This window comes from Amycolatopsis sp. lyj-109, from assembly GCF_046548995.1.
Lineage (GTDB): Bacteria > Actinomycetota > Actinomycetes > Mycobacteriales > Pseudonocardiaceae > Amycolatopsis.
Window position 1 is genome coordinate 1 of sequence record NZ_JAJPWR010000030.1, and the last position, 113,416, is coordinate 113,416.

Here is a 113,416-nt window from a genome sequence, read left to right on the forward strand (position 1 = left end):
CCGCCACCTTCGTCGACTACGAAACCCGCCCCCGCGAATACGAACTCTCCGTCGCCCAAACTGTGCTCCGCGTCCACTCCCGCGTCGCCGACCTCTACAACCAGCCCATGAACCAGATCGAACAACAGCTGCGGCTGACCGTCGAAGCGTTGCGGGAACGCCAAGAACACGAACTGATCAACAACCCCGACTTCGGGCTCCTCCACAACACCGACTTCGCCCAGCGCATCCCCACCCGCACCGGCCCACCCACCCCCGACGACCTCGACGAACTCCTCACCCTCGTCTGGAAAGACCCCGGCTTCTTCCTCGCCCACCCCACCACCATCGCCGCCTTCGGCCGCGAATGCACCAAAGCCGGCCTCTACCCCACCAGCGTCGACCTCGGCGGCCACCAAGTCCCCTCCTGGCGCGGCATCCCCATCCTCCCCTGCAACAAAATCCCCGTCACCGACACCCGCACCAGCTCCATCATGCTGATGCGCACCGGAGAACAAGCCCAAGGCGTCGTCGGGCTGCACCAAACCGGACTCCCCGACGAATACCAACCCGGACTCAACGTCCGGTTCATGGGCATCAACGAACAAGCCGTCATGTCCTACCTCGTCTCCGCCTACTACTCCGCCGCCGTCCTCGTCCCCGACGCCCTCGCCGTCCTCGAAAACGCCGAAATCGGCCGGGAAACACCGTGACCGTCACCCGGGAAACCAGCTCGGTGCAGCTCTCGCTCAGCGTCACCGCGGCGCGGACGCTGGCCACCACCACCAAAACCCTGCCGCAGATGCGCGGCATCACCACCCGCTGGCTCCTGTCCCAGCTGCCCTGGGTCGAGGTCCCCGCCGGCAGCTACCGCGTCAACCGGCGTCTCACCTACACCCTCGGCGACGGCAAACTTTCCTTCTACACCACCGGCGCCCGGGTCCAGGTCGTGCCCGCCGAACTCACCGAACTCGCGCTGCTGCGCGGGTTCGGCGACGAACCGGCGCTGGGTGCGCTGGCGGGGGCGTTCGAGCAACGCGAATACGAACCGGGCGCCACCCTCTTCACCGCCGGCACCCCGCTCGACACCCTGTTCCTCCTCGCGCACGGCAAAGTCACCCGCCACCGCACCGGCCCCTACGGCGACGACCTGCACGTGGGCACCGCCACCGACGGCGACCACTTCGGCGAAGAACTCCTCGGTCCCGATCCCGGCACCTGGACGTTCACCGCGCGGGCCGCCACCCGCGTCACCGCGCTGGTGCTGCCCGCCGCGGCCTACGCGCGGCTCAACGGCCGGTCCGAGGCTCTGCGCAGCCACGTCGCCGAAGCGCTGTCCCGGCCGCGGAAACCGCAGAACCCCAAGGGCGAAGCCGCGATCGACCTGGCCGCCGGACACGACGGCGAACCACTCCTGCCCGGCACCTACGTCGACTACGACCCCTCCCCCCGCGAATACGACCTGGCCGTCGCCCAGACCGTGCTGCGGGTCCACAACCGGGTCGCCGATCTCTACAACCAGCCGATGAACCAGCTCGAACAGCAGCTGCGGCTGACCGTGGAAGCGTTGCGGGAACGGCAGGAACACGAACTGGTCAACAACACCGACTTCGGGTTGCTGCACAACGCCGACCTCAAGCAGCGGATCACCACCCGCACCGGGCCGCCGACGCCGCTGGATCTGGACGACCTGCTCTGCCGCCGCCGCAAGACCCGGTTCTTCCTCGCCCACCCGCAGGCGATCGCCGCCTTCGGCCGGGAGTGCACCGGGCGCCGCATCTACCCCGGCACCACGGTCCTCGACGGCAAACGCGTCACCGCCTGGCGGGGCGTGCCGATCCTGCCCTGCGACAAGATCCCGGTGAGCGCCGCGGGCACGACGTCGATCCTGGCCATGCGGACCGGCGAAGACGACGCCGGCGTCATCGGCCTCCGCCCCGAGTCGCTGCCCGACGAATACCAGCCCGGGCTGAACGTCCGCTTCATGGGCACCGGCGAACGCGCGGTGACCTCCTACCTGGTCAGCGCCTACCACTCCGCTGCCGTCCTCGTGCCCGACGCGCTCGGGGTGCTCGACGACGTTCAGGTCGGCCGCTGATGACGACCATGAACACGCGCACCGCGGCCCGTCCGCTCGCCGACGTCCTCGCGTGGAGCAAGGGGCTCGTCGACCCGGCGCTGCGGGCGGCCGCCGGGCGGCTGCCGGAGACGATGCGGCGGATCGCCGCCTACCACTTCGGCTGGCAGGACGCCGGCGGGCGGCCGGCTGCCACCGACGGCGGCAAGGCGCTGCGGCCGGCGTTGGTGCTGCTGTGCGCGGAAGCCGCGGGCGGGGAGGCGGCCGACGCCGTGCCCGCGGCCGTCGCGGTCGAACTGGTGCACAACTTCTCGCTGCTGCACGACGACGTCATGGACGGCGACACCACCCGGCGGCACCGCGCGACGGCGTGGACGGTGTTCGGCACCGGGCCGGCGGTGCTGGCCGGGGACGCGTTGCTGAGCCTGGCGTTCGAGGTGCTGGCGCCGAGCGGGGCGGCGAACGCGAAGGTGCTGTCGGCCGCGACGCTGGCCCTGCTCGAAGGCCAGGCGGAAGACCTGGACTTCGAACAGCGCGACGACGTCACCCCCGGCGAGTGCGTGCGGATGGCGGAGGGCAAGACGGCGGCCCTGCTGGGCGCGTCCTGCACGCTCGGAGCGGCGTTCGGACCGTCCGGGTCGGCCGGGCCGGCCGCGTCGGATCGCTTCGGCGCGTTCGGCCGGGCGGTGGGCCTGGCGTTCCAGCACATCGACGACCTCCTCGGCATCTGGGGCGACCCGGCCGTCACCGGCAAGCCGGTGTACTCGGACCTCCAGAACCGCAAGAAGTCCCTGCCGGTGGTGACGGCCCTGTGCTCGGGCACGCCCGCCGGCGCGGACCTCGCCACGCTCTACGCCCGGCTCGAGCCCCTGGCCGAGACCGACCTGGCCCGCGCGGCCGCCCTCGTCGAGGCCGCGGGCGGCCGCCAGTGGAGCCAAGCCCAGGCGGACGCGTTGCTGGCCAAGGCCCTGCGCGACCTCGCCACGGCCGCCCCGCCCGCCCGCGCCACCGCCGAACTGGCCGCCCTGGCCCGCCTGATCACCACCCGCACCCACTGACCCCGTGATTGAAGCGCCAACTCACGTGATCAGAACGCCAACTCACGTGATTGGAGGGTCGACACACCGCGGCAGGTCCGGTGCCGCCGTGTCGACCCTTCAATCACGCGTGTCGACCCTTCAATCACGCTTGATGCCGCTTACTGGCCGGGGCGGGTGAGGCCGGACTTGTCGGCGCCGAGGCTCAGGATGTTCTTGTCGGTGTCCTGGAGGGCCTTGGTGACCGGGGCGGACGGCGGAGATGTCGACAAGTCGATCAGGCGGATCGGGGCTTCCAGCCGGATCAGGGTCGGGATGTACTCGGCCTTGTCGACCTTCCAGCGGTCGCCGTCGCGGACGAAGCGGAAGCGGGCCGCCGCGCCTTCCTCCGTGTCGCCCTTGGGTTCGGAGTGGCGGGCGACGCTGTTGCCGAGCCCGTAGGCCACCCACTTGCCGCCGATCTTCTCGAACGGCTGGACCACGTGGGCGTGGTGGCCGACGATCAGGTCGACGTCGTCCGACGCCAGGATCTTCTTGGCCTGCGACCGCTGTTCGGCCGTCGGGTCGTGCTGGTACTCCACGCCCCAGTGCAGGCTCGCGATGACGACCTGCGCCCCGGCCTGCTTCGCCTTGCGCGCCGCCGCCAGCACGTCGTCGACGTCGATCTGGTTGGCCAGCCACGGTTTCCCGGCCGGCACCTTGATGCCGTTGAAGCCGAAGGCGTACGACACCTGGGCGACCTTGACGCCGTGGACGTCGAGGATCAGCGGTTTCGCGGCCTCGGCCGCCGATCGCGCCGAGCCGGTGTGCTTGACGCCGATGGCGTCGAGCTTGTCCAGGGTGCGGGTGACGCCCTCGGCGCCCTGGTCGATCGTGTGGTTGGACGACGTCGAGCAGGTGTCGTAGCCGGTGTCCTTGATCGCGTCGGCGATCTCCGGCGGCGCGCTGAACGACGGGTAGCCGCTGTAGGGCCCACCTTCCGGCGCCAGGGGCGTCTCGAGGTGACAGATCCCGAGGTCGGCGCCGGAGATCAGCAGTTTGATCCCGGCCAGCAGCGGCCGGTAGTCGATCTTCCCGCCGCCGTCGGCCTCGGCCTGCTCGGTCAGCGCCGGGTGGATCAGGACGTCACCGGTGGCGACGACGCTGAACGACCCGTCGGGGGCGGCGGCACTCGAGGTGCCCGCCTCGGGAAAGGGCGTCGGCGCCGGTCCCTGCTGCTGCGGCGGGCTGCTGCAAGCGGCCATCAGGACGGCGAGCGCGGCGACGCGGTGCTTCGTCATCGGTCCCCCTAAACGTGGTCCGGCCATCCTGCCAGCCGGGCGAACCCGGCAGAGAGGGCATCCCGGTCGCATGAAACTTCCACCACAGTCGACAACACCGATCAGAACATCGCCACAAGACAAAACCGGACAACGCGCAGCCCAGAGCCGAAAAAATACGATAAATCACCCCCGTGCGTGTGACCACGAAACTACGTAGAGTAGATATCGCTCCGCTAACTGCGCCTTGACGCTCCTCGAACGGGTGTTTTGTAATACAAGTCACTTCGCGAACCCGACCTCACCCACTCGAACTCGGCCCCCATGGGAGCGCTCGATGTCCACATACCCGCACAGGTTCCGCACCTGGAGCGTTGTTGGTTGTTGTTTGATTTCCGGGGCGCTGCTGGCCTCCTGCTCCTCCGGCAAAGACACCGCGGCACCGCAGCAGCAGGCGCCGTCGAACGGCAAGATCACCCTGTACTACCTGCAGAAACAGGGTGACCAGCAGTACTTCGTCGAGCAGGCCCAGGGCGCGCAGGAGAAGGCGAAGGAACTCGGCGTCGAGCTCAAGGTGGTCAACCTCGGCCAGGACGCCAACAAGGCGATCACCGAGCTGGACGCCGCGGTCGCGCAGGGCGCCAACGGCGTCGCCATCGTCGTCCCCGACCAGGCCATCGGCCCGCAGGTGATCGACAAGGCCAAGAGCGCGGGCATCCCGCTGATCGCCTCCGACGACGTCATCAAGGACGGCTCCGGCAAAAAGGCCCCGTTCGTCGGCTTCAACGGCAGCCAGATGGGCGACTCGGTCGGCACCGAGGCCGGCAACCTGTTCAAGGCCGCCGGCTGGACCGCCGCCGACACGAAGATCATCAGTGCCTACAAGCAGGACCTGACCGTCTGCACCGACCGCGTCAACGCCGCGAAGTCCGCCTTCGCCAAGTCCGCGGGCGCGGACGTCCAGGTGATCAACGTCGGCACGGACAACTCCCCCGTCGACGCGCAGAACCGCTCCGGCGCCGTGATCGGCTCCAACCCGGGCGTCAAGCACTGGGTCGTCTGGGGCTGCAACGACGAGAACGAGACCGGCGTCGTGACCGCGCTGGCCAACTCGGGCGTGGCGGCGAACAACATCATCGGCGTCGGGCTCGGCGCGTACCTCACCTGCAAGGACTGGGCCGCAGGCAAGGACACCGGCAACAAGGCCGCGCTCTACATCTCCGGTGCCGAGGTCGGCCGCTCGGCGATCCAGGTGCTGGTCGACAAGGTCAAGAACGGCAAGGAACTGCCCGCCGAGACGATCGCCAAGACCACGATCGTCACCAAGGACAACTACAAGCAGGCCGGCGTCAACTGCACCTGACCGCCCACCCTCGTGAGTGGTAATTCGGGTTCTAACCCGAATTACCACTCACGACCGCCGTACGGAAGGCGACCATGTCCAGCTCTCCTCCCGCGCTTGCCGTCGAGGGCATCGGCAAGCGCTTCTCCGGTGTCACCGCCCTCGACGACGTCTCGCTGGAGTTCCGCTCCGGCGAAGTCCTGGCCCTGATGGGCGAGAACGGCGCCGGCAAGTCGACGCTGCTGCGCGTGCTGTCCGGCGACCAGGGCCCGGACGACGGCCGGCTGCTCCTGGACGGCACCGAAGTCACCTTCGACACCCCGCGCGCGGCGATGGCCGCCGGGGTGCGCGTGATCTACCAGGAACCCGAGATCATCCCGCACGTTTCGGTGGCGGAGAACGTCTTCGTCGGCGAACTGCCCGCGAAGGCCCGCGTCTTCAGCCGCCGCACGCTCGCTAAGGCCACGCACGACGCGCTCGTCGAGTACGGCTTCGAAGGCGTCCTCGACCCGGCGACGCTCGGCACCGCGCTCTCCCCCGCGCAACGCCAGCTCGTCGAGATCCTGCGCGTGCTCACCGCGGCGACGCCGCCGCGGGTGATCGCGTTCGACGAGCCGACGTCGTCGCTGTCGGAACACGAGGTCGAGGCCCTGTTCCGGCTGATCGGGCGGCTGCGCGACAGCGGCGTCGCGGTCGTCTACGTCTCGCACCGAATGAAGGAGATCTTTCAGCTCGCCGACCGCGTCGCCGTGCTGCGCGACGGCAAGCTCGTCGGCGTCCAGCAGGCCGCGGAGACCGACGAAGCCGGCCTGGTCCGGATGATGATCGGCCGCGACCTCTCGGCCCTCGAACGCCGCGTCACCCAGGACACCGGCGACGTCGTGCTGAAGCTGGACGACGTCACGACCGACGACGTCACCGGCATCTCGCTGCAGGTCCGCGCGGGCGAGGTCGTCTGCCTGGCCGGGCTGGTCGGCGCGGGCCGCTCCGAGCTGGCCCGCGCGATCGTCGGCGACCTGCCGATCCGGTCCGGGACCGTGGAGCTCGACGGCAAGCGGCTGCGCGCGCACAACCCGGGTGACGCCGTCAAGGCGGGCATCGGCTTCGCGCCCGAAGAACGCAAGACGGACGCGTTGCTCATGCAGCGGTCCGTCCGCGACAACATCTCGATCTCGGTGCTGGACCGCCTTCGCCGCTTCCGGGTCGTGAAGCGAGCGAAGGAGCGCGCACTCGTCGAGGAGTACCTACGCGAGCTTCGCGTGCGGACGCCGTCGATGGAGCAGGAGGTCCGCAAGCTCTCCGGCGGCAACCAGCAGAAGGCCGTTCTCGCGCGCTGGCTCGCGCGGCGGCCGAAGCTGCTGATCCTCGACGAGCCGACGCGCGGGGTCGACGTCGGCGCGAAGGCCGAGATCTACCGGATCATCGACGGCCTCGCCGCCGAGGGCATCGCGCTGCTGGTCATCTCTTCCGACCTGCCTGAGGTGCTGACGCTGGCCGACCGCATCCTCGTCATGCGCGCCGGGCGCCTCGCCGGCGAGCTCGGCCGTGAGGAAGCGACCGAAGAAGCCGTGCTGACCCTCGCCATCCCCGAAACCGAACCAGCCGTGGACGACGCCCAGGAGATCGGCGCATGAGCACCCCCACCAAGGAAACCTCAGCTCCCGCGGCCCCGGCGCAGCCGAGCGCCGCACGCCGGGTGCTGACCGGCATCGGCGTGCAGAACTCGAGCCTGATCATCACGCTGATCGCGCTGGTGATCCTGCTGAGCGTGCTGAACGAGAACTTCTTCCGCACCAACAACCTGCTGCTGATCGGCAGCGCGATCACCATCATGGGGCTGCTCGCCCTGGTGCAGACCCTGGTGATCATCCTGGGCGCGCTGGACATCTCGGTCGGCTCGATGGCCGGGCTGGCCTCGGTCGTCTCGGCGATGGTGTTCACCTCGACCGGCAACGCCGAGGTCGGCATCCTCGCCGCGGTCGGCGTCGGCATCCTGTGTGGCCTGGTCAACGGCATGATCATCATCTTCGGCCGGGTCAACCCGGTGGTCGCGACGCTGGCCATGCTCGCCACCTACAAGGGCATCGCGCAGGTCATCTCGGACGGCAAGGCGCAGGGCTACACCGGCGGCGACGACCTGTTCATCTTCCTGGCCAAGGGCGCGATCGCGGGCCTGCCGTCGCTGGTGTGGGTGTTCCTGATCGTCGCGGCACTGCTGCACTTCCTGCTCAAGTACACCGACATCGGCCGCAACGTCTACGCCATCGGCGGCAACGACACCGCCGCGCGGCTGGCCGGCATCAACATCAACCGGTACATCATCGGCGTGTACGCGCTGGTCGGCGTGGTCGCGGCGATCGCGGGCGTGCTGATCACCGCCCGCACCGGCTCCGGGCAGCCGACGTCCGGTTCGGAAGGCCTGGAGCTGCAGGCGGTCACGGGCGCCGCGCTCGGCGGCACGATGCTCAAGGGCGGCCGCGGGTCGATCATTTCGACCGTGCTCGCGGTGGTCATCCTGGGCGTGCTCGACAACGGCATGTCCGGGCTGGGCATCAACCCGTTCTGGCAGAACGTCGCCCACGGCGCGCTGCTGGTGATCGCGGTCGTGCTGCAGCAGCTGCGCAGCGGGGAGCGGCGCGTCGGCCTGCCGGAGTGAACCTCCACGCGCGCATCGTCGACGAGCTGGGCCGGCTCATCGTCGAAGGCGTCCTCGGGGACGGGCAGCCGCTCGTCCCCGAGGAGCTCGGCCGGCGGTTCTCCGCGTCCCGCACGGTGGTCCGCGAGGCGCTGCGCGTGCTCGAGTCGAAGGGCATGGTCACCGCCCGTCCGCGGGTCGGGACCTGGACGCTGCCGCCCGAGGCGTGGGACGCGATCGACCCGGACGTCATCGCCTGGCGCGTCGGCGGGCCCGGCGGCCGCGAGCACCTGCGCGAGCTGCTGGAGCTGCGGCTGGCCATCGAACCGCAGGCCGCGCGGATGGCGGCGCGGCACCGGCGTCCGGACGAGCTTTCGGCGATGGCGGCGGCCTACGCGCAGATGGCCGACGCGGTCGAACGCGGCGACGGCGAAGCGTTCCGGGAGGCCGATTCCCGGTTCCACGCGGGACTGATCCGGGCGTCGGGCAACACGCTGATCGCGCAGCTGCAGGTGCCCGTGGTCGCCGCGCTGAAGGCGCACGGCGAGCCGATGGAGCTCGTGGCGCATTCCCGGGTGCTGACACTGGTGCTGGCGAAGAACGCCGACGGCGCCGAGTCCGCGTCCCGCCGGCTGTTGGAAACCGTTGCGGCGTACCGCTGATCGGTATCTTGACACGGTTACCGGGACGCGCTTCACTCGCTGCGGATGACCGCCGCCATGACGTGTTGAGGAGGACGCTTTTCATGCGTTTCCCGGGAATTCGCGGTTTCGGCGCGCTCGCGGCCGCGGCGTTGGCGGGCAGTCTCTTCACCGCCCCGGTGGCGGCGGCCGCGACCTGCACGGTGTCCGACGAGATGGTGGCCGCGGGCAACTACTGGGTCGCCAACGGGACGAACCTCGACGCGCCGGACTGGCAGAACGCGACGTTCCACGTCGGCAACCTCGCACTGGTCCGGACCACCGGACAGTCCAACCACAAGACGTATCCCTGGGCACAGGCCAACAAGTACCTGCTGCCGGAGGACCCGAAGCGGCCGTTCTTCCCGGACAACCAGGCCGCCGGCGAGGCATACCTCGACCTCTACACCTACTTCCACCCGGAGACCCCCCTCGACTCGATCCGCACCCGGATCAAGGCCGAGGTGGCGTCCGTGCAGGCCGGGCACCGTGACTACTGGAACTACGTCGACGCGCTGAACATGGCGATGCCGTCGTTCGCGCGGATGAGCCTGATCGACCACGATCCGTCCTATCTGGACGCCATGGACCAGCTTTTCCGTTCCTCGGAACACAAGCTGTTCAACGAGTTCACCGGCCTGTGGTACCGCGACGCGCGGTTCAAGGGCTCCGGGGTGTTCTGGTCCCGCGGCAACGGCTGGGCCCTGGCAGCGTTGACGAAGGTGCTGCAGGTCCTCCCCACCGACGACCCGCGACGGCCGGAGTACCTGCGTGTCTTCAAGAAGATGGCCGCCACCCTGGCTCTCGCGCAGCGCCGTGACGGGTTCTGGAACTCGGACCTGCTGAACCCGTGGGACCACGGCGGCCCGGAGTCCAGCGGCACGGCGTTCTTCGCGTTCGGCCTCGGCTGGGGCGTCACCGCGGGCATCCTCGACGCGGCCCGGTTCCGGCCGGTGGTGGACAAGGCGTGGACGGCGCTGTCGACGAAGGCGCTGCAGCCGAGTGGCCTGGTGGGGTTCGTCCAGCCGGTGGGCGACCGCCCGGCGACGGCGAAGGCCACGGACACCGCCGCGTACGGCGTGGGCGCGTTCCTGCTGGCGGGCCAGCAAGTGGCGAAGCTGCAAGGCTGCTCGGCCGCCTAGGGCCAAACGCCCCAATAATGTGACACTTCAGCATAGGCAGTCGCCGGGGTCGCCGCGGGTCAGGGCCGGGTCCGACTGGGGGAAGGTGCGCGCGATGCCGGGTCCCGATGACCGGTGCTCGAAGCGGACCGTCACCCGGCCGTGGCCCGCGCCCTGGACCCAGCCCGTGCCGAACTCCTCGTGCACCACGTCGTCGCCCTGGCGCCACTCCGAAGGAGCGGCGGGAGCCGGCGACGGCGCGGAAGACTCCACCACCGGCGCCGCCGGGGCAGCCAGGGTGAACAGCGCGTCCTGGTGCGGCACCGAAAGCCCGCTGTAGGCGACGCCCGCCAGCCGGATGCCGCCGAACTCCGCCGGGTCGATCAGCAGGCGCTCCGCCGTCGCCGACAGCTCGGCGAGGTCGTCCGTGGGCGCGGAAATCGTCTCCGAACGGGTCACCGTGTGCATGTCGGTGTGCCGGAGCTTGATCACCACCGTTCGCGCCACCCGGCCGGCCTTGCGCAGCCGCTGGTGCGCGCCCACCGCGATCCGGCGGACCTCCGTTCTCAACGAGGCCAGGTCGATGATGTCGACGTCGAACGTCGTCTCGGCGCTGACCTGCTTGGTCTCGGCGCGGCCGGCCACCGGGCGGTCGTCGGCACCGGTCGCGAGCCGCCGCAGGTCGCGGCCGACGACGCCGCCGAGCGTGGCCACGGCGTCCGGTTCGGACAGGGCCGCGAGCTGCCCGAGCGTCTGGACGCCGATGAACCGCAGCTTCCCCTCGGCGACCGGGCCGATGCCCCACAGCGCGCGCACCGGCAGCGGCGCGAGGAACTCGCGTTCGGTGCCCTGCGGCACCACCAGCAGCCCGTCCGGCTTGGCCTCGTCGGAGGCGATCTTCGCGACCTGCTTGCCGTCGCCCGCCCCGATCGACGCCACCAGGCCGGTTTCCGAGCGGATCCGGGCCCGCAGTGCGGCGCAGAACGACGTCACCTCGTCGAAAGACGCACCGACGAGCGAAGGCGGTTCGGCGAACGCCTCGTCGAGGGAGATCTTTTCCAGCACTGGCGCCACCTCGGTGACGACCGCGAAGACCTCCCGGCTGAGGCGTTCGTAGACGCGGAACCGCGGCGGCACGATCACGCCGTTCGCCGGCAGCAGCCGCCGGGCCTGGGCCATCGGCATCGCCGAGTGGATCCCGAAGGCCCGCGATTCGTAGCTCGCGCCGGCGACGACCCCGCGGGGCCCGGTCCCGCCGACGAGCACGGGCCGCCCGGCCAGCGTCGGGCGGGTGAGCTGCTCGGCCGAGGCGTAGAAGGCGTCCAGGTCGAGGTGGATCACCCAGCGGGCCACGGTCAGTCCCCGCCGGTGGCGTCCAGCAGCCGGTGCAGCGCCTTGGTGTAGCTCTCGAACGCGGCCCGGCCGGCCGCGGTGAGCCGGACGAGGGTGACCGGTGTGCGGTGCTCGTAGGCCTTGGTGATCTCGACGTACTCGGCGTCCTCGAGCTTGCGCAGGTGCGTCGAGAGGTTGCCGGCCGTCATGTCCAGCAGTTGCTGCAGCCGCGGGAAGGTGATCTCGTCGCCGGCGCGCAGCCCGGCGAGCGCGACGGTGACCCGCAACCGCGCCTGGGCGTGGATGACCGGGTCGAGCTGCGGCAGTTCGCTCATCGGCCGGTCTTCTCGCGGACGAAGTAGACGATCGCGCCGAGCAGGAACCCGCCCCCGCCGCAGACGGTGAGCACGAGGAAGTTCGCCGGGTAGCCGACCAGCACGCTCAGCGCGGCCGACACGATCATCCACGCGCCGAGGCCGTACATGAGCTTGTCCTGCCACACCATGCCGCCCGCCAGGTACATCACGCCGGTCAGCAGCAGCCACGTGCCGGTCCACAGCAGCGAGACCTGGTCCGTGGACAGCGCCTGGAAACTCGTGATCCGGATGTCGACGACCATCAGCCCGATCGAGGAGAGCGCCCAGCCGTAGCCGTACATCGCGCCGACCGTGCGGGACGGCCCGCGGATCCCGCGGCCGGTGCGGATGCTGGTGAAGGTCGTGTAGGCGACGGCGCCGAGGAACAGCAGCGGGACGACGACACCGCCGGCGACCCAGCCCGGCACCCCCATGCCGGGCAGCGTCGTGACGTACGTGAAGCCCCAGCCGACGATCCAGGCGAGGGCCCAGGCCGCGAGCATCCGCGCCGGGCCCCCGCCCAGTTCCCGGCGCGTCCGCCGGTTCTGCTGGGCGATCAGGTTCAGCGACTCCTCGGCCGACATCGGCTCGTCTTCCACCTGGTTCGCCCTCCTCCCGTGCAGACCCCGCACCACTGCACGGAAGCTAACACGCACTCAGAGCCTGGCCGTGTCCAGCCGGAACCGGCGCACCACGACCAGGGCCGGCACGACCAGCCAGCCCGCCAGGACCAGCACAGCCACCCACGTCCCCGGCGCGTGGACCAACGGGTCGAGGCCGACCCGGCGCAGCCAGTAGGTGGGCACGAAGTGGGCCACGGTCGCCATCCAGCCGGGCAGGATCTCCAGGGGGATCCACAGGCCGCCGAGCATGCCGAGCGGCATCATCAGGGCGCCGGTGACCGCGCCGACCGTGTCACCCTTCCCGAACAGGCCGATGGCCAGACCGAGCACGGCGAACGGGAGGGTGGCCGCCCACAGGATGATCAGTTGCGTGCCCCACTGCGCCATCGTGAGCGGTTCCCCGCGCAGGAAGCCGACGAAGAAGATCGCCACCAGCACCGGCAGGGCGACCGCCATCGCCGACGCGACCTTGACGGTCAGGTAGCCGAATCCGCGCATCGGCGTCAGGCGGAGCTGGCGCTGCCAGCCGTCCGTGCGTTCCTGCGCGACCCGGGTGCCGGTGAACAAGGCACCGCCGCTGGCGCCGTACGCGGCCATGCCGATCATCGTCTGCGTGCTCGAGTGCAGGCCGTTGTCGAGGACGTAGTCGCCGAAGATCGCCCCGAACAGCAGGTACATCGCCACCGGCATGCCGATGGTGAAGATGGTGAACTGCGGGCTGCGGACGATCCGCTTGATCTCCAGGCTCAGGTACGTCGTGTTCACGCGGCGGCCTCCTCGGCGGTCAGCGCCAGGAAGGCCTCTTCGAGGCCGAGCGCGGTGATTTCGATGTCGGACGCCTCCGGGTGCCCGGCGAGCAGGGCGCGGATGGCGGCGTCGGAGTCGGCGCAGGCCAGCTCGGCCCGGCCGCCGCGCAGCTGCACATTCGTGACGCCGGGAAGCGAGGCCAGCCCGGCTTCGGTCGCGCCCGGCACGACGGCCTTGAGCACCCGGCCGGACACCGCGGCCCGGACTTCGGCGACCGGGCCGTCGGCGACGACGAGGCCGTGGCGCATCAGCACGACGCGGTCGGCGTAGTCCTCGGCCTCGGCGAGGTAGTGCGTCGCGAACAGCACGGTCCGCCCCGTCGCGGCGAACTCGCGGATGGCCGCCCAGAACGCGCGCCTGCCGTCGACGTCCATCGCCGCGGTGGGCTCGTCGAGCACCAGCAGCTGCGGGTCGCCGGCCAGGGCGAGCGCGAACCGGACGCGCTGGCGTTCCCCGCCGGAGAGCTTGCCGCAGCGGCGTTTGACGAGCTTTTCGAGCCCGGCCCGGGCGATCACCTCTTGCGACGGCAACGGGTTCTGGTGCGTCGAGACGACCAGGCCGACGATCTCGCCGACCGTGACGTCCGGCAGCAGCGCGCCGTTCTGCATCATCGCGCCGACGAGCCCCCGGTCGACGGCTTCGCGCGGGCTGCCACCCGCGACGGTCACCTCCCCCGCGTCCGGCTTGGTCAGGCCGAGCAGCATGTCGACGGTGGTCGACTTGCCCGCGCCGTTCGGCCCGAGCAGCGCGACGACCTCGCCGCGCGCAACCTCGACGGACACCCCGCCGACCGCCGTGACCTGCCCGAACCGCTTGGTGAGGCCGTGGAGCGCGAACGCCGGTCCCCCAGTCATGGCGTCCTCCTTTCATGGACTTTGAAACGCAAAGTTGCTGCGCACTTTGTAACACAAAGTCCACGAAGACTCAAAGCCCCCGGTGCCGGAAAGCACAAGCGCCCCAAGGCGGCCTTGGTTGCGTCTGACGCACCCAAGGCGGCCTTCGGTGCGTCTGACGCACCGAAGGCCACATTGGGGCGCTTGGGGCGACCTCCGCAGGTCAGCCGGCGAATCGCCCGGCCACCACGCCCTGCGTCGCCGCGATGTCGGCCTTCGCCGCCGTCGGTGGCTTCGGCGTCGGCTGCGGCAGCGGGGCGCACTCGACGTCCGCCGTGCGGCCCGGCTTGCGGGCCGGGAGCGCGCCCGTCGCCAGGTAGTCCGCGATCTTGTTGTCGACGCACGCGTTCTGGCGCGGGGTGATCGCGTGGCTGGTGCCGCCCGGCTCCGCGATCAGTGACGCGCCCGGGAACCGGCTGCGGACCTCGAGGCTGCCCTCGAACGGCGTCGCCGCGTCGAGCGTCTCGTCGATCATCAGCACGCTCTGCACGCCCCGGCCGTCGACCTTGGCCGGCTTGCCCGCCTTGGCGGGCCAGTACCGGCAGGGCGCGTTGAACCACGCGTTCTGCCAGGTGAAGTACGGCGCCTTGGCGAAGGTCTGCCAGTTGTCGCGCTTCCACTGGTGCCAGCTCTGCGGCCACTGGACGTCGGTGCACTGCACAGCCAGGTACACCGCGTAGCCGTTGTCGTCGCCGCGGCCGCCGAAGGCCTCGAAGAGCGTCTTCCAGTTCTGCCAGTCACCCTTGTTGACGAACCGGGACAGCGCGTCGCCCAGCAGCGTCCACCGCAGCTGGTAGTAGCTCGCCTGCTGGATGACGTCGAGGATCTCGTCCGGCCCGATCACGCCGCCGGCCGGGTTGAAGGACGTCTTGAGCAACTGCTCGTTGACCACCCGCTGCACGGCGGCCTGGGTCTTGCCGAGGTGGTAGAAGTCGTCGTGCTGGGCCAGCCAGCCGAACCAGATCAGGATGTTCTTGTCGAAGGCGACGTCCTGGTTCAGGTTGTCGCCGTACCAGACGCCGCGCGGGTCGACCGTCGAGTCGAGCACCATCCGCCGGACGTTCTGCGGGTACAGCGAGCCGTACACCTGGCCGAGGTAGGTGCCGTAGGAGTAGCCGTAGAAGTTCAGCTGCTTCTGGCCGAGCGCCTTGCGGATGGAGTCCATGTCCTTGACCGTGTCGGTCGTCTTCATGTTCTCCAGCAGCGCGCGCGAGTTGTTCTTCGCGCAGGCTTCGGCGTAGCCCCGGGAACGGTCGAGCCAGGTCTTCTCCAGCTGCGGGGTGAACGGCACGTACTGCGGCCGGTTGTAGTCCATGTAGTTCGGGTCGCAGCTCAACGCGGGCTTGCTGGCGCCGACGCCGCGCGGGTCGAAACCGACCCAGTCGTAGGCATCCCCGGCGTGGTTGGGCACGCGCGGGCCACGGGTGGCCAGCAGCAGGCCGGAACCGCCGGGGCCACCGGGGTTCGTCAGCATGACGCCCTGGTACTGCGCGTCGGGAACCTTGTGCTTGACGCGGCTGACGGCGAGCTGGACCTGCTCCCCGCCCGGCTTGCGGTAGTCGAGCGGCACGGCGAGGTACCCGCATTCGGCGCCGGCGCCGGCCAGCGTGGAATCGGTGCACGGTCCCCAGGCGATCGACGCCTGTCCCGCGGGTGCGGCGCTCGCGGCCGGTGCCGCCACGAGCGCGGACGACACCGCGGCGACAGCCACGGCAGCGACAGCGCCCGCTCCAAGAAAGGCACGTCTCACTGATTTCTCCCTTTTGCCTGCGACTTCGGGCTGGAGAACCCTAATCCCGGTGCGGGTCCCGCGGGACGGCCGCGCACGAACGTCCTACGAAAGGCGGAAATCGGGTGGCGCGGGCGTTCCGGGCTCGCGTACGGTCGGCTTCATGATCTCCTTCATCCGGCTCCGCCTCGTCTGAGACGGCGTGACCGCCGGGCTCCCCGCGTATCGGGCGAGCCCCTTCACCTGCGCGCCGTCTGTTCTTTCTTCCCTTGAAGGAGCACCATGCCGCGCAAACACATAGTCATGGTCGGCTGCACCGCGCCGAGCCACATCTACCCTTCGCTGGGCGTGCTCGGCGAGCTGGTCCGCCGCGGCCACCGGGTGTCCTACGTCGTCGGCGCGCCGCTGGCGTCGCTGGTCGCCCCGACCGGCGCCGAGGTCGTCGAGCACCCGACGATCTTCCCGCTCGGCGAGGCGGCGGTGTGGCCGGACGAGCCTGCCGAAGCCATGCGCGTCTTCCTCGACGAGGCCATCGCCATCCACCCGCTGCTGACGGCGCGGTTCGACGACGACCGGCCGGACCTGGTGCTGTACGACATCGGCGGGCTGGGTGCACCGCTGCTGGGCCTGCGGTACGGCGTCCCGGCGGTGCAGCTGTCGCCGACGCTGGTGGCGTGGGAGGGCTACGACGAGGACATGGCCGAGGTGATGGCGCCGATCAAGGCGTCACCGTCCGGTGTGGACTATGCGGCCACGATGTCCGGGTGGCTGGCGTCCCACGGCGTTTCGGCCGATCCCTGGGAGTGGCTCGGGCACCCGGCGCAGGTCCTTTCGCTGATCCCGCGCGCGATGCAGCCGCAGGCGGAGCGGGTGGGGCCGCACGTGCGGTTCGTCGGGCCGTGCCTGGACCCGGCCCGGCCGGCCGACCGGTCGTGGACGCCGAAGTCGTCGGGGCGTCCGGTGCTGCTGGTGTCGTTCGGGACGGCGTACAACGACCAGCTTCCGGTGTACCAGGCGTGCGTTTCCGCGTTCGCTGAAGACTGGCACGTGGTGATCTCACTGGGGAAGCACGTGTCGCCTGCCGACCTGGGTCCGTTGCCGTCCTCGGTGGAGGTGCACGAGAGCGTCCCGCAACTGGCGGTGCTGGAAGCGGCGTCGGCGTTCATCACGCACGCGGGGATGGGCGGGGCGACGGAAGCGTTGTGGTTCGGGGTGCCGACCGTGGCGATCCCGCAGGCGGCGGACCAGTTCGGCAATGCGGCCCAGCTGGCGGCGCTGGGGGTGGGTCGTCACCTGCCCGCGGAGTCGGTGACGGTTTCGTCGCTGAGAGAGGCGGTCGACGAGGTGTCGTCGTCGGCTTCGGTTGCTTCGCGGCTGGCCGAGCTGAAGGCGGAGATCCGGGGTCACGGCGGGGTTTCCGTCGCCGCGGACGCGGTGGAGTCCTGTATGGAGTGACCAGCGCTCAGGCGTGCCGCCGGACGAACGCCTCGATCAGCTGCTGACGCTCGGCCGACGTCGCCCGCTCCAGCTCGACGGTGTCGCCGTCGATCGTCACCTTGATCTTGTGCTTGCCCGCCTGGCGGCCCAGCCACTCGCGCAACGTCTCGACGAGTCCGGGGAACACGCCGCCCGCCGCGCTGAAGGCCACCATCAACGACCCGATCGTCACCGGGTCCGCGGCCTTCGCGCCCGGCGGGAGCTCGGCCGGGACCGGCAGCACGTCCACGTCCAGCCCGCCCAGTTCGGCGCGCAGGCGGCGGGCGAGCAGGTCGAACTCCTCGGCGTCCGCCTCGCCGTCCGCTTCGAGCCGGACCATGGCCCGCGTGTCCGATTCGGTCATGCGGGCCATGGTGCGCCCGGAAAGCGCAGGTGACAAGGGGCCGATCAGGCGCGGATCTCGTTGAGGTAGTTGTAGATCGTGTAGCGGGTGACGTCGAGGCGCCCGGCCAGGTGGTCGACCGCGTCCTTGATGAGGAAATAACCGGCTTCGTCGAGCTCCCGCACCACGGCCGCCTTGTGGCGCTTCTTCATCAGATCCACGGGGATGCCCGCCTTCGTCACCGCCCGGTCCACGAGGAACCGCTGCAGGCTGTCGACGTCCGGTGGGAAAGTCTCCGGCTCGCCGTTGCCGCCCGGCGACGCGGCCTCCTCGACGCTGTTGACGCACAGGCAGCCGACCGCGACCCCGTCGGCGTCCCGCAGGAACAGCGTCGAGGACCGGATCGGGCGGCCGTCCGGGCCGTGCGTGCGGTAGTTCGTCAGGTCCTGGGTGGTGCCGCGGCGGACCAGGCCGAGCAGCAGGTCGGTCATCGGGCCGCCGACGCTGCGGCCGGTGAGGTCGCCGGCGATGGCGACGATCGAGTCCGGCAGCCGGCTCAGGTCGTGCAGCAGGACTTCGTTGCCCGGGCCGAGCATCGCCGCCAGCCCCGGGATGGCCGGGACCAGCGCGGTGAGCACGTCGTGCGTGGTCGCCCCGGCGGCCGGGACCACCAGGGGTTCGCGCGGCGCCGTCAACGTCTCCAGCGCTTCCCGGAGCAGGTCCGCGGCCGCCGCCGGGGTCGACGCGTGCGGCGACAACCGGACGTGCTCGGGACGCACGGTCGCCGCGATCCCGGCGTTCGCCAGCGCCGCCCCGACCTGCTCCGCCGGGTGGCCGGGCAGCGTGAAGGCGAGGATCCCGGCCCGCCGCCCGGTCGCCGAGACGACCTCGGCGCCGCAGGAGGCCAGGACCTCCTCGAAGGAGGCCAGCCGCTCGGCGATCCGCGCCGCGATGGCACCGGCACCGGCCTCCTCGACCAGCTCCAGGGCCTCGGCGAACGCACCGGAGGTGATCGGGCTGAGGTTGGAGATCGACCAGGCCTGGGCGGTGCCGTCCGGCGGGTGGATCTCGTCGTCGAACAGGCCCGGGTCGCGGGCGCCGGTCCAGCCCGACAGCACCGGATCCATCCGCTCCAGGGCGCGGTCGGACAGCACCGCGAAGCCGGTCCCCCAGCCCGCGCGCAGCCACTTCTGGCCGCCGACGACGAGGACGTCGGCGACCTCCCACGGCTCCTCGACGACGCCGAAGCCCTGGATGCCATCGACGACCAGCAGCCGGTCGCCGACGACGTCACGCAGGGCGGCCAGGTCGGCGCGGTGGCCGGTGCGGAAGTCGACGGCACTGACGCTGACGGTGGTGATCTCCGGTGTCAACGCCTCGGCGACGCGCTCCGGCGTGACGTAACCGCTGGTCAAACGCCGTACTCGAAGGCGCCCGGCCTGTTCGGCACGCGCCCACGGGTAGGTGTTGGCCGGGAACTCCGCCGCCGACACGAGCACCTCGCCGGTGCTGTGGAACGCGGCCTGGAACAGGCCAAGGCTGGTGTTGGGCAGCAGCACGGTGTGATCGGTGTCCGAGCCGGACAGCCGCGCGGCGGCGGCCTTGGCCCGGACCTCCTGCCGCATCAGCTCGTCCACAGTGGACGGGCCGGCCGTGGTGGCCCGGTGGAGCAGGGCGGCCGTCGTGTCGAGCACCGCGTGCGACGGCGGGCCGAAGCGGGCGAAGTCGAGGTAGCCGGCGGGCTCGTCGAACTGGAGCAGGTACCGGGGCGAAATCCTCCTCACGCGAGGATCCTCGCCAGGAACTGCCGGGTGCGGTCGTGCTTCGGCGCGCTCAGGACCTCCGACGGCGGCCCGGTCTCGACGACCGCGCCGTCGGCCAGGAACACCACCTCGTCGGCGGCCTCCGCGGCGAAGCTCATCTCGTGCGTCACGACGACCATCGTCATCCCCTCCCCCGCCAACGTACTCATCACCTCGAGGACCTCGCCGACCAGCTCCGGGTCGAGCGCCGAGGTCGGCTCGTCGAACAGCATCAGCTTCGGTTTCATCGCCAGCGACCGGGCGATCGCGACGCGCTGCTGCTGCCCGCCGGACAGCTGCGCGGGATAGGCGTCGCCGCGATGCCCGAGGCCTACGCGGTCGAGGAGCTCGAGGCCCTGCTTGCGCGCCTCGTCCGGTTTGAGGCCGAGGACCCGGATCGGCCCTTCGACAACGTTCTCCAAGGCCGTCCGGTGGGCGAAGAGGTTGAAGCGCTGGAAGACCATGCCGATGTCACGGCGCTGGCGCGCCACCTCGCGTTCGCGCAGCTCGTACAGCTTCCCGCCGCGCTGCCGGAAGCCGATCGGCTCGCCGTCGACCCAGATCTGACCGGCGTCGATGGTCTCCAGGTGGTTGATGCAGCGCAGGAACGTGCTCTTCCCGGCACCGGACGGGCCGAGCAGGCAGACGACCTGTCCCTTGTGGACTTCGAGGTCGATGCCGCCCAGGACTTCGGTGTGGCCGTAGGACTTGCGGACGCCGACCGCGCGCAGCAGAGGCTCAGACACGGGCACTCCTCACCAGGGGCACGCCGCGCAACGCCTTGCCCGCGCGGGAAAGGGGCCCGCGGTCGGCCTGCCCGAACGCGCGTTCCAGGTAGTGCTGGCCGACGCCGGCGACGGTCACCACGACCATGTACCAGACGGCCGCGGCCAGCAGCGTCTCCATCACCAGGAGGTTGTTGGACGAGATGTTGTTGGCCGCGTGGATCAGCTCGGTCACGCCGATCACCGACGCCATCGACGTGCCCTTGAGCATGTTGATGAAGTCGTTGCCGGTGGGCGGGATGATCACGCGCATGGCCTGCGGCAGCACGACCCGGCGCAGGGTCGCGGCCGGCGTCATGCCGATGGACTTGGCGGCCTCGGTCTGCCCGCTGTCGACGCTGTTCAGCCCGGCCCGGACGATCTCGGCCATGTACGCGCTCTCGTTGAGCGCCAGGCCGAGGAACGCGGCGGTGAACGCGCTGATCAGGACGTTCGTCTGCGCGTGGACGAGGAACGGGATGTCGATGACCGGGAAGACGAGCGCCAGGTTGTACCAGAGGAGGATCTGCAGCAGCACGGGCAGGCCGCGGAAGATCCAGATGTACCCGGCGGCGAACCACCGCGCGACCGGGTTGGTGCTGCGCCGCAGCAGGGCGATGACGATACCGAGCACGATCGCGACGGCCTGGGACAGCACCGCCAGCACGACGGTGTTGAGCAGCCCGGTGGCCATCACCTTGTAGAAGACGAAGTCCGGGACCTGGTTCCACGCGATCTGCGCGTTGCCCAGGGCAATGCCCAGCAGGACGAGCAGCGCGAGAATGATCGCGGCGGCGACCCACCGGCCCCAGTGGCGCAGCCGGACGATCGGCAGCGGTTCAGGAGCCGCCATTGACCGCCGCCTCCTTGATCGCACCCTGCTCGACGCCCCAGGCCTGCAGGATCTTGCCGTAGGTGCCGTCGGCGATCAGGGCCTGCAGCGCCTTCTGCACGGCGTCCCGCAGCGGCGTGTTGGCCTTGTTGACGCCGATGCCGTACGGGCCGCCGTCGATGGGCTCACCCGGGACGACCTCGAAGAACTTGCCCTCGCCCGCGGTGCGGGAGATGTAGACGGCGCTCGGGAGGTCGTTGAGGATCGCCTGCACGCGGCCGGTGCGCAGCTGGTTCTGGTTCTGGTTGTCGCTGTCGGTCGCGGTGACGGTGAGCGCGGGCTTGCCGGCCTGGGTGCACCGGGTGCTCTGCGCCTCGGCGAACTTCTGGTGGCTGGTGCCCTGCACGACGGCGACGCTCTTCCCGCAGAGCGTGTCCGGGCCGGTGATGCCGTCGGGGTTGCCCTTGCGGATCATGATCGTGATGCCCGAGGTGAAGTAGTCGACGAAGTCGATCTGCTGCTGGCGGGCCTTGGTGTCGTTCATGCCGGCCATCGTGAGGTCGATGCGGCCGGACTGGAGGCTGGTGATGAGCGAGCCGAACGCCATGTCCTGGTGCGTGACGGCGACGCCGAGCTTGGCGGCGATCGCCTTGGCGAGGTCGACCTCGTAGCCGATCGGGGTCTTGCCGTCGGCGGCGTAGAAGTTGTTGGGCGCGGACTGCAGGTTCGAGGCCAGGTGCAGGCCGGCCTGCTTGACGGCGTCCGGCAGGGCGGCGTTGAGCTGGGCGTCCTTCTGCACGCCCTGCACGAGGGCCGCGGTGTCCGGGATGCCGGACGCGGGCGCCCCGGCGGCCTGCGACGTCCCGCCCGCACCGTCCGGACCGCCACCACAAGCCGTCACCAGCACGGCAACGCTCGCGAGCAACACTCCCGCCTGCACGGCACGAAAACGGGACATAGCGGACCTCCACTGTTCGACTGGGCGGAACGCTACAACTCAGTGTTGAAGAGGTCAACTGCGTGTTGAAGTTTGCCTTCCGGTGCTAGCTTCGCAACATGAGCCTGCGGATCGGCATCCTGGGGGCGGCTCGCATCGCGCCCGCGGCCTTGGTCAAACCTGCTGCGTCTGTCCCTTCGGTCGCGGTCACCGCGGTGGCGGCGCGGTCACTCGATCGCGCGCAAGCGTTTGCCTCCAGGCACGGCATTCCGACAGCGCATCCGTCGTACGAAGCGCTCCTGGCCGACCCGGACGTCGACGCGGTGTACAACCCGCTGCCGAACGGCCTGCACGGCCGCTGGACGCTCGCGGCCTTGGCAGCGGGAAAGCACGTCTTGTGCGAGAAGCCGTTCACGGCGAACGCGGCAGAAGCGCGCGAGGTCGCCCAGGCGGCGGCCGCGTCGGACCGCGTGGTGATGGAGGCGTTCCACTACCGCTACCACCCGCTGGCCCTGCGGGTGGAGAAGATCGTGGCGGCGGGCGAGCTGGGCACGGTGGAGCGCGTGGAGACGGCGTTGTGCTTCCCGCTGCCGAAGTTCTCGGACATCCGCTACGACTACGGGCTGGCGGGCGGGGCGACGATGGACGCGGGCTGCTACGCGGTCCACATGGCACGGGTCTTCGGCGGCGAGACACCTTCGGTGGTGTCGGCTTCGGCGAAGCTGCGATCACCCCGGGTGGACCGGGCGATGACGGCGGAGCTTGCCTACCCATCCGGCCACACCGGGCGGATCGAGTGCTCGATGTGGTCGTCGTCGGTGCTGAAGATCAGCGCGAAGGTAATCGGGTCACGGGGGTCGCTGTCGGTGGTCAACCCGTTGATGCCGCAGGCTTACCACCGGCTTTCGGTCAAGGTCGGCAAGTCGCGCAGGACGGAGAAGTTCCCGCGGCGGGCGACGTATGAGTACCAGCTGGACGCGTTCGCGGCGGCGGTACTGGAGGGCGCACCGGTGAAGACCTCGGCGGCGGACGCGGTGGAGACGATGACGGTGATCGACGAGATCTACCGGGCCGCCGGGTTGCCGGTCCGGGAGCCGAGCTGAGTTCGGACGTCCGCGAGGGCGAAGCCGAGGAGGTTGAGCCCGCGCCACGCCCGCGGCTTCTCGGCCCGCGGGTCGTCGGCCGCCAGGCCGATCCCCCAGACCCGGTCGACCGGGCTCGCCTCGACGAGCACCCGCTCGCCGGTCCCGGCCAGGTATCGTCCGAGCTCAGGATGCTGTAAGAACTTCGCCGTGCTTCCTTCGACCACGATCCCGAAGCGGTGGGCCACCCAGGTTTCCTCGTCGAAGCCGCGCACCCGGCGGCCGAAGTCCTTGGCCTGCTTCGGGTGCACCGCCGTGAGCACCTGCGCGGCCACCTCTTCGTCGCCGAAGAGCTTCGCCTTGCGCCACATCATGTAGTGCTCGGCCGTGGCGAAACGGACCTCGTCGACCTCGAACGGCGAGGGCCACCACTGACTGAAGCACCCGGCGCCGACCCCGCCTCCGCGGGGTGGGCGGTGACCCCAGAAGTACACGTACTTGAACCGCCGGCCCGCGTCGAGGGCGCGGGTCAGCTCCTCGACACTGCGCGGGCAATCGGTCATGCCGCCAGTCTCACCCACGAACCAGCCGTCCCGCACCCGAAATATCCGGGTGCGGGACGACCACCGAAACCTACGCCGCCACGTAATTCCCGCTCAGGATCAGCAGGACCTGGATCGTGATTCCCGTCCCGTAGTAGTCCGTCGCGTCGGGTGACCACGTCGAAACCGCCGTCCACAGCTTGTCCAGCCAGGCCTGGCTGCCCGGGTCCGTCATCGCCGCCACCGCGAACGGGGCGGTGAAACACGGGTGCTGGCCATTTTCGGTCTTCGAGCCCGACAGCGAGTAACCGCTCTGGATCTTCGACGGGTCGCCACCGGTCGCCGACTTGATCCACGTGTTCATCTTGCGGACCTGTACGGCCGCCGCGCTCCCGGAGAACGAGATCGCGTCCGCGCCCAGACGCCACGGGTCGCGGCAGGCGTTCCAGCTGTACTTGCCGTCGTACGGGCCCTCCAGAAACTCCGCCGGGGCCGGCTTCGGCGTCGAGTTCGTGTTGACCACGAAGTCCGGCAGCAACCCCGTGTTCGGCGCGTACGACGACTGCAGCTGACTCACCGCCGTCTCCGAGCGGGTACGGACCGACGTCCAGAAGCTGTCACCCGTCGCCGTGGCGAAGGCGCGCAGGTGGCCCGGCATCCAGTCCGACGAGCGCGAGCTGTTCTTGTACTTCGAGTCGTCAATGCCCCAGTCGCCGAGCGCGGTGAACTTCGTCGAACTGCTCACCTCGCTCTTCTTGATGGCGTTGATGATCCGGACGGCTTCGGCCTGGTAGTTCACCGCACCGCCGCTGCCCCACTTCTTGTCCGCGATCAGCAGGCCGTAGGCGATTTCGAGGTCGCCGTCGGTGGCCGAGTCGCTGCCGTTGACGCTCTTGCAGCTCGAATTCTGCTCGGCCGCGTGCAGGTCCTTGTTGTTGACCGACGGGTGCGCCTTGACGAACTTCAGGATGCCGTCGACGATCGAGCGCGCCTGCGGGTCCTTGTCCGCCATCATCGCCGAGATCGTCATGCCGTAGCCCTCGCCCTCGGCGACGAAGGAGTGGTCGGCGTCCTTGGAAAGCACGGCGTAGGTGCCGGTGCCGCACTTGGTCGTCAGGAAGTTCTTCTTCCAGAAGTCGTAGTACTTCTGGAGTGCCGCATCCTGCGTGGCCTGCGAGACGGACGGCCGCAGCGTTCCCGGCACGTACGGCGTGCCGGCCGCGGACGCAGCCGTCGGCACGCTCAGCAGCCCCGCGGCGAGCGCGGCCGAAACCACCACCGCCCGGACGACTCTCTTCATGGCTCCTCCGTAAAGACATCGTTGGCTGCGGCGAAGGTGATCGAAGCCTGACAGAAGGTTCAAGACCAGGTCAAGAGCGTTAGGAAACTTTCCTTACTATTACCGTGCGTGGGTCCCGCGACGCCCCGCCCACCCGGACGGACTAGCGTGGCCGTCATGAAGATCGACCTCGACGGCCGCGGGCCGGACTTCCGCGCGTTCTGGACCGAACGCCACCTGGCCACGCTGACCACGGTCCGCCCGGACGGCACCCCGCACGTCGTCGCGGTCGGGGTCACCGTCGACTTCGAGGCCGGCCTCGCACGCGTGATCACCTTCGCCCCGTCGGTCAAGGCCCGGCTCGTGCGCGCGGCGGGCGCGGAGGGGATCCCGGTCGCGGTCTGCCAGCTCGACGGCCCCCGCTGGTCCACTTTGGAGGGACGAGCGGTGCTGCGCGACGACCCGGAGTCGGTGCGCGACGCCGAAAACCGGTACGCCGCCCGCTACCGGCAGCCCAAGCCGAACCCGCAGCGGGTCGTCATCGAGATCGCCGTGACCCGGGTGCTCGGCAACGCCTAGTACTTGTGCGCGACCTGGGAAACAAGGGCAGCCGGTCTGCTGGTCTGCCGCGGCACTCGTGAGTGGTAAATAGGGTTCTAACCCTATTTACCACTCACGACCAGCCGCGGCAGACCAACCAGCCCCACCTCCAAGCTCACTCCGGCAGGCCACCTCCGCCACCGCACGAACCGATTTCCACCGATCGCCGATTCCGAACGGACCACGGCCCGTCCTACTTTGGGCGAAACGACCGAAGGTGGACACCATGAACCGCATCGAATCCGCAGCGCAGAACCTGGCTCCCGGAACCGAACTCGAACCGCTCATGCCCGTCGAGCCGCTCAGCTGCGCGGTCGCCGTGTGGCGGGCCGTCACCCGGCTCGCCACCGCCGAGCGGGCCACCGCCGAGCGCGAGTTCGCGCGCGCCATCGCCCAGGGCTCGCCGGACCTCGGCCACATCGGGTTCTACCCGGCCGTGGACCTGGTCCGGCATGCGGCGCCGTCCGAAGGCGCCTCCCTGATGCAGCTGGTGAACGCCATCGAAGCCCAGCTCTAACGGCCTGCGCGGGAGTGCACCAGCCGGGTGTACTCCGCCAGCAGCTCCGTCAGCTCGCCGTGCTCCCCCGCCGACGCCAGCTGCTGGTGGCCCACCAGCATCGCCATCCCGAGCGACGTCAGCGTCCGGGCCAGCGCCCGGTCGCCGACGATGCCTTCGACCGCCTTGCCGACCGTCCGGAGCCGGGCGTCGTCGACACGTTTCTGCGCCGCGCGCACGGTTTCGTCGTTCCTCGCCCACGCGCGGATGGCGGCCTCGGCCTCGTGCGGCAGCCCGAGAGTGAGGTCCATCAGCGCGCCGAAGTCGGCCGTCGGTCCGCCGGTGCCGAAGCCGCCCTCGCGCAGGATGCGCACCTGACGGTTCTCCCAGTGGTCCAGCAGTTGCGCCACGAACCCCGGCCAGCCGCCGAAGTGGTGGTAGAACGACCCGCTCGTGACGCCGAGGCCGCGGCACAGCGCGCCGACGTTCAGCTCGGTGAAACCGTCCCGCGCCAGCACGTCCAGCGCGGCGTCGAAGTACCCGTATCGGGTGACCGGCGGCATCAGACGTTCCGGTCCCGGTCCCGCCAGTAGGGTTCGCGCAGCGATCGCTTGAGGATCTTGCCGGTGGCGTTGCGCGGCAGCGCCGCCACGATGTCCACACTGCGCGGGCACTTGTAGTGCGCCAGCCGCTCGCGGCAGAACTCGACCAGCTTGTCCGCGTCGAGCTGGTCGCCGGCGACGACGGCCTTGACCTGCTCGCCCCACCGGTCGTCCGGCACGCCGATCACGGCCACCTCGGCGACGCCGGGGAACTCCGCCACCACGCGCTCGACCTCGGGCGAGTAGACGTTCTCGCCGCCGGTGATGATCATGTCCTTGACGCGGTCCTCGAGGAACAGGAATCCGCCGTCGTCGAGACGCCCGACGTCGCCGGTGCGGACCCAGCCGTCCACGACGGTCTCCGCGGTGGCCTCGGGCTTGCCGAGGTAGCCCGCCATCCGCTGCTCGGTGCGCACCCACACCTCGCCGACCGCCGTGTCCTCCGCCGTGACCGGGTCGACGATCCGGATGTCCACGCCGGACAGTGCGGTGCCGGCCGAGGCCAGCCGTTCCGGACGAGTGGGGTCGCGGTGCGCCTCCGGATCCAGCGCGGTGACCGCGCCGGACAGCTCGGTCATGCCGTAGACCTGGGCGAACTTGACGTCCGGCCAGGCGGCGAGCACCGTGCGCAGCAGCGGGAGCGGCATCGGCGAGGCGCCGTAGCAGAGGTACTTCAACCGGGAGAACGCCTGGAGCGCGGCCTCGCCGGCCTGCGCGATCCCGGCCACGACGGCGGGCACGAGGAAGGCGTGCGTGATCCCGGCCCCCAGTGCCGCGAACAGCGACGCCGCGTCCGGCTCGCGGGTCAGGTAGGACGGCTCCCCGTAGAGGAACCCGGACACCGCGTAGCAGCTGCCGCCGACGTGGAACAGCGGCATCGCGACCAGGTTGACGTCGCCCGGGCCGATCGGGAACGCGGTCCCGGCGGCGAGGCCGTGCGCGAGGACGCTGCGGTGGGTCAGCACCGCGCCCTTCGGGAAGCCGGTGGTGCCGCTGGTGTACATGATCAGGACGCCGTCGTCGGTGTCGACACCGGTTCCGTCGTACGGCGCGCCGGACGCCAGGAAGGCCTCGTACTCGTCGGCATCGCCGCCGACGACGATCACGCGTTCCACCGCGGGCAGCCGGTCGCGGATCGCGTCCAACGCGGGCCGGAGCTCGGCGCCGACGAAGACCACCTTGGCGCCCGCGTCTTCGAGGACGTAGGCGAGTTCGTCACCGGAAAGCCGCCAGTTCACCACGGCGTCGGCCGCACCGAGACCGGCCGCCGCGAAGGTCGTCTCCAGGCAGGCCGGGTGGTTCTTGTCGACGAACGCGACCCGGTCACCGCGGCCGATGCCGGCGGCCGCAAGGGCCCCGGACAGCCGGCGGACACGCTCGTCGAACTCCGCCCAGGTCCACGACCGCTCGCCGAAGATCAGCGCGGTGTCGGCCGGACGTTCCCGCGCCCAGTGCGCCAGGAGCTCGCCGAACAACCGGACCCGCGGGCGGACGTCTTCGGGCATGGGAGTCCCCTTCGGGCCGGCTTTGGACCATAGACCGGTCTATGGTGCGCCGCGGCCACGCGGGCGTCAATACCGGTCAGCGGGACCTTTTTTGACCGCATTGTCGGCATATCGCATGCTGTACATGATGTATGACGGTCCTCGACGAGGAGGCTTCGGATGACGGGCAGCACCCGGCGTGAATTCCTGAAGGCCGCGAGCGTGGCGGGCGGGCTACTGGCCGCGGGCGCGGTGTTCGGACCGGCGGGCGCAAACGCGGCCCCCGACGACCCGTGGGCACGCGTGCCGGTGATCCTCGGCCGGATCACCCCGCCGTCGTTCCCGGAGCGGGTCTTCGACATCCGGTCCTACGGCGCGGTCGGCGACAACTCGACCGACTGCACCCCCGCGTTCAAGGCGGCCATCGCCGCATGCAACGCCGCCGGCGGCGGGCGTGTGCTGGTCCCCGCGGGGAAGTTCCGCACGGGCAAGATCCACCTGCTGTCCAAAGTGGAGCTCCACGTGCTCGGCACGATCCGGTTCCGCAGTGACGCCGCGTCGTACCTGCCGGTGGTGTTCACCCGCTGGCAGGGCATCGAATGCCACAACTACTCGCCGTTCCTCTACGCGATCGACCAGACCGACGTCGCCATCACCGGATCCGGCACGATCGACGGGAACGCGGCCGCCGGCCCCTGGTTCGACTTCGACGGCAAGCGCGGCCCCGACTGGGACCGGCTCCAGCAGCAGGCGGCCGACGGGGTGCCGGTGGCGCAGCGGGTGTTCGGCGACAAGCACTTCCTCAAGCCGAACCTGATCCAGTTCTACCGGTGCCGCAACGTCCTGGTCGAGGGCGTCGCGCTGCGGAACCCGGCGATGTGGACGGTGCACCCGGTGCTGTGCCGCAACGTGACGGTCCGGAACGTGACGATCTACTCGCGCGGCGCGATGGTCGACGGCGTCGACCCGGAAAGCTGCGCGGACGTGCACATCCACGGCTGTTCCTTCGACACCGGCGACGACGGCACGGTGATCAAGTCCGGCCGCGACACCGACGGCCGCCGCGTCGGCGTGCCGAGCGAGGACATCGTCATCGAGGACAACGACTACTACGGCCGCTGGGGCGCGATCACCGTCGGCAGCGAGATGTCCGGCGGCGTGCGCAACGTCTTCGCGCAGGACAACCGGATCCACGCCGGTTCGTCGTACAAGTCGTTCTACGGCGTGTACCTCAAGACGAACCCCCGGCGCGGCGGGGTCGTCTCGGACATCCACGTGCGCCGGCTGACCGGCAGCCCGGTCGACCGCGGCGCGATCTTCGTCGACATGAACTACAGCCTCACCGGCCCGGGCTACGGCCCGATCGTGCAGCCGGTGATCCGCGACATCGACCTGAGTGACATCCACCTCGACGACGCGCCGTTCGCGCTGAAGATCAGCGGCGCCAAGGAGAGCCCGCTGACCGGGTTCCGCCTGGCGGACAGCACGTTCACGAAGATCGACACCCCGGCGCCGCAGATCACGAACGCGCGGGACGTGACGCTGTCGAACGTGACGGTGAACGGCAACCCGGTCTAGCCGGTCTGGCCTTCGAAGCGGAGCCGGGTTCTCGGCGGCCCGGCTTCCCGCCGGGGGCGTCACGTGGATTCCTTGAGCGTCACGCTCAGAAGAGGCCAGAACCCCGAAACCCAACGAGCGAGAAGCCCCGCCACCATGACAACGATTCCGTACTGCAGCATCGCGTCCCGCATCTCGTCGGCACTGGCGTGTCCGATGCCGGCCTCCGGTGGCGCACTGAACCGTGCGCCCACCTCGCCGAGGCGAAGAAAACCCTCCACCGTCACAACGATGAACACGACGTGCAGCAAACGGCCGAGGGAATCGCGCCAGGGCTCATACTTCGGCTCTAGCCTGAGCATGAGCCCGAACGCTGTCACGCCGAGTCCGTAACCGAGGATCCCGGCCCTCGACGATGGCCGCCCCCAGTCGGCCAGGCTCACCAGCGCGTGATGATGGCTGATGCCATCCCACAGCACCCATGCCAACAGGGCGAACCCGATTGACACGACGACGCCACCAACGTGACGCATTATCCGATAGGCAGTCCGATCGGCCACGGCATATCCCTCTTCCGAAGAGGACGGTACGTAGCTAGTCGGCCGCGTTGCGTCGGGTGTTTCGGTGTGCCCAACCCGTCACCTGATCAGGTCAATCGATCGTGTGCCGGCCCGGTTCAGCCGGCCTGGCCTTCGAAGCGGAGCCGGGCGGTTTCGATGTCCTCGATGTACCGCTGGGTCCAGCCGCACATGCTATCGACCGTCGCGCGCAGGCCCTGACCGGGTTCGGTGAGGGTGTACTCGACGCGCGGCGGCACGGTCGGGTACACCTCACGTTCGATCAGGCCGTTGCGCTCCAGCATGCGCAGGTTCTGCGTGAGCATCTTGTGGCTGATGCCCTCGACCTCGTTCCGCAGCTCGCTGAAGCGCAGCGTGCGCTCGCCGAGGGTCTCGATGATCAGGAACGCCCACTTGTTGGCGACGTCGGAGAAGATCTCGCGCGCCAGCGAATCCGCACGCGAGAGGTCCGCGTCCTGCTTGGTCACCATCTGGTTCCCCCGTCACCGAAAAGTGCCTTCTTCCGCATGGTCCAACACTCTCCTATGGTTCCTGGGTAACCACAAGAGATCACGGAGGAGAAAATGGCTGTCACCCTGGTGAACCCCGCTGGGCTGCCCGAAATCGACGTCTACCACCAGGTCGCGGTCGCCGAGGGGACGAAGCTGGTCTTCGTCGCCGGGCAGGTCGCCTGGGGCGCCGACGGCGTCACGATCGGCGAAGGTGACCTCGCCGCGCAGGTCGAGCGGAGCTACCTCAACGTCGGCACCGCGCTGGCCGGGGCCGGCGGCTCGTTCGACGACGTCGTGAAACTGACGTTCTACGTCGTCGGCTGGACCCCGGACCAGATGCCCGCGCTGCTGGACGGCATCGCCCGGGCGACCGCGAAGCTGGACACCAAGGCGAGTCCGCCGGCCACCCTGATCGGGGTCGCGGCGCTGGACGTCCCCGAGCACCTGGTCGAAATCGAAGCGACCGCGGTGCTCTAGGCGAACAACGCGAGCAGTCCCTCGGCCGACCGCACCACCACGTGCGCCGCCGTCCGCTCCGCGTGCGGGCGGTCCGGACGCTCGGCCTCGTGCCGCCAGCGCCGCAGGGCGTCCAGGCCGGCGTCGTAGATCTCGTTCGGGTCGGCGTCCGGTTCCAGGCCCAATCGATCAGCCGGCGCCGTGCCCTGCGCGCCCAGCAACCGGACCGCTTCCTCGGCGGGCTCGCCGGACAGCGCCGTCCGGCCGCCGCGGATGTCGGCGATCAGCCGCAACTCACGGAAGTCGTGTGCGGCCGCGGCGAACCGCTCCACCCGGGACACCAGCCGGTCGCCGCCCGGGCGGGGCTGGGCCGCGAGCAGCGTCTCCAGCCGGATGATCGCCGTCCGGGCGCGCAACGCCTCGGCCCGCGCGACGAAGCACCCGGCGAGAGTGTCCCGCAGCTCGCCCAAACCACTGCGGCGCACCAGTTCCGCCGACAGCTTGACGCGGTCGTCGCAGCCGGTGCGGATCAGCGTGAGCGCCAGCCGGACGCCGAACATCCCGAACCGCACCACCAGCGACCGCCGCGTCTCGACCGGGATCGGGCCCGGGAACGCCGGATCGGTGAACGAATCCACCGACAGCACGTGCCGTTCCAGTTCCTCGCGCGGCACCGCGGCGAAGGCCGCCAGGAGGTCGAACTCGTCGTCGCGCAACGACCGGCCGCCGTAGGCGAGCTGCCCCGCGACGGCGATCACGCCCAGGAATCCGGTGCACAGCGGGTCTTCCCGCCACGCGCGCCGCGCCAGCTGCTTCGCGGTGAGCAGCGCGTCGATCCGGCCCGCGCCGACCTCGTCGGCTCGCGACAACACGAGCACCGAGTTCACCGCGCTCTGCCGCGCGAACGCCGAGCCGCCCGGCGGGTGCGCCGCCGCGAGTTCGTCCGGCTCCAGGTGGCGGACCAGCCGGACCGTCGCGTCCGGGACGTCGTCGGCCGGGCCGGGGTCGTCCAGCAGCACGAGGTCGCGCAGCGCCCGCGTCGGCCATTCGCCCAGCGCGGCGGCGAGCGTCGTCTTCCCCGACGACGGCGCTCCGGTGAAGGCGACGCGCAGCGGCTGCTCCAGCCGGTTCAGGCAGTCGTGCAGCAGCGCCGAAGCCCGCGGGTCGTCCCGGTAGAGCCCGGCCGCGGCGTGCAGCAGGTCGCGGACGTCCTGGGTCACGCCGAAAGCTCCCGGCGCTGCTGCCGTCCGGCGATCGTGCCGAGCTCGCCCGCGCGCTGGTGCAGCCCGGCGAGCCGGTCGATCTCGCGGCGGATGTGCCCGGTGCGCCGCTCCCGCTCGGCGGTGCCGGCCAGGATCGTCTCGCGTTCGTGCGTGAGCTCGTCGGCGAGTTCCTCGGCCAGCCCGGTGAAGTGGTCGCGCAGGCGCCGCTGGACGACGCGGATGGCGTCGCGGCATTCCTTGCCGAACCGCAGGAAGACGTCGTCGACGTGCCGCTGCGCCGCCTGCTTGGCGACGGCTTGCCGCCGCTGCAGCCGCATCCCGCCTTCGTCCTTGATCGTCTTCGCGGCGAACGCCGCACCGGCGCCGAGCGAGACCGGGTTGATCAGCGGCAACCCGGCGAGGCTGGTGACCAGGCCGAACATCAGCACACCGCCGTACGATCCGCGCAGCCCGGTGAAGGCCTGCTGGCCGATCTTGAACTTCTCGATCTTCGGCCGCCCGACCTCGTCGAGGTGTTCCACCCCCGAGCCGTCGAGCCGCAGGTCGGGCAGCGCGCGGTCGTACTGGGCGCCGAAGCACGCCGCGACCGCCTGCGCGATCCACTCCGCCCGGTCGGCCAGCCACGTGTAGTTCGTGTCGACGGCCTCGGCCAGCGCGTTGTCCAGCCAGGGCGCGAATTCGTCCCACACCTTCGCCGGGTCGCCTTCGTCGAAGGTCCGGTCGATGGTGGTGACGATCTTGCGGGTCCGCTCGCGCAGGTCGTACTCGGCGTCGGACAGCAGGTCGGTGATCTCGTCGGAGAGCATGTTCTGCCACCGGGTGTTCTGCCGGCGCAGGTCGTCGGCGCGGCGCTGGGCCCGCTGCAGCAGCGCGGCCTGGCCGAGCCCGGCGTCATTGACGGCTGCATCATTGCGGTCGCGCAGCGTCTCGACCAGTTCGGCGGCGGCCGCGCGGACACCCACCGCGGCGAGCAGCGCGCGGGACTGCTCGGGCGGGCGCGCGGCCTGCTCGGCGATCCAGCCCAGCAGCTCCGGGAAACCCGAGCGGGCGTTGAGTTCGGCGTCGCCGGTCTTCGCGGCGGCTTGACGCACGACGGCCGAAACCGGCAGGAGGGGCGCGTCGATCCCGGCCTCGCCGAGCATGGCGCGGTTCCGTTCGGCGACCGCGCGCCAGCCGGGAGAGGCGTCGATCTTCGTGAGCGCCAGCACGACGTGCGGGCACCAGGTGCGCACGTGCCGCGCGAGCGCGAGTTCGGCGGCGCTCAGCGGGGCGGTCGCGTCGGAGACGAGGATCACCGCGTCGGCTTCGGCGAGGAAATCCAGAGCCGCGGCCGTGCGCGGTGACCGCGGGTCACCGACCGGCGGGGTGTCGACCAGGACCAGGCCGGCCGAGAGGAGCTCGCGGGGCACGCCGACCTCGACGCGGCTGAGCGTGCCGGCCGGCCGGGCGCCGAGTTCGCCGGTGAGCCGTTCGACCGGGACGGGGATCCGTTCGCGGGACCGGCCGACGAGCGTCGCGGCGGGTTCGGCGGCGTAGGCGATTTCGGTGGGCACGGCGGGGGTCGCGGCGTCGCCGACCGCGCAGACCGGCGCGTTCAGCACGGCGTTGAGCAGATAACCCTTGCCCTGTTTGGGGAAGCCGAGCACGCCGAGCCGGGTCTGCCCGGCGGGGGCGTCCCGGCGTCTGCGCAGGCGCTCGGCGAGATCGGCGCGGCCGTGCGTGCGGCACGCGTCCAGCGTCTCGTTGAGCACTTCGAGCCAAGCCGGTGCGGTCACGATGGTCGAGTGTCCCCGCTTCACTCCCCGTACGCACACCGGGTGCCCGTCCCGCGGCTGCACCCAGACCGCGGGACGGGCACCGGTGACCGGTTCGGGGATCAGTGCCCGAGGTGGATGTCGTTGCCGGAGGCGATGTCGCCCAGGTGCAGGTTGCCCAGGGCGTTGTGGCTGACGTCGGCGACGTCGGACACCACGTCGTGGACGGCCGTGCCGTTGCCGGACGCGAGCTCGCCGACGTTGCCGACGGTGTTGTGGTCGACGTTGATGCCGGTGGCCGAGGTCACGGTGTTGGTGACGTCACCGAGGCCGTGGACGGCACCGGAGACCTCGCCGGTGACGTGCTTGACGTCGAGGTCGCCGGCGCCCTTGAGGATGCCGGAGAAGTCGCCGACGTTGCCCGCGACCGAGTTGACCGTGTGGGTCACGTCGCCGACGTGCGATACGGCCTCGTTGACCGGGGTGGACGCGGTGCCGAGCACCTCGCTGCCGATCGTGTGGGCGGTGCCCACGCCACCGACGACCGGCTGCTCGGCCAGCGTGGCCAGCGGCGCGACGGTGCTGGGGTCGGTCAGGTAGGCCGGGGCCGCGGTCAGGTTGGCCAGCGCCTGCGAGTCCAGACCGTGGGCCAGGTCGCCGCCGAGCACCGCACCGGTCACGTTGCCGGCCAGCGCGGTCACGTTGGCGGTGTTGGTGACGTCGTTCACGCCCGGCAGCGAGCCGAGACCGGCGACGGCGGGCAGCTCGCCCACGGCCGGGAGCTCGCCGACGCCCAGGTCGCCCACGCCCGGCAGGCCCGAGGTGGCCGGCAGGCCGAGGCCCGAGGTGAGCGCGGTGAGCTGGTCGATCGCGCCCTGGATGCCGGTCGCGTCGGTGCCCACCGGGGACAGGTCGCCGACGACCGGGAGGCCGCCCACGGCCGGGAGGCTGTCGACCGGCACGTAGTCGAGCACCAGCGGGATGACCTCGTGCACGTCGGCGGCGCTGACGTCGCCGAGACCGGCGGCGGCGAGGACGCCCTGCGGGTCCGTCCCGAAGGCCGCGAGCGCGGTCGGGTCGTTGAGCAGGTTGAGGGCGAAGTCGTGCAACGTCTGCACGGAGTCCATGGGGTTTCTCCAGATCCGGTGGTTCGGGGGACAGCAGCGACCGCAGGGACCGCCGCTCCGTCATCAAGGTAGGGAGACCGTCCCCCAGCGCACATCGGGGATCACTCCGAGTCGCGGTCCGGTCAGCCAATAGGGGATCGATATGTCATCGTTAGGGAGTTAGGGGCTCATCCGAGACGCGCTCAGTTGGGTTAAATCCCTCCAGACCCTTGCCTGACTAACCCGTTTGGGTGAGGATGCCCCGAACCCTAGGGGGAATCCGTGCCCCCGATCGGCCGCCGCGAGGTGAGGAGGAAAGCGCCGGTGCCCTACGTCCTCGGGATCGACGTGACCCAGGGCCGGACCCACGCCGCGACCTGCCGCCGACAGGGCCCCGGCTGGGGCGAGCCCGAACCCCTCTGGCTGGGTGAACGGTCCCCGGCCGCGGCGTCCGCGCTGTTCCTCGACGACGAGGGCTACCTGCTCACCGGTGACGCCGCCGCGCAGGCGGGCGCCCAGGTCCCGTCCCGGCTGCTCACCGGCTTCCACCGGCGGATCGGCGACGACGTGCCGATGCTCGTCGAAGGGGAGCCGTTCCCGCCCGAGACGCTCACCACCGTGCTCGTCGAAGGGATCGCCGAGCACGCCGCGAACCTGTTCGGCGGCCCCCCGCACCACCTGGTGCTGACCCACCCCGGCGACTGGGGCGGCTACCGCCGTGACGTGCTGCGCCGGGCACTGGCCGACGCGGGCTTCACCGCGGTGACGCTGGTCCCCGGCTCGATCGCCGCACTCGGCGCGCACCTGCCCCTCCCCGGCCCCGGCGCGCAGGTCGCCGGGGTCTGCGAGTTCGGCGCCGACGGCGTGAACGTGACGCTCGCGACGGCGAGCGGCGCCAGTGGCTGGCAGCCCGGTCAGAGCGCCGAAGGCGTCGCCCCGGCGGCCGCACTCAGCACCCTGTTCGCACTCGCCGGAGCGGCCTCGACGGCTCCGAAGAGGCTCGCCGGCGTAGTGTTCTGCGGCGACGTCCCCCCGCACGCGCTGCCGGCCCGGCCGCCGTGCCCGGTGTTCGCGGGACCGGTTCCGCCGGCGACCGCGGCCCTCGGTGCGGCCGCCGTCGCGGCGTTGCGCGCCGAGGGCCGGGGGACGCCGCAGGAACCCCCAGCTGTCGAGACCACCCTGCTCCCCAAGGTGGACACGCTCGGTGAGCTCGGCGAGCGGCCGCCCCGGCCGCCGGTCGAAATCACGCCGTTCGAGCTGCCCGAGCGCACCGGCCCGCTCAGCCTGTTCCGGCGGCGGCGCCCCCTCGCCGCCGCGGTCCTGGTGCTCGCCGCGGCCGTCTCGGCCGTCGTGATCACCGTCACCGCCCGCGAAGCCACCGCCGGCCCGACCTCTGCCCCCACCCCTGCCCCCACCCACTGCGCCCCCTCCGGTGAAGGTCACTGTTGAACACACTGCTCACGCAGGTTTTCCCGCCGCACGCCGTTCCCGTGCACCCGGCGGCCCGGCAACTGCTCGACCGCGTCGCCGCCGAGCCGGCGACTCCCCTGCGGCTCGCCGTCGTCGCCCCCGGTGGGTACGGCAAGAGCGTCCTGCTCACCGCGCTCGACCGCTGCTACCGCGAGGCCGGGGTCGAGGCCGTGCTGGTCGACGACGCCGACCGGCTCGGCCCCGAGCAGCTCGAGGAGGTACTCGCCGGCGCGGACGGCCCGATCGTCGTCGCGCACCGGCCGGCCGCGGTGGCGCCCGGCTGGACGCTGCTGCAGCTCGGCCCGCTCGGCGTCGAGGACGTGGCGCGGTTGATGTCCGCGGCGACGGGTTCGCCCGCCGACCCGGCGGCCGCGGCCGAGCTGCACGCCCGCAGCGGCGGGGTGCCGCGGCTGGCCGAGCGCGCGCTGCTGGGGCGGCTGGAGGAGTTCCGGCCCGAGCTCGACGAGCTCGACGACGACGTCCTCCGCTACCTGATCGCGGCCGAAGCCGGTGCCGGCCGCAACCTCGACCTGCTGTGCGCGCTGCTCGACCGCCGGCCCGACCAGCTGCCCGCCATCGTCGAGGCCGCCCGCGCGACCGGCCTGCTCGCCCCCGACGACACACTGCTGCCGCTGGCCGCGGCCGCCGTCCGCGACTTCGGGCCGCCCGCCCGCCGGCTCACGACGGTGCAGCGGCTGGTCGAACTGCAGCTGGCGAACGGCCTCCCGGTGCTGGACCTGGCCCGGTCCCTGCTCGGCACGGGCAGTTCCGGCGCGTCCGCGGCGGCCGCGTTCGCCGCGGCGGCCGGCGAAGCGCTGCCGTCCGACGCCCGCCTGGCGACGCGACTGTTCGAAGCCGCCGCCGAAGCGGGTGACCGCTCTCCGGCCGTCACGGCGGGCTGGGCGCGCGCGGCCGCGTTGTCCGGCGACCTCGACACGGCGTTGCGGCTCGGCGACGGGATGCTCGGCGCGGCCGACGCGGAAACCCGCGCGGCAGGCGCGGAAATCGCGGCGACCGTGCTGGCGCACCGCGGCGAACTGGCCCGCAGCGCCGAGCTGTACCACTGGGCGGGCCGCGCCGACGCGTTCTCCGCGACGGCCCTGGTCGGTACCGGTGACATCGAGGGCGCCCGGCGCCTGCTCGACTCCCCCACCCCGGGCGTCGCGCCGACGCTGTTCGCCGGCGCGGCCACCCGGATGGCCCGCGGCATCGTGGATTCGGTGTCCGGCTGCGCGACGGAGACGTTGTCGACGCTGCTCGGCGCGGCCACGATGCTGGAGCCCGCGCTGGGTGGCACGTTGCTGCCGGACAGCCCGGCCGCGCTGGCCGCGCTCGTCGCCCTGCACACCGGCGAGCTGGCGCTGGCGGAGTCCGTGCTGAACCGGGCCCTGGCCGGCGGAACCGGCGGCGAGCTGCTCGCCGCGCGGCACCGGTTGCTGCTGGGCTGGGTCGCGATGACGGCGGGCGACCTGGCGACGGCGGCGGAACACCGCGACGCCGTCGCGGGCCGGCCGCTGGAAGCGCGGGACGAGCTGTTCTTCGCGACCCTGGAGCTCGGCCTGGCGCGCCGTGCGAGCGACCTCGTCGGGCTGCAGCGGTCGTGGAACCGGGCGTACCAGGCGTCGATGCGGCAGCAGACGGACCTGTTCACGTTGCTGCCGCTGGGCGAGCTGGCGATCGCCGCGGCCCGCACCGGCGCGTTCGCCAAGCTCTCCGGCCAGTTCGAGCGCGCCCACGGCCTGCTGGCCCGGCTCGGTGAGCCTCCACTGTGGACGGTGTCGCTGGTCTGGCACGAGCTGCACGCGGCGATCACCCTGGAGGACGCGGACGCGGTCAAGGCCCACCTGGCCACCCTGACCACCCACGCCCACTGCGGCCGCCACCCCCGCGCCCTGGCCACGGCGGCCCGGGGCTGGCTGGCGGTGCTGGGCGGAACCTTCGACCCGGACGCCATTTCCGCGGCCGCGGCGGAACTGCACGACCTTGGCCTCCGCTGGGACGCGGCCCGCCTGGCCGGCCAAGCGGCGATCCGCACGTCCGACCGCAAGGCGATGGTCCAGCTCCTGGAGGCGGCCCGCCAGTTCCAGGGAACGGCGGCCCGCCGCGAACCCGGGGCCTCGTCGGAGCCGGCGGCGGGAACCGGCCTGGCGGCGCTGAGCGAGCGGGAGCTGGAAGTGGCTCGGTTGGTCGTCGAAGGGCTGACGTACAAGCAGGCGGGGAGCAAGCTGTTCATCTCGGGCAAGACGGTGGAGCACCACATGGCCCGGATCCGCGGAAAGCTCGGGGCGGCGGACCGGCGGGAGCTGCTGGCGACGCTGCGGGAGCTGCTTTCCCGGCCGGACGCGGGCTAACCGACCCCAGAAACTCCCCCGCCCTCTCCGGGGGGCGTCCCCAGGTCCAGTCTATCGGGGGCGTCCGCCGCAGGCCGGGAAAGAGGACGATCAGGCTTCGTTGTCCACACGGTCGCCGAATTGTGGACAACGAAGCCGAACAGCTCAGGGGGCCGCCGTTGTGGCGGTGAACGTGGCCGCCGGGCCGGTCCCGGTGGCCGTGACCGCGGCGACCGTGAACGTGTAGGCCGTTGCCGGGTTCAAGCCGTCCACCACCCTGGTCATGCCCTTGATCGTCGGCTGGGTGACCAGGGCGTCGCGGCCCTGCACCGCGATGGTGCGGCCGTCGGACACGGTGATCAGGTAGCCCAGGACCGGGGTGTCGCCCGCCGCGGCCGGCGGGTTCCAGCGGATCGAGGCGGCCGTTGCGCTCGGCAGGGCCCGTGCGCTCGTCGGGATGCCCGGCAGCGCACCGGGTTTCGGGCCCGGGGTCACCGGCGCCGATGGCAGCGACGGCTCGCTCGTTCCGTACGCGTTGCGCGCCGCGACCGTCACCGTGTACGGCGTCCCGTCCGTCAAGCCGGGTACTTCCGCGTACGCGCGCTTCGCGAAGTCGGCCGCGGTCACCGTCGTCGAGTGCGTGCGGCCGCCGCCCGCCGCCGTCACCACGTAGTGCGTCACCGGGGCGTTGTTGAAGGCGAACGTCGGGTTCCAGGTCGCGTACAGCTTGCCCGCGACCGCGAACGTGCCGACCCGCGACGGGGCTTCGGCCGGGGCGCGGCCGCCGACCTGGCGGGTGAGCAGCCCTCGGTAGGCCGGTTCGAGGCCCGCGTTCGCGACGATCGCGGGCGGCGCGGCCGCCGGGTTCGGCAGGAGGTGGTTGCCGCGGGTGATCGCGCCCTTGTCGACCTTGTCGCGGTCGCCCTGTTCCCAGTAGTTGCCCTCGATCAGCGTCGGGTCGTTGTTGCCGAGGTCGTCGCGGTAGTCGACGTGCACCGTGCCGACGTTGAAGTACGCCGTGCCGTACAGGACGTTGCCGCGGACGGTCTCGTAGGTGTTGCCGTTGTCGGTGTAGACGCCCTTGCCGAGCCCCCACTGGCCGTGGATGACGTTGCCGGTGACCTTCTCGCCGTCGTCCAGGGAGCTGCCGGTGATGCCCTGGGTGTAGACGCCGCCGCCGTCGTCGAGCATCTGCATGTAGTCGAAGATCAGGTTGTCCGAGACGACGTTGTCGTGCGACAGGTTCGGCGTCGCGGCCCGCTTGATCTTGTCCGGCCAGCCGCCCCAGCCCACCGAGATCGCCGAGTAGCCGACGTGGTCGATCTGGTTGTGGGAGATGGTGTTCCGCACGGTGTAGCCGTCGACGATCGGCACGCCGCCGTGGAATTCGCGCGGCAGGCCGTAGAGGTGGTTGTCGGTGACCTGGACGTCCCGCACGACGTCGGCATCGGTGTCGGTGAGGGGTTTGTCGACGCCGCCGAGCTGCACGCCGTTGCCGGAGATGTCGGTGAAGATGTCGCCGCGTACCACTGATTCCTTGGTGCCGTCGATGAGGTCCAGCCCGGCACCGCCCAGGTGGGCGAACACGCTGTCGCTGAATTCGACGCGCCGGCCGTGCGAGACGGCGACGTTGGCCGGTTCCCGCGTCCACGAGGCGTACGGGCAGGTGCCGCCGGGCACGAACTGGCAGAGCCCCTGGACGGCCCAGCCGTCGCCGCCGGTGATCGTGTACCCCGCCTGGATTTCCGAGAACCCTTCGGGCGACGACGGCGTCAGCCAGGTCGCGTAGGAGTAGCGCAGGCCGCGGAAGGCGACGTCGTGGATCGGCGCGGCGGCCGTGCCCCGGGCGTCGAGGAGCTTCTCCAGCACCGGCATTTCGACGTCCGCGCGACGCAGGTCCTGGCCGGGCTTCGGCAGGTAGTAGACGACGCGGGCGGACCGGTCGAAGTACCACTCGCCCGGCGTGTCGAGCAGCTCGAAGGCGTTTTCGGCGTAGGTGGGGTGCCGCCCGTTGGTGAGGTCGGCCGGGCCGACCATGTTGACGCTGCGGCCCGGGATGTCCGGGAACAGCACGCGTTTCGTCGAGTTGTCCCAGCACGGGTTGGCCATGGTGATCGTCGTGCCCTCGGCGGCGGCGAGCGGGCAGCGCGGCTCGGTCCACTGGCCGAGACCGTCGCGCTGGATGTTCCACAGCGACTCCCCCGAGACGTACACGAACTCGACGTCCTTCGGGTTTCGCCAGTGGGCGAGCGTGTCCGCATCGGCCGTGTAGCCGGTGGCGGTGGCCTTGACGGTCACCGGCAGCGGACCGCGGGCGCGTTGTTCGCGGACACCGTCGACGTAGAGCTGCCGGGTGTTGTCCAGCCCGGCGGGCGCGGGCGCAGCGAACAGGCCCGGACGGCCCGGCACCGGTCCCCAGCCGGTCACCCGCACGCCGCCGTTCAGCTCGGTGTTGCCACTGCCGTGCTCGTTGACACTGCCGTGCTCGTCGACACTGCCCTGCCAGATGACGCGGTGACCGTTGCCACCGGAGTCCCGCGCGTCGAGCCGCAGTGGTGCGGCCAGCCGGAAGACGCCGGGCGCGAGGTGGACGGTGAGGTCCCGCTTGAGGTGCGGTGCGCGTTGCCGCACGAGGTCGCGGGCGCGGTCGAGCGTCCGGACGGGGTGCCCGGCGGAACCGGAGCCCCGGTCGGAGCCGCTGGGCGAGACGTAGACATCCCCGCCGGCGGCATCGGGGGTGGCCGCGGCCACCGGTCCGGTCGTGGCGAGCAAAGCGCCCGCGCCGAGCAGAACGGTCACCACGGTGCGGCGCCGCGTCGAGCCCCACTTGGTCAGCATGAGAGGAAAGATAGGATCTCTGGAGCGGCCTGTCGACAATTTCCCGCTCAGCGGGGCAGACAGTCACCTATTCATCGGATGCCTGCGTGGCATTCAGTCGCGGCTTTCAGTCGCGGCTGGGGCCGAACCGTTCCGTGCGGATGCGGTGCGGGTCGTGGCCGAGCGCGACCAGGATGTCCGCGACCGTCTCCACGAAGCCCGTCGGGCCGCAGACGAAGCACGATGCGCCGAACTCCGCCGGCCAGCCCGCCGTGTTGATCGTCGCCACGTCGATCCGGCGCGGTAGGCCCGGACGGCCTTCGGGCAGCTCACGCGTGAACACGTACGTCACGTCGACGCCCGCCACCGGCGTGCGCAGCTCGTCCGCGTAGTAGAGCTCTGCCGGGGTGCGCAGCGAGTAGATCAGCTTGAACGGCGTGCGGACGCCCGCCGCGCGGCGGGCGCGGATCATCGCCATCAGGGGGACGATGCCCGAGCCGCCCGCGATCAGCAGGACCGGCGCCGGGTCCGTCGGCCGCCAGGCGAACCAGCCGCCGATCGGGCCGCGGATCTCGACCGGGTCGCCGATCGCGTACGGGCCGGCGAGGTGCTCGGACACCTCACCGTCGGCGACGCGCTGCACCGTCAGCTCCACCCGGTCGCCGTCCGCGGGCCCCGCCAGGGAATAGCTGCGCTGCGCGCGGTAGCCGTCCGCGGCCGTGAGCCGGACGTCGACGTGCTGGCCCGCCAGGTGTCCCGGCCAGCCGGGCAGATCGAAGACGAGCGTGCGCGCCGTCGGTGTTTCGTCGCGGAAGCCGGCCAGGCGGGCGACCCGCCAGGCTAGTCGCCCTGATACCGCTGTTCGCGCCATGGATCCCCGTAGTCGTGGTAGCCGGCGTTCTCCCAGAAGCCCGGCTCGTCCCGGGTCTTCAGTTCCAGCCCGCGCACCCACTTCGCGGACTTCCAGAAGTACAGGTGCGGCACGAGCAGCCGCGCCGGACCGCCGTGCTCGGGCGTCAGCGGCTTGCCGCCGTACTCGTAGGCGATCCAGGCCTGGCCGTCGAGCAGGTCGGCCAGCGGCAGGTTCGTGGTGTACCCGCCGTAGGCGTGCACCATGACGTAGTCGGCCTCGGTGCCGAGCCCGCCGACCAGCGTGTCGATCGAAACGCCGCGCCAGCGAGTGTCCAGTTTGGACCACTGGGTGACGCAGTGGATGTCGACAGTGGGCTTCTCGCTGGGCAGGGCCATCAGCTCGGCCCAGCTCCAGGTGTGCTTCTCACCCGTCTCGGTGGTGACGGTGAACTCCCACGTTTCGGTGCGCACGCGCGGGGTCGGGCCCGCCGACAGCACCGGGAAGTCCTCGGCCAGGTACTGCCCGGGTGGCAGCCGCGGGTTCCCGCTGCGCGCCCGGCCCTGAAAACCCGGTGTCACCACACCCATGCGGCGCTCCCTTCCCGATCTCGACGAGCCTACGCCCGGACGTGCAGCCCCAGCGACGTGACGAGCACCGCAGCCTGTTCGGGTGACACGATCGCCCCGGTCAGCTCGGCGTTCAGCGGATCGAGCGCCGAGAGGTCACTGCCCCGCAGCTCGGCTTTCGGCAGCTTGACGGCGTGCAGGAGCGCGCCGGACAGGTCGACGTCGGCGAACACCGCGCCGGCGCAGTCCGCCCCGGTCAGGTCGGCCTCCCGCATCCGGACCCCCTGGAAGGTGACCGTCCGCAGGTCGGCGCCCGCGAGCCCGGCGAACGACCAGTCCCCGCCGGTGACCCGCAACGGCCGCAGCTCGCACTCGGTGAACGTGGCGCCGACGAGCTTGCACCCGGTGAATTCGGCGTCGAAGAAGGTGCACCGCTTGAAAACGCAGCCGGTGAACGCCGAGTCCGTGTGCTGCGACGCGTTGAAGCGCACGTTGCCGAACACGCAGTCGGTGAAGACCGAGTTCCGCGTGATCGCCTCCGAGAAGTCGACCTCGTGGAATTCGCACCGCACGTAGTGCCGCCCGGCGATCTCCTCCCCGTACCAGTCGTCGCGGACGAACCGCTGCTCCTCTTGCATGGCCTCGGACATGCCGCCAGGCTAGCGGCAGACCCGACGCCGGAGGGGCCGCGCATGCTCGACGCCGACGATGTCCGGAAGGCCGTGCCGATGCCGGCGGCGGTCGAAGCGGTGCGCGAGGCGTTCCTCGACCTCGCCGCCGGCCGTTTCGTGGTGCCGCAACGGTTGTCTTTCGCCGGAGCGACGACGCTCGTGATGACCGCCTGCCACACACCGTCGGCGACGACCGTGGTGAAGACGCTCAACCTGGCCCCCGGCCGGACACCGATGATCCTGGGCACGCTGGTCTGGAACACTGCCGCCGGCCAGGTGGTCGCCGACGCCGTCGAGGTCACGACACTGCGCACCGGCGCGGTGTCCGGCGTGGCCACGGACCTGCTCGCCCCGCCCTCGGCGAGCCGCCTGGCCCTGCTCGGCACCGGTGCCCAGGCCGCCGACCAGGTGCGTGCCGTGGCGGCGGTGCGACCGGTGCGTGACCTGGCGGTGTTCGGCCGGGACGTTCGGCGCGCCTCGGCGTTGGCAGAGCGGTTGCGGGCCGAGTTTCCGGAGATGGTGGTGCGGGTGGCTTCCAGCGCTCCCGACGCGGTGGCCGACGCCGAGGTCGTCTGTTGTGCTACTTCGTCCAGTACTCCTCTCTTTGCTGTCGACGACTTGCCGGAACGTGTTCACGTCAACGCGATCGGGTCGTATCTGCCTTCCATGCGGGAGCTTCCCGCGGAACTGCTCGGCACCGCCGGGTGCGTGGTGGTGGATCAGGTCGATGCTGTGCTGGAGGAGGCGGGCGAGGTGATCCACGCCGTGGGCGCCGGACTTCTCGATCGCGGGGAGCTGATCGAGCTGGGTTCGGCCTTGAGCCGGCCGCCGTCGGTTGGCGGACGGACCGTGTTCAAGTCCGTCGGGCTCGCCGTGCAGGACTGGGCTGTCGCCCGCCTGCTCGGCGAGGCGGCAGCGGTCCGCGGGTAGGAACGAGTACCGGGCACCCGGCACGCGCGCCTGGGTGGGCAAAAGTGGTCACTCGTTGCTCACAACCTGCGCCAAACCGGTATGCAGAGAGCAACAGAAGCGGCCGAACGGCGCAATCTCGGACTTGGAGCGTTTGATCTGTCACCCGATCCGGGAATTTCGGGGCATGTCTCCTTGGCGAACCACCACCAGACGGAACACGGCCGTGCGGGTCATCACGGCGATCGGCGCGATCTTCGCGGGGATCGAAGTTCTCTACATGATCATGGTGCTCGCCGGCGCGAATGCCGGCAACGCCTTCTTCCAGTTCATCAAGTCACTGGCCGTTCCTCTCGCGTTGTTCTGGCCCGGCTTGTTCCCGGTGGACAGCCCCAGCCTGGCCGTAATTCTCGACTTCGGCCTGGCCGCGGTGTTCTGGCTGGTCATCACCGGCATCATCGCCCGCTTCGCGGGCCGGTGACCGGAGGCGATCCGCTGGCTCTGGCGGGAACCACCCGCCGTCGCCGCCGCTGGTGTCCGTGGGCGACACTGGACGGATGAGCGACGGCAGGTGGTTCGACGGCTGGCCGCCGTGGCCGGAGCTGGCCGGGCTGGCCGCGGCCGGGCGTTCGCTGCTGCCGAACGTCCCGGTCACGCCGGCTGCCGTGGCGCGCACCGTCACCGAGCAGCTCGTCGGACGCAGGCTGACCGCGAAGGTGGGTGACCGCGAAGTCGGCCTCACCCTCGCCCAGCTCGACTACCCGGCCGACAGCCTGCGGCTGGCCACCGGACGCATCGGCGACGTCCGGATCGTCGCCGAGGACGTCGAGTGGCCGGAGCCCGAAGACGGCGGCGAGCCCGGAAGTATCCTGCTTCGCCGCGTCACCGTGCTCGCCGAAGACGTCCGCCTCCGCTCGCTGCCCACGCCGGCCGCCAAACCCGCGCGGGTGCAGCTGGCGATCGCGGTCTCCGCCGACGTGCTGCGGGACCGGGTGGCGAAAGCCCGCCCCGGGATCGTCGCGACCCCGGCCGAAGACGGCCTGTTGCGGATCCACTGGGCCAAGCGGCCGCACTGGGGCCACCTGACCCTCCGCCCGCAGGTGGCGGACGACGGCGTGCTGCTCGTGCCGCAGACCCTCCACATCGGACAGCGACAGCTGCGGCCGCCCCGCCGATTCCAGCCGATCGTGCTTCCCCTGCCGGAACTACCGCCCGGCCTGAAACTGACGAAGGTGGAGCCGCGGCACGACGAGCTCGTGCTGCACACAGTGGCGGAGGAATGGCCGGAACGCCTTTCCCGCATTCCCCTACCGGACCTCCTGAGCTGGCTGACCACCGCGGCAATGACCCTGACCCTGCCGAAACTCGGTGCACGTCCATAGCTTTCCCTTTCGTTGCCGTGAGCCGGAAGTGGCTCACAACAACCAAGCTACTCGAACGCGCGTTCGAACACATCACTCACACGGGTACACCCATAAAACCCTTGTGCAGCAGGGAAATCAGGCGAACGGGAACCAGGTCCCCGAAGACCACTCCGCGACGCCCCAGGCCGCCCGCTCGTCCGCCCGCGGATCGAGCACCAGGTCCGTGTCGTCGCGAAACACCATGACCGGCCGCAATTCCGGCCCGTACAGCGGCCATTCGGGTCCGTCGGCCGACGCGACGCCGTCACGCACGAACCCCGCCCAGCAGCGGTGGATGAGCAGAGCCGCCCGCTCGCGCGCGGGATTCACGGCAGTTCCCTGTGCCGCCAACGGAAGTGGAACCTTCCACGCCATCGTGGTCTCGGTCCCGTGGCCGCCGTCGAGCTGCTCGGGCACCCCGGGCGCGGCGATGTCGATCCGGTAGCGGTAGACGGGAGCGTGCGCGGACTGGGCGTCGGCGAGCCGCTGCGTCGGGATGCCGTACCGCTCGTCGCCCATGGCGGCAATTCGAGCGGCTTTGAGGTCGGGCACGCGGCGAAGATACGTCTCGAGCAGCCGCGAAGCGCCCGAATCGCCGAGGATGCTCGCGAGAACACCCGAAGCCGGCGCGGTGGCGACGTCGTCGCCGAGCATCATCGCGTACGTGCTGCCTTCGTTGCTGTTGCAGCCGACCAGCAGCGGGATCCCCGCCGCGCTCCCCCGCCGGATCGGCCCGATCGGCACCTCGGGCAGCACGCGCGGATGCAGCGTCGGGCGCCAGAGCCACAGCGCCTGGAACCCGCTCAGGATCCGTTCCTGCGCCTCGACGAACTCCTTGGCCGGCAGTGACCTCAAAGCAGCGACGTCGTGGCAGCCGACCTCGTCCAGCAGGCGCCGCGCCAGCGCCGTCCCGGCCTCCGGCGTCGCGACGTGGTCGGCGCCGCCGGAACTGCTGATGGCCTGCGCGAACAACCCCGCCCCCAGCGGGCTGCCCAGCAGGTTCCCGACGCTCTTCGCGCCGGCCGAAACGCCGTACACGGTGATCCGCGCGGGATCCCCGCCGAACGCGGAGATGTTGCGGCGCACCCACTTCAAGGCCTCGACCTGATCGAGCAAGCCGCACACGCCGGCGTCCAGTTCGGACTCGCCGAAGATCCCGCCGAGGTGCAGGAAGCCGAGCGAGCCGAGCCGGTAGTTGATCGTGACCACGACGATCCCCGCCCGCACGAACTCCTCGCCGTCCCCCAGCTGCTCGCCGTGTCCGACGCGGTAACCGCCGCCGTGCAGCCAGAACAGCACCGGCCAGCCGCCCTCCGGCGCAGGCCCCTCGGGCGTGCACACGTTGAGGTACAGGCAGTCCTCGTCGCAGACGGCGGTCGGGTTCATCGGGTCCGGCGACTGCATCGCGTGCGGGCCGTACTCGGTGGCCACGTGCACGCCGCCGGACAGCGACGGCGGCTGCGGTGCCTTCCACCGCAGCTCGCCGACCGGCGGGCGGGCGTACGGGATCCCGCGCCAGACGCGGACGCCGTCACCCGCCAGCCCGACCAGCGCCCCGAGTTCAGTGGTGACCGTCGGGACGGAAGCCATCAGAGCGAGGCCTGCTCGACCGTCGGCAGGCAGACTTCGAACCGGGTGTTCCCGGGCTCGGATTCGACGCGCAGGTCGCCCTGGTGCCGTTCGACGACGATCTTCCACGAGATGTCCAGGCCCAGCCCGGTGCCCTCGCCGACCGGCTTGGTCGTGAAGAACGGCTCGAAGATCCGCGGCTTGATGTCCGCGGGGATGCCCGGCCCGGTGTCGCGGACCTCGATCCGGATCTGGTCGTCGACGCGCCACGTGCGCAGCGTCAGCGTGCCCTCGCCCTTCATCGCGCCGAGGGCGTTGTCGATGATGTTCGTCCAGACCTGGTTCAGCTCGGCCGGGTACGCCGGGATCTTCGGCAGGCTGCGGTCGTACTCCTTGACGACGCGGACGCCGCCGCCGATCTTGCCGGACAGCATCACGAGCGTGGAGTCGAGGCCGTCGTGGACGTCGACCCACTGGTGCGGCGCCCGGTCCATCTGCGAGTACTGCTTGGCCTTGCCGACCAGCGCGGAGATCCGGGTCGTGGAGTCCTCGATCTCGCCCATCAGCATCTCGGTTTCGAGCGCGTAGGCGAGCCAGCGGACGGCGCCGTCGATGAAGGTGTCGCCGACCTGCTCGGCAACGTTGTCCAGGTCGGCCGTGGTCAGCCCGGCACGGACGTAGATGTCGGCGAGGTCCCAGCCGCCGTCGATGCCGCGCTCGTCGAACCAGTCGCCGATCTCGTCCTCGCGGTCGGCCTGCTGCATCGCGGTCAGCTTTTCGGCCTGCGCGACCTGCTTGACCAGGCGTTCCTGGACGTCGATGAGCTGGTAGAGCAGCTCCGGGTCGATGTCCTTCTTGGCCAGGAAGGCGAGCTTGTGCCGCATCCCGGCGACGCGTTCGCGCAGGGCGGACGTCGCCCGGACCGCGGCCGCCGCCGGGTTGTTCAGCTCGTGCGTCAGGCCGGCCGAGAGCTCGCCGAGCGCCAGCAGCCGGCGACGCGAGCCGATCACCGTGTCGCTGTTGCGCCAGCCGAGGTACATGCCTTCCAGCAGGTGCGTCGCCATCGGGAACCACTTGCGGAACTCGACGGAGAACTCCTTCGACGGCAGCGCGAGCAACGTGACGTCGGAGAGCGCGCGCACCGTGGTGCCGAACGTGTGCTCGCCTTCTTGGTGCACGAAGAACTGCGTCGCACCGAAGTAGGCGCCGCGCTGGTCGGACCGGTTGGTCTCCACCTCGGTGCCGCTGACCATGCGCGTCATCCGGATGGCGCCGCCGAGCAGGACGTAGAAGCAGGTCGCCTCGCCGCCCTCGTTGATGATCGTCGAGTCGCCCTCGTACTCTTCGAGCACGGCGTTGGCGGCCACCCAGTCGAGTTGGTCCTCGGAAAGGTGTTCGAACAGGAAGAGGCCGCGAAGCTCTTCCCGCGGCAGTGCGCTCATTGTTCCTCCAGGTACCGGTGTACCAGCGTCACGGCCATCGCGCCCTCGCCGACCGCGGACGCCACCCGCTTGACCGACTGCGACCGCACGTCACCGGCCACGAACACGCCCGGGATCGACGATTCGAGGTAGTGCGGGTCACGGTCGAGCGGCCAGCCCGCCGGCCGCTGCCCGGCGCTCAGGAGGTCCGGCCCGGTGCACACGAAGCCGTGCTCGTCGCGGTGGATGGTGTCGCCGAGCCAGTCGGTGCGCGGGGCGGCGCCGATGAAGATGAACAGGTGGCCGCTCTCGACCGTCTCGGTGACGCCGTTCTCGCACAGCGTGATCCGCTCGAGGTGGCCGTCGCCGTGCACCTGCTTGACCGTGGTGTGCGTGCGGACGTGGATGTTCCCGATGCCCGCGATCTGCTCGATCAGGTAGTGCGACATCGACGACTCCAGCGAGGCGCCGCGCACCAGGATCGTGACGTCGCTGGCGTGCTTGGCGAAGAACACCGCGGCCTGCCCGGCGGAGTTGGCGCCGCCGACGATGTAGACGTGCTCGCCCTTGCACTCGGGCGCCTCGGTCGCGGCCGAGCCGTAGTAGACGCCGCGGCCGCTCAGCTCCTCGATGCCCTCGGCGTCCAGGGCGCGGTAGTTGACGCCGCTGGCGAGGATCACCGAGTGCGCGGCGATCTCGCTGCCGTCGCCGAAGGTGATCACCCGAGACGAGCCGCGGGCCTCCAGGCCGACGACGTCCCGCGCGGTCAGCACCTCGGCGCCGAACTTCTGCGCCTGGCGCCGCGCCCGGTCGGTCAGCTGCGCGCCCGACACGCCGTCCGGGAAGCCGAGGTAGTTCTCGATGCGCGAACTGGTGCCGGCCTGGCCGCCGGTGGCCTTCTTCTCGACGAGCACCGTGCGCAGGCCTTCGGAAGCGCCGTACACCGCGGCGCCGAGGCCGGCCGGGCCGCCGCCGATGACGACGAGGTCGTAGAACTCCTGCGCCGGCCGGGTCGACAAGCCGACCGCGTCGGCGATCTCGCTGCCGGTCGGGTTCTTGAGGACGGTGCCGTCCGGGGTGACGACCACCGGGATGTCCTTGTCGGTCGCCTCCGCGGCCTGCAGGATCCGGCAGCCCTCGTCGTCGTCGACCGAGTACCAGCGGTACGGGACCGCGTTGCGCGCGAGGAAGTCGCGCAGGTGGAACGACGGCGAGTTGTAGCGGTGGCCGATGAGCTTGACCTCTTCGACCGGCCTGTCGCCGACCGCTTTCCAGGTCTCGACCAGGGCGTCGATCACCGGGTAGAGCTTCTCCTCCGGCGGGTCCCACGGCTTGAGCAGGTAGTGGTCGACGTCGACGACGTTGATCGCCTGGATCGCGGCGTCGGTGTCGGCGTAGGCGGTCAGCAGGGCGCGGCGGGCGTGCGGGAACAGGTCCATCGCCTTCTCGAGGAAGGCGATCCCGTCCATCTGCGGCATCCGGTAGTCGGCGAGGATCGCCGCGACGGCGTCGCCGCGCAGCTTGATCTCGCGCAGCGCGTCGAGGGCGTCCGGGCCGGAGTCGGCGCGGATGACGCGGTAGTCCTTCCCGTAGCGCCGGCGCAGGTCACGGGCGACCGAGCGGGACACGGCGGGGTCGTCGTCGACGGTCATCAGGATCGGCTGGCTCACGAGATGCAGCCTACGGCTCGCGGGGGCCGGGAGGCGAAGACCGTCTTTTCGGCACCTGGACCCGCTCCAGGTCCTGGGCCACGACGATCTCGCCGTCGAACTCGGCCCGTGCCTCCGCCGCGAAGCGCTCCGGATCGGGGTAGCGCTGCGAGAAGTGGGTCAGGACGAGCTGCCGGACGCCGGACTCGGCGGCCACCCGCGCGGCCTGCTGTGCGGTCAGGTGACCGAAGTCGCGCGCGAGGCCGGCGTCCTCGGCCAGGAACGTCGACTCGATCACGAGCGTGTCGGCGTTTTCGCTGAGGGCGTAGACCGCATCGCACAGGCGGGTGTCCATCACGAACGCGAACCGCTGGCCCGGCCGCGGCGCGCTGACGTCTTCCAGTTTCGTGCTTCCCAGGCGGCCCTCTCGCTGGAGCCGGCCGACGTCCGGGCCCGCGATGCCGCGTTCCCGCAGTTTTTCCGGCAGCATCGTGCGGCCGTCCGGCTCGGTCAGCCGGTAGCCGAACGCCTCGACCGGGTGGCTCAGGCGCCTCGCCTCGAGGGCGACCTTCCCGGTGGCGATCGGGCCGTCCTCGGTGATCGGGTGTTCCCGCAGGTCGGCCTGCTCGTAGAACGCCGTCGCGTGCCGCATCCGCTCGAAGTAGTGCGCGCCGGAGGCCGGGAAGTGAGCGTGCACCGGGTGGCTGACCTTGTCCAGGGACAGCCGCTGGATCACGCCGGGCAGGCCGAGGCTGTGGTCGCCGTGGAAGTGCGTGATGCAGATGCGCGTGATGTCCGTGGCCGCCACGCCCGCCCGCAGCATCTGGCGCTGGGTGCCTTCGCCGGGGTCGAAGAGGATGCCCTCGCCGTCCCAGCGCAGGAGGTAGCCGTTCTGGTTGCGGTGGCGCGTGGGCACCTGGCTCGCGGTGCCCAGCACCACCAGTTCGCGGGTCGACACTCCCGCACGCTACTCAGTTTGCGCGTCTCCCGTTCCCAGCTTGCGCAGCCGGAAGGCCAGCACCAGCAGCACGATGCCGTAGATGAGGGCGTAGATGCCGACGAGCAGCGCGATGCCGTACGCGCCGGCGATCGGGTTGATCACGATGAGGACGCCCGCTATCAGCGAGATCGCGCCGGCCAGGATGAGGAAGGCCTCGCCCTGGATCTGCTTGCGCAGCCGGATCGCCGCGGCGATCTCGGCGATGCCGGTGATGATCGCCCAGAAGCCGACCAGCAGGGCCAGCAACAGGACGGTGATGCCGGGCCAGACCAGGACGAGGATCCCGGCGACGATGCCGAGTGCGCCGAGGACGCCGTAGGCCACCCGGTGGCCGGTGTCACCCGGGCGGAACGCCTGCATCAGGGCGCCGATGCCGTCGACAATCGCGTACGCGCCGTACAGGATCGCCAGGACGAGCACGGTGGCGCCGGGCCAGATTAGCGCCAACAGCCCGAAGAGCACGGCGAATCCGCCGCGGACGGCGGCGATCGGCCAGGCTTTGCGGGGTTCGACGACGGTGAACGCTGCGAAAGAGGTCATCTGCCGCTCCCGGATCTAGGGACTCCCAGTATCGCGACAATTACCCCGTCCGGCTCCCGGAACACCCCGTTCGGGCGTATCCACAAAGGACCGGCGTGCGCCGCGGCCGCCACCACGGCGCACGCCGGTTGCTCAGGGGTAACTCACCAGGTTGACGGCCTTGGTCCCGGACGGGGTCGCCGGACCGGTGTTGTTGATCACGTGCGTGATCGTGCCCTGGTAGTTGAGCGACACGGTCACCATGTCGTGGAACCGGACACCCGGCGTGTTCGGCGCCTCGTACGCATGCGCGCTGGCGACGGACGGGTTGGTGCTGAAGTAGCAGTAGCTGCCCAGCCCCCACGCTTCGTGACTGGTCACGTTCGGCCCCACCTTGTAGGCGGAGAAGCCCGGCGTCGAGCCGTTCATCCAGCTCGCCTGGTTCGGCACGTCGTAGGGCATCTCGTTCTGGAAGAAGTAGGTGCGGCCGCCGTTGCCGTTCCAGACCACCTGCGTCTTCTGGTAGTGCTCGACGAAGAGGCCGTACATCGTGACGTCGTTGCCGTTGACGATGAGCCCGGTGTCGGCGGTGTTGGTGGTCCAGCCGACGTACTCGTTGCGCTCGGCGTGGTCGGCGCGCCAGATCCACATGTGGTCGCCGATCACGTTGCTGCTGTTGACGACCAGGCTGTTCGTCGCCTTGCCGACGGCGGCGCCGCCGATCCGGAAGAACACGTCGTGCAGCGACGTCGGGTTCGCCGCGTGGTTCGCGGCCGAGCCGGCCGGGCCGACCTGCATGAGCGTGTTCGAGCTGGTCGTGCCGGCGTCGACCAGCAGGCCGGCGAGCTTGACGCCGTCGACGTCGTCGACGGTCATCGCGGTGATGCCGTTGTCCGGGATCAGCGTGGCGATGCCGAGGCCGAGCACGACGGTGTCCGGCCGGGTGACGCGCAGCGTCTGGTTCAGGTGGTAGACACCGGGCGTGACCAGCAGGTTCTTGCCCGCGGCGAGCGCGGCGTTCAGGTCCGCGGCGGTGGCGCCGGGCTTGGCGATGTAGAACTGGTCGATCGGCAGCGACGTCCCCGGCGCGGTGCCGTTCGCCCAGCTCGTGCCGGACGCGTTGGTCTTGATGCCCGGGACGAAGACCTGGTAGTTGCCCGCGCCGTCGAGGTAGAGGAACGGCTTCTCCCGCACGACCGGCGTCTGGGCGACCGTCGTGTAGGGCGGCGTCGGGAAGCTGCTGGCGGGCGCGCCCTGGACCCCGGCGAAGACCATGTTCCAGTTCGAGCCGTTCCAGCTGCCGAACTGCGAGTTGCGGGAGATCCACTGCTGCTGTGAGCCGGACCGGACCTGGCCGTCGATCTTCGTGTCGGAGATCCAGCCGCCACTGGCCCAGCCGCCGTCGTCGAGCTGCAGATCGCCGCGGACGTGCATCCGGCGGTAGGGCGCGGCCTGGCTGACCGCCCAGCGGTCTGCGCCCCCGTTCGGGGTCACGGACAGGTTTTCCGCGCCGCGCCAGAAGTTCTGGGTGGCGTTCTGCGGCGGGAACCAGTCGGCCTCGACGTGCACGGCGCCGTTGACGGTGACGGCGTCCGGGCTCAGGCCGAGGCCCAGCACCTGCGTGTAGAAGCCGACGTTGACGTCGTTGGCGTAGGTGCCCGGCTTGAACATCACGGCGTAGCGCTGGCTGCCGAACTGGTTGCGTTCCTGCTGGGAGAAGATGCTGTTGAGCCGGGTTTGGATGGTCGAGCTCGGCATGGACGGGTCGAAGATCACCACGTTCGGCCCGAAGTCGGGCTGACCGGGCTGGCTCGTGTTCACGGGGGTCAGCATGAAGGACTGGGCCGCGGTGCCGTTGCAGGTGTACTGCTGAAGCTGCACGTCGGCGGTGGAGGCGCCGGGCACGTCGAGGCACTTCCCGCTGTTGCGGCTGACGAAGTGGTACCGGCCGTTCCCTTCGTCGACGGCCTGCCACTGCTGGTTGGCGCCGCCTCCGTAGGTCCAGAGCTGGACGAGCCCGCCATCGGCGGTCGAGACGTTGGTGACGTCCCAGGCAGCGGCCGGGTTGGTCCGGGTGTTGATCCGGAAGTAGCCGTCGCCGGTGGCCTGGAACTGCCACTGCTGCGAGGCGGTCTGATTGCAGGCGTACTGCTGGACGACGGTCCCGTCGGCAGTGCCCGCAGCTCGGGCATCGACGCACTTCCCGCTGTTCGCGGCGGCGATGGTGTACCACCCGTCCGGGGTCACGGCGGCCTCCGCCGTGGTTACTGCGCTTCCGACCAGGACCGACGCTGCCGCAAGCAGCGTCATCACCCGCCGTCTCGTCATCGAAGCCTCCTCTGCCGCACACGCGGCGTCATCGAGAGGTGTGCCCGGTTTTGAAGACGCGGCGTAACGGGCGGGGACCTCGGCGTCACAACCGCGCAAAATGTAACGGCGGCCACAGTGGAACGTCAATACAAGACTAAAAATAAGGTGTGAATGTGCTGGTCAGCGGGTTGCTGGTTGCGTGGCGGGGCTGTGAGGACCCCCGCGCGAAGGGCGTCCGGGGCGGGTGTAATGTATGGGCATACGAGATGCGGAGTTCAGCTTCGCCTCGGGGCTATGGCGCAGCTGGTAGCGCACCTCACTGGCAGTGAGGGGGTCAGGGGTTCGAGTCCCCTTAGCTCCACAGTGACGAAACACCGCCCACCGGGACAGAAGTTCCAGGTTGGGCGGTTTTTTCGTTGCGGCGGATCTTGAGTTTCGTCAAGAAGAAGTTCAGCTACCGGCCGGTAGCTGGGGCAAAACTGGGGCACCGGACCGATGGCGGCGAAATGGGGTCACGAAAAGTGCCCCAGTAGCGTTCCCCGGACAGGTAGATCACCAGAGGTACTTCATCAGGCGGCGCATCCCGCCCGTCAGCGCTCGTGCTGGAGCGCCTCGGGTAGTCCGTACGCCCCGACATCGGCCAGCTTGTCCACGACGTCGAGACATCTGTCACGCATTGCCGCGTCACCTTGCCGGTAGAGCCGAAGCACGACGGTGACTATGTCCCGGCTGACGGCAGCGGCGGCCCTACTCAGATCACCGAGTTCGACACCAGCGTGCTCGACGGCGCGTTCGCAGGCGATGATTGTGGTCGAGGGCAGCAGTCTCAGGCTTCGCTCGAGCGCGCGGAAGAGGTCACCGAAGTGGTCCGGGAAAGCTCGGCTAGCCGCAAACGCCGCCACGACGCGTTCACTGATCGAGGCCGAGTCAGGCTCGTGGAGGACCCGGATCGCTGCTGCGGCCGCCTTGCGAACTTCTGGGTCCTCATCGTCGAATAGCCCCAGAAGCATGTCGGGGGCGAGGTGCGGCGCAGTGGCCAGGGTTTGCGCAGCCCCCTGCCGCGCCTGGACAGGCAAGTCGGTGACGTCGGAAGGGCATGCCGCCGGCACCAGGTCGTTTAACAACGCGTTAGCCCAGATGTGGCCGGCCCTCGCTGCGATAGGGTCTTCCTCTTCGAGCGCACGGTTGAGGTACCGAGAGAAGCGAGTGCCTGAACGGTAGATCGCGTATGTCAATAGCCGGTTAGCTGCGTTCGAATGGTGAATCTCGATGGCGCTCGTGGCGAACAGAGAATCAGCGATATCGAGCGCCTGCTCCAGATGGCTGTTAAACAGCGCCAAGACCGGACGAGTGGCTTCCGCGCGGACAGACAGGATCGGATCCGCTGCAAGCTCCGCCACGATCGGGAGCAGCCGAGTTGCATGAGTGCCGTCAGCGAAGAGAATCTGACCGATGGCCGCAGCGGCAACTCCTCGGGTCGAGTTCATCCCCTCCGTTGCCAGGCCGAACTCGTCGTCGGGCCTTCGGCCCGCCCGTTCCACCGCGGGATCGGCTGCACGAGCGTAGTGCTCGAGCAGGCCGATCAGCGCGTCCGCAGCACCGGACGGCCCGATGCCATGCAGGTCGAGCAGCGTGCTGCCGCGGGCGATCACCAGCTCGCGAAGATCTCTGTCCGCGGCCTTGGTCTTCTTGTCGATGGTCTCCAGTTCCGCGATCAGTTCGACCGCCAGCGGGCGGCGGGTCTTGCCCACGACCGCCGGCTGAGCCGACGACGTCCTGACTCGATCCGTCGTCCTGGCCGCGTCCGATACTGCGTTGCCGCTCTCTGCCCGCCGTTTCTGCCGATGAGCGGATGTTCGGCGCCACGAGCGGCCTCGTACAGCGGGATCGCTCGCCCCAGACGACCCACCGCTCAGTAGGCGTAGGCCAGGTTGCAAGCCACGGTCCTGGCGTGAAGCCGGGCAGATCGAGCGTCCTTCGGGCTCAGGTCATTCCGATGCGGCCAGGTGGTGCCACCGACTGAGCGCGGGCCTTGGCGGTTCCGACTCCACCGGCCACGGCCGGGACCGAAGCGAACAAGACGGTCGCGATCATCACCAGCCCGAAACTGACCAGTCCCATCATGACCACGATAGCGCCGTGCAGCAGCAATGCCAGTGTCACGGCCCATCGGCGTGCGCGCACGGTGCCTGTCATCAACACAGCGATGCACGCCTCAGCGATCACGACCGCCCAGCCGAGTACCACCGCGACCGGCCCGGCGGAGAACAACGGTCCGAGTGATTCGCGGATCCATTGCGGTGCACCGTAGTACGGGTCGTCGACCAGTCCGGCGAACGCGGAACCGTCGCGCCACTGCGGGTTGACCACTTTGGCGACCGCGGAATTGAGGTAGACGACGAAGACCTGCGCACGTACGAACAGCAGTGCGACGTACGCGCTCCCGCGCCATCCCGGGCCGAGTGGATCGCCGGAGCGGGACCAATGCCAAGTTCGGGTATCGCCGAGGCAGAGGGGAATGAGCAGCAGCGTGACTATGCGATCGACTCCCTCGCCCCCGTTCGCCACGGTCATCGCCGTGCCCAGGCTGAACGCGAGGTACCAGTGGGGAACGCAGGTCCATCTTGGACAGAAGCCGGTGGCGACCACGGCGAACACCAGGATGGCGACCACACGGCAAGTCAGCAGCGCAGCGGGATGCGGCCCGGCGAGGCACCACAGCGACAGGGCGCGGACACCATCGCACCGACCCGCGGTCACCGTCGCCGTCTCCCGCAGGAAGAGGTCGCGGTCGGCAGTGAAGGCCAGCACGCTCAAATCGGCCAGCGCCAGCAGCGTGCGCGCGGTCCCCAGCAGAGGACCACGGGGATCGCACTTCGTCGCGCGCGTGAACTGTCGGCTGAAGAATCCCCTCAGTGGCAAGCCAGCTCAACCCTCACCAGCCGTACCGCAGCGCGCTTCTCGGCGGCAGCCCCGGCCCGCACGACCGCCAGTACCGCCGTGCCGCAGAGCGACGAGGACACGAATTCGTTGGCGATGACCGTGCGCCGAGCAGGCGAGGACCGGAGACACGCGTCGAGGTCGCTGTCCTGGCATTCATGCCAACCTCCAGCCGGTACCCGTGCCGCGAGCGCCTGGGCCTCCACTATCCGGGTATAACCGCGCCGGCTCAGCCCCGCCAGATTGCCGGGAACAGTGAGAGCGCCGGTCAGCTCGTCGCCCAGCCCGCCCCGGGAATTGAGCGCGTAGGCGACCACGACGCCATTCCGTGGGCGTTCGGCGAAGAAGGCCCAGCCCTGCGGCCAGAATGTGGTGTACAGGTCCCGCTGGCTCCGTTGCCATCCACCGGCGAGCGAGGACGGCAGCACGTTCACCAGGCTGAGCGCGAAAGCCAGGCCCAGCAGCCCGCCGGTGAAGGCCAGACCCCACCGGACCCGGTCTTTCTCTTCGCCCGTACTCCTCGGCTTCCGGGCCAAACGGTCAGCAACCGATGCAAATCGAACTGCTGAGGCCCGTTTGCGGCGTGTTGGCCGGAGCCTTGTCATGGCTGGGCAGACCACTCCCCAGCGTCACCGCCAACGCGACGACGGCCGCGAGCAGCGTCCCCAGAATTGCGGGCTTCTTCATCACAAACCCCTCCCCCTGTTAGAACGGCCGGAATAGGACAGCACTGAACCCCGACCTTGAGCAGACGATAACGGACGGCTCGGAGGCTGCACAGAGTTGCCGAGCCGACCGTCGAAGATGCACCCGAACGGCGTAGTTGTCGGGAATACCCCACTGGTAGCGTGTCCGCGGACCGGTATCAGGAGGCGGGTTGGCGTCTGAGCGGGGAGAGCTGGACTTCTGCGTTCTCGGACCTGTTCAGGCCCGAACCGCTGCCGGAACGCCGCTCCCCTTGGGCGGGAGCAGGCAGCGGCGGCTGATGGCCACCCTGCTCCTGCACTCCGGCACGATGCTTTCCACCGACCAGCTCATCGAGCAGTTGTGGGACGACCCGCCCGAAACCGCGCGGCCCCAGGTCCACAACGCGATCGCCGCCCTGCGGCGCGTCCTTGCCCCCTACGGCGGCGAAAATCTCATCAGTACCCACCAGTCGATGTACCGCATCACGGTGCGCCCGGACCAGGTGGACCTGAGTCGTTTCACCGATGACCTGCGGGCCGCGGCGGCGGCGGAGGAGAGCGGCGACACGGCCGGAGCGGCGAGGCAGCTCAGGACCGCGTTGGGACAATGGTCCGGACCAGCCATGTCCGGGGTCGGCGGTCACGTCCTGTCCGCCGCCGCCGCGCGTCTCGAGGAGCAACGCTTAGCCGCCCACGAGAAGTTGCTCGCACTGCGGCTCCGGCTGGGCGAGCACGATTTCGTGATCGACGAACTGATCGAACTCGTCGACCGGCACCGCCTGCGGGAGTCCTCCCGCGCGTCACTCATGTTGGCGTACTTCAGATCCGGCAGGCAATCCGAAGCGCTGCAGGTTTACGACGAAGGCCGACGGGTGCTCCGCGACGAGCTCGGCCTCGAACCCGGACCGGAGCTTCGATCGCTGCACGCCCGAGTGCTCCAGGGTGATCCGGAGCTCATGGACACCGGCGCCAGGACGAACGGGGGCCCGCGGCGCCCGCCCGCCGCCCCGGCGGAACAGCCCGAGGTCCGACCGTCGTTCCTGCCTCCCGGTACTCGCGATTTCACCGGGCGGGGAGCCGAACTCGAGCTCCTGCTCGGTGAGGTGGGCGAGTCAACCGGCGACGCGACCACCATCGTGACGATCGACGGCATGGGCGGAGTCGGCAAGACCACGCTCGCCGTGCATCTCGGGCACCGACTGGCCGAGCGCTACCCCGACGGCCAGTACTTCATCGACCTCCACGGCTACACGGCGGGCAAGGACCCGCTGTCGCCGGCCGCGGCGCTGGATCTCCTGTTGCGGGCGGCCGGCGTGCCCGCCGACCTGATCCAGCCCGACCTCGATGGCCGGGTCGTCCAATGGCGGTCGCATCTCGCCGGCCGGCGAGTACTGGTCGTACTGGACAACGCGATCGACGAGAGCCACGTCCGCCTGCTGCTGCCGGGATCGCCGAGTGCCCTCGTGCTCGTGACGACGCGCAGGCGGCTTTCCAGCCTCGACGCTGCCATCCCGGTATCGCTCGACTTGCTTCCCTTGGACGACGCGATCGACCTGTTCGGGCGCGTGGCCGGACTCAAGCCGGCGGAGCCCGACCACGATCGGGCCATCGCCGTGGTCGAACTGTGCGGACGGTTGCCGCTGGCCATCCGCATGGCGGCATCCCGCCTTCGCCACCACCGCACCTGGACCGTCTCCCACCTCGAGGCCATGCTCCGGGACCAGCAACGGAGAGGTCAGCTGCTCACCGGCCGGGACCGCAGTGTCGGTGCGGTGCTCGAGATGTCCTACCGTCACCTCGCCGAAGACGAGCAACGGCTGTTCCGAGCACTCGGTATGCTCCCCGGCACCGACTTCGGTGTCCACGCCGTGGCCGCCACGGTGGACCTGCCGGTCGAAGACACCAGGGAACTGCTGGAGCACTTGTTCGACGCCCACCTGGTCCTGCAGCACGCCGAGGGCCGGTTCCACCTGCACGACCTCGTCCGGGACTTCGCCCGCGGGCTGGCCGAACGGAGCGGTGAGGAAGAGGAACGAACCGCGCTGCGGCGTCGGATCCTCGACTACCACGTCCGGCTGGCCCACGAGTGCTGCCGCCCCATCGCGCGCGCGTTCGCCAAGATCGATCCGGATCCCGTGCACCGCTCCGCCGCGCTGCCGGCGACCGACTCCGAACCCGCCGCGATGGCATTGCTCGAAGCCGAGGTGGAGAACCTGGTGGCGGTCGCCCACATCGCGCTGGAGCAGCGCTGGGCCGACGACGCCTGGCAGCTGCCCTGCGTCCTTTCGCCGTTCTTCAGCAGGATCAACTACTGGGAGAACACGCTCGACGTCTTCCGGGCGGCCCACGAATCCGCGAAGCGGAGCGGGAGTATCCGCGGCGAAGCGGCCGCGCTCACGAACATCGCGTTGATCCTGCGCGACCGCGGCCACTACGACGAGGTCCGCCGGCTCCTGCTGGAAGCGATCGAGCTGAGCCGGCAGCTCGAGGACGAACCCACCGTCTCGTACCTGCTGACGAACCTCGGCATCGCGCGGGTGCGGGCCGGTGACATGCCGGGGGCGTCGGACACGTTTTCGCAGGCCCGGCAGATCGCCATCCGACTGGGAGACCGGCAGGCCTACGCGTCGTTCACCAACAATCTTGGCGCGGTCGCGTCCCGCATGGGCAAGCCGGACAAGGCGCTGGCGCACTTCTCCGAGGCGATGGAGCTCTGCACCGAGCTGGGCTTCCGGCTCGGCCAGGCAACGACGCACCTCAACATCGGCGACACACACCTCATCTCGGGTGCACCGGAGGCAGCGCTCGAGCACCTGGACCGGGCACTGACGATCAGCCGGGAGATCAGCTTCCGGCTGGGCGAAGCGTTCGGGCTGTGTTATCTCGCTTCCGCCCATCGCCGCCTGGGCCGGTTCACCGTCGCCGAGCTCTACGGCCGGCAAGCGTTGCAGCTGTCTCGGGAAGCGGGCCTGCGCGAGGTCGAATGCGACACCCTGAACACCCTCGGCGAGACCGAGCTGTCCGCCGGGCGACCGGGTGAAGCCGAGCAAGCCTTCACCGAGGCGCGGAGCCTGGCGGTCACGTTGCACCTCCCGCTCGCGACCGGCCGCGCGGAGGAGGGGCTCGCCCACGTGGCCCGATTCCGGGGAGACCTCGACGGCGCGCGGCGGGCGTGGGAGCGCGCCCTCGAGCGCTACCCCGACGAGATCGGTGCCGCGCGGTATGCCCGGGCCCACCTGGCGTCGCCCTTCGCGACCTGTCCGCGGTGCCGGCAGGCCACGCTCGAGAGCGACACCACGCTGCCCGGCTGACCGCTGTAGCAATGACGCGGACGTCGGGCCACCCCCTTGCGCCTGCGCCCCCCGGCCGCCGCCCCGCCCGACGTCCGCGTCATTGCCACAGCATGCCCGCCGCCGCTCTCGACCCCCTCTCCGTCGTCGATAGGCCGTCGACAGGGCCCGGATAGCCGGCCCCAGAAGACTCCTCCTGGTCCGCGGAGCTTCTGCGTGGACGCCCGATGAGGTTCCACTGATGAGGAGAAATCCATGGAGATCAAGCGCGTTTCCGGGCTGCGTGTCGGTGACATCGACGTGCTGCGGGCCAAGCTGGCGCAGACGACGGGTCCGCGCCGCGAGGGTGGCACCGCCAAGGCCGGCGCCCGCCGGGGCACGAGCGACGTCTACTACGTGCGCTGAGCACACGGGGGAGACGGCCCGGTGCCGTCTCCCCCTCCGCGGGCGGTGAACCCGCAACCAGTGACGGGGCCGGCCCAGCGCGGCCGTGAACGGCAGGAGACCCATGAAGATCGGATTTATCGGACACAACGGCTTCGCACTGGGAGACCCGGAGAACCCGGTGCTGGTGGACCCGCTTTTGCTGGCGCGCTTCGGGGAGGAGTACACGTCCAGCCCGGTCGAGGTGTATCCGCCCCGGGTGTTCGACCTGAGTGCCATGCCGACACCGGCCGCGGTGATCATCAGCCACGAGCACTCCGACCACTTCCACTTGCCGACGTTGAACAAGCTCGACCGGTCGGTGCCCATCGTGGTCGGCCCGACGATGATCGAGGCCGTGGTCCGCCCGATCGCTCGGCTCGGTTTCGAGGTGATCCGGCTGCCGTTCGGCGTCACCACCCGGTTCGGCAGTGTCGATGTCACGTTATATCCGCCCGACCCCGAAACGGTCCTCTGGGAAAGCCGCGTGAGCCAGGTCTATGTCCGCGACGCCGACGACGCCGAGACGGGCGGCCTCTACCTGTGCATCGACGCCCTGCTTTCCCCGGAGTTCGTGGCGGACGTCGAGGCCGGGATCGTCCCGCCGCCGCAAGTGCTCGCCGTCAGCAACAACGCCCAGGTGACTCCGACGGGGGTGTTCGGCTCACTCGACAATCTCCGCGCCGCGGGCCAGTCCGACGGTGCCGCGCAGCGCAGCCCGTTCGTGGCGCTCGACATCCTCCGCCAGCTCCTCGTCGGTTATCTCGAACTGAACCCGCAAGTGTCGCCGAACCACTTCATCATCTGCGGCGGCGGCTTCCTCAAGGACTACGAGGAAATGGGCCCGTTCCCGTTTTCCGAGCAGAAGGAACTCGCGAACATCGCTTCGCACCTGGTGCGCCGGGTCACCGTCGCCGGCCCCGAGCCCGGCGAGGTGCTGGAGCTGCGGGAAGCACGGCTCGAGCCGGCCGGGGACATGGGCTGGGTCGGGACCGACCACGAGCGGTTCGCCGAGCTGGTCCGGCGCCGCGAGGAGTTCATCGCGTCGGACGCGATGATCGGCATGCGCCCCATCACGCCGGCCACGGACGGAAATCAGGAGCTGACAGCCCTCGCGGTGGTTACCGACGGGCTGAAGCACCTGGCGACCGCGGTGATGCTGGCGCCGCTCGGCCGGGACCTGCTCGCGCTCAGCCGCGACAACCCCGCGGCCGGGCCCTGCCGCTTGGTCGTGCAACTGCGGTGTGACCACATCGAGAGCCGGTCCTACGCGCTCAACGTCGTCTCGGGGACCTTCGAGCAGGTCCCGGACCTGCCGCTGGACGACGCACTGGCGATGTACCCCTACGGCGTGATCGTCCGAGCGGTCGACTTCGCGGCCGTGCTCACCGGCGCGCTGCAGATCTGGGACATCGTGGGCATCGCCATGCGGTCCTGGTACCTAGGCGACTCGATGAACTCACTGGTCGCCCTCTTCTACGACATCCTCGGCGAACAGCTGCAACCGGACACCTCCTGCAGCGTCTACGACCTGCAGCTGTCCGCAATCAACGAAGGGCGCGAATGATGGGCATCCGGACCACCTTCATCGGCCACCAGTCATGGCTGGTCGACATCGACGGCACCGCTGTCCTCGTCGACCCGGTCCTCACCGGATCATTCGGCCACTCCGAGCAGTTGCGCTTCGAGATCCACCCGGCTCGTTCGGTCGACGTCGGCCGGATGCCGGAGATCGCCGCGGTCGTCGTCACCAACGAGCACCTCGATCATTTCCACCTGCCGTCACTGGCGCTGGTCCCGGTCGGTGCCCCCATCCTGCTGCCGTCGCTCACCCCCGCGGTCTGCGTGTCCGCCCTGCGTCGGCTCGGCCACGAGGTCCGGCTACTCGCCCACGGGGTCAAGGAAACCGTCGGTGCGATCGACGTGGCGCTGCTCCAGGGCGATCCCGAGGCCCCGATCTGGGAAAGCCGGGTGGCTTGCGCCTCCCTCACCCCGGCCGGGCGCGAAGGCGGGGTGCTGATCCAGTCCGACACCGCGATCGATGACCACCCGTCGCTCACCTCGCTCCGCCCGGAGGTGGTGATCGCCACGCACAACGGGCAGATCACCCCGGCGGCCGCGCTCGGCGCCTTCGACAACCTGCTGCCACTCGGCGACGGGTCGCGTCCCGAAACCCAGGGCATCGAACTGCTCGACAGCGTGCTGAACAAATCGCTGGAGTTCTTCCCCCACGCCCGCTGGGTGCTGTTGAGCGGCGGTGGGTACGCCCAGCTCCCGCGAAAACACGGTGAATTCCTCTGGTCGTCGTTCACCGAGCTGGCCGAGCTCGCCAACAAGCTCACCATGAAGGTCCGCGTCGTCGGCCTTCTCCCCGGTGAGACCGCGGACTTCTCCGGGACCGGCGAAGAGGTTTCGCGCGCGTCGTGGATCAGCCCAGCCGATCCGATGGTGCCGGTGGCCGCCTCGGATCGGCACTCACGGGAGGAGGTCGACCTCGGTGCGGATCTCCCGCCCCTATTCGACGACGCGGTCGACGACGTAGCTCGCGACGCGATCTGGCGAAACCTCGACGCGATGGCGCCGCTTCTCCTGAACTCCCGGCTCGGCCGGGCTCTGGTGACGACCAACAGCTACCTAGGCGAACCGACGGCTTCGCACCGCTTCGCCATCCACCTCCGCGGCTTCACCGCCGGGACGGACGCAGTGCTTGCCCTCAACATCAATTCGGCCCGGTTCGAACAGATCGACCTGACGCTCAAGGAAGCCCTCTACGGTATCCCGAGCGGCATCGACGTGAACGCCGCCGACCTCGCCGCGGTCTTCACCGGACAGGTGCACATCTGGGAGCTCGCCACGGCTCGGATGCGCCAGTGGTACCTGACGTCACGGCTCGACAGCCCGGTCGCCTTCCTCTACGCCGCGCTCAGCGAACAGGTTCGGCCGGACTTGGCCGAGGCCCTGTACCGCAAGCTCACCGAACGAGTCCCGGGATGACCACCTTCGCCGTCGGTGGTCCGCCGGCGGCCGGCAAGACGACGACGGCCGGGTGCCTCGGTGCGGCACTCGGCCTGCCCGTCGTCTCGTTCGACGCCGCCAGAGAACATCGCTACCGGCCCTGGGGATACACCACGGCGCGCGCCGAACAGCACTACCGCAGCGGCGGCCCGCGGGCGTTGCACCGCTACGAGAGCCTCTTCGAGTTGCGAGCCCTCGAAGAGGCGGTGCGAACGCCCGGGAGTCGCATACTCGACCTGGGCGGCGGGATCCTCGTCCAGCATTCGCCGGAGGCCCGCGCCCGGCTCGAGACGGCGCTCGCCTCGGTCGTGTTGGTGCTCGTCCTGCCCGAGCCGTCGGACCGCCGGCACTGCATGGTTGCATTGACGACGAGGGTGAGCGGCCGCGGCGACCGAGCGGACTCCCTGACCTGGCTGGGAAACGGGGGCGAATCAATCATGCGCGAGGTGCTCGACGCCACCCTCCTGCACGTGCGGCAGGGTCACCCACTGATCTGCACGTCGACACGCGACGAGTTGGAGGCGGGCATCGCCGCAGTCGTTGCCGGCCATGGGCACCGCGCCGCGATCGACGCCGGAGGACGCACGCGATGAGCCGGTTGTTCAGCCCCCTGCGTCACCGGCGGTTCAGGACGGCATGGGCAGGGCAGCTGGTGAACGTGACCGGAGACGCCGGCTTCACGGTGGTGGTGGCGTTGTACCTCCTGCCCCGTCCGGATGCCGCACGCGCGCTCGGCCTCGTCCTCGGGTTGACCGCGCTGGGTGGCGTCGTGTCCTTGCTGTTCGGAGGTGTCCTGGCCGATCGCTGCCGGCGCACGCGAGTGGTGGTGGCTTCGGACCTGCTGCGCGCGACGGGACTCGTGTTGATCATCGTCACGGGAGCCGGCGGACCGCTGGTCGCGCTCGGTGCCGGCGCCGTGCTGATGGGCGCGGGCAGCGGGATCTACCGCCCTGCCTACAGCGCGCTTCTCCCGTCACTCGTCCCTCGAAACGAGTTCCGTGGAGCGAACGCCCTCCGGTCAGCCACCAACCGCGTCGCCACGGTGGTGGGGGCGGGCCTGGGTGGGGTGACGGCCGCCGCAGTCGGTCCCCGAGGCGCTCTGTGGATCGACGCAGCGACGTTCGTGGCGAGCACCGCCACGATGCTGAGTATCCGAGAACCCCGTGCGGCGGCGTCCCGCGTTCGCGGTGGGGCCCTCGCCGAAGCGCGGGAAGGCATCACCTACGTGCTCGGCCGGCCCTGGATGAGCGCGATCCTTGTGCAGGGGCTGGTACAGCTCACCTTCGTGGTCGCACCGATCACCATCCTCCTTCCGTTCGCGATCGGCTCGGACGGCACCTCCTACGGGCTCGTAGTCGCAGTCGAAGGGGTGGGCGCGGTGCTCGGCGCAGCACTGGCGGCCCGCGTCACCACGACCTCGCCCGGCCTGCTCTCGATGGCCGCGCTGCTCGCGCAGGTACCGCAGACCGTCACCCTCGCGCTGCACGGACCCGCCGTCCTCCTGGCGGTCTTCGGCTTCTTCACCGGCACGGGTCTGTCGGTCTTCGGTGTGCTGTGGATGACTGCACTGCAAACCGGTACTCCGGGAACCCACCTGGGACGGGTGCTTTCCTTGGACGCCCTCGTCAATTCGGCGCTGACCCCACTCGCCATCGTGGTCGTGGGGTGGCTGCTCCCCGCGGTGGGCACGACGATGTTCGCCTGGATCGCGGCGGTGATGCTGGTGGTCTCGATCGTCGCGGTGCTTCCCGTCAGGGGGGTCACCGAGTTCGCGGATGCGCAGGCTCCGAACAGCCATGCGGGCCAAGGTAATTGATTGAGCTCTCGCCACCCACCTCGTCGGAGTGCCCCAGCATGTTCGGGCTGTCTGCTCGATTGCTGGGGTGACCGTGTACGACCTTGCTCGTTGCCTGCCCGCGATCCCGAACCTGCGCGTGCTGTGCCGCGCGCTGGCGGCCTTGGACGTCGTGCTGGGCTCTGACAGGGACGACCGGCGCCACTTCTACGACACCGCTTGGGCACCCGGTGAAGATCTGACGTCGATGGGGGACGGCTCAGTCATCGAGTACTCGATCACGTTCACAGCCGCAGGCGCGCACTTGCGCGGTTTCGACCACGAGTCGACGATGAGTTCCGGCACTGCGTGGTGATCGCCCGCGTTCGTTGATCACCTCGATCGTAGCCGAACGCTTATGTGGATCCATCCCAATAATGAACGTCATGGATATTCTCCTTGCTCGATGCTGATTGTTCCAGCAAGGAGGGCACCGCTACTTTGAGCAGAACAAACCCCTTTTGAGCCACTCCTCGCACGGTGCTCGGCGAGACGCATGCCATGAGAGAGCCACACCAATGACACGGGCAGGCAGCCGCAATGTGGGAGCAACTCACCGAGCACCTGGACCGCAGTCTGGCCGGACCCGGTCCTGCCCACCAGTGTCAAGTAGCCGCAGAGCGTGCGCCTCGGCAAGCGACGCTCGGCAGCCCAACGCGGGGAACCGGTCGCGCGACTGACGTAGCTAGTCAGTGCGGGTTCCAGCTGCACGGCACCGCTCGACTTGATGCTGCTCGACTGGCTCCAAGTCCGGGGTCCCGAGCCGACCGCACGTTTGTTCGCAACGAACGCGGGCGGTCCTCTCACCAATTTCGCTGGGGCACAGCTGGGGCAAACCCCCTGTTACAACTGCACTGAACGACACACAGTTGCAAGCAACGGCGGCCAAGCGCATCATTTCACTAGGCGATTCCCTATCGCCGCAGGTCAGGGCCATGATCGACCCTCACTGACAGTGAGGAGTCAGGGGTTCGGGTCCCCTTAGCTCCACGTCATCGAAAACCCTCCCGGCACCGCAGAGTTTCCTCAGGCCCGGGAGGGTTTCTTCGTGCCACGGCCGATCTTCCACTGATCGTCTGGTGACAGTCCGGGGATCGATTCAGACGCCCCAGGTGGAGGATTTCGCCACCATCAACGGCCTGCTGTACGCCTTCACCTGCTCGAACACGCGGTGGATGCACGACCCACAGCCGCGCGATCACCGCGAAACCGAGCAGGAAGCTGTAGATCTTCCACTGGTTCTCGCTGATCAGCACGGCCGGGCCGAGGTGCTGCGCAACGGCATCCGGCACGGCCTCGACCAGCGGCAGGACCAACAGGGTGATCGCGATCGCGACGACGGCGTCGGTGACGAACACCAGCCGTTCGGGGGACCTGTTCTGGGAAATTCAGGGATCGTAGGCGGTTCGGCCGTCCCGGCAGCGTCGCGTCACCGGAAGAGCAGCCGAACTGCGGCTTCGCGGAATCAGTCCTGCAGATCTTCGGCAGTGAATGAGCGGCGCTCGGTGAGCTGGGCCAGGTGGGTTTCCAGGGTTTCGAGCTGCTCGGGTCCTATTCGGGCCGCCCAGCGGCTGCGGACGTCGTCGAACAGCGCACCGCCGATGGCCATCAGCTCGCGGCCTCGAGCAGTGACCCGCACGCGCTTGCGGCGTGCGTCGCTGGGGTCGGGCTCGCGGTCGACGTAGCCGAAACCCTCCAGCACCGCGATCGTTTGCGCGGCGGCCTGCTTGGTGACCGACAGCCGGCGACCCAGTTCGGAAGCGGTGTCCGCACCCGCGTCCACGGCGCGCAAGGCGAACTCGTGCACCGGGCGGACACCATCGTGGCCGCGCTTCGCGAGCTCGACGTTCACCTCGTCGACCATCGAGTGGAACCCGCCGAGCAGCAGAAGCGCGAGCTCGGCACCGCTGGACTGCGCCATGAACCCGATCCTACGACGCGCGCCGATATAGACAAGTTCCTTGTCTACCCCCTAAGGTTCGACAAGTAACTTGTCCATCGGCTCGAGGGAACCCCATGAATCGTCTCGCCGCCACCATCCCCGGTGTCGACCACCACCGCGTCAGCCTCAACGGCACCGAACTGCACTACGTGGCCGCCGGCACCACCGGGTCTCCCGTACTGCTGGTTCACGGCTTCCCCGAGACCTGGTGGGTCTTCCACAAGCTGATCCCGCTGCTCAGCGAGCAGCACCGGGTGTTCGCCGTCGACCTGCGCGGATTCGGCGACTCCGCCACCGCCACCCCGGACCACGACAGCGCGACCTCGGCGAAAGACCTCAGCGACCTGATCACCTGCCTCGACGTCGGACCCGTCCACCTCACCGGCCAGGACATCAGTGGCCCAACGACGTTCCGGGTCGCCGCGGCCCACCCCGAACTCGTCCGCAGCTACACCGGGATCGAGACCGCACTCCCGGGATTCGGCGCCGAGACGCTCGCGGACGTCACCCACGGCGGCGCCTGGCACATCGGAGTCCTCGCTGCCCCCGGCATCCCGGAGATGCTCCTCGCCGGACGCGAGCGCGCATTCCTCGCCGACTACGCGATCCCGTCGCTCGCCGCGAGCCCCGACGCGTTCACCGACGCCGACATCGACGAGCTCGTCCGCTCCTACGCGCGACCCGGCGCGTTCGCCGGCGCCGCCGGGCTGTACCGGTCCCTGCTCTCGGAGGGCGAAGAACTTCGCCGGCTCGCGGCGCGGAAGCTGGACCTGCCCGTACTCGCGGTGGCGGGCTTCTCCGACCGCACGCCTGCGACGTTGCGCCAGGTCGCCACCACCGTGACCGCGGTGCGCATCGAACGGATCGGCCACTACGTGGCGATGGAGGCGCCCGACCGGCTCGCGACTGCCCTTCTCTCCTTCTACGCGGACATCGATCGGAAATGACGCCTCGATTCACCGCGCGGGTCAGGTCGGCCGGCCGAACCAGGTTCGCAGTGGTGTCGTGACCGGGTCGCCCGGTGCGGTCCAGCACACGTAACCATCGGGCCGGACGAGGACCGCGGTGACGTCGGGCCAGGGCGTCGCCTCGACGAGGGCCGTGGTGACGCTGCCGTTCCAAGGCTGGGCCGTTTTCAGGTGCGTCTCGTCGGTCGACAGCAGCACGCCGTGTCCGGAGTGGAACCACTCGCTCGCCCACCGGTCGCCGATCCGGAAGTCGGGCAGGCGCGTGCCGACATGGCCGGGTCCGCCGTAGTCGATGCCGAGACCGGTGACCATTGCCGCGATGGTGAGGTTGGCGTCGGGGAGCTCGAGGAGCCGGGCCATGATGTCGCGCAGGGCACGATGTTCGGTGTCGTGGGCCTGCAAGGCGCCTTGCGCACGCGTGTTGTCCAGGACGGCGGCACCGACGGGGTGCCGTTCGGTGTGATAGGTGTCCAGCACCGTCTCCGGCACCCGGCCGGCGAGGACGGCCGCCAGTTTCCAGCCGAGGTTGACCGCATCCTGGACGCCGAGGTTGAGGCCCTGGCCCCCGGCGGGTGGGTGGATGTGTGCGGCGTCGCCGGCGAGGAACACCCGGCCGACGCGGTAGTGCCGGGCCTGCCGGGAGGCATCGCTGAACCGCGAGGCGTGGCGGACCCGAACCAGCGCGTACTCGTTGCCGTAGAACGTGTTCAGCGCGGCGCCGACCTCGTCGTCGGTGACCTGGGTGCGTTCACGCCGCCCGTCGAAGTAGACGAACCGGTAGAGCCCCGGCGTGCCGATGGGGACGATGCTGGCGAACGATCCGTCCGGTTTCCGCCGCCGCGTGCGTCCCATGGACGTCCAGGTCGTCGGGAGTTCGGCGGTGCCGTCGGCCAGTACCACGTCGGTGATGGTGGTGTACCGGGTCGCCGGGGTGCCGGAGAACGCGACACCGAGCAACGCGCGCACCGTGCTGTGCGCCCCGTCGCAGCCGGCCAGGTAACGCGCGCGAAGCGTTTCGGGCCCGTGGACGGTGACGCCCTGCTCGTCCTGGTCGGCGCCGGTCAGCTCCCAGCCGCGGCGGAGTTCGCCACCCAGTTCGGTGAGGCGTTGCTCCAGCACGGCTTCGACGCGTGCCTGCAGGATGCCGACCTGGTAGGGGTAGCGCGTCCCGAGGATGTCCAGGCTGAGCGGGAAACCGGCGAAATGCCCGGCCATCCGCCCGATTTCGTCTGGCGCGGCACGGGAGAGCAGGCCACGCAGGTCGAATATCTCGGCCGTGCGCGGCTGCAGGGTCATCGCTTTGCTCTGCCCGTCGCGTTCGGTGTCCTTGTCGATCACGACGACCCTCCGGCCGGCCAATGCCAACTCGGTCGCCAGCGTCAGCCCGACCGGGCCCGCCCCCGCGACGATCACGTCCGCGTCCATGGTTTTCCCCTTCGCTGTTCGATGTGCATCCGCTATAGGCATACTGAACTCAAACTTGAGTCGAGTCAACTTTTGAGTCTGATACAGTAATGCGATGCGGCCAGGACTGCGTGAGCGCAAGAAGCAGGAGGCGCGGCAGCGGATCTCCGAGGCGGCCACGAGCCTGTTCCTCGAGCGCGGGTTCGACGACGTCACCATCGCGGAGATCGCCGAGGCCGCCGGCTACTCCAAGGTGACGGTGTTCAACTACTTCCCGCGCAAGGAGGACATGTTCCTCGACCTCTACCCCGAAGCGGAGGAGCTGCTCGTCTCCGCGATCCGGCAGCGGCCGCCCGGCCAGTCACCCGTCGACGCGGTACGGGGGTTGCTGCACCGGTTGCTGCGCGAGCACCACCCGCTTTCCGGCGCGCTCCCGCACATGAAGGCGTTCGCGCAGGTCGTCGCGGACAGCGCGGCTCTGCGTTCCCGCGCTCGGGAACGACGCGACGAACTCGCCGGGAAGGTCGCTGAGCTCATCGAGAAGGAGACCGGCGACCCCTACACCGCGGCGCTGACGGGCAACCTCCTGCTGGCCGCGGTGTCCACAGTGGTCATAACGCCGATCGGCAGGCTGCTGGAAGGCCGGGCGGCCAAGGCGATCACGGCCGACCAGCCCGGCGTCATCGACCGCGCCTTCGACCTGCTCACCACCGGCATCGGTGACATCGGCGCGAACACACCACCTCCGCAAGGCTGACGACCAAGCGGTCACGGCGAGGACGCGAGCCGGAACAGGGGCCAGCCGATCTCGGTTCGCCAGGTCGCCGGATCCGGATCGTCGCGCTGGGAAGCGGCGGGGTCAGCGCCGGGTCCTTGCGGATCGCGCAGGGCTGGTGATCGCCACGATCCGCGGGCTGCTACTCGACCTGCTCACCACTGGTGAGCGAGACCGGATCCAGAACGCGGCGGAAACCTTTCTTGCCAGGCCCCAGGACACGGCCCGGGAAATCGGGATCAGCGTGGCGGGCCGACGATGACGTTCCCGAACTTCTCCGCCGCCTCCGCCAGCCGGGCCGGGGAGAGCTCGAAACCGTCCGGCCGGGGTTCGGCCCGGTCGCGGCCGGCGTGCCGGAACATGCCCTCGATGCCCGCGGGGGTGTTGATCATCAGCAGGTCGGCCTTCGCGGACGTGATGCGGTAGGCGTGCGGGATGTTCTTGGGCAGGAAGACGATGCCGCCCTCCGCGAGCTCCATCTCCTCCTCGCCGACCCAGACCAGCGCGGTGCCCTTGATGAGCATGAAGACTTCGTCTTCCTTGGTGTGCAAGTGAAACGGCGGCGCCTCCCCCTTGGCGACGTCGAACCGGCCGACCATCAGCCGGCCGTCGGTGGCCGCACCGTCGAGCAGGATCGACAGCGTGCCGCCGTCGAGCCACTCGAGCTTCTGCTGCTGGTCGGGCTGGGCGAGGTAGGCCATGCTCATCGGGTGGCTCCGTTCGAAGTGGACGGTCAGAAGGAGCCGAGGGCACGCAGGCGATCGGCGACCGCGCGGCGGGCGACGTCGGTGTCCCAGGCGAACGTGTCGAACTCGTGCGGCACACCGGGGTGCAGGTGGAACTCCACGTCGACCCCGGCCGCGCCGAGCCGCCGGGCGTAGTCGAGGTCTTCGTCGCGGAAGATGTCGAGCTGGCCGACCTCGAGGTACGTCGGCGGCAGGCCCGAGAGGTCGGCCGCCCGCGCCGCGGCGGCGTACGGCGAGACGTCGGCGCCGCCGGCCCGGTCGCCGAGCAACGCCGACCACCCGGTGGCGTTGTCCTCGTAGTTCCACGTCGCGAACGGGACCAGCTCCGGGTCCGGCGTCGTCGTGCGGTCGTCGAGCATCGGGAAAATCAGGATCTGGCGCGCCACCGCCGGTCCGCCCCGGTCGCGGGCCAGCAGCGTCACCCCGGCGGCCAGGCCACCACCGGCGCTGTCGCCCATCACGGCGATCCGGGCCGGGTCGACGCCGAGTTCGGCGGCGTGATCGTGCAGCCACCGCAGCCCGGCGTAGACGTCTTCGACCGGCGTGGGGTCGGGGTGTTCGGGTGCGAGCCGGTAGTCGACGGCCAGCATCGGCACCCCGCTCGCGGACACGTACCGGGCGATCGGTGCATCGTAGAGGGCGACGCTGCCCAGGATCATCCCGCCGCCGTGCAGGTACAGCGCGGCCGAGCCGGGGGCGGCGCCATCCTTGGCGTACCAGCGCAGCAGCACCTTCGTGCCGTCCCCGGCGACCGCGTGGAAGTCGGTGGCCGTCACGTCGGCCGGAGTGGGCTGCAGGGCCGCGGTCTCGGCCATCATCGCTTCCAGCGCGATACGGCGGGTCGCGACGTCGCCGACCGCCGGGTGCGGGGCGTCGGCCATGGCCTCGGCCATCGGCGCCAGAATCGCGGCGACCTGAGGGTCGACAGTGAACGTCACAGCGGTCCTTCTTCCTGGAGATTTGCCAGGACCGGATCGACGGTGATCGGGGCCGGGACACGCGACTCGACTGTCCTCGTGCAGGATAAACGGACGATATCGTCCGGCTAACCGGCTGTCAACGATGGTGACCGAAGCGCCGAGCTGTGATGATCGGTGTCGTGCGAGAGGAACGGGATGAGACCGGCAGGCAGCGGGAGCTGCGCCGGGACGCCATCGACAACCGCAACCGGGTCTTGGCTGCCGCTGCCGTCGCTGTCCGCCGGGACGGCACCGCGGTGCCGATGGCCACCATCGCGGCAGACGCCGGGGTCGGCGTCGGGACCGTATACCGCCACTACCCCTCGCGGGATGCCCTGCTCGGCGCGCTGACGCACCGGTCCTTCCGGATCGTCCTCGAGACCGCCAGGAGAGCCGCGGCTCTCGACAAGCCGGCGATCGACGGGATCCGCTTCTTCCTCGAACAGACCATCGAGCACGGCCCGGACCTCGTGCTCCCCATGCACGGCGGGCCGGCGCCCACCGATCAGGCCACGGTCGCGGTCCGCGACGAGGCGCATCGGACACTGGGCTCGATCCTGGAGCGGGGGCAGCACGACGGCACGATGCGAACCGGGGTCACCAGGGCGGACATCGTCACCTTCGGCGCATTGCTGGCGCAGGGCCTACCCCACGTCACGGATTGGAAGCTCGCCGCCCGCCGCCAAGTCGACATCTACCTCGCAGGCCTCTCGAACCGCACCCATTGAGCAGGCTTCCAGGGTCAGATCATGGCGGCACGTGCCTGGGAGCGGCGTGGACCTTGTGCACCAGATCGGTGCACGACGTGCCCGGAGCGGGTCGGCGCGATCGTCCGGTCCGAGTCTCCGACAACGTCACCAGCCAGGCGCTGCTCGACGTAGCCGTCCTTCTTCAGTGTGCCCAGCTGTTTGGACAGCGCGGAGTCCGACAGGGACACCGCGTCCCGCAGAAAGGCGAAATCGCTGACTGCCGCCGCTGCGCAACGGTGAGCAGCACCTGCGACAACGCCACGACACCGAAGACCCACGGTCAGCCGGACGCCGCCGCCCTCCCTCATGACCGCCGCGGCGGCACTCGCGCACTCCGGTGGGCTGCTCCTGTCTCAACGACACGTCCGTACCGGTGCTCCTATCTGTCCGCTGACCGCCGGCCACCGGAACACTGCCGCCTCGCCACCGCCGCGAGCTAGCGTCCGCGCAAGGGAATTCCACGCCGCGCGCGACACGCCGGCGCGGAATTCTTTATGGAGGAGGGACAAATGCGAGTAAGAAAACTGCTGACCGTTGCGGCCGTGGTCATCGGCGTCACGACGGGTGAATTCGTGGCGGCCGGTTCGGCGGGCGCGGCGAACTCCGGCACCGATGTCCGGGCCGGCGCTTTCCAGCTGATGAACGTCACGACCACCCTGTGTGCCGGCCCGTCAGTCAAGCCGGAGACCGGCAGGCAGGTGGTACAGCGGCGCTGTACCGGCCTGCCGGCGACGTTGTGGGCGGCACAACCGGTTCCGGAGTCGATCAGCACCCTGCTCGTCAACCAGGACAGCGGTCTGTGCATGGACCTGGCCGACGGGGCCGGTGACGGCTTACCGGTCGTGCAGGCGCCCTGTTCGCCCAAGCTGGTCAGCCAGCAGTGGCAGTTCGTGACCCGCGAGGTTCCCGGCCGGGTGAAGATCGTGAACGCGAAGCTCGGGCAGTGCCTCGAAGTCGAGGACGGTGAGGCGCCGGTCGGCGCACCGGTCCAGGTGTCGACTTGCGTCTTCTCGGCCCGCCAGCAGATATGGCAGACGGGTCTGGTGGTACGCGACGTGAAGAACTGAGTTCCGGCCGTCAACCGCCGGCGTGGGCGGCCCCACGCCGGCACGGTCGAGATGGTCAGGGTCTCGCGCACCGGGAATCGACCAGGCTCCGGCCGGCTGGTGGCCGCGGGAGATACGTTGCCACGTCCGGCTCACCGGCCAGCACCGCCGCCTCCAGCCGCCGTAGCTCCTGCCCGGGTTCGACGCCGAACTCCTCGACGAGCACCGACCGCACCCGCCGGTAGGTCCGCAACGCGTCCGCCTGCCGGCCGGACCGGTGCAGCGCGACCATCAGCAGCTCCCACAGCCGCTCCCGCGACGGATACCGGCCCACCAACCGCTCGATCTCGCCCACGGCATCGGCGTGCCGGCCGGCCATGAGCAGGGCCGTGACCGCCTGCTCCTCCGCCGATGCCCTCGCCTCATACAGCCGGGTGAGCTCGGCGACGGCCCAGCCGGCCACCGCGCAGTCCGCGATGGGATCTCCCCGCCACAACGCGAGCCCCGCCTCGAGCCGTACGTGCGCCTCCTCACCGTCGCCCCGGTCCAGTGCCGCGCAACCAGCCCGGACGTGCTCGGCGAACCGGTGCGTGTCGACCTGCGCCGGATCGACCTCGAGCACGTAGCCGGGCTCCCTGGTCACCAGCACACCGCCGAGCCCGGCCCTCGACAGCGCCTTGCGCACCTGCGCGATGTGCCCTTGCAGCGTCTTCGTCGCCGTCGCCGGCGCGGCCTCGCCCCACAACGCGTCGATCAGCGACGAACGCGACACCACCCGCCCAGGCCGCAACGCGAGCAGCGCGAACACCGACCGGCGCCGCCCACCGGCGAACGACACACTGCCGCGAGACCCGGCGACCTCCAACGGCCCGAGCAGACGCAAGTCGGCATCCATGAATCCCCCGCCCATGGTCGGCATCCTCGACGCATACCGCTCATCGTCACAAAGTCCGTCGACAATCCATCGACAGCGGCCCGAGACGCCACCAGGCTGCCGTCACCGGCCGGCCCGGAAACCGCCCGGCGCGACGCCGAACCGGCGCTTGAACGCGTGCGAGAACGCGAACGGTGAGGCGTAACCGACGTTCGCGGCGATCGAGGGCAAGGGAAGGTCCGTGTCCTGGAGCAGGCGCGCCGCCGTCGTCAGCCGCCACCACGTCAAGTACGCCATGGGCGGCCGACCCGTCAGCGCCGCGAACCGGCGGGCCAAGGTCGCCCGGGACAAGCCCACCCGGGCGGCCAGGTCTTCGATCCGCCACGGCGCTTCGGGGTGCTCGTGCAGGGCTTCCAGCGCGGCGGCGATTTCGGGATCTCGCAGCGCCTGCGGCCAGCCCTGGTCCGGGTTGTCGGCCAGCCACGCGCGGATCAGGTAGACCAGCAGCAAGTCCAGCAAGCCGGTGAGGACCGTGGCCGAGCCCGGCCGCCGGTCGCTCACCTCGCCACCGAGCAGGTCGATGGCCGCACGCAGTTCGGGGTGCCGCCCGATCTCGGCGGGCAGGTGCACGACCTCCGGCAGACTCGCGAGCAGCGGGTGCCGCCGGGCGTGGGCCAGCCGGTACTTGCCGCACAGGAACTCGGTCCGGCCGTCGGGCTCGGCCACCGCCGCTTCGAACGGCACCGCGCCGGCCGCGTCCGGCGTCGCGGAAAGGGTGTGCGCGCCGCCGTGCGGGACCAGGACCGCGTCGCCGGGGCCGAGCGGCACCGGCGTCCCGCCGTCCGGGAGCAGCCAGCCGCTGCCGCGCAGCAGCACGTGGAAGCCCGCGCCTTCGTACGGCGCGAAGCGGTAGCACCACGTCGAACCGGCCCGGAGGCGGTTCGACGTGGGCTGCCCGACCCGCACCGCGGCGATCGCGGCACTCAGCACGTCCACCAGCTCATCATATCTCTGAGACGGTCAAGCATCAGAATGAGCAGTTCACGCATTGGAACTCTCACAATCACCTTCTAGCTTGGAGTCATGCACATCGGTGAAGTCGAAGTCGTGAAGGTCGTCGAGTGGCAGGGCGAGATCGCCCCGGCGCGGTCCATCGTTCCCGGCAGCTCGCCTCAGCTCTGGACGGACAACGCCGCCTGGCTCGCGCCCGACCACTGGAACCCGGAGACCGGCGGCTACCGCGGCGCCGTGCAGACCTGGGTCCTCCGCAGCGAAGGCCGGGTGATCCTGGTCGACACCGGCGTCGGCAACGACCGGCACCGGCCGCAGATCCCCCTGTTCGACCACCTGGCGACGCCGTTCCTCGACCGGCTCGCCGCGGCCGGCGTCCGGCCGGAGGACGTCGACGTCGTCGTCAACACGCACATCCACTACGACCACGTCGGCTGGAACACCGAGCTGCGCAACGGCGAATGGGTGCCCACCTTTCCCCACGCCACCTACCTGATCCCCCGCGCCGACCAGGCGTACTTCGACCCCCGCAACGCCCACCGCCGCCCCGTTCCCCGCACCGAACACGAGCAGCTTCGCCGTGAAGGCAGCCTGCTCGTCTACGCCGACAGCGTCGCCCCGGTGCTCGGCCGGGCCGTGCTGTGGGAGGGCAGCCACCGCATCGACCGGAACCTGACGCTCGAACCCGCGCCCGGCCACACCCCGGGCTCGTCGGTGCTGCGTGTGTCGTCCGGCGCGGACCGTGCGGTGTTCGTCGGGGACCTGCTGCACAGCCCGGTGCAGATCCTGGCGCCCGAGCACAGCAGCTGCTTCTGCGAAGACCCGCGGCAGGCCGCCACCACCCGGCGGGGTGTCCTCGAACGCGCCGCGGACACCGGCGAACTCGTCGTTCCCGCCCACTTCGGCGGACCGGGCGCGGCCGAAGTCCTCCGGGACGGCAGCCGGTTCGCCGTCCGCCTGACTTCGAGTTCGGTCACGGCCGGCCGCTGAGCGGCGTTGACGACGTGGGAAGCGAGGCCGTCCGGCCCGTACACCGGTCCTCACTCGCGTTGTACGTTGTCCAAAAGCCGTCGACGCCGATGGAAACCCGTTGGCCGCGTGGCTAGGAGGCGGTGTGCTGGAAGCGCTGGGCATGACTCCCGAGGAAGAACGGGTCTACCGCGTGATCGTCGGCGGGTACCGGACCGCGCCCGACGAGATCGCGGGCAAGATCGGCGTGGGCCGCGGCGAGGTGGCGCCGATCCTGGACGTCCTGCTGGCGAAGGGGCTCGTCAACCTGGCCGACGGGCACTACGTGTCCGCGCCACCGGACGTCTCCCTCGGCCCGCTGCTGGTGCACGGCCAGGAGAAGCTGGAGGCCGCCCGGGCCGCGGTGTCCCAGCTCGCCGAGGAGTACCGCGGCAGCGCGCGGCGGCGGGACTCCGCACAGCTCGTCGAGGTCGTCACCGGGGTGGACGCGATCCGGCGGCAGGCCCTCGCCATCCAGCGCGGCGCCCGCGAAGAGTCCCTGTGGTTCTGCCTGGAGGGCAACGTCGCGATGGCGGCGTCGGAGAACGTCGAGGAAGCGCTGGCGCAGGCCCGCGGCGTGCAGTACCGCGTGATCTACGAGACCGGTCTGCTCGAAGAACCCGGCCGGATCGTCAACGTCCTGGAGGGGATCGAGGGTGGCGAGATCGCCCGCTCGATCTCGAAGCTGCCGGTGCGCCTGGCCATCTCCGACCGCTCGGTGGCCCTGTGCCCGCTGGTCAGCCACGACAGCACGGGCGAGCCCACCGCCGCGCTCGTCCGGGAAAGCAGCCTGCTGTCCGCGCTGGTCGCGTTGTTCGAGGTCTACTGGGAACGCGCGTCGCCGCTGCGGATCGGCGACACCGCGCCCACCGCCCACCTCGATCCCGACGAGCGGAAGCTGCTGTCCCTGCTCATCGGCGGGGTCAGCGACAAGTCGATCGCGACCCAGCTCAACGTCAGCTACCGGACCGTCCAGCGGCGCCTGCAGGACCTCATGCGCCGGGTCGACGCCCGCACCCGGATGCAGCTGGCCTGGCAGGCCAGCAAACTCGGCTGGCTGGACGAGCCGAGCCCCGGGCACCTCCTGCCGCGAACCGGCGGAAGGCACCCGGAGCCCGTGCGCGACGCTATTTGAGCCCGTACGCCCGGAGCACCGTCTGGTCGACGGTGTCCCCCGCGTTGTCGGTGGCCTGCACCCGCAACGCGACGTAGGAGTTCGTGGCACGGAGCGACGGGTGGTCGATCGTGGCCTCGAACGACTTCCCGGTGCGCGTGACGTCGACAGCGCGCCAGGTCTTGCCGTCGTCGTAGGACGCCCAGGCCTTCATCGACCGCACGTCCGGCGCGGCCATCCCGTCCTGGAACCGGGCGGTCAGGCCGATCCTGACCTTGCGTCCCGCCGGGAGCCGGTTGCCGGAGTCGGCGTCCACCACGTAGTCCAGCTGCAGCAACGGAAGCAGCGCCGGGGCCGCCGACCGTGCCGAGCGGAACGTCCACGACGTCTGCGTGCCGGTGCCGAACAGCCACTCCGGCGAATCACGCCGCACCGACAGGTCGAGCCGGTAGGTCGCCGGGTCCGCGCCGGCGGGGAAGGTGCCGAACGCGTACGGCTGTTCCGACACGAGCTTGCCGTCGCGGAACAGTTTCGCCGACGTGGTGGCCGGCCCGGCCTGGTCGTCGCCTTCGTTGAAGCCGTAGTGCCCGGCCTGGCTGTCGACGAACTCCGGGATCCGGATCCGCAGCTTGTCGCCTTCGCGGGTCGAGTCCATGCCCGGCACGCCCCGCGGGATGGCGGGCCGGACGACCGGCGCGAACCAGTCCTCGGTGAGGTTCTCCTTGCCGGTGTAGGTGCGCGGAGCCGTGGTCATGCCGCCGGTGAGCGGGGACATCTCGTCCCAGATCAGGCCGTGCTTGACCCGGTGCTGCCACTGGATGTCCCCCGAGCTGACGTACTCCTGGCGGGTCGACGGCGTCGCCACGTACCGCTGGTACTCGTTGACGGCGAAGTCCTGCCACGGCTTCCACGCGAACCGCTGTTCCTTCGCCTCACCGCCGCTGCCGGTCTGGCGGTAGTGGGTCGTGATGGTCGCGGTGTTGGCCGCGGTGACCCGGTGGACGGGCTTCTCCGGGATCCGGTCGCGCTCGGTCTGCACCACGTCGTAGAGGTACGGGCTGACCGCGATCCCCTGCAGGCTCAGGAAAGCTGGGAACCGGTTGATCTTGGCCAGCAGGGCTAGCCCCTCGTCCCGGTCGAGCTGGACGGTCGGGATCTTCAGGAACGGCGCCGCGCTGATCGACGGCACCGAGGCGGTGCTCCAGCCGTCCGGCACGACGATGAAGACGATCGCCGCCCCGGCGTCCGCGGCGGCGCGGGAGACTTCGTCGCGGTTGTAGTCCGCCGGGTCCGGGTCGACGATCGCGGCCTTCCCTCGCACGTTCTTGAAGTCCGCCGGTTTGCCGTGCCCCGCGGAGACGGCCTGCAGCAGCCGCCACCCGTCCAGCTTGGGCGACCCGGCGAGGTAGCGGTTCGTCAGCGGATCCCGGCCGCCCAGGACGTTCACCGTCAACGGCGGCGCGATCCTCGACCAGCGGGAGCCGAACTCGAAGGCCCCGGTCGTCACCTTCGGCGTCGGGGTGACCCGCAGTTCGCGGGTGTAGTCGAACTGCATGGCGTAGTTCGCGATCCGGCGCGGGCCGAGTTCCCGGTAGGTGTAATAGCTCCAGATCCCGGCCTGTTCGGACGGCTGCGGGGTCTGGATTTCCACCTTCACCGCCTTGCGGGCGTCCAGCACGATGGCCGTGTCGCCGGTGACCCGGATCTCCGGCTGGACGACCTGGAACGCGGTGAGGCCGTCTTCGGTGCCGTTGACCTGGGCGGTCAGGTAGTACACGCCCGCGCCGAGCTCGACCGTCAGGCCGTCGCCGGCCAGCCAGGTGTTGACGTCGAAGCGGTAGTCCTCGCCGTACATCAGCAGCCACGGCGCGATGGCCGGCTTGCCCTGCAGGTCGAGGGCGGTGAGGGTGACCTTGTGCTTCGGCGCGGTCTTGTCCGCGCCGAGCGCGGTGTGCACTATTACGCCGTTCGCGGTCGCGGTGAGCCGCCCGCTGTAGGTGCCCGGCGCCAGTTTCGCCGGGTCTCCGGTGATGGTGACGGTCGCCCGGCCGCCGACTGGAACGTCCACTGTGGACTTACCGAGCCGGATCCCGTCGGCGGCGGGGACACCGGCGAGGGACTTGGCGTCGAGGGTGAGCTTCAGCGAGACCGGCGTGGTGCCGATGTTGGTGTAGGTGACCTCTTTGGATACCGGCGCCCTGCCGTCCTCGACCGCACCGAGGTCGAGCGTGCCGGTGGCGAAGACCTTCTGCTTCACCGCGCGCGCCACGTCGACCCGGCCGCCGCCCTGCTCGAACACCGAGAGCCCGGTGGCGGTCAGGGAGGTGCTGGACAGCGCGTCCTTGAGCTGACTGCCCTTCCAGTCGGGGTGCTGCTGGGCGAGGATCGCCGCCGCACCGGCGACGTGCGGCGTGGCCATCGAAGTGCCGGAGGCGGCGGTGTAGTGGTCGTCGACGACGTCACCCATGGCAGTCCCCGCGGCGCGGGCGGCGACGATGCCGACGCCGGGCGCGGTGATGTCGGGCTTGACGGCGTTGTCGCCCAGGCGAGGGCCGCGGCTGGAGAACGACGCCAGTCGCTCGTCGCGGCCGACCGCGCCGACGGTCAGCGCGGCTTCGGCGGTGCCCGGCGAGCCGACCGTGTAGGCGCCTTGTTCGCCGTCGTTGCCGGCCGCCACCACGAACAGCGTGCCGGTCTGTTCGCTGAGCGCTTCGAGGCCGACGCTGAGCGGGTCGGTGCCGTCGGTCGGGCCGCCGCCGAGGCTCATGTTGACCGCCTTGGCGCCGGAGTGCGCCGCCCACTCCATCCCGGCGAGGACCCAGGACTCGTAGCCGAAGCCGTCATCGTCGAGCACCTTGCCGACGAGCAGTTTCGCACCCGGCGCGGCGCCCTTGAGCTTGCCGCCCGAGGCGGCGCCGGAGCCCGCGATCGTCGAGGCGACGTGCGTGCCGTGGCCGAAGTGGTCGGTCGTGTCGGGGCTGGTCGTGAAGTTGACCGCCTCGCGCACGCGCCCGGCCAGGTCGGGGTGGGTGGGGTCGTAGCCGGTGTCGAGGACGGCGACCGTGGTGCCGGTGCCGTCGTAGCCCGCGGCCCACGCCTCGGGGGCGCCGATCTGCGGGACGCTGCGGTCGAGGGAGGCGCGGACCTTGCGGTCCAGGGAGATCCGCTCGATGTTTCCCGATGAGGCCCAGAACGCGGTGGCGTTCGCCTTACCGGCTCGCGCCGAACGGCCGTTGACGCTGGTCAGCGTCGCGCCGAGCTCGGCTTTCGCCGGGGCGACAGCCCGGAGGTCCGTGCCCTGACGATAGGTGAGGATCAGCGGGAGGGTCGCCGACTGCTCGTCGGCGTACCCCTCGGCGATCAGCTCGGTGACGTCGAAGAGGGTCCGGTCGACCTGCTTCGCGCCCAGTCGCGGAGTGACGTCCTCCGGGAAGACGCTGAGGTGACCGTCGACCTCCTGCTGGTGGAACCGGATCTTCTCCCGGCCCGGCGCGGGCCGGACGGTGGCGGCCTGCTTGCCGCCGGGCTGCCGTTCGACCTGGACGACGTCCCCGGTGAGCAGGGTGACCGAGTGGCGTTCGACGCCCGCGGGTGACGGCGCCGCGTGCGGGCCGGGCGCCGCGTTCGCGGCTCCGGCGGTGCCCGCGGCGAGGGTGCCGGCGCAGGCCACGACCAGAACAGATGATCTCCAGTGCATCGCACCAGGCTCGCCCCGGCGCTGTCATCCGTCACTAGGGCGGACGCGTCCGAATCACGACACGTCGCATCTTCGTCAGCGGCCGGCCTCCCGGCGGAACACCGAGCCGAGCGGTCTGGACCAGTCGCCGCCGCAGCTCAGCGGCCCTTGCGCACGATCGCGGTCACCTGCTCGCCCTCGCCGATCTCCAGCGGCCCGACCGGCCGCTGCGTCTCGACGCCGACCCCGGCCGCCAACGCGCAGCCGTACAGATCGAGCGCGGACTCGACCAGTGCTGTCAGGTCGGTGATCGCGGCCCGGCCGCGTACCCAGCCCGTCGTGCCGGCCACCACCGCCACCACGACGGCCGGCCACCACAGCACGCCGAGCACGAGCGCCGGCCAGGCCCAGCTGGCGACGGTGACCGCGGCCGCGAACGCCCCGTTCGCGGCGGTGATCTCGGCCCGTGCGGTCGCCGGCATGGTGAGCCAGAAGCGGGACCACGCGAACGGGAGATCCAGGCCGTACCGGTCGGTCGCGATCCTTTCCACGGCGTGGATCCGGTCGCCCATCCAGGTCGGCCGGCCCGGTCTCGCCAGCGCGACCGCGTTCATCCGCGCCGCGGCGAGATCGATCTCGCGCTGCGTCGAGACACTTCGCGTGCCCGCCGGGTGTGCGGCCTCCAGTTCCCGGCGGCGGCGCAGGTGCCGTTCCCACCGGCGGGCCCGCCGGGCCGTCAGGATCGCCCCCGGCCACCGGCCCAGCCACAGAGCGCGGGTGACGCCCGTCATGGCCTGGACCACCAGCCCGACGCCGGCCGACGCGAGCAGTGCCGCCACGAACACCACCGCCTGCGCGGTGCCCGGCCGGCCGGCGACCGACGTCGCCGCCGCACTGAGCGCCTGCGTCGCCATCGACAGGTCCAGCGCGTGCTGGTGCCCCAACCGGACACCGGCGATCGCACCGGCGACGAACAGCGTGCCGGGTACGAGCAGCAGGCCGACCCACCGCTGTGCGAGTGTTTTCGCCAGTTCCTGGAAGAAGCCGCTCATCGAATGCGCTTCATCGCCGAATCGGTCACCTGGCAACGCGGCACCGGCCCGGCGGGGACCGGCCGTTCCTCGCGCGAACAGTGGCCGTGCGGACAGCCGAAGAGTTCCTCGTGTGCCCGGCCGGCACCGGCGCCGGGCAGCCCGCGGTGCAGCGAGCGGAGTCCGGTGGCCGGGTCGATGTCGAAGTACCGCTTGAGCAGACCGGAAATCGGCCTGCCCTCGGCCGCCGCCCGCTCGATCCGGGCCAGCTGCCCGTGCTTCGTCTCGTCGAGCCGCGCGACCTCGGCACGCAGATTCGCCAGATCGAGGCAGAACCGCGCCAGCACCTGCCGTTCGGCGTCGTCCATCCGGTTCTCCCCCATCCCGCTGCCGGGATCGCGCGGCGACCCGGTGGGTATGATATCGGCCGGTGGCATCTGACGAGGCGTTGGCTCGGTTGTCCGAGCGGCTGGCCGACTTCCAGCGATCGGGTCGGCCGGATGCGTTGTTCGCGACGGCGGCCACTGCCGAGGCGGACGTGGTGGCCTCGATCGCGTCGTCCGGCACGGACGACCGTCGCACCACGGCCTGTGCGGTGCTCGGCCGGCTGCACTTCTTCCGCTCCACCGCCCTGGCCGCGGCGGCCCAACGCACGGAACTGGCCAAGGCGCTGACCTTTCTCGCACCCCTGGCCGGCAATCCGGGCGTGCTGCCCGATCCGCTGCGCTCACTCCTCGGCCCGACGGCCGACGCGACCGCCCAGGACCAGGTCGGGAGCGACCTGCTGCGTGCCGCCTTCCGCACCCACGACCCGGATCTGCTCGGCGCCGGAATCTCGCTGATGGCGGCCGCGGTGGCCGCGACCGCCGACGACGATCCCCGTGCCGGCATCCGGATGGCGATGCTCATCGTGGGTCACCAGTGGCGTTACCAGCGCACCCACCGTCTCGACGATCTGGAGCGGACCATCGAAACGGGGGAACGCGCGATGCGCATCCTCCGGGAGGACCACCCGGAGTTCGCCGGAATTCTGTCGAACCTCGGGTTGGCCCATCGAGCCCGGTACTCGCGGACCGGGGCGATGCCCGCTCTGACCCGCTCGATCGAACTCGCCGCGACGGCGCTGGCCGCGCATTCCGCCGACGACCCGAGGCGCGCGGTGTGCTTGTCCAATCTCGCCGACGGCTATCGCGACCGGTCGGCCAGAACCGGCGACCTCGCCGACATGGGCGCCGCGGTCGACTGCGCCGAGCAGGCGTTGGCCTGCACACCAGCCGGACACCCCGATCACGCCGACTACCTGTCCAGGGTCGGCGCGATCTACTTCCGCCGGTACGAGCGCCTCGGCGACGTCGCCGACCTGCGACGGGCGATCGAGTCGGAGGAACGGGCGCGCACGGCGGACCCGGACCTGCACCGGCCATCGACCGACCTGTGCGTGCTGTATCGCGAGCGGTACCAGCGGTTCGGCGATGTCGCGGACCTGCATCGGGCCATCGAGTCGGGCGAGCGGGCATTGGCCATGCTGCCCGAGGGCGACCTGCGTCGGGCCGTACCGGCGTCCATGCTCAACCTGGCCTGTCGCCACCTGTACGAGGCGACGGAAGTCCTGGCCCACCTGCGGCGCGCGATCGGCTACGGCCGGTTGGCGGTGGCGACGGATCGGCCTGGTTCCCTGGACCGGGCGAGCGCGCTGGGCAATCTCAGCCCCGCACTGCAACGACTCTACGAGCACACCGGTCTGCTGTCGGATCTCCAGCAGGCCATCGACGTGGACGAGGAGGCGCTCGCGCTGCTGCCCGACGGCCATCCGATGCGCGTCACCTCGCTGTCCAACCTCTGCGTCGCCTACCGGAACCGGGCAGAGCACACCGAGGCGTCCGCCGATCGGACGCACGCCATCGAACTGGGCGAGCAGGCGCTGGCCGCCATCCCGGCCGACGATCCGACCCGGGGCATCACCATCCGGATGGTCAGTGCCGCGCATCGGGAACGCTTCGAACGCCACGGCGACATCGCCGCCCTGAACCGGGCCATCGAACTCGCCCACCTGGCGCTGGACACGCTGCCCGCCGACCACCCCGACCGTTATCGCTACCTGTCCGAACTCAACATCGGCTACCAGCGCCGGGCCCGGTATTCCGCCGACCCGGCCGACATGCGACGCGGTATCGAGTTCCAGGAACAGGCGCTCGCGTGTCTGCCGGACAGCCATCCCCAGCTGGCCCTGGTGGCCACGAACCTCGGCCAGGCGCACCACCAGTTCGCCACCACCACGGGTCGTCCGCTGGACGAGGAGCGCCTCGGTCCGCTCATCGACGTGATCGCCGGCTCGGCCGCCACGGCGTCGACGACGCAGCAGGTGCGCTCGTACCACGTGGCCGGCCGGCTGGCGACCGTGCTCGGCGACCACGTCCGTGCCACGACACTGCTGGACTCGGCTGCCGCACTGTTGCCGTCGGTCCCGCCGCCGGGCGCGAACTGGCGGGACCGCGAGTACCGGATCGGTCAGTACACGGGGCTGGTGCGGGAAAGCATCGCCGCGCACTGCGCGATCGACGATCCCGAGGGCGCCGTCGAGGTGGCCGAGCTCAGCCGGGGCATCCTGCTGGCCGCCGAACTCGACGTCGACACCGAATCCGTTGCCGCGCCGACGTTTCCGGAACTGCGAGCGGCGGCGGCCGACGGCGTGGTGGTCCTCGTCAACACGGACCTCCGCCAGGGCGAGGCGATCATCGTCACGGCCGCCGACGATCCGATCCTCGTCCGCCTGCCCGATCTCGGCGGTGCCGAACTGCACCGGCAGATCCAGCAACTCATCGACGTCAACCAGCAAAGCGGGTTCGCCGCGACCCTGCACCGGCGGCGCGTCATTCCCGACGTCGCCGGCTGGCTGTGGGACGTCGCGGTCGCCCCGATCCTGGCCGCCCTGCCCGCCACCCCCCGGGTGTGGTGGATGCCGGCCGACCTGCTCAGCCTGTTCCCGTGGCACGCCGCCGGACATCCGGGCGAACCGGGCGCGCTGGACGCCGTGGTCTCCTCCTACACGGCGACCCTGCGCACGCTGACCCACTCCCGGTCCCGCCCATCGGCGACCGAGCGCAGGCAACTGACCGTCGCCGTCCGCGATGCCCCGGGCTCGACGCCACTGCCGGCCACCGCCGGCGAAGCCGAACACCTGCACGACGCCCATCCGGGCCTGCCACTGCTGTCCGGCGAGCACGCCACGACCGACGCCGTCCTCGCCGCGCTGCGCGAATCGACGTGGGCGCATTTCGCGTGCCACGCGGATGCCGACCTGCTCGTGCCCTCCCGGAGCGGAATCCGGCTCCACGACGGAATCCTGTCGCTGTCCGCGATCAGCCGGCTGCGACTGGCCGACGCCGAACTGGCGTATCTGTCCGCCTGCTCGACCGCGAACCCGGGCATCAACCAGGCCGACGAGTCACTGCACCTCGCGTCGGCCTTCCAGCTGGCCGGCTTTCGCCACGTCATCGCCACCTTGTGGCCGATCGCCGACGACATCGCGGCCACCGCCGCGCGCGAGATCTACCGGCACCTGGACGGGACGCCGTCGGCCGGCAACGCCGCCCTCGCGGTCCGGCGGGCCACGCTCGACCTGCGCGCCGAGTACCCCGAACGCCCGGATCTGTGGGCGTCGCTGATCCACAACGGTCCCTGAGACGCTCCGCGGGGAAGGCCGGCCGGCGTCGACGACCAGCCGACCGGCCTCCCATTCGACGACCTGGCCGGCGGCCAATTCGCTGCCGGGTCCGGCCATGGTTCACCAATGATTGATTCATCAGTATTGTGATGCCCTATCATCGAGGCATGGCAACATCCCGATCCGGCCGCACCGAACCCGGCACTCGCGCCGAACGGCGCAAGGCCAACACGCGGCAGAAGCTGATCGACGCCGCGCGTGGTTTCCTGGCGAGCGACACGCATTCCACGGCGAGCATCCAGGACATCACCGACGCCGCGGACGTGGGTTTCGGGTCCTTCTACAACCACTTCTCCAGCAAGACGGAGCTCTTCCAGGCGGCGGTGTCGGAGGTGCTGGAGGAACTCGGGCTGCTGCTGGACGAACTGGCCGGCAGCGTCGACGATCCGGCGATGGCCTTCGCGCAGTCGGTGCGGTTGACCGTGCGCCTCGCGGTGGCGCGGCCGGAGATGGCCCAGGTGCTGGTGCGGCACGGGATGGCCTACATCGACGCCGACGAAGGTCTCGCCCCGCGTGCCCTGCGCGACATCGAGGCAGGTGCGGCGTCGGGCCGGTTCCGCGTCGGTGAGCCACGGATCGCCCTGGCGACCACCGCCGGCGCGCTGCTGGCCGTGTTGCACGTGTCGCTGGTGAATCCGGGCGGCGTCACCGGCGCGACGTGCGACGAGGCGGCCGAGCAGCTGCTGCGGATGCTCGGTGTCCCGCTCGACGAAGCGCGCGAGATCGCGACGGCGCCGCTGCCGGCCGTCGATCAGATCTGACGACCGGCACGACACCGGTCAGGCGGGCAGTTCGGCGATGGTCGCCGGCTCGTGCCGCTCGATCCCGTTGTAGCCGTGGCGGAAGCCGCTCGACTGCGCGTAGGCCCGGCGGCGGGAGCGCATGATGGAGCCGAGCGGGCGGTGGGCCTCCAGGGCGTGCCACGGGTTGAACGACAGGACGTCGTCGGCGTAGCGGCGGCGGGCGTCGCTGTAGGCATCCTGGGCCGCCAGGTGGAGCGTCGCGACGACCTGGTGCGGCGACAGATCCTCCGGCCACCGCACGGAGGCGTCCTCGACGGGCATCGTGTCGAGGACGGTGCACAGCTGGGCGCGGAGTTCGTACTCGGCGTCGTTGCCCGCGAAGAAGTCGACGACGAGGTCGCGCAGCGCCGATTCACCGGCCTTCTTCTCGACCGGGGTGCCGGTGAGCGCACGGACGTTCGGCGAGCGGGGTGCCGCGGAGATCTTGGCGACGTAGTCCCCGTAGCGCAGCGCGGCCATGGAGTGGAAGGTCTCGCCGAGGATGTGGTTGTTGGCGGCGGCCAGGGTTTCCACACTCGGCGGGATCGGCCGTCCGGCGCGGTGGAGCACCCGCGCAGCGGTGCGGGCGGCCAGACCGGCGAGCTGCAGCTGGCTGTCGCTCTGGCCGGGCTGCTTTTCGAGGATCTTCTGCAGGTCGGCGTAGGCCCCGATGGTGCCGAACGGCAAGGTCGGATGGTTGACGAGCAGGAAATCCTGCGTGCTGAACCCGTCGTCGATCGCGCGGGCACCGGGTACCCCGAGGACCTTGATCGCGAAACCGCGCTGGACCGGGACCTGGTCGGAGCGCAGATCACCGGGCGCGGTGGAGAACCGGACGATCACCGGGTAGCTGCGCGCTTCGGCGAACAGGCCCTGGGCCAGGTGTTCGGGCAGATCCGGCCGCACCCGCAGTTCGCCGGCGAGGATGCCGTGGCTCTTGGCGTGGGCGTCGCGCAGGCCGTGCCGGTGTTTGGCCGCGACCTGTTCGTTGGCGTGCTGCATCGCGGCGACGACCTGGCGGGTGAGCTCCTCCTCGTCCGGGAAGGGCTGCTCCAGGTCCGGGCGGTAGCGGACGTAGGTGGTGGTGGTTGTCGACATCGGCGGTCTCCTGGGTCTCAGGTGCTGAGCCAGCGGATGGCGGAGAGGCTGGGCATGAAGAAGTACTCGCCGCCCCGCAGGGTGTTGAAGCTCTGGATGCCCTGCACCCGGCGCGGGGGTGTGCCGGGCACGGTGAAGTAGGCGCCCGTGTCCTGCAGCGAAATGAGCGGGTCTTTTTCTTTGCCGAGGCCGACGAAGTTGCCGGAGTTGACCCATTCGCTCTGCAGGAACTCGACGTTGTCGATCGCGCGTGCGCCGAGGGCGATGAAATCCAGCCCGCGATCCCTGCCGTCGTCGGACAGCGCCGTCGTCGGCTCGCCGAAGGAGGTGCTGCGCCGCACGACGCGCCGGATGTTGACGTCGGTGAGCACTTCGAGCTTGGTGTCGCGCGGGTTCATCCGGCGGATGTGGGAACCCAGCGGGGTCTTCAGCCCGCGCGGGTCGTCGGCGTAGTCGAAGTCGTTGATCCGGCGTGGATCCTCCCCGAGTGCCGGGTCGTCGCCGGTGGGCGACAGCGCCAGTGGCGCGCCGCTGCGCCAGCGGCCCACGAGCTTGGCCGCCAGCAGCTCTCGTTCCTGCTCGGTCCGCCCGTTGTCCCGCAACCACCGGTTGAACGCGGCCACGTGCGAGTGGTATTTGCGGAACACGACAAAGGTTCCGTTGCGGCCGAGCACATCGGGCGCCGGCATGGCCAGTGGATGGCCGGTTTCGCTGGGGTAGCCGAGCACGAACTCGCCCGCCTTGATCGGCCGCCCATCGCCCGGCAGCGGCTCGGCGCCACTGCCCTCGACCACCGGCTGGGAGAACCCGTCCCGGTAGCCGAACACGTTGAACCCGTTCGCGCCGAAGTCCTGATGCGACAACAACTTCACGCCGGGCAGGCCGCGCAGCTGCTGCTCGTAGCCCGTGACCTCGGCGCGCCGATCGGCCTCGTCCGCGGCATAGACGGTGACGGCCAGGTGCACGGCCGGGCCGCCGAACGGGGCCTCCCAGTGCTCCGGCGCGTTCGGCCCGGTGTCGCGCAGCCGCTCGGCACGCCCGGCCATACCGGCGCGGAAATTGGCCGGAAAGGAGTCGAGCGACGCCTGCGGCACGCCCAAGGCCACCAGCCCGCGGTAGCTGATCGCCAAGGCCAGCCAGGACGGGCGCGGCTCGTCCCAGCGGGCCGCGGAAGGCACGCGCGGGGCCAGGCGCCGCAGCAGCTCCTTGCCCGCAGCCTGGTCGGTGATCTCGATGATCGCGTGCGTGCCGAAGTAGGGCTCCGGCCGCGCACGCAGCACCGTCGCCTGGATGTCGTCCAGGTCGAGCGTCGGACGCCTCTTCAGGCGCCGGAACACGTCCACGGCCGTCAGTTGAGGTCGCCGAGGAACTTCTGCACCGTGGCGTCGAGCCGCTTGAGACGGTTGGTCTCCGCCACGGTGACGTTCGGGTGCGACACGAACCACGCCTCGGCGGGGATCTGGTACTGGACGATGAAGTCCTTGACCTCCGGCGAGGCGATGCCCGGCCAGCCCTCGACGTTGCTGAACAGGTAGTCCATGAACTCGGGGATCTTGGTGGCGAAGTCGTCGATGTAGGGGTCCCACTCGCCGTCGTAGGCCGTGGCGAACAGCAGCTTCGTGTCGTTGTCCAGGAACACGAACCGCATGTTGTGCAGCGTTCCGACCTGACCCGCGCCCGCGAGGTTCCCGCCGACCAGCCGGAAGAACTTCCGCAGCCGCTCCGCGCCGTTCGGCTTCAACGGCATGATGACCGTCAACTCGGAGACCTCACCGCTCTTGGCGCCGACCCGCCCCGCGGTCGTGACCGCGTGCTCAGCCTGCTCCTCCTTGTCCGCCAAGAATTCCGCGATCCGCAGCTTCAGCGCGACCTTCGCATCGGCCAGCACGGTATCGACCTTCTCGCGCACCGCGACCGGCAACCTCTCGAACTTCCCCTGCAGCTCCTGCACCGCCATTACGCACCTCCTCGATCGACGGCCCGGGCCAGCCCCGGGCCGATGGTTTCATCAAAAGTGATGATGTCATCAGCCACTGGGGTTGCGCAAGGCGACTCCGGTCACCTCGATGGGGGAAATCTCGCCCGGCCGGGCAGGCAGCGCGAGATCAGGTCGAGGAAGGCGGCAACGCGTGGGCTACGTGACGCGATGAGCTCACCCTGGCGCCGGAGGGCGAGTGGGAGACCTTCGGCGATTGATGAGTCCGGGGGGCCGCGCCGATGATCACGACCGGAACGTTCACGACGCCACCCCGAGTGCCACGAGGTAAGCCGGCGGGCGCGGTGAGGTGGCGCCGCACCTCGACGCGGGCAGGGACGGCGTAACGGCCCAGGACACCCGACACCTTCGGTTCGTCCACTTCGGACAAAAGCGGCAATGGCGATCACATGCCGTGCTCGATCACCGCGTCGACCGCCACGCCGTCGAACGGGGCAAGCGCCTCGGCGATCGCGCGGCGGGTGGCGTCGGCGCGCAGGGCGAGCTTGCAGGGCCAGCCGTCACGCAGCTCGCCCAGTCCGTCCAGCAGATACCCGTTCTCGTCCCGGCCGCGCGGCCGGCGTCGACCGCCTTCGGCCCGGACGCGGACATCGGTGACCTCGACGCGGAGCTGGCGGCGTCCACGGTCGTGGTCGAGGAGCGTTCAGCGTCGCCGAGGTCCTGGCCGCGTTGTGGTCCATCGACCGGGAGCGGGTGCACCTCGCCTGGAGACGGTCGACCTCGCCCACGTCGTGACCGGAATCCTCTCGTCCCGCCGCGACCAGGCCGCCGAGAAGGGCATCGAACTCGCCGAACACCTCGCGCCCGCGGTGACAACCGGAGACCCGAGACTGATCGAAAGCCTCGTCGCCAAGCTCGTCGACAACGCCATCCGTCACAACCACCCGGACGGGCAGGTCCGAATCACGACCGAAAACTCGGGTCCCGGCGTGGCCATCACAGTCGCCAACAGCGGCCCTGTCGTACCCGAAGACCAGCTCCAGCGACTGTTCGAGCCCTTCCAACGGCTCTCGGCCGACCGCAACGACCACCACAGCGGCCACGGTCTCGGCCTGGCCATCGTCAACGCCGTGGCCCGAGCCCACCACGCCGCCCTCACCAGCACGGCACGCCCCCGGGGCGGCCTGGCCGTCACCGCCGCTTCGCACCCTCACCTGAGTCCGGCACCTCCCGCCCAGGGTGTTGACCACTCCTCGCCCGGGCGCCGGCGAGCCGACCCCGTCTGTCTACAGTGGACAGCTGCCGTGATGGGTGGGTCCGGTTCCCTTCAGCAGCCGGGTGGCGAGTACTTCGGTCGCGACGCCGCGGCCGATGGCAAGACCCGCCTGGTTGCTGAATTCGAAGTGCTGTCCCCCGAATATCCGTGACCGGCCGGCCTCGGCGGCGGCCGCGGAGAAGCTCGGGTACGTGCGCGCCTGGCCGCCCGGTGCGGTGTCCGTGGTGTGCGTGAAGGGAATGTTGTCCGTGCAGAAGAACCCGGCCAGCACGGCGGCCGCCGCGCCGCTGTAGGAGCTGTGCCCGGACGGGTATTCCGGTGATCCGCCGATGCTGCCGGCCCGCGGGGCCCAGTTCGCGTTGGGCTGCGTCGACGGGTTCCCGTCGGTTTCCGCCTCGCGGATCGCCGTGGTGGGACGCCAATGACGGTAGGTGAACTTGGTGCCCACGGTGGGAACCGTGGTGTCGGCCAGCGTCATCGTCAGCAAGGCCAGGAGGCGCGCCGAGGTGGGCAACGGCAGGCCATGGGACACGGTCAGGGCGATCTTCACCCACTCGCCGGCGGGTTGGACGGTGCCGGCCGGCAGGGACCAGAACTGGAAGGTGGCGAGCTTGTCGGGGGCGGGTATCCCGGCGTCGCCGAGCAACGCGACTTCGGCAAAAGCGGCGGCATAGTCCAGGCTGTCCACGGCAGGCGGCGGACCCGGTACGTACCCGGCGGGGGTGCCGACGGCGAACGGACGGACGTTGCGGTACTGCACGCCGGACCACTCGGCCCGGAACACACCGGGGCCCGAGCCGGCGGGCTGGCTCTGCACCGGAGTCGAGCCGTCGTCGGCGCGGGAGGCCACCACACGCTGGGCGACCGCACGTCCCCAGCGCACCCCCGCGTCGCGCTGCCGGCCGGGACGCAGGCCGGCCAGGTCGGCCTGGAGTTGTGTGTCGTAGCCGGCGGTTCGGGCGGGGTCCAACCGGACGAGGACGGCGTGTGCCGCGGCGACCGCCGCGGCCTGGGGATCGGCACCGCGCGGGCCGGGGCCGGGAATCAGCGCGGGGGCGCGTGCCGGCCTGGCGAGCCCGTTGACCGCGTCGTAAACGGCAACGTTGAGCATCGCGTAAGTGCGGGCGGCGTCGGCGTCGGTGGCGCGGGTGGCGCGTACCGCGGCCAATGCGAACTCGTTCCACACTCGCACACTGTCCGACCGCGGCTCGGCGACCGCGGGTGCGGGCGCGCTCAACCCCACTCCGGCCAAACCGAGCACCACGGCCAAGACAATCTTCTTCACGGCCTCGCCTCCCGAGTCGCCCACGAAATTCGCCGTCTCGACGGTCCCATCGTGTCGCGATTCCAGCGGCCCTGCGACGGCCACTCGAGGCGACCTGGCTGGTACAAACGGCTGTCCCGCTCGGCGGTTCGGGACACCGAGCGCGACCCGCGAGCTTTCGAGGGTCGCGCCGAGGCAGGTCGTCAGTGGGGCTGAAGGGGGTCGGTCGCGGGCCCGGAGTTCGTGTTGCGCTGCTGCGCTTCGTGGAGCTGGTCCTCGAGGGTGACGATGCGGCAGGCGGCATCGATGGCGGTCCCCTGGTCGACCAGCTCCCGCACGCGGGCGGCCAGCCGAAGCTGGTGGCGGGAGTAGCGCCGGTGACCACCGACGGACCGCTGCGGCGCGATCAGCCCGGCTTCGTCGAGACTGCGCAGGAATCCTTGCGTGGCGCCGAGCATCTCGGCGGCCCGGCCCATCGTGTAGGCGGGGTAGTGCTCATCGTCGAACTTGTCGGCCGCGCTCGGCGTGGCCGGGCCTTGTTGGTCAGGAATCAATTCCACCTCCACGTCACAGAGGACCCCGGGTGCCACTGCGGCACCCGGGGTCCTCGAGGGTAGGGATTTTCACCATTGTCAACCGGCGCGACCGCCGGCGTCCTGCACCCGCATCCAGCGTGAAGCCGGATCGTGCGGGGATCGCTTACTCGTGACCGAGCACCACCTCCGAACTCGATGGGACTGCGGCACCCGCGCGGCACTACCTGGCCGCTGCGGGCGATCCAATGATGCTCCCGTTCCCTTCTTTCCGATACTTCCCACTTACCTGGTACTGCACCTTCACTTGCTACTGCACTACTTGCTATTGCACTTGCACTTGCATTACTTGCTACTGCACTTGCCGCGAGCGCCACTGCCGGAACCCTTCTACTGATCGATCCCAGCACGCTGACGCTGCTCCCGGTCACCAGCCGGGACCTGTTCCTTGATTGGCCCCGTCCTGCCTGACCACTTCTGTCTCACCTCGCGGGTAGTTTCGTCCTCTCCCGCGCCTGCTAGACGTTGTCTCTCTCGCTACGAGTAGAAGACTACACACACCTGCCGTTGAATGTCTACTCCAGTCACCTTAGATTTTCGGGCAGGGCCGGCAGGGGTACCGAGTGGAGGGTGCAGGCGATGAGCGACGAGGTCATGCAGGATCCGCTCGGCAAGCGTTACGGCCTGCTCGACGTGCGTGACCTCGACGAGTACGCCGACGCGCTCACCCGGCTCGTCGAGCGGGGCCGGCGGGAACGGTGCGCGGCGGTGGTCTCGGAGGCCGAGGCCTACGCCGCGGCGGAACTGCTCGGGCAGTTCGCGCAGCTGGATCCGCACTCGCCGCTCAACCAGCTGGCGGCTTCGCTGGCCAGCCGGATCTACCGCCGTCTCGGCGCCTGACCGGCCGGCCGCGCGCTACCGACGTCGAGCGCCCCGGGGGTGCGGCTCAGGCCGGGCTGTTCGCGAGCACCAGGTCGGCGAGTTCGGTTCGCGCGGTGACGCCGAGTCTCCGCGGCGGCGCGAGCCGATGACGATCATTCAGCCGTTAGCGTCTCCCCGTCTTGGAGGTGCTGCGGAGCGACTGGTTCCCGATGTCACGGGGTTCGATCCGGCGCCGGCCGGCCGGATGCCGGCCACCGCCGCGTGCGTGGCTGCCGACGTCATCCCGAAGGTCGCCGACGCCGGCGTGTGCCGGGAGCACGAAGCCGCGCGCGTGCAGGTCATGCACAACGGGCCGTTCGTCGAGGAAGGCGGCTACTACGGCACCTGGATGGCCAAGGTCATCCGGACGCTGCGGGGCCACCACGAGCCGCAGGAAGAGATCGTCTTCCACCGGATCCCGCCTGACTCGACGTCGGGCGCCGCAACGCCGCGCTCAACGGCTGCGAAGACCGCGTCCGGTTCGTGCCGGCCGCGGTCGGAGCCGCCCCCGGCGAGCTGCTGGCCTTCGAAGCCGAGAGCGACGGACAGGTGTACGACGTCCCGCAGCACGATCTGGCGTCCCTGCTGGCCGAAACCGGGCTGGACCGGGCCGACCTCGTGCTGGCCGACGTCCAGGGAGCCGAGACGGTCCTGCTCGAGCGCGCTCGCGGCGACCTCGAAGCCGGACGGGTGCGGTTCTCGTCGTCTCCACCCACCACCACGGCATCTCCGGCGACCCGCTCACCCACCAGAACGCCCTCCGGATCCTGCTGGACGCCGGCGCGCACGTCATCGCCGAGCACTCCGTCGGCGAATCCGTCAGCGGCGACGGCCTCATCGCGGTGTCGTTCGACCCGCGCGACAAGGACTTCACCGTCCCCCGTCACCCACGCCCGCTACCGCGACTCCTTCGCCGGCGAAGTGGAGTACGACCTCGCCGCCGCCGTCCGCGACGCCGACCGGCTCCGAGCCGAGCTGGCCCGCACGGCCGCGGAGCGCGACGAGTACCAGGCGGAACTCGAGGCCGTCTTCGCGACCAAGCTCTGACGCTGGGCCGCGAAGCTCCGGGAAATCTACGCGCGCTCGACCCGATCTTTCGGGCGGCGGCCGTAGCCACCCAGGTGACTGGTCAAGCCAGTTCGATCGCGTCGGCGAACCCGACCGGCAGCAGCTGGATGACGCGCAGTGCCCGGCCGGCCGCGGCGACGCGCACCGTGCAGACGATGCCCCGCCCGGTGGCGAGCCGGTGGCCGTACTCGATGGCCGCCAGGCCCGTGGCGCTGAGGAACCGCACGCCGCGGAGGTCGAGCACCAGGTGGCTGAGCGGGCCTTCCACTTCGGTCGCGATCAGCTCCCGCAACCGCGGGGCCGTGGCGACCTCGAGGTCACCGACGACCTCGACGACCCCGGTGTCCGGCGCCGGCCGGTGGATGGTGAGCCGGAACGCGGCGGGCGCGTCGACGGCCGGGGACTTCGCGGGCAGCGTGTTTTGACGGTGGGTCACGGTGGCCTGCTTCCTTCGGCCACACCTAGGTACAACGCTGAAGTGAAATCGCGGAAAAGGGACCGCGCGACAATCGATGCCCCGAGCGCAGGGGGTCTATCCGGTGCCGGCCGCCTTCTTGACCGCTCACCCCAGCATAGGTCACCCGGCGCCGTGCGGCATACCGCCGGTGGGGCACCCGCAGGCGCTGGGAGACTCCGTCCGAGGTCAGCGGGCCCGGCGCGGCGGACAATCGGGGGGAATCCCCGAGGCACCCCGGGCTTCGGGTCAGGGATTCCGGTTCCGGCCGGTGGAGACGCCGGTGGTTCACGCAGGCCGAAAGTTTCGGTGGAAATTCCGGTCTTTTCGAAAACGCCGACGATGGGGAATAACCACATTCCTGGTCCGGCGTTTGGTTGACGTTTGTCCGGATCAAGAATAAGCTGCTGCCACCCTGGGAGCGCTCCCACATGAACCACCACCACTCGCTCTTTCTGAGAATGGAGGCTCATCCATGCGCAAACGCGTCTTTTCCGGGTCGGACACCGGACGACGAGGCCTCATCGCCTTCGTCATCGCCGGCCTGGCCTGCCTGTTCGTCGGGGTACCCACCGCCTCGGCGCACGGGACCATCGTCGGCCCCGCCACCCGGGCCTACCAGTGCTGGAAGGACTGGGGCAGCCAGCACACGAATCCCGCCATGCAGCAGCAGGATCCCATGTGCTGGGCGGCTTTCCAGGCCAACGCCGACACCATGTGGAACTGGATGAGTGCCCTGCGGGACGGGCTGCACGGCAACTTCCAGGGCGCCACGCCCGACGGACAGCTGTGCAGCAACGGCCTGGCGCGCAACAACTCCCTGAACACCCCCGGCCAGTGGCGGACCACCAGCGTCGGCAGCACCTTCTCGATGCACCTCTACGACCAGGCCAGCCACGGTGCCGACTTCATCCGGGTCTACGTCAGCAAGAACGGCTACGACCCGGTCACCCAGCGGCTCGGCTGGGGCAACCTCGACCAGGTCACGCAGACCGGCCGCTACGCCCCGGCGAAGGACATCACCTTCAACGTCCAGACCTCCGGCGGTTACCGCGGGCACCACGTCGTCTTCACGATCTGGCAGGCCTCGCACCAGGACCAGACGTACATGTGGTGCAGTGAAGTGAACTTCGGCTGACCCACCGGACACCGTGCCGCATTGAACGGACGCGTTCTGTTCAATGCGGCACGGCCGTGTTCTTTCGTGACCGATCTTGAGCGTTTCGCTTCGGAACTCTGGCCGTTCCCCCGGGCGAGGTGTTACCCAGTGTCTCGAAGCTGCGCAGGGATCCGGGAAGGAACCAACGATGAGACCAACCCCCTCCGTGCTCCGCAGGACGCTGTCCAAGGCGCTCCGGTTCTTGGCGGTGACCGCACTCGCCGGCGGGCTGCTGGCCGCCGTCCCACCGCAGGCCCAGGCGTCCACCTCCGGGCTCAAGGGCGTCAACTGGGCCGACACGCGGGACAACTTCGTCAACGGCGTGCTCTACGTGTCCGGGCTCGGCGCCTCGGACACCTACTCCTCGGCAGCCGCCACGGCGAACCAGGTCGTCGGCCAGCTGTACTCGATCACCGGGGCCGACACGGTCCGGCTGCCGATCAACGAACCGACGGTCTCCGGCTACTGGGGCACCTACACCGGGGCGATCGACACCGCGCTCACCAAGGGCAAGGTGATCCTCGCCTACTGGGCCTACACCGGCGGCAAGCCCACGGACACGGGCCGGTTCCAGCAGATGTGGGACACGGTCGTCGCCAAGTACGGCAGCAACCCGAACGCCTACTTCGAGGTCATCAACGAGCCGTACGCCTACAGCGCGGGTGACCTGAACAACTTCTACAACGCTTGGCTGGCCCGGTATCCCGGCGTGCCGCGCGCCCGGGTGATCCTCGACGGCACCGGGTACGCCCAGAACGTCCCGGCGGTCGGCGGCGACCGGCGGCTCGACGGGACGCTGCTGGCGGCGCACGACTACTCGTTCTTCGCCGGCTACGAAAGCGAAACCGAGTGGGCCGACCACATCGGCGGCTACATCGGCGCGTACGCGGACCGGACCGTCGTCACCGAGTGGGGCGGCCCGATGTCGCCCGGCAGCAAGAACGGCGTGCAGTACGGCACCCTCGACTACAGCATCCCGAGCGGGTCGTTCTTCGCCGACTACATCCGGGGCGTCAGCGAGAAACTGCGGAGCCTCGGCGTCGGCAGCGTGTACTGGCCGGGCCTGCGCGACGGCGACTGGTACAGCATGACGACCAAGGCCGGCACCGGTCCGGGAATCAAGCTGTCGCTGTCGAACCCCAGCGGGCTGACCCGGCTGCGGTACGCGTGGGGCCTGGGCAGCGGGGGCGGCACGTACGTCCGGATCGTCAACGCCGCCACCGGGCTGGCCGTCGACGGCCTGGGCCGGACGGCGAGCGGCTCCGGTGCCGGGCAGGCGAGCGGCGACCCCGGCCGCTACGACCAGCAGTGGGTCATCGAGAACTCCGGCAACCGCGTGCGGATCAAGAACCGCGCCACCGGCCTCTACCTCGACGGCGCGGGCCGCACCACCAACGGCGCCGCGGCGAGCCAGTACACCGGCGGCAGCAGTGGCAACCAGCAGTGGTCGGTGGTGACCGACGCGAACAACGTCCGCATCCGCAACAGCGGCACCGGGCTGTACCTCGACGGCATGGGCCGGACCGGCAGCGGCTCCGAGCTCGGCCAGTACGCCGACAGCGGCAGTGCCAACCAGCGGTGGCGCATCGTCGCCGCCGGCTGACCCGCCCTACCGCGGCAGGTCGTGAGTGGTAATTAGGGTTAGAACCCTAATTACCACTCACGACCTGCCCGCGTCTTCTTTGCCGAACGCCCGCAGGAACGTGTCGACGATGACGTCCGCGGCCTGGACGTCGTTCAGGACCGACAGGTCCTTTGTGGACAGCTGCAGCAGTGACCCCAGGACGCTGCCGGGCCAGCGGGCCGGCAGCCCCACCCGCAGGAAGCCCTCGTCCCTGGCGCGCTTGAGAAACCGGTCGACCTCCTCGACCGCGCGCAGGCGGCGGGCCCAGATTTCCGGGTCCGAGCGCATCCGGCTCACCTCGGTCGGCCAGGTGCGGTTGACCCTGACGATCCCCTGGACGTACCGGTGCAGGGCCACCGGGACCGGCGCCTCCCACAGCTGGGCAGCCTCGATCACCGCTTCGATCGCGTCCAAGCGGGCCTGGTAGACCGCGGCCAGGAGCTCCTCCCGGCTCGTGAACCGGCGGTAGACGGTCCGGCGGTCGACGCCGGCCTCCGCCGCGATCGCCGCGATGCTCGTGGCCGGATCTTCGGCGAGCATGCGGGCGCCCGTGGTCAGCAGCAGTCCGAGATTGCGTGCGGCATCGGCTCTCACTCTCCCACCCTAGCACTAACCGTCACATTACTGAGACAGTTAAGTGCTACACTGATGTGGCAGATCAACATAGGGAGCAGCGGTGATCACCTACGGAGAACTCTTCATCGGCGGCACGTGGACCGCCCCGAGCAGCACCGAGCTGCTGGACATCCGGTCCCCGCACGACAACTCGGTCATCGGCCGCGCCGCGCAGGCGCTGCCCGCCGACGTCGACCGCGCCGTCGCCGCCGCCCGGAAAGCCTTCGACGAGGGCCCGTGGCCGCACACCTCGCCCGCGGAGCGGATCGCCGTCGTCCGCAAGCTCGCCGCCCTGCGCGAGAAGCGCGCCGACGAGATCGCGGCGCTCATCTCCGCGGAGAACGGCTCCGCGCTCTGGTTCACCAAGGCCGGACAGCCCGGCCTGACCCGGCAGGTCAACGCCTATCTGAAGGCAGCCGAAGAGTTCGGCTGGGAGGAGACCCTCGAACCGTCGGATCCGGCCGCGCCGTTCCGGTCGGTCGTGCGCCGGGAGGCGATCGGCGTGGTCGCCGCGATCATCCCGTGGAACTCGCCGTTCTCCTCGGCGTCCGCCAAGATCATCCCCGCGCTGCTCGCCGGCAACACCGTCGTCCTCAAGGTCTCGCCCGAGAACACGCTGAGCATGAACCTCCTCGCGGAACTGCTCGCGGAAGCCGGCCTGCCCGAGGGCGTCATCAGCGTCCTGCCCGCCGACCGCGAGACCAGCGAACACCTGGTCGAGCACCCGGACGTCGACAAGATCGCCTTCACCGGATCCACCCGCGCCGGGCGCCGCATCGCGTCGCTGGCCGGGGAGCAGCTCAAGCGCGTCAGCCTCGAGCTCGGCGGCAAGTCGGCGGCGATCATCCTGCCCGACGCCGACCTCGGCGCGGCGATCCAGGGCCTGAAGTTCGGTGCCCTGCTCAACAACGGCGAATCGTGCATCGCGCAGACGCGCATCCTCGCGCCGCGCAGCCGCTACGAAGAGGTGGTCTCCGGGCTGAAGGACCTGATCGAGTCCCTGGGCGTCGGCGATCCGGCCGACGACGGGACGTTCATCGGCCCGATGGTCCGCCGCGACCAGCAGGAGCGCGTCCTCGGCTACATCCGCCTCGGCGTCGAAGAGGGCGCGCGGCTGGTCACCGGGGGCCCCGAAGTCCCGCCGGGCCTCGAAGCGGGCAACTACGTCACGCCGACGCTGTTCGCCGACGTCGACACCTCCATGCGCATCGCGCAGGAGGAGATCTTCGGCCCGGTCCTGGTCGTCATCGCCTACGACGACGAGGACGACGCCGTCCGCATCGCCAACGACTCCGAGTACGGCCTGTCCGGTGGGGTGTGGTCGGCCGACCCGGCACACGCGCTCGCCGTCGCCCGCCGCGTGCGGACCGGCACGGTCACGATCAACGGCGCCCCGATCGGCTTCGACGGCCCCTTCGGCGGGTTCAAGGCCAGCGGCCTCGGCCGCGAGTACGGCGCCGTCGGGCTCGGCACCTATACCGAGTACCAGACCATCACCGTTCCGGAAGCCCGATGACGCTCGACGTCCTTTTCACCTGGTCGATCGGCGCCGCGTTCGGGGTCGCCGCCTTCGGGACCCTGCTCGGCGAGGACGTGGCCGGGCACGTCGGCGGGGCGTTCCTCGCGATCGCCCCGGTGGTCGTGCTCGGCTATGTCCTCGCCGCGCTGCTGAAGCGTCCCGCTCAGCCGCGTTCGGCCAGCGCGGCGAACATCCCGGGCTCGTAGGACCCGCCCTTCTGGTGCACGATCACGGCGAGCCGGTTGGCGGCGTTGATCAAAGCGACCAGCGCGACCAGCGCGGCGACCTGCTCGTCGTCGTAGTGCTCGCGCACCCGGGCCCAGGTCTCGTCCGAGACGCCTTCGGCCGCGTCGGCGAGCCGGGTCCCCTCCTCCGCCAGTGCGAGCGCGGCCCGCTCGGCCTCGCTGAACACCGTCGACTCCCGCCAAGCGGCGACGAGCGCGAGCCGGACCGCCGACTCCCCGGCCGCGGTGGCTTCCTTGGTGTGCATGTCGAGGCACCAGCCGCAGCCGTTGATCTGGCTGGCCCGCAGGCTGACCAGCTCCTGGGTGGCCTTCGGCAGCGGCGACCGGTCGATGACCTGCCCGAGGCCGGCGAACCGCTTGGCCAGCCGGGAGCCGGTCTCGGTGGTGAACAGGTCGAGGCGGGTGTCCATGGTTTCGTCCTCACTGGGTCGTCGGGTGGAACGACCTCAAGACACCGGCGGGGCGAAGCTTGTGACACCTCAGTCCTCCGGGTCGGCCACCTGGAGTTCGACGCGGTGCCGCAGGTAGTCGTCGGAGTGGGTCCGCGCGAGGTGCACGGCCTCGGCGACCAGCGGATGCAGCCCCGCGGGGTAGGCGGCCGGGTCGAGGGTGAGCTGGGGCAGGACGCACCGGCGGACGTCGAGGTCGTCGTTGGCCACGAACTCGCCCAGCGCGGCGCGGTTCCAGCGGTCCTGAAGGTCGTCGAGCGTCTCGAGGGAGGCCCAGTACCAGGCGCGGGCCGCCCCGGCACGCTCCGGGTTCGTGCCGGTCGTGAGGACTTCGAGGAGCGCCTGCTGCGTCCGGCGGGTGCCGAAGGCGGCCTTGAGCGGCTCGACGAACTGCCGGTCGAGGCTCGGGTCCGGGTCGTGGACCGCCGCGCGGACGAGTGCGCCGAAGAACGGCTCCGGGAGATCGGGGTAGTCGTGGTCCAGGTACCCCAGCGCTCGGCGCAGGACGATGCGCTGTTCTTCCTCGTGCTCGGGGGCCTCGGCCGTCCGGGCGGGGAGGTGGGCGCGGCACAGCTCGATCAGCTCGGCCAGGCAGCGCGGGAAGCCGTCGCTCGCGGCCCGGTCCGGCAAGGGCATCAGGTTCATCGTGCCCGGTCCGTCGCCCCGGCCGATTCCGGCGTTACCGGACGTATCACCGCCGGTCCCGCGGGCTCGGACGAGCGCTACGGATCGAGAAAGGCTGCTGGCCGCCACGTCCGGGGTGGGGCGAACGGCTCGTCCAAGTTCGTCCGGCTCGACGACCTGACCACGCAGTGCTACTGGTGATCGGGCTGTACCATCACTGCCGATGAGCTGGGCGGGGTGGAAGGTGCGGTTGCGGGAGGTCCGCCCGGCGGATCACCGCACCCTGATCGGCTTCGACCGCGACTCCGACCGGTCGGTCGGCGGCTACCGCCACTGGGCGACGCACCGCGGCCCGGCCGGTGACGACTTCCACTTCGCGATCGAGACCCTGCACAACCGGACGCTGGTCGGGTCGATCTGGATCCAGGCCGACCCGGCCACCGGTCACTTCAGCTACGGGATCGGGATCGGGTCGCAGCACCGCCGCTGCGGCTACGCGGCCGACGCGGTCACGGTCCTGCTGGCGTACATGTTCGAGCTGCGGCGGTACCGCAAGTGCGAGGTCAGCATCAACGGCAGCAACTTCGCCTCGCTGGCGTTGCACGGAGAGCTGGGCTTCCGCGAGGAGGGCCGGCCGCGGGACACGGAACTGCGCCGGGGCGAAGTCCGGTACCCGGTGCTGATGGGGATCACGGCGGACGGTTTCGCGGAGCACCAGCCGGCGTTCCTCGCGGCTCGGGGCCCGGTGCGCCCCTTGCGGGGCCGCCACTGGCGGACGCCCCGGCGGGGACGCCACTGGCGCCCCGAGCACCTGCGCCCGGCCCGCTGAGGTCACCGTCCGAGCGTCGCTTTCACGTGAAAGCGACGGCCCGGGCGCGACGGGTCACCGTGCGAAGGCCGCCACCGGCCCCGGCGCCGACGACGTCGCCGGCGTGAAGCTCACCACCACCGGGTCCGGCCGGTCCCCCACCCGGGCCTCCACCCGCCGCAGCAAGCCCTCCGCGTCCAGCCAGTACTGGACCCTCGCCGTCTTGACCGCGTTCGGTGCGTGTGCCGGCTGGGGGCCGTCGATCACGTCGACCGCCACGGTGCCCACCGTGTCCGCGCGGACCCACCGAGCCGAGCTCTGGCGCAGCAGCTGCACGTTGTCCGGGCGGTCCGCGCCCAGCCCCAGTACGAGCCGCAGCGCCGTGTCCAGCTCCGGGCCCGGCTGGAGCGGGCGGTACTGCCACCGGTCCGGGGGCGGTGGGTCCGTCGCCGCCTGGCCGGGGCCGCCGCGGAACGCCACCGCCGCCGGGGTCCACTGCAGCAACCCGGCCGATGCCTCGTCGGCGCGGCCTTCCGTGCTCATTTCGGCGTAGCCCAGGCCCTGGACGAAGTCCACGCGGCCCCGCAGGGCGATCACGCCGCCTCCGGTCGGGACCGTCGCCGTGAAGTTCTCCGCCCGGAAGCGGTAGTTGACGAACCGGGCGAGCGCGAGCCGTTCCGCTTCCGCCGCCGACAGCGGACGCGGCTGCGCCTCCGCACCGCACGCCGTCACCAGCAGCACCACCGCCAACACCGTCAGGCGCTTCACGGCTTGACCCCGGCGTGCTCGGCCAGCAGCGCGGTCGGCGGCACCGGGTAGCCGTCCAGGTCGACCGGGCCGGGCAGGCCGTGCGCGGGCCGCGGGGGCGCCGTCGCCGCGTCCGGCAGGCCCGGTTGCTCCGGCGGGGCCGCCACGTCCGGGAACGGCACGCCGCGCGGTGCCGGCGGAAGGGCCAGGCGCACCCCGGCCGCCGGACCGGGACTCGCCGGGCACGCCATCGTCCCCGCGATCCCGGCCGGCGCGGTACTCGTCAAGACGTTGTCCTGCAGGCAGTTCCCGCTCCCCGGCGCCCGGTCCGAAGCCGCGTAGGCGACGTCGACGCCGTTGCCGGACAGCACGTTCCCGACCAGCCGGTTGCCCGAGGGCGCGAGGTCCTCCGCGGAGGCGAGGGCGATCCCGGCGCCGGGATTGCCGGTGACGAGGTTGCGGGCCAGCAGGTTCCGGGTGCCGCCGGCGATCCCGATGCCGACGCCGAAGCCGCCGTCGGCCTGGGCCGGGCTGCCCGGCTGGGCGTTCGCCGCCACCAGGTTCCCCACGATCGCCGCGTCCTGCTGCGGCACGAACGCCTCCTGGTAGTCCGAGTTCGCCGACAGGCCCACCCGATTGCCGACGAACCGGTTGCCCACCACGGCCATCCGCCCGGACGCGTTCGTGCCTTCGTAGCCCACCGCGTTGCGCTCGGCGACGTTCCCGCGGACCACGATGTCGCACGGGTGGCACTGGCCGACGTAGAACCCGGAATCCGCGCTGCCGGACGCGTAGCTGTGCTCGATCACCCCGTGCTGGGAGTCGAAGGCGTAGACGCCGTAGAGCCCGTTGTTGCTCGCCGTCACGTACGAGACGCGGAAGCCCTGCACCGGCGGGAACCGGGCCGGGTCGAGCCGGGTGTAGCCGTCGCTGCCCCGCGCCAGCCCGCCGCTCTCGTCGGCCATCCCGGTGACGAGGATGCCGTTCAGGACATGGGCGCGGACGGTCAGGTTCTCCACGGCGACGCCGGGTGCGGTGACCACGATCCCGTTGGCCCGGCGCACTTCGCCGTCGAACACGACCCGGTTGCGGTCCGTGCCGCGCAGCACCAGGCCGGGCACGGTGATCCGCACCGATTCGCGGTACACGCCCGGGGAGACGAGCACGAGGTCACCCGGGCGCGCGGAATCCACGGCCTGCTGGACGGTCGGCGCGTCCTGCGGTACCCGGATGGTCGCGACGCCGGCGGTGTCCGGCCGGAACGACGAGGCCACGGACGAGCAGCCGGCGAGGGCCAGGGTGACAAGCAGGACGACGGAAAGCGCACGCACGGCGAAACAATAGGAGCGTTCCGCCTCGCGTAGCCCGCACGACGCGAAATGCCACCTGGTGGAGTGACAAGCGCCGGTCCCGTGACGGCGAGGCGGCACAATCCGCGCGTGGCCACTCCTCCCCCGTTGTCCCGCCGCTCGGTGCTGCTCGGCGCCGGTGCCGCCGGCCTGTTGTCCGCTTGTTCCGCGCCGGCCGCCGCGACCGATCCCGGTGTCGTGGCCGCCGTCGGGCCGCAGCAGGCCGGGATCGCCCGGCCCGCGCCGCCGCAGCGGCACGTCGACCTTTCGGTCTGGGATCTCCCACGGGGGACCGATCGCGCGTGGCTCGCCGGCACGCTGGCCACGCTCGGCCGGCGGGCGACGGCGCTGGCCGCGGGCGGGGACCCCGCCCTTTCCGACCTCCCGCCGTCGCGGCTGACGGTCACGGCCGGGCTCGGCCCGCGGATCGTCGCGGCCATCGACCCGGATCTGCCCGGGGCACAGGACCTGCCGGACTTCCCCGGCGACGCACCCCGCGACCGCGGCGGCGACCTCCTGCTCCAGGTCTGCGCGGACGAGCCACTCGTCGCCGCATGGGCGACGACCGAGCTGACCGCCGGCGCGGAGATGTCGTTGCGCTGGCGGCGGACCGGGTTCCGCGGACCGTCCTCTTCGGACCGCTCGGCCCGCAACGTGCTGGGGTTCGCCGACGGCATCGTGGTGCCGAAGACCGACGCCGAGCTGGCCGCCGACGTGTGGCTCGGCGGCCCGCCCGCGGTCCGCGGCGGCACGATCGCCGTGGTCCGCGGGATCCGGCTGGACACCGCGGCTTTCCACGCCCTGCCGGTGGCCGCGCAGGAGCGGGTGATCGGCCGCCGCAAGGCGACGGCGGAACCGTTGTCCGGCCCGGAACTCGACCTGGGCGCCAAGACCCCGGACGGCGAGTACCGCATCCCGGCCGACGCGCACGTGCGGCGAGCCCACCCGCTGACGGTCGGGGCGGGCGTGATGCTGCGGCGTGGGTACAGCTCCGAAGAGGGGCTGTTGTTCATCTCGTTCCAGCGGGAACTGCGGACGTTCGTGGCCACCCAGCACCGGATGAGCGAAGGCGACGCCCTGCTGCGCTACGCGACGACGACCGCGTCGGGGACCTTCCTGGTGCTGCCCGGGTTCACCACCGACGTCCCGCTGGGCCACGCCCTGCTCGCCTGACCACCCAAGCGCCCCAAGGTGGCCTTGGTTGCGTCTCACGCAACCAAGGCGGCCTTCGGTGCGTCTCGCGCACCGAAGGCCGCCTTGGGGCGCTTGGGTCAGCCCTTCGTTCCGCGGGTCCGGCGGGCCACCAGCAGAGCCGCGATGCCCGCGAGCACCGCGAGACCGCCCAACGCCGCCAGCCAGTCGCCCGGGACGCCGGTGTTCGGCAGCGGACGGGCCTTCGGCGGGGCCGCCGCATCGAGCACCCCGGCGTCCAGACTCAGGTCTTCGCGCTTCGCCGGCCCCAGGGTGACCACCTTGGTGCACCCGTCGGACGGCTGGGCGTCGGAGTCCTTCGTGTCGTCAGGACCGGCGTCCGGCTTGGTCAGCTTGCGGTTGCCGGTGGCGAAGCAGACCTGGTACGGCCCGTCCGGCAGGCCGTCGAACAGGTACTTCCCGTCCGGACCCGTCTTCGTGGTCGCGACCTGCTTCCCGGTGCCGTCCTTCAGGGTCACCGGCACATCCGGCACACCCGGCTCACCCGGGTCCTGCACGCCGTTGCCGTTGCGGTCGGTCCACACGAAGTCGCCGACGCGGTTGCGCGGCTCGGCCAGACCGGCGTCGAGGGTCAGGTTCTCCCGCTTGCCCACCCCGAGCTGCACCACCGGCGTGCACCCGGACGCCGGATCCGCATCCGAGTCCTTCGCGTCGTCGCCCGCGTCCGGCTTCACCCACTGCCAGCCGGCGTACTGCGGCGGCACCTGCGTCCGGTCGAAGCAGACCCGGTACGACCCGTCCGGCAGGCCGTCGAACGAGTACTTCCCGTCCGGACCCGTCTTCGTGGTCGCGACCTGCTTGCCGTCGCCGTCCTTCAGCACCACCGGCACGTCCGGCACCCCGGGCTCACCCGGGTCCTGCAGGCCGTTGCGGTTCGTGTCGGCCCAGACGAGGTCACCGAGGCGGTTCGGCGGGGCGACCAGACCGGCGTCCAGGGTCAGGTTCTCCCGCTTGCCCACCCCGAGCTGCACCACCGGCGTGCACCCGGAGGCCGGATCCGCATCCGAGTCCTTCGCGTCGTCCCCGGCGTCCGGCTTCGTCAGCTGGTAGTCGGCGACCGGCGCCGGAAGCTGCTTGACGCCGAAGCACACCTGGTACGACCCGTCCGGCAGGCCGTCGAACAGGTACTTCCCGTCCGGACCCGTCTTCGTCGCCGCGACCTGCTTGCCCTCGCCGTCCTTCAGCACCACGGGCACGTCCGGCACCCCCGGCTCGCCCGCGTCCTGCAGGCCGTCGCCGTTGCGGTCGATCCACACGAGGTCACCGAGCCGGTTGCGCGGCTCGACCAGCCCGGCGTCCAGGGTCAGGTTCTCCCGCCCACCCGGGCCCAGCTTGACGACCGGCGTGCACCCGGTGCCGGGATCGGCGTCGGAGTCCTTCGCGTCGTCGCCCGCGTCGGGCTTGGTCCACTGCCAGTCGGCGTAGTCGGCCGGCAGCTTCGTCCGGTCGAAGCAGACCTGGTAGCTGCCGTCGGGCAGGTTGTCGAACAGGTACTTCCCGTCCGGACCCGTGCTCGTGGTGGCGACCTGCTTGCCGTCGCCGTCCTTGAGGACCACCGGGACCTTCGGGACGCCCGGCTCGCCCGCGTCCTGCAGGCCGTTGCCGTTCTGGTCGGCCCAGACGAAGTCCCCGAGCCGGTTCGGCGGCGTGACCAGACCCGCGTCCAGGGTCAGATTCTCCCGCTTGCCCACCCCGAGCTGCACCACCGGCGTGCACCCGGAGGCCGGATCCGCGTCGGAATCCTTCGCGTCGTCACCCGCGTTCACCTTGGTCAGCTGGTAGTCGGCGACCGGCGCCGGAAGATGCGCGATGTCGAAGCACACCTGGTACGAGCCGTCCGGCAAGCCGTCGAACAGGTACTTCCCGTCCGGGCCCGTCTTCGTGGCCGCCACCTGCTTGCCGCCGCCGTCCTTCAGCACCACCGGCACGTCCGGCACCCCGGGTTCACCGGCGTCCTGCAGGCCGTCGCCGTTCTTGTCGAGCCAGACGAAGTCGCCGACGCGGTTGCGCGGCTCGACCAGGCCCGCGTCCAGGGTCAGGTCTTCGCGGTGGTCGATCCCGAGCGTGGTGACCGGGGTGCACCCGCTCGCCGTGTCGGCGTCGGAGTCCTTCGCGTCGTCACCGGCGTTCGGCTTGGTCCACTGCCAGTCGGCGTAGTCCGCCGGCAGCTTCGTCCGGTCGAAGCACACCTGGTAGGCGCCATCGGGCAGCTTGTCGAACAGGTACTTCCCGTCCGGGCCCGTCTTCGTGGTCGCGACCTGCTTCCCGTCGCCGTCCTTCAGCACCACCGGCACGTCCGGCACACCCGGCTCACCCGCGTCCTGCAGGCCGTTGCCGTTCTTGTCGGCCCAGACGAAGTCCCCGAGCCGGTTCGGCGGCCGGATCCCGGCGTCCAGGGTCAGGTCCTCGCGCTTGGCCGGGCCGAGCGTCGTCACCGGGGTGCACCCGGTCGCCGGGTCGGCGTCGGAGTCCTTCGTGTCGTCACCGGCGTCGGGTTTCGTCGCCAGGTAACCCGCGTACGCGGCCGGGAGCTTCTTCAGGTCGAAGCACACCTGGTACGAGCCGTCCGCCAGGCCGTCGAACAGGTACTTCCCGTCCGCGCCCGTCTTCGTGGTCGCCAGCTGCTTCCCGCTGCCGTCCTTCAGCACCACCGGCACGTCCGGCACACCCGGCTCGCCCGCGTCCTGCAGGCCGTTGCCGTTGGTGTCGGCCCACACGAAGTCCCCGAGCTTGTTCCGCGGAGCGAACAGGCCGGCGTCGACGGTGTGGTCGACCGAGCCTGCCGGTCCCATCGTCACCTTGGCGGTGCCGGTCGCCGGGTCGGCGTCCGAGTCGATGCCCGGGTTGCCGCCCGCCTTCGCGACCGTCCACTTGATACTGGCCAACGGTGGCGCACCCGGCAGCGCGGCGGTGTCGATGCCCGAGTAGTCGAACTTCACCGTGTAGCAGGTATCGGCCTTGAGACCGTCCGCGGCACCGAAGTAGTACTCGCCTCCGGTGCCGGTCGTCTTGGTGGCCAGCGCCGCTCCCTTGCCGTCGCAGGGCAGCAGCTGCACCTTGGCTCCCGCGACCGCCGGCTCGGCCGGCCCCTGGACGCCGTCGCCGTCGGTGTCGAACCACACCCGGTTGCCCAGCTGGACCGGCGCGTTGTCGCAGAGCGCCTCCAGGTCGGCCAGGCCGTTGGCCTTCGCCCAGCCTTCGTTCGAACCGTTGAGGAGGTAGCTGTTCGAGTAGCTGTCGTTCATCATCGTGCCGTTGGCCCGGTCGAACCAGCCGATCCCGCCGGTGTTGATGTCCGTCGGGTCCATCACCGTCGCGGGCATCCGCGCGGCCCCGTACACCACGGCGATACCGCCCTGCGCGGTCTCGTTGTGCGGCTTGCCGACCGCCGCGCTGCTGAAGTACTCACCGGGGTAGTACTCGACGACGTCGGTGGGCTCCCCGCCGCCGTTGGCGGCCGCGCTGTTGTTGTTCGGGCAGCCCGCGGTGCCTTCCCACACGTAGCCGGCGGCCTGGCGGCAGGCGCGGTTCAGGTCGCCACCGCTGACGGTGTCGTACTTTTCGGTGGAGCCCGCGGACGGCGGCATGTCGTGCCCGCCCTGGTCACCGAAGCGGTCCCGGAAGCCGAGCACCAGGTCACCGCCGGCTTCCGCGCGGATGTCGGTCAGCAGCGGTTCCGGGTGGGCGAGCAGGTGCCCACCCTGCGGTGCGGGCGGCTGGTAGGTGGCCTGCCACGGGTTCCAGTTGTGCGTGTTGCTGCCATCCCACAGCGCGTCGCCGCGCTTGAAGTCCAGCTTGTGGTCGACGAGCACCGCGCCGAACGTGCCCGCGGCGGCGTCGAAGGCCCGGATCACCACGCGCATGTCGGCGGCCTTCTGCGTCGATTCGCCGGAGCACACCCCACCGACGAAGACGACGCCGTCGTGCACGCCGAGACCGCCCGGCCGCCAGTCACCGGCCGCGGGGCAGTTCGGGTTCGGGATCGCGTAGCTCGCCTTCGGCGCGGCCGCGGTCGCCGCGGTCGCGTCGTAGAGGTAGAGCTTGCGGTCGACCAGGTTCACCACGAACAGCGTGGTGCCGTCCTCGCTGATCCGCATCGCGCCGAGGCTTTCCTTGCCGACCACGTTGACGAACGGCAGGTCGAAGTCCGTCTGCATGGCGTGCGCGGTGCCGCCCGCGCCGGGCACCTTGGTGAACAGGCTGGTGTTCTTGGTCGCCGGGTTCGTCACGTAGATGCCGCCGGTGCCACCGGGACCGTAGGCGGCGGCTCGCTTGGCGAACGCGCTGGAGAAGACGCGCTTGTCCTGCTTGCGGTACGCGATGCCGTAGACCGTCCCGGTGTCGCCCTGGGTGGCCAGCGCGGTGGGCGGGGTCCCGGTGCCCCGCGCGGTGAACGGGAAGCTCACCACGGACCGGGCCTTGGGGTCGATCCCGGGCGCGATGCCGTTGCGCTGGCAGGCGGTGACCAGCGTGGGGTTGTCCTGGCAGTAGTCCGCCGGGTTCCACAGCCCCATCGTCAGGTCGGCCTTCTTGCCGCCGGAGACGTCGGTGAACGCCGTCAGGCTGCTCAGCCCGCCACCCGCCGGGGCCGGCTTCAGGTACGGCATCGAGGCGGGAATGCTCGCCTCGACGCGGTACTTCCCGCCGGCCAGCCCCGCGGTGGCCAGCTTGACGGTGCCGTCGGCGCCGGTGGTCCCGGTGGCCGTGCCGCCACCGGGGTCGGTGGCCTTCACCGGGATCCCGGCCACCCCGGTCTCCAGGGCGGGCTCGTAGTTCCCGTTTCCGTTCAGGTCACGGATCACCCGGACGGTCAAGGTGCCGTCCGAAGCGTCCGCGAGGGCCGGTCCGGCCGGGACGGTCAACGGCAGCACCGTCGACGCGAGCAGGAGCACCGCCCCGAATGCCAACAGTCTCTTCAACGTTCACTCCACACAGCCGGGCCCTCGACGGCCACTGTCCAATGCAGACGGTTGTGGGTGAGCTTAGAAGCCGGAGAGAGTGAGGCACCCGGTGAAGTGGAGTGAAAGCTCGACGGCTTTTCGTGACTTCAAACCACACGATCGAGTGAGAGGCCCCTCGACGAAGGGGTTACCGCGGGTGATTGATCAACAAATCGGGCACTGCGCCCACGCCGGCCGGCGTGCCGGGTGATCCACCCGGATCTCCACCGCCAGGTGGTCCCGCTCCACCCGGCTGCCGCACTAGCTTTCCTCCGTCGGATTCGTTCGGAAAGGAAAGCCATGCATGAAGTGCTCGGTTTCATGTTTCTCCGCTTCGCCGTCATCGGCGGCGGAATCCTGCTACTCGTCCTCCTGCTCGGTGTGGTCGCGATCGTCCTGAAGAAACTGGGCCGCTGAGCGTCACAGCGCCAGAACAGCGGCGTGACCAGGACCTGGCCCTGGGTGCCTTCGACGCTGAAGCGGTGATGGCGCTTCAACACTGCTTGCCACGGCCCGAATCGCTCGGGCAGGTCGTGCCAGGCCACCCCGGCGCGGGTAGCTCAGCGCCGCACCGGGGAGGCACGCCCCAGCTGACGGCGCAGCCATGCCACTCGAGCAGCGGTGGCGTCCTGCGAGAGCACGGCACGAGGAACCACGACGTCGAACCCGTGGAACCCGCCGGGCCAGACGTGCAGCTCGACGTGGCAGCCCGCTTGCCACCTGCGGCTTGCGTAGGCGACGTCCTCGTCCCGGAACGTTTCGGCCGACCCGACGTCGACGAACGTGGACGGCAGGCCGGAGAGGTCGGCGGCACGGG

At 70.5% G+C, this 113,416-nt stretch carries 101 protein-coding genes, 1 tRNA gene and 2 pseudogenes (1 of these 104 cut by a window edge); 44 read left to right on the forward strand and 60 right to left on the reverse strand.

The window, feature by feature from the left end; translation table 11 throughout:
- The 3 genes from ACLJQF_RS41515 to ACLJQF_RS41525 form a co-directional block, all read left to right on the forward strand.
- On the forward strand, nt 1–692 hold a 692-nt coding region (locus ACLJQF_RS41515; protein ID WP_410615795.1), incomplete at its 5' end, for a family 2B encapsulin nanocompartment shell protein.
- Nucleotides 689–2,077: a family 2B encapsulin nanocompartment shell protein gene (locus ACLJQF_RS41520; RefSeq protein WP_410615796.1), complete on the forward strand. Its 1,389-nt coding sequence runs from the start codon at nt 689–691 to the stop codon at nt 2,075–2,077. The genes ACLJQF_RS41515 and ACLJQF_RS41520, both read left to right, overlap by 4 nt.
- Entirely contained in the window at nt 2,077–3,114 is a 1,038-nt protein-coding gene (locus ACLJQF_RS41525) for a family 2 encapsulin nanocompartment cargo protein polyprenyl transferase (protein ID WP_410615797.1), read from the forward strand. The genes ACLJQF_RS41520 and ACLJQF_RS41525 overlap by 1 nt, the downstream gene beginning before the upstream one ends.
- Nucleotides 3,115–3,254: 140 nt before the next feature.
- On the opposite strand, the gene ACLJQF_RS41530 is transcribed toward ACLJQF_RS41525, so the two are convergent.
- Nucleotides 3,255–4,373: a CapA family protein gene (locus ACLJQF_RS41530; RefSeq protein WP_410615798.1), complete on the reverse strand. Its 1,119-nt coding sequence runs from the start codon at nt 4,371–4,373 to the stop codon at nt 3,255–3,257.
- A gap of 367 nt (nt 4,374–4,740) precedes the next feature.
- Here ACLJQF_RS41530 and ACLJQF_RS41535 point away from each other — a divergent pair, with 367 nt between their 5' ends.
- From ACLJQF_RS41535 to ACLJQF_RS41555, 5 genes are all read left to right on the forward strand, one after another.
- Nucleotides 4,741–5,715 (forward strand): substrate-binding domain-containing protein, encoded by a 975-nt coding sequence (locus tag ACLJQF_RS41535; RefSeq protein ID WP_410615799.1) that lies wholly within the window; start codon nt 4,741–4,743, stop codon nt 5,713–5,715.
- Nucleotides 5,716–5,789: 74 nt separating this feature from the next.
- Nucleotides 5,790–7,328 carry a sugar ABC transporter ATP-binding protein gene (locus ACLJQF_RS41540; RefSeq protein WP_410615800.1) on the forward strand — a complete coding sequence of 513 codons (1,539 nt, stop codon included), beginning with the start codon at nt 5,790–5,792 and terminating at the stop codon, nt 7,326–7,328.
- Nucleotides 7,325–8,350, forward strand: coding sequence for an ABC transporter permease (locus ACLJQF_RS41545; protein WP_410615801.1), 1,026 nt, complete (start codon nt 7,325–7,327; stop codon nt 8,348–8,350). Before ACLJQF_RS41540 ends, ACLJQF_RS41545 begins: the two co-directional genes overlap by 4 nt.
- Nucleotides 8,347–8,991, forward strand: coding sequence for a FadR/GntR family transcriptional regulator (locus tag ACLJQF_RS41550; protein ID WP_410615802.1), 645 nt, complete (start codon nt 8,347–8,349; stop codon nt 8,989–8,991). The genes ACLJQF_RS41545 and ACLJQF_RS41550 overlap by 4 nt, the downstream gene beginning before the upstream one ends.
- Nucleotides 8,992–9,074: 83 nt before the next feature.
- Nucleotides 9,075–10,151 (forward strand): glycoside hydrolase family 88 protein, encoded by a 1,077-nt coding sequence (locus ACLJQF_RS41555; protein WP_410615803.1) that lies wholly within the window; start codon nt 9,075–9,077, stop codon nt 10,149–10,151.
- Between the two features lie 27 nt (nt 10,152–10,178).
- On the opposite strand, the gene ACLJQF_RS41560 is transcribed toward ACLJQF_RS41555, so the two are convergent.
- The 6 genes from ACLJQF_RS41560 to ACLJQF_RS41585 form a co-directional block, all read right to left on the reverse strand.
- Complete coding sequence (locus ACLJQF_RS41560) at nt 10,179–11,483, reverse strand: DNA polymerase IV (RefSeq protein WP_410615804.1); 1,305 nt, start codon at nt 11,481–11,483, stop codon at nt 10,179–10,181.
- A gap of 2 nt (nt 11,484–11,485) precedes the next feature.
- On the reverse strand, nt 11,486–11,797 hold the full coding sequence (locus tag ACLJQF_RS41565) for a transcriptional regulator (RefSeq protein WP_410615805.1): 312 nt from the start codon (nt 11,795–11,797) through the stop codon (nt 11,486–11,488).
- The gene (locus ACLJQF_RS41570) at nt 11,794–12,417 is read right to left on the reverse strand and encodes a hypothetical protein (RefSeq protein ID WP_410615806.1); all 624 of its coding nucleotides are present in this window, start codon (nt 12,415–12,417) and stop codon (nt 11,794–11,796) included. Before ACLJQF_RS41570 ends, ACLJQF_RS41565 begins: the two co-directional genes overlap by 4 nt.
- A 57-nt stretch (nt 12,418–12,474) precedes the next feature.
- On the reverse strand, nt 12,475–13,206 hold the full coding sequence (locus tag ACLJQF_RS41575; RefSeq protein WP_410615807.1) for an ABC transporter permease: 732 nt from the start codon (nt 13,204–13,206) through the stop codon (nt 12,475–12,477).
- On the reverse strand, nt 13,203–14,102 hold the full coding sequence (locus tag ACLJQF_RS41580) for an ABC transporter ATP-binding protein (protein ID WP_410615808.1): 900 nt from the start codon (nt 14,100–14,102) through the stop codon (nt 13,203–13,205). The genes ACLJQF_RS41575 and ACLJQF_RS41580 overlap by 4 nt, the downstream gene beginning before the upstream one ends.
- A 202-nt stretch (nt 14,103–14,304) precedes the next feature.
- Complete coding sequence (locus ACLJQF_RS41585; RefSeq protein ID WP_410615809.1) at nt 14,305–15,852, reverse strand: alpha/beta hydrolase; 1,548 nt, start codon at nt 15,850–15,852, stop codon at nt 14,305–14,307.
- A gap of 300 nt (nt 15,853–16,152) precedes the next feature.
- Between ACLJQF_RS41585 and ACLJQF_RS41590 the strand changes: the two genes are divergently transcribed.
- Nucleotides 16,153–17,325: a macrolide family glycosyltransferase gene (locus tag ACLJQF_RS41590; RefSeq protein WP_410615810.1), complete on the forward strand. Its 1,173-nt coding sequence runs from the start codon at nt 16,153–16,155 to the stop codon at nt 17,323–17,325.
- 7 nt (nt 17,326–17,332) lie between these two features.
- Here ACLJQF_RS41590 and ACLJQF_RS41595 read toward each other — a convergent pair whose 3' ends face one another.
- The 5 genes from ACLJQF_RS41595 to ACLJQF_RS41615 are packed head-to-tail and all read right to left on the reverse strand — an operon-like array spanning nt 17,333 to nt 22,045.
- A complete protein-coding gene (locus ACLJQF_RS41595; RefSeq protein ID WP_410615811.1) occupies nt 17,333–17,710 on the reverse strand; it encodes an effector-associated constant component EACC1 in 378 nt (125 codons plus the stop codon).
- 44 nt (nt 17,711–17,754) lie between these two features.
- Nucleotides 17,755–19,473, reverse strand: coding sequence for an aminotransferase class V-fold PLP-dependent enzyme (locus ACLJQF_RS41600; RefSeq protein ID WP_410615812.1), 1,719 nt, complete (start codon nt 19,471–19,473; stop codon nt 17,755–17,757).
- Nucleotides 19,470–20,237, reverse strand: a complete 768-nt coding sequence (locus tag ACLJQF_RS41605; protein WP_410615813.1) for an amino acid ABC transporter ATP-binding protein — start codon at nt 20,235–20,237, stop codon at nt 19,470–19,472. Before ACLJQF_RS41605 ends, ACLJQF_RS41600 begins: the two co-directional genes overlap by 4 nt.
- On the reverse strand, nt 20,230–21,108 hold the full coding sequence (locus ACLJQF_RS41610; RefSeq protein ID WP_410615814.1) for an amino acid ABC transporter permease: 879 nt from the start codon (nt 21,106–21,108) through the stop codon (nt 20,230–20,232). The genes ACLJQF_RS41605 and ACLJQF_RS41610 overlap by 8 nt, the downstream gene beginning before the upstream one ends.
- Nucleotides 21,095–22,045 carry an ABC transporter substrate-binding protein gene (locus ACLJQF_RS41615; RefSeq protein ID WP_410615815.1) on the reverse strand — a complete coding sequence of 317 codons (951 nt, stop codon included), beginning with the start codon at nt 22,043–22,045 and terminating at the stop codon, nt 21,095–21,097. Before ACLJQF_RS41615 ends, ACLJQF_RS41610 begins: the two co-directional genes overlap by 14 nt.
- Nucleotides 22,046–22,143: 98 nt before the next feature.
- Here ACLJQF_RS41615 and ACLJQF_RS41620 point away from each other — a divergent pair, with 98 nt between their 5' ends.
- Nucleotides 22,144–23,127: a Gfo/Idh/MocA family protein gene (locus tag ACLJQF_RS41620; protein WP_410615816.1), complete on the forward strand. Its 984-nt coding sequence runs from the start codon at nt 22,144–22,146 to the stop codon at nt 23,125–23,127.
- On the opposite strand, the gene ACLJQF_RS41625 is transcribed toward ACLJQF_RS41620, so the two are convergent.
- Complete coding sequence (locus ACLJQF_RS41625) at nt 23,088–23,669, reverse strand: NADAR family protein (RefSeq protein WP_410615817.1); 582 nt, start codon at nt 23,667–23,669, stop codon at nt 23,088–23,090. The two genes, ACLJQF_RS41620 and ACLJQF_RS41625, sit on opposite strands and share 40 nt — an antisense overlap.
- A gap of 70 nt (nt 23,670–23,739) precedes the next feature.
- Nucleotides 23,740–24,948 (reverse strand): glycosyl hydrolase family 8, encoded by a 1,209-nt coding sequence (locus ACLJQF_RS41630; RefSeq protein WP_410615818.1) that lies wholly within the window; start codon nt 24,946–24,948, stop codon nt 23,740–23,742.
- A gap of 156 nt (nt 24,949–25,104) precedes the next feature.
- Here ACLJQF_RS41630 and ACLJQF_RS41635 point away from each other — a divergent pair, with 156 nt between their 5' ends.
- Complete coding sequence (locus ACLJQF_RS41635; protein ID WP_410615819.1) at nt 25,105–25,506, forward strand: TIGR03618 family F420-dependent PPOX class oxidoreductase; 402 nt, start codon at nt 25,105–25,107, stop codon at nt 25,504–25,506.
- Nucleotides 25,507–25,753: 247 nt separating this feature from the next.
- Nucleotides 25,754–26,044 carry a hypothetical protein gene (locus ACLJQF_RS41640; RefSeq protein WP_410615820.1) on the forward strand — a complete coding sequence of 97 codons (291 nt, stop codon included), beginning with the start codon at nt 25,754–25,756 and terminating at the stop codon, nt 26,042–26,044.
- Here the strand turns inward: ACLJQF_RS41640 and ACLJQF_RS41645 are convergent.
- Together ACLJQF_RS41645 and ACLJQF_RS41650 are read right to left on the reverse strand one after the other, a co-directional pair.
- Nucleotides 26,041–26,586, reverse strand: coding sequence for a TetR/AcrR family transcriptional regulator (locus tag ACLJQF_RS41645; protein ID WP_410615821.1), 546 nt, complete (start codon nt 26,584–26,586; stop codon nt 26,041–26,043). The two genes, ACLJQF_RS41640 and ACLJQF_RS41645, sit on opposite strands and share 4 nt — an antisense overlap.
- Nucleotides 26,586–28,130, reverse strand: coding sequence for an acyl-CoA synthetase (locus tag ACLJQF_RS41650; protein WP_410615822.1), 1,545 nt, complete (start codon nt 28,128–28,130; stop codon nt 26,586–26,588). Before ACLJQF_RS41650 ends, ACLJQF_RS41645 begins: the two co-directional genes overlap by 1 nt.
- A 159-nt stretch (nt 28,131–28,289) precedes the next feature.
- On the opposite strand from ACLJQF_RS41650, the gene ACLJQF_RS41655 reads away from it, so the two are divergent.
- Nucleotides 28,290–29,687 (forward strand): glycoside hydrolase family 28 protein, encoded by a 1,398-nt coding sequence (locus ACLJQF_RS41655; RefSeq protein WP_410615823.1) that lies wholly within the window; start codon nt 28,290–28,292, stop codon nt 29,685–29,687.
- Between the two features lie 59 nt (nt 29,688–29,746).
- On the opposite strand, the gene ACLJQF_RS41660 is transcribed toward ACLJQF_RS41655, so the two are convergent.
- Together ACLJQF_RS41660 and ACLJQF_RS41665 are read right to left on the reverse strand one after the other, a co-directional pair.
- Nucleotides 29,747–30,226, reverse strand: a complete 480-nt coding sequence (locus ACLJQF_RS41660) for a hypothetical protein (protein ID WP_410615824.1) — start codon at nt 30,224–30,226, stop codon at nt 29,747–29,749.
- 116 nt (nt 30,227–30,342) lie between these two features.
- Nucleotides 30,343–30,714 (reverse strand): winged helix-turn-helix transcriptional regulator, encoded by a 372-nt coding sequence (locus tag ACLJQF_RS41665; protein ID WP_410615825.1) that lies wholly within the window; start codon nt 30,712–30,714, stop codon nt 30,343–30,345.
- 93 nt (nt 30,715–30,807) lie between these two features.
- Here ACLJQF_RS41665 and ACLJQF_RS41670 point away from each other — a divergent pair, with 93 nt between their 5' ends.
- Nucleotides 30,808–31,212 carry a RidA family protein gene (locus tag ACLJQF_RS41670; protein WP_410615826.1) on the forward strand — a complete coding sequence of 135 codons (405 nt, stop codon included), beginning with the start codon at nt 30,808–30,810 and terminating at the stop codon, nt 31,210–31,212.
- On the opposite strand, the gene ACLJQF_RS41675 is transcribed toward ACLJQF_RS41670, so the two are convergent.
- From ACLJQF_RS41675 to ACLJQF_RS41685, 3 genes are all read right to left on the reverse strand, one after another.
- Nucleotides 31,209–32,411 carry a GTPase gene (locus ACLJQF_RS41675; protein WP_410615827.1) on the reverse strand — a complete coding sequence of 401 codons (1,203 nt, stop codon included), beginning with the start codon at nt 32,409–32,411 and terminating at the stop codon, nt 31,209–31,211. The genes ACLJQF_RS41670 and ACLJQF_RS41675 overlap by 4 nt on opposite strands.
- On the reverse strand, nt 32,408–34,189 hold the full coding sequence (locus ACLJQF_RS41680; protein WP_410615828.1) for an isoniazid inducible protein IniA: 1,782 nt from the start codon (nt 34,187–34,189) through the stop codon (nt 32,408–32,410). The genes ACLJQF_RS41675 and ACLJQF_RS41680 overlap by 4 nt, the downstream gene beginning before the upstream one ends.
- 101 nt (nt 34,190–34,290) lie before the next feature.
- Nucleotides 34,291–35,295: an IniB N-terminal domain-containing protein gene (locus ACLJQF_RS41685; protein ID WP_410615829.1), complete on the reverse strand. Its 1,005-nt coding sequence runs from the start codon at nt 35,293–35,295 to the stop codon at nt 34,291–34,293.
- Nucleotides 35,296–35,598: 303 nt separating this feature from the next.
- Between ACLJQF_RS41685 and ACLJQF_RS41690 the strand changes: the two genes are divergently transcribed.
- The gene (locus ACLJQF_RS41690) at nt 35,599–36,723 is read left to right on the forward strand and encodes a molecular chaperone DnaK (RefSeq protein ID WP_410615830.1); all 1,125 of its coding nucleotides are present in this window, start codon (nt 35,599–35,601) and stop codon (nt 36,721–36,723) included.
- On the forward strand, nt 36,720–39,095 hold the full coding sequence (locus ACLJQF_RS41695; protein WP_410615831.1) for a LuxR C-terminal-related transcriptional regulator: 2,376 nt from the start codon (nt 36,720–36,722) through the stop codon (nt 39,093–39,095). Before ACLJQF_RS41690 ends, ACLJQF_RS41695 begins: the two co-directional genes overlap by 4 nt.
- Nucleotides 39,096–39,239: 144 nt before the next feature.
- Here the strand turns inward: ACLJQF_RS41695 and ACLJQF_RS41700 are convergent, their stop codons facing one another.
- The 4 genes from ACLJQF_RS41700 to ACLJQF_RS41715 form a co-directional block, all read right to left on the reverse strand.
- A complete protein-coding gene (locus tag ACLJQF_RS41700; protein WP_410615832.1) occupies nt 39,240–41,912 on the reverse strand; it encodes a fibronectin type III domain-containing protein in 2,673 nt (890 codons plus the stop codon).
- Between the two features lie 106 nt (nt 41,913–42,018).
- Nucleotides 42,019–42,762 (reverse strand): ferredoxin reductase, encoded by a 744-nt coding sequence (locus tag ACLJQF_RS41705; protein WP_410615833.1) that lies wholly within the window; start codon nt 42,760–42,762, stop codon nt 42,019–42,021.
- Nucleotides 42,732–43,331, reverse strand: a complete 600-nt coding sequence (locus ACLJQF_RS41710; protein WP_410615834.1) for a sulfite oxidase-like oxidoreductase — start codon at nt 43,329–43,331, stop codon at nt 42,732–42,734. The genes ACLJQF_RS41705 and ACLJQF_RS41710 overlap by 31 nt, the downstream gene beginning before the upstream one ends.
- Before the next feature lie 29 nt (nt 43,332–43,360).
- Nucleotides 43,361–43,960: a pentapeptide repeat-containing protein gene (locus ACLJQF_RS41715; protein ID WP_410615835.1), complete on the reverse strand. Its 600-nt coding sequence runs from the start codon at nt 43,958–43,960 to the stop codon at nt 43,361–43,363.
- A gap of 42 nt (nt 43,961–44,002) precedes the next feature.
- Here ACLJQF_RS41715 and ACLJQF_RS41720 point away from each other — a divergent pair, with 42 nt between their 5' ends.
- The 3 genes from ACLJQF_RS41720 (at nt 44,003) to ACLJQF_RS41730 (ending at nt 46,272) form a co-directional block, all read left to right on the forward strand.
- The gene (locus ACLJQF_RS41720) at nt 44,003–44,911 is read left to right on the forward strand and encodes an ornithine cyclodeaminase family protein (protein ID WP_410615836.1); all 909 of its coding nucleotides are present in this window, start codon (nt 44,003–44,005) and stop codon (nt 44,909–44,911) included.
- A gap of 205 nt (nt 44,912–45,116) precedes the next feature.
- Complete coding sequence (locus tag ACLJQF_RS41725; protein WP_360176040.1) at nt 45,117–45,371, forward strand: hypothetical protein; 255 nt, start codon at nt 45,117–45,119, stop codon at nt 45,369–45,371.
- A 76-nt stretch (nt 45,372–45,447) separates the two neighbouring features.
- A complete protein-coding gene (locus tag ACLJQF_RS41730) occupies nt 45,448–46,272 on the forward strand; it encodes a hypothetical protein (RefSeq protein WP_410615837.1) in 825 nt (274 codons plus the stop codon).
- A gap of 117 nt (nt 46,273–46,389) precedes the next feature.
- On the opposite strand, the gene ACLJQF_RS41735 is transcribed toward ACLJQF_RS41730, so the two are convergent.
- The 6 genes from ACLJQF_RS41735 to ACLJQF_RS41760 form a co-directional block, all read right to left on the reverse strand.
- The gene (locus ACLJQF_RS41735; protein ID WP_410615838.1) at nt 46,390–47,883 is read right to left on the reverse strand and encodes a carboxylesterase/lipase family protein; all 1,494 of its coding nucleotides are present in this window, start codon (nt 47,881–47,883) and stop codon (nt 46,390–46,392) included.
- Nucleotides 47,883–49,304: an ATP-binding protein gene (locus tag ACLJQF_RS41740; RefSeq protein WP_410615839.1), complete on the reverse strand. Its 1,422-nt coding sequence runs from the start codon at nt 49,302–49,304 to the stop codon at nt 47,883–47,885. The genes ACLJQF_RS41735 and ACLJQF_RS41740 overlap by 1 nt, the downstream gene beginning before the upstream one ends.
- Complete coding sequence (locus ACLJQF_RS41745; protein WP_410615840.1) at nt 49,301–50,953, reverse strand: FAD-dependent oxidoreductase; 1,653 nt, start codon at nt 50,951–50,953, stop codon at nt 49,301–49,303. The genes ACLJQF_RS41740 and ACLJQF_RS41745 overlap by 4 nt, the downstream gene beginning before the upstream one ends.
- Nucleotides 50,954–50,963: 10 nt before the next feature.
- A complete protein-coding gene (locus ACLJQF_RS41750; protein WP_410615841.1) occupies nt 50,964–51,890 on the reverse strand; it encodes a ribonuclease Z in 927 nt (308 codons plus the stop codon).
- Nucleotides 51,891–51,899: 9 nt separating this feature from the next.
- Nucleotides 51,900–52,472, reverse strand: a complete 573-nt coding sequence (locus ACLJQF_RS41755; protein WP_410615842.1) for an HdeD family acid-resistance protein — start codon at nt 52,470–52,472, stop codon at nt 51,900–51,902.
- Nucleotides 52,473–52,604: 132 nt separating this feature from the next.
- Nucleotides 52,605–54,779 (reverse strand): RICIN domain-containing protein, encoded by a 2,175-nt coding sequence (locus ACLJQF_RS41760; protein ID WP_410615843.1) that lies wholly within the window; start codon nt 54,777–54,779, stop codon nt 52,605–52,607.
- Between the two features lie 270 nt (nt 54,780–55,049).
- Between ACLJQF_RS41760 and ACLJQF_RS41765 the strand changes: the two genes are divergently transcribed.
- Nucleotides 55,050–55,122, forward strand: a tRNA-Ala gene (locus tag ACLJQF_RS41765).
- 229 nt (nt 55,123–55,351) lie between these two features.
- Here ACLJQF_RS41765 and ACLJQF_RS41770 read toward each other — a convergent pair.
- From ACLJQF_RS41770 to ACLJQF_RS41785, 4 genes are all read right to left on the reverse strand, one after another.
- Nucleotides 55,352–56,512, reverse strand: coding sequence for a hypothetical protein (locus ACLJQF_RS41770; protein ID WP_410615844.1), 1,161 nt, complete (start codon nt 56,510–56,512; stop codon nt 55,352–55,354).
- Nucleotides 56,513–56,744: 232 nt separating this feature from the next.
- Entirely contained in the window at nt 56,745–57,683 is a 939-nt protein-coding gene (locus ACLJQF_RS41775; RefSeq protein WP_410615845.1) for a sporulation-delaying protein SdpB family protein, read from the reverse strand.
- On the reverse strand, nt 57,674–58,237 hold the full coding sequence (locus ACLJQF_RS41780) for a hypothetical protein (RefSeq protein ID WP_410615846.1): 564 nt from the start codon (nt 58,235–58,237) through the stop codon (nt 57,674–57,676). The genes ACLJQF_RS41775 and ACLJQF_RS41780 overlap by 10 nt, the downstream gene beginning before the upstream one ends.
- A 4-nt stretch (nt 58,238–58,241) precedes the next feature.
- On the reverse strand, nt 58,242–58,388 hold the full coding sequence (locus ACLJQF_RS41785) for a hypothetical protein (protein ID WP_410615847.1): 147 nt from the start codon (nt 58,386–58,388) through the stop codon (nt 58,242–58,244).
- A gap of 271 nt (nt 58,389–58,659) precedes the next feature.
- Here ACLJQF_RS41785 and ACLJQF_RS41790 point away from each other — a divergent pair, with 271 nt between their 5' ends.
- The 7 genes from ACLJQF_RS41790 to ACLJQF_RS41820 all read left to right on the forward strand — a co-directional run bounded on the left by ACLJQF_RS41790 (nt 58,660) and on the right by ACLJQF_RS41820 (nt 67,265).
- Entirely contained in the window at nt 58,660–61,698 is a 3,039-nt protein-coding gene (locus ACLJQF_RS41790) for a BTAD domain-containing putative transcriptional regulator (protein WP_410615848.1), read from the forward strand.
- A 234-nt stretch (nt 61,699–61,932) separates the two neighbouring features.
- The gene (locus tag ACLJQF_RS41795; RefSeq protein ID WP_410615849.1) at nt 61,933–62,082 is read left to right on the forward strand and encodes a hypothetical protein; all 150 of its coding nucleotides are present in this window, start codon (nt 61,933–61,935) and stop codon (nt 62,080–62,082) included.
- Nucleotides 62,083–62,185: 103 nt separating this feature from the next.
- Nucleotides 62,186–63,667 carry an MBL fold metallo-hydrolase gene (locus tag ACLJQF_RS41800; RefSeq protein ID WP_410615850.1) on the forward strand — a complete coding sequence of 494 codons (1,482 nt, stop codon included), beginning with the start codon at nt 62,186–62,188 and terminating at the stop codon, nt 63,665–63,667.
- Nucleotides 63,667–65,094 (forward strand): MBL fold metallo-hydrolase, encoded by a 1,428-nt coding sequence (locus tag ACLJQF_RS41805; RefSeq protein ID WP_410615851.1) that lies wholly within the window; start codon nt 63,667–63,669, stop codon nt 65,092–65,094. The genes ACLJQF_RS41800 and ACLJQF_RS41805 overlap by 1 nt, the downstream gene beginning before the upstream one ends.
- Nucleotides 65,091–65,708, forward strand: coding sequence for a hypothetical protein (locus ACLJQF_RS41810; protein ID WP_410615852.1), 618 nt, complete (start codon nt 65,091–65,093; stop codon nt 65,706–65,708). Before ACLJQF_RS41805 ends, ACLJQF_RS41810 begins: the two co-directional genes overlap by 4 nt.
- Nucleotides 65,705–66,931 carry an MFS transporter gene (locus ACLJQF_RS41815; RefSeq protein ID WP_410615853.1) on the forward strand — a complete coding sequence of 409 codons (1,227 nt, stop codon included), beginning with the start codon at nt 65,705–65,707 and terminating at the stop codon, nt 66,929–66,931. The genes ACLJQF_RS41810 and ACLJQF_RS41815 overlap by 4 nt, the downstream gene beginning before the upstream one ends.
- Nucleotides 66,932–66,998: 67 nt before the next feature.
- Nucleotides 66,999–67,265 carry a hypothetical protein gene (locus tag ACLJQF_RS41820; RefSeq protein WP_410615854.1) on the forward strand — a complete coding sequence of 89 codons (267 nt, stop codon included), beginning with the start codon at nt 66,999–67,001 and terminating at the stop codon, nt 67,263–67,265.
- 676 nt (nt 67,266–67,941) lie between these two features.
- On the opposite strand, the gene ACLJQF_RS41825 is transcribed toward ACLJQF_RS41820, so the two are convergent.
- On the reverse strand, nt 67,942–68,307 hold the full coding sequence (locus ACLJQF_RS41825) for a TMEM175 family protein (protein WP_410615855.1): 366 nt from the start codon (nt 68,305–68,307) through the stop codon (nt 67,942–67,944).
- A 107-nt stretch (nt 68,308–68,414) separates the two neighbouring features.
- Nucleotides 68,415–68,870 carry a MarR family winged helix-turn-helix transcriptional regulator gene (locus ACLJQF_RS41830; protein WP_410615856.1) on the reverse strand — a complete coding sequence of 152 codons (456 nt, stop codon included), beginning with the start codon at nt 68,868–68,870 and terminating at the stop codon, nt 68,415–68,417.
- 95 nt (nt 68,871–68,965) lie between these two features.
- Here ACLJQF_RS41830 and ACLJQF_RS41835 point away from each other — a divergent pair, with 95 nt between their 5' ends.
- Nucleotides 68,966–69,838, forward strand: a complete 873-nt coding sequence (locus ACLJQF_RS41835; protein ID WP_410615857.1) for an alpha/beta fold hydrolase — start codon at nt 68,966–68,968, stop codon at nt 69,836–69,838.
- Nucleotides 69,839–69,859: 21 nt separating this feature from the next.
- Here the strand turns inward: ACLJQF_RS41835 and ACLJQF_RS41840 are convergent, their stop codons facing one another.
- The gene (locus ACLJQF_RS41840) at nt 69,860–71,284 is read right to left on the reverse strand and encodes an FAD-dependent monooxygenase (protein WP_410615858.1); all 1,425 of its coding nucleotides are present in this window, start codon (nt 71,282–71,284) and stop codon (nt 69,860–69,862) included.
- Nucleotides 71,285–71,378: 94 nt separating this feature from the next.
- Here ACLJQF_RS41840 and ACLJQF_RS41845 point away from each other — a divergent pair, with 94 nt between their 5' ends.
- The gene (locus tag ACLJQF_RS41845) at nt 71,379–72,020 is read left to right on the forward strand and encodes a TetR/AcrR family transcriptional regulator (protein WP_410615859.1); all 642 of its coding nucleotides are present in this window, start codon (nt 71,379–71,381) and stop codon (nt 72,018–72,020) included.
- Nucleotides 72,021–72,277: 257 nt separating this feature from the next.
- On the opposite strand, the gene ACLJQF_RS41850 is transcribed toward ACLJQF_RS41845, so the two are convergent.
- Both ACLJQF_RS41850 and ACLJQF_RS41855 read right to left on the reverse strand, forming a co-directional pair.
- On the reverse strand, nt 72,278–72,745 hold the full coding sequence (locus ACLJQF_RS41850) for a cupin domain-containing protein (RefSeq protein WP_410615860.1): 468 nt from the start codon (nt 72,743–72,745) through the stop codon (nt 72,278–72,280).
- Nucleotides 72,746–72,771: 26 nt separating this feature from the next.
- Complete coding sequence (locus tag ACLJQF_RS41855; protein ID WP_410615861.1) at nt 72,772–73,722, reverse strand: alpha/beta hydrolase; 951 nt, start codon at nt 73,720–73,722, stop codon at nt 72,772–72,774.
- A gap of 161 nt (nt 73,723–73,883) precedes the next feature.
- Between ACLJQF_RS41855 and ACLJQF_RS41860 the strand changes: the two genes are divergently transcribed.
- The gene (locus ACLJQF_RS41860; RefSeq protein ID WP_410615862.1) at nt 73,884–74,471 is read left to right on the forward strand and encodes a TetR/AcrR family transcriptional regulator; all 588 of its coding nucleotides are present in this window, start codon (nt 73,884–73,886) and stop codon (nt 74,469–74,471) included.
- A 14-nt stretch (nt 74,472–74,485) separates the two neighbouring features.
- Here the strand turns inward: ACLJQF_RS41860 and ACLJQF_RS41865 are convergent, their stop codons facing one another.
- Entirely contained in the window at nt 74,486–74,800 is a 315-nt protein-coding gene (locus tag ACLJQF_RS41865; RefSeq protein WP_410615863.1) for a transcriptional regulator, read from the reverse strand.
- A 234-nt stretch (nt 74,801–75,034) separates the two neighbouring features.
- On the opposite strand from ACLJQF_RS41865, the gene ACLJQF_RS41870 reads away from it, so the two are divergent.
- Nucleotides 75,035–75,559, forward strand: a complete 525-nt coding sequence (locus ACLJQF_RS41870) for an RICIN domain-containing protein (RefSeq protein ID WP_410615864.1) — start codon at nt 75,035–75,037, stop codon at nt 75,557–75,559.
- Nucleotides 75,560–75,614: 55 nt separating this feature from the next.
- On the opposite strand, the gene ACLJQF_RS41875 is transcribed toward ACLJQF_RS41870, so the two are convergent.
- On the reverse strand, nt 75,615–76,448 hold the full coding sequence (locus tag ACLJQF_RS41875) for an AfsR/SARP family transcriptional regulator (RefSeq protein WP_410615865.1): 834 nt from the start codon (nt 76,446–76,448) through the stop codon (nt 75,615–75,617).
- Between the two features lie 87 nt (nt 76,449–76,535).
- Nucleotides 76,536–77,408: an AraC family transcriptional regulator gene (locus ACLJQF_RS41880; protein WP_410615866.1), complete on the reverse strand. Its 873-nt coding sequence runs from the start codon at nt 77,406–77,408 to the stop codon at nt 76,536–76,538.
- Between the two features lie 87 nt (nt 77,409–77,495).
- Between ACLJQF_RS41880 and ACLJQF_RS41885 the strand changes: the two genes are divergently transcribed.
- Both ACLJQF_RS41885 and ACLJQF_RS41890 read left to right on the forward strand, forming a co-directional pair.
- A complete protein-coding gene (locus ACLJQF_RS41885) occupies nt 77,496–78,413 on the forward strand; it encodes an MBL fold metallo-hydrolase (protein ID WP_410615867.1) in 918 nt (305 codons plus the stop codon).
- A gap of 124 nt (nt 78,414–78,537) precedes the next feature.
- On the forward strand, nt 78,538–79,566 hold the full coding sequence (locus tag ACLJQF_RS41890; protein ID WP_410615868.1) for a LuxR C-terminal-related transcriptional regulator: 1,029 nt from the start codon (nt 78,538–78,540) through the stop codon (nt 79,564–79,566).
- Here ACLJQF_RS41890 and ACLJQF_RS41895 read toward each other — a convergent pair.
- From ACLJQF_RS41895 to ACLJQF_RS41905, 3 genes are all read right to left on the reverse strand, one after another.
- Entirely contained in the window at nt 79,559–83,242 is a 3,684-nt protein-coding gene (locus tag ACLJQF_RS41895) for a S8 family serine peptidase (protein WP_410615869.1), read from the reverse strand. The genes ACLJQF_RS41890 and ACLJQF_RS41895 overlap by 8 nt on opposite strands.
- 137 nt (nt 83,243–83,379) lie before the next feature.
- Nucleotides 83,380–84,273 (reverse strand): hypothetical protein, encoded by an 894-nt coding sequence (locus ACLJQF_RS41900; protein WP_410615870.1) that lies wholly within the window; start codon nt 84,271–84,273, stop codon nt 83,380–83,382.
- A complete protein-coding gene (locus ACLJQF_RS41905; protein WP_410615871.1) occupies nt 84,270–84,620 on the reverse strand; it encodes a hypothetical protein in 351 nt (116 codons plus the stop codon). Before ACLJQF_RS41905 ends, ACLJQF_RS41900 begins: the two co-directional genes overlap by 4 nt.
- A gap of 62 nt (nt 84,621–84,682) precedes the next feature.
- On the opposite strand from ACLJQF_RS41905, the gene ACLJQF_RS41910 reads away from it, so the two are divergent.
- Nucleotides 84,683–87,934, forward strand: coding sequence for a CHAT domain-containing protein (locus tag ACLJQF_RS41910; RefSeq protein WP_410615872.1), 3,252 nt, complete (start codon nt 84,683–84,685; stop codon nt 87,932–87,934).
- A 149-nt stretch (nt 87,935–88,083) separates the two neighbouring features.
- Nucleotides 88,084–88,737 carry a TetR/AcrR family transcriptional regulator gene (locus tag ACLJQF_RS41915; RefSeq protein WP_410615873.1) on the forward strand — a complete coding sequence of 218 codons (654 nt, stop codon included), beginning with the start codon at nt 88,084–88,086 and terminating at the stop codon, nt 88,735–88,737.
- An 18-nt stretch (nt 88,738–88,755) separates the two neighbouring features.
- On the opposite strand, the gene ACLJQF_RS41920 is transcribed toward ACLJQF_RS41915, so the two are convergent.
- Genes ACLJQF_RS41920 through ACLJQF_RS41930 form a run of 3 tightly spaced genes read right to left on the reverse strand, consistent with a single transcriptional unit; the run spans nt 88,756 to nt 91,813 of the window.
- Entirely contained in the window at nt 88,756–89,856 is a 1,101-nt protein-coding gene (locus ACLJQF_RS41920) for a catalase family protein (protein ID WP_410615874.1), read from the reverse strand.
- Nucleotides 89,857–89,873: 17 nt separating this feature from the next.
- A complete protein-coding gene (locus ACLJQF_RS41925) occupies nt 89,874–91,199 on the reverse strand; it encodes a Dyp-type peroxidase (RefSeq protein ID WP_410615875.1) in 1,326 nt (441 codons plus the stop codon).
- Nucleotides 91,200–91,204: 5 nt separating this feature from the next.
- The gene (locus ACLJQF_RS41930) at nt 91,205–91,813 is read right to left on the reverse strand and encodes a hypothetical protein (RefSeq protein WP_410615876.1); all 609 of its coding nucleotides are present in this window, start codon (nt 91,811–91,813) and stop codon (nt 91,205–91,207) included.
- A gap of 428 nt (nt 91,814–92,241) precedes the next feature.
- Here ACLJQF_RS41930 and ACLJQF_RS41935 point away from each other — a divergent pair.
- Nucleotides 92,242–92,979, forward strand: a pseudogene (locus tag ACLJQF_RS41935) (sensor histidine kinase); the annotation flags it as partial.
- Nucleotides 92,980–93,078: 99 nt separating this feature from the next.
- Here ACLJQF_RS41935 and ACLJQF_RS41940 read toward each other — a convergent pair.
- Together ACLJQF_RS41940 and ACLJQF_RS41945 are read right to left on the reverse strand one after the other, a co-directional pair.
- Nucleotides 93,079–94,353, reverse strand: coding sequence for a vanadium-dependent haloperoxidase (locus tag ACLJQF_RS41940; RefSeq protein WP_410615877.1), 1,275 nt, complete (start codon nt 94,351–94,353; stop codon nt 93,079–93,081).
- A gap of 182 nt (nt 94,354–94,535) precedes the next feature.
- On the reverse strand, nt 94,536–94,886 hold the full coding sequence (locus ACLJQF_RS41945) for a helix-turn-helix domain-containing protein (RefSeq protein WP_410615878.1): 351 nt from the start codon (nt 94,884–94,886) through the stop codon (nt 94,536–94,538).
- 618 nt (nt 94,887–95,504) lie between these two features.
- Here ACLJQF_RS41945 and ACLJQF_RS41950 point away from each other — a divergent pair.
- The gene (locus ACLJQF_RS41950; protein WP_410615879.1) at nt 95,505–95,765 is read left to right on the forward strand and encodes a hypothetical protein; all 261 of its coding nucleotides are present in this window, start codon (nt 95,505–95,507) and stop codon (nt 95,763–95,765) included.
- A 145-nt stretch (nt 95,766–95,910) separates the two neighbouring features.
- Here the strand turns inward: ACLJQF_RS41950 and ACLJQF_RS41955 are convergent, their stop codons facing one another.
- Complete coding sequence (locus tag ACLJQF_RS41955; RefSeq protein ID WP_410615880.1) at nt 95,911–96,198, reverse strand: hypothetical protein; 288 nt, start codon at nt 96,196–96,198, stop codon at nt 95,911–95,913.
- A 71-nt stretch (nt 96,199–96,269) separates the two neighbouring features.
- Between ACLJQF_RS41955 and ACLJQF_RS41960 the strand changes: the two genes are divergently transcribed.
- Nucleotides 96,270–96,833, forward strand: a complete 564-nt coding sequence (locus ACLJQF_RS41960; protein WP_410615881.1) for a hypothetical protein — start codon at nt 96,270–96,272, stop codon at nt 96,831–96,833.
- Nucleotides 96,834–96,915: 82 nt separating this feature from the next.
- Here the strand turns inward: ACLJQF_RS41960 and ACLJQF_RS41965 are convergent, their stop codons facing one another.
- Nucleotides 96,916–97,290, reverse strand: a complete 375-nt coding sequence (locus ACLJQF_RS41965) for an STAS domain-containing protein (RefSeq protein ID WP_410615882.1) — start codon at nt 97,288–97,290, stop codon at nt 96,916–96,918.
- 493 nt (nt 97,291–97,783) lie between these two features.
- Between ACLJQF_RS41965 and ACLJQF_RS41970 the strand changes: the two genes are divergently transcribed.
- Both ACLJQF_RS41970 and ACLJQF_RS41975 read left to right on the forward strand, forming a co-directional pair.
- Nucleotides 97,784–98,446: a lytic polysaccharide monooxygenase gene (locus ACLJQF_RS41970; protein ID WP_410615883.1), complete on the forward strand. Its 663-nt coding sequence runs from the start codon at nt 97,784–97,786 to the stop codon at nt 98,444–98,446.
- A gap of 169 nt (nt 98,447–98,615) precedes the next feature.
- A complete protein-coding gene (locus ACLJQF_RS41975) occupies nt 98,616–100,070 on the forward strand; it encodes an RICIN domain-containing protein (protein WP_410615884.1) in 1,455 nt (484 codons plus the stop codon).
- 57 nt (nt 100,071–100,127) lie between these two features.
- Here ACLJQF_RS41975 and ACLJQF_RS41980 read toward each other — a convergent pair whose 3' ends face one another.
- Nucleotides 100,128–100,685, reverse strand: a complete 558-nt coding sequence (locus ACLJQF_RS41980; RefSeq protein ID WP_410615885.1) for a TetR/AcrR family transcriptional regulator — start codon at nt 100,683–100,685, stop codon at nt 100,128–100,130.
- An 82-nt stretch (nt 100,686–100,767) separates the two neighbouring features.
- On the opposite strand from ACLJQF_RS41980, the gene ACLJQF_RS41985 reads away from it, so the two are divergent.
- Both ACLJQF_RS41985 and ACLJQF_RS41990 read left to right on the forward strand, forming a co-directional pair.
- Nucleotides 100,768–102,222 (forward strand): aldehyde dehydrogenase, encoded by a 1,455-nt coding sequence (locus tag ACLJQF_RS41985; RefSeq protein ID WP_410615886.1) that lies wholly within the window; start codon nt 100,768–100,770, stop codon nt 102,220–102,222.
- On the forward strand, nt 102,219–102,431 hold the full coding sequence (locus tag ACLJQF_RS41990; protein ID WP_410615887.1) for a hypothetical protein: 213 nt from the start codon (nt 102,219–102,221) through the stop codon (nt 102,429–102,431). The genes ACLJQF_RS41985 and ACLJQF_RS41990 overlap by 4 nt, the downstream gene beginning before the upstream one ends.
- Here ACLJQF_RS41990 and ACLJQF_RS41995 read toward each other — a convergent pair.
- Both ACLJQF_RS41995 and ACLJQF_RS42000 read right to left on the reverse strand, forming a co-directional pair.
- Nucleotides 102,389–102,880: a carboxymuconolactone decarboxylase family protein gene (locus ACLJQF_RS41995; protein ID WP_410615888.1), complete on the reverse strand. Its 492-nt coding sequence runs from the start codon at nt 102,878–102,880 to the stop codon at nt 102,389–102,391. The two genes, ACLJQF_RS41990 and ACLJQF_RS41995, sit on opposite strands and share 43 nt — an antisense overlap.
- Nucleotides 102,881–102,949: 69 nt before the next feature.
- A complete protein-coding gene (locus ACLJQF_RS42000; RefSeq protein WP_410615889.1) occupies nt 102,950–103,555 on the reverse strand; it encodes a hypothetical protein in 606 nt (201 codons plus the stop codon).
- Between the two features lie 211 nt (nt 103,556–103,766).
- Here ACLJQF_RS42000 and ACLJQF_RS42005 point away from each other — a divergent pair, with 211 nt between their 5' ends.
- On the forward strand, nt 103,767–104,372 hold the full coding sequence (locus ACLJQF_RS42005) for a GNAT family N-acetyltransferase (RefSeq protein WP_410615890.1): 606 nt from the start codon (nt 103,767–103,769) through the stop codon (nt 104,370–104,372).
- Between the two features lie 54 nt (nt 104,373–104,426).
- Here the strand turns inward: ACLJQF_RS42005 and ACLJQF_RS42010 are convergent, their stop codons facing one another.
- Together ACLJQF_RS42010 and ACLJQF_RS42015 are read right to left on the reverse strand one after the other, a co-directional pair.
- Entirely contained in the window at nt 104,427–105,119 is a 693-nt protein-coding gene (locus ACLJQF_RS42010) for a hypothetical protein (RefSeq protein WP_410615891.1), read from the reverse strand.
- Nucleotides 105,116–106,429, reverse strand: coding sequence for a right-handed parallel beta-helix repeat-containing protein (locus tag ACLJQF_RS42015; RefSeq protein WP_410615892.1), 1,314 nt, complete (start codon nt 106,427–106,429; stop codon nt 105,116–105,118). The genes ACLJQF_RS42010 and ACLJQF_RS42015 overlap by 4 nt, the downstream gene beginning before the upstream one ends.
- A gap of 108 nt (nt 106,430–106,537) precedes the next feature.
- Between ACLJQF_RS42015 and ACLJQF_RS42020 the strand changes: the two genes are divergently transcribed.
- On the forward strand, nt 106,538–107,620 hold the full coding sequence (locus ACLJQF_RS42020; protein WP_410615893.1) for a Dyp-type peroxidase: 1,083 nt from the start codon (nt 106,538–106,540) through the stop codon (nt 107,618–107,620).
- Nucleotides 107,621–107,718: 98 nt separating this feature from the next.
- Here ACLJQF_RS42020 and ACLJQF_RS42025 read toward each other — a convergent pair whose 3' ends face one another.
- Together ACLJQF_RS42025 and ACLJQF_RS42030 are read right to left on the reverse strand one after the other, a co-directional pair.
- A complete protein-coding gene (locus ACLJQF_RS42025; RefSeq protein ID WP_410615894.1) occupies nt 107,719–112,578 on the reverse strand; it encodes an SdrD B-like domain-containing protein in 4,860 nt (1,619 codons plus the stop codon).
- A gap of 581 nt (nt 112,579–113,159) precedes the next feature.
- A pseudogene (locus tag ACLJQF_RS42030) lies at nt 113,160–113,416 on the reverse strand (alpha/beta hydrolase) (its annotated part continues 94 nt past the right edge of the window); the annotation flags it as partial.

What these genes read in the sequence shown, in the direction of transcription:
- ACLJQF_RS41525 (WP_410615797.1), top strand. Translation starts at nt 2,077, where the DNA reads ATGACGACCATGAACACGCGCACCGCGGCCCGTCCGCTCGCCGACGTC.
- ACLJQF_RS41530 (WP_410615798.1), bottom strand. Translation starts at nt 4,373, where the DNA reads ATGACGAAGCACCGCGTCGCCGCGCTCGCCGTCCTGATGGCCGCTTGC.
- ACLJQF_RS41540 (WP_410615800.1), top strand. Translation starts at nt 5,790, where the DNA reads ATGTCCAGCTCTCCTCCCGCGCTTGCCGTCGAGGGCATCGGCAAGCGC.
- ACLJQF_RS41545 (WP_410615801.1), top strand. Translation starts at nt 7,325, where the DNA reads ATGAGCACCCCCACCAAGGAAACCTCAGCTCCCGCGGCCCCGGCGCAG.
- ACLJQF_RS41555 (WP_410615803.1), top strand. Translation starts at nt 9,075, where the DNA reads ATGCGTTTCCCGGGAATTCGCGGTTTCGGCGCGCTCGCGGCCGCGGCG.
- ACLJQF_RS41565 (WP_410615805.1), bottom strand. Translation starts at nt 11,797, where the DNA reads ATGAGCGAACTGCCGCAGCTCGACCCGGTCATCCACGCCCAGGCGCGG.
- ACLJQF_RS41580 (WP_410615808.1), bottom strand. Translation starts at nt 14,102, where the DNA reads ATGACTGGGGGACCGGCGTTCGCGCTCCACGGCCTCACCAAGCGGTTC.
- ACLJQF_RS41590 (WP_410615810.1), top strand. Translation starts at nt 16,153, where the DNA reads ATGCCGCGCAAACACATAGTCATGGTCGGCTGCACCGCGCCGAGCCAC.
- ACLJQF_RS41595 (WP_410615811.1), bottom strand. Translation starts at nt 17,710, where the DNA reads ATGACCGAATCGGACACGCGGGCCATGGTCCGGCTCGAAGCGGACGGC.
- ACLJQF_RS41610 (WP_410615814.1), bottom strand. Translation starts at nt 21,108, where the DNA reads ATGGCGGCTCCTGAACCGCTGCCGATCGTCCGGCTGCGCCACTGGGGC.
- ACLJQF_RS41615 (WP_410615815.1), bottom strand. Translation starts at nt 22,045, where the DNA reads ATGTCCCGTTTTCGTGCCGTGCAGGCGGGAGTGTTGCTCGCGAGCGTT.
- ACLJQF_RS41620 (WP_410615816.1), top strand. Translation starts at nt 22,144, where the DNA reads ATGAGCCTGCGGATCGGCATCCTGGGGGCGGCTCGCATCGCGCCCGCG.
- ACLJQF_RS41625 (WP_410615817.1), bottom strand. Translation starts at nt 23,669, where the DNA reads ATGACCGATTGCCCGCGCAGTGTCGAGGAGCTGACCCGCGCCCTCGAC.
- ACLJQF_RS41630 (WP_410615818.1), bottom strand. Translation starts at nt 24,948, where the DNA reads ATGAAGAGAGTCGTCCGGGCGGTGGTGGTTTCGGCCGCGCTCGCCGCG.
- ACLJQF_RS41635 (WP_410615819.1), top strand. Translation starts at nt 25,105, where the DNA reads ATGAAGATCGACCTCGACGGCCGCGGGCCGGACTTCCGCGCGTTCTGG.
- ACLJQF_RS41640 (WP_410615820.1), top strand. Translation starts at nt 25,754, where the DNA reads ATGAACCGCATCGAATCCGCAGCGCAGAACCTGGCTCCCGGAACCGAA.
- ACLJQF_RS41645 (WP_410615821.1), bottom strand. Translation starts at nt 26,586, where the DNA reads ATGCCGCCGGTCACCCGATACGGGTACTTCGACGCCGCGCTGGACGTG.
- ACLJQF_RS41650 (WP_410615822.1), bottom strand. Translation starts at nt 28,130, where the DNA reads ATGCCCGAAGACGTCCGCCCGCGGGTCCGGTTGTTCGGCGAGCTCCTG.
- ACLJQF_RS41655 (WP_410615823.1), top strand. Translation starts at nt 28,290, where the DNA reads ATGACGGGCAGCACCCGGCGTGAATTCCTGAAGGCCGCGAGCGTGGCG.
- ACLJQF_RS41665 (WP_410615825.1), bottom strand. Translation starts at nt 30,714, where the DNA reads ATGGTGACCAAGCAGGACGCGGACCTCTCGCGTGCGGATTCGCTGGCG.
- ACLJQF_RS41670 (WP_410615826.1), top strand. Translation starts at nt 30,808, where the DNA reads ATGGCTGTCACCCTGGTGAACCCCGCTGGGCTGCCCGAAATCGACGTC.
- ACLJQF_RS41685 (WP_410615829.1), bottom strand. Translation starts at nt 35,295, where the DNA reads ATGGACTCCGTGCAGACGTTGCACGACTTCGCCCTCAACCTGCTCAAC.
- ACLJQF_RS41700 (WP_410615832.1), bottom strand. Translation starts at nt 41,912, where the DNA reads ATGCTGACCAAGTGGGGCTCGACGCGGCGCCGCACCGTGGTGACCGTT.
- ACLJQF_RS41705 (WP_410615833.1), bottom strand. Translation starts at nt 42,762, where the DNA reads ATGGCGCGAACAGCGGTATCAGGGCGACTAGCCTGGCGGGTCGCCCGC.
- ACLJQF_RS41710 (WP_410615834.1), bottom strand. Translation starts at nt 43,331, where the DNA reads ATGGGTGTGGTGACACCGGGTTTTCAGGGCCGGGCGCGCAGCGGGAAC.
- ACLJQF_RS41715 (WP_410615835.1), bottom strand. Translation starts at nt 43,960, where the DNA reads ATGTCCGAGGCCATGCAAGAGGAGCAGCGGTTCGTCCGCGACGACTGG.
- ACLJQF_RS41720 (WP_410615836.1), top strand. Translation starts at nt 44,003, where the DNA reads ATGCTCGACGCCGACGATGTCCGGAAGGCCGTGCCGATGCCGGCGGCG.
- ACLJQF_RS41730 (WP_410615837.1), top strand. Translation starts at nt 45,448, where the DNA reads ATGAGCGACGGCAGGTGGTTCGACGGCTGGCCGCCGTGGCCGGAGCTG.
- ACLJQF_RS41735 (WP_410615838.1), bottom strand. Translation starts at nt 47,883, where the DNA reads ATGGCTTCCGTCCCGACGGTCACCACTGAACTCGGGGCGCTGGTCGGG.
- ACLJQF_RS41740 (WP_410615839.1), bottom strand. Translation starts at nt 49,304, where the DNA reads ATGAGCGCACTGCCGCGGGAAGAGCTTCGCGGCCTCTTCCTGTTCGAA.
- ACLJQF_RS41755 (WP_410615842.1), bottom strand. Translation starts at nt 52,472, where the DNA reads ATGACCTCTTTCGCAGCGTTCACCGTCGTCGAACCCCGCAAAGCCTGG.
- ACLJQF_RS41760 (WP_410615843.1), bottom strand. Translation starts at nt 54,779, where the DNA reads ATGACGAGACGGCGGGTGATGACGCTGCTTGCGGCAGCGTCGGTCCTG.
- ACLJQF_RS41785 (WP_410615847.1), bottom strand. Translation starts at nt 58,388, where the DNA reads ATGAAGAAGCCCGCAATTCTGGGGACGCTGCTCGCGGCCGTCGTCGCG.
- ACLJQF_RS41795 (WP_410615849.1), top strand. Translation starts at nt 61,933, where the DNA reads ATGGAGATCAAGCGCGTTTCCGGGCTGCGTGTCGGTGACATCGACGTG.
- ACLJQF_RS41800 (WP_410615850.1), top strand. Translation starts at nt 62,186, where the DNA reads ATGAAGATCGGATTTATCGGACACAACGGCTTCGCACTGGGAGACCCG.
- ACLJQF_RS41805 (WP_410615851.1), top strand. Translation starts at nt 63,667, where the DNA reads ATGGGCATCCGGACCACCTTCATCGGCCACCAGTCATGGCTGGTCGAC.
- ACLJQF_RS41810 (WP_410615852.1), top strand. Translation starts at nt 65,091, where the DNA reads ATGACCACCTTCGCCGTCGGTGGTCCGCCGGCGGCCGGCAAGACGACG.
- ACLJQF_RS41815 (WP_410615853.1), top strand. Translation starts at nt 65,705, where the DNA reads ATGAGCCGGTTGTTCAGCCCCCTGCGTCACCGGCGGTTCAGGACGGCA.
- ACLJQF_RS41830 (WP_410615856.1), bottom strand. Translation starts at nt 68,870, where the DNA reads ATGGCGCAGTCCAGCGGTGCCGAGCTCGCGCTTCTGCTGCTCGGCGGG.
- ACLJQF_RS41835 (WP_410615857.1), top strand. Translation starts at nt 68,966, where the DNA reads ATGAATCGTCTCGCCGCCACCATCCCCGGTGTCGACCACCACCGCGTC.
- ACLJQF_RS41840 (WP_410615858.1), bottom strand. Translation starts at nt 71,284, where the DNA reads ATGGACGCGGACGTGATCGTCGCGGGGGCGGGCCCGGTCGGGCTGACG.
- ACLJQF_RS41845 (WP_410615859.1), top strand. Translation starts at nt 71,379, where the DNA reads ATGCGGCCAGGACTGCGTGAGCGCAAGAAGCAGGAGGCGCGGCAGCGG.
- ACLJQF_RS41850 (WP_410615860.1), bottom strand. Translation starts at nt 72,745, where the DNA reads ATGAGCATGGCCTACCTCGCCCAGCCCGACCAGCAGCAGAAGCTCGAG.
- ACLJQF_RS41865 (WP_410615863.1), bottom strand. Translation starts at nt 74,800, where the DNA reads ATGAGGGAGGGCGGCGGCGTCCGGCTGACCGTGGGTCTTCGGTGTCGT.
- ACLJQF_RS41875 (WP_410615865.1), bottom strand. Translation starts at nt 76,448, where the DNA reads ATGGGCGGGGGATTCATGGATGCCGACTTGCGTCTGCTCGGGCCGTTG.
- ACLJQF_RS41885 (WP_410615867.1), top strand. Translation starts at nt 77,496, where the DNA reads ATGCACATCGGTGAAGTCGAAGTCGTGAAGGTCGTCGAGTGGCAGGGC.
- ACLJQF_RS41895 (WP_410615869.1), bottom strand. Translation starts at nt 83,242, where the DNA reads ATGCACTGGAGATCATCTGTTCTGGTCGTGGCCTGCGCCGGCACCCTC.
- ACLJQF_RS41900 (WP_410615870.1), bottom strand. Translation starts at nt 84,273, where the DNA reads ATGAGCGGCTTCTTCCAGGAACTGGCGAAAACACTCGCACAGCGGTGG.
- ACLJQF_RS41905 (WP_410615871.1), bottom strand. Translation starts at nt 84,620, where the DNA reads ATGGACGACGCCGAACGGCAGGTGCTGGCGCGGTTCTGCCTCGATCTG.
- ACLJQF_RS41915 (WP_410615873.1), top strand. Translation starts at nt 88,084, where the DNA reads ATGGCAACATCCCGATCCGGCCGCACCGAACCCGGCACTCGCGCCGAA.
- ACLJQF_RS41920 (WP_410615874.1), bottom strand. Translation starts at nt 89,856, where the DNA reads ATGTCGACAACCACCACCACCTACGTCCGCTACCGCCCGGACCTGGAG.
- ACLJQF_RS41930 (WP_410615876.1), bottom strand. Translation starts at nt 91,813, where the DNA reads ATGGCGGTGCAGGAGCTGCAGGGGAAGTTCGAGAGGTTGCCGGTCGCG.
- ACLJQF_RS41950 (WP_410615879.1), top strand. Translation starts at nt 95,505, where the DNA reads ATGAGCGACGAGGTCATGCAGGATCCGCTCGGCAAGCGTTACGGCCTG.
- ACLJQF_RS41970 (WP_410615883.1), top strand. Translation starts at nt 97,784, where the DNA reads ATGCGCAAACGCGTCTTTTCCGGGTCGGACACCGGACGACGAGGCCTC.
- ACLJQF_RS41975 (WP_410615884.1), top strand. Translation starts at nt 98,616, where the DNA reads ATGAGACCAACCCCCTCCGTGCTCCGCAGGACGCTGTCCAAGGCGCTC.
- ACLJQF_RS41990 (WP_410615887.1), top strand. Translation starts at nt 102,219, where the DNA reads ATGACGCTCGACGTCCTTTTCACCTGGTCGATCGGCGCCGCGTTCGGG.
- ACLJQF_RS41995 (WP_410615888.1), bottom strand. Translation starts at nt 102,880, where the DNA reads ATGGACACCCGCCTCGACCTGTTCACCACCGAGACCGGCTCCCGGCTG.
- ACLJQF_RS42000 (WP_410615889.1), bottom strand. Translation starts at nt 103,555, where the DNA reads ATGCCCTTGCCGGACCGGGCCGCGAGCGACGGCTTCCCGCGCTGCCTG.
- ACLJQF_RS42005 (WP_410615890.1), top strand. Translation starts at nt 103,767, where the DNA reads ATGAGCTGGGCGGGGTGGAAGGTGCGGTTGCGGGAGGTCCGCCCGGCG.